We start from the raw sequence: 114381 nt of genomic DNA, 5'->3' as shown, positions 1-114381 counted from the left end.
ATTGACTTTACCGGGGCGGGTGTCCGCGTTGTATTGTTCGTTCAGGCCAAGAATGGGGTCGCGCGGCGCGAGTTCGACGGAATCGAAAAGGGTGCTCATGGGACTCTGCTGAGGGTGAGTGGACGCAGTCGGAAGTGCTGTGGATAATGGGGGGTTTACCCTGGGAACAGTCTAGCATGCCTAAGAGCGCAATAGACCCGAACGCGGCGGGTGCCGCAGCCGTTGGCGCGGTCACCGACGGGGCGACCGATGGGCCCTCTGGCGCTGCCGTGGCGGCTCCGGAGGCCGGCCCGGGGTATGTCGATTTCCCGGACAGCCCATTCCACCTGTATCAACCCTATCCGCCTGCCGGCGACCAGCCGGGCGCAATAGAGGGACTGATCCAGGGCGTGCAGGACGGCCTGATGTACCAGACCCTGCTGGGCGTGACCGGTTCGGGCAAGACCTACACCATGGCCAACGTCATCGCCCAGCTCGGGCGGCCGGCGCTGGTGCTGGCGCCCAACAAGACGCTGGCGGCGCAGCTGTACGCCGAAATGCGCGAGTTCTTTCCCAAGAACGCCGTGGAGTACTTCGTTTCGTACTACGACTACTACCAGCCCGAGGCCTACGTGCCGACGCGCGACCTGTTCATCGAGAAGGATTCGTCCATCAATGAACACATCGAGCAGATGCGGCTGTCGGCCACCAAGAGCCTGCTGGAACGGCGCGACACCATCATCGTGGGCACCGTGTCGTGCATCTACGGTATCGGCAACCCCGGCGACTACCACGCGATGGTGCTGATCCTGCGCGCCGGCGACCAGATTTCGCGGCGCGAGATCCTGGCGCGGCTGGTGGCCATGCAGTACACCCGCAACGACGCCGAGTTCACCCGCGGCGTGTTCCGGGTGCGCGGCGAAACCATCGACATCTTCCCCGCGGAAAGCGCCGAGCTGGCGCTGCGCCTGACGCTGTTCGACGACGAAATCGAAAGCCTCGAACTGTTCGATCCGCTGACCGGCCGTATTCGCCAGAAGCTGCCGCGCTTCACCGTCTACCCGGGTTCGCACTACGTGACGCCGCGCGACACCGTGCTGCGCGCCATCGAGACCATCAAGGAAGAGCTGCGCGAGCGCACCAAGCGCTTCGTCGATGACGGCCACCTGGTGGAAGCCCAGCGCCTGGAGCAGCGCACCCGCTTCGACCTGGAAATGCTGCAGGAACTGGGGTTCTGCAAGGGCATCGAGAACTACTCGCGCCATCTGTCGGGCGCCGCGCCCGGCGAGCCGCCGCCCACGCTGATCGACTACCTGCCCGCCGACGCGCTGATGTTCATCGACGAAAGCCACGTCACCATCGGCCAGCTCAGCGCCATGTACCGCGGCGACCGCTCGCGCAAGGAAACCCTGGTGCAGTATGGTTTCCGGCTGCCCTCGGCGCTGGACAACCGCCCGCTCAAGCTGGAGGAGTTCGAGGCCCGCATGCGCCAGTGCGTGTTCGTGTCGGCCACGCCGGCGGCCTACGAAAAAGAGCATGCCGACAACGTGGTCGAGCAGGTGGTGCGTCCCACCGGCCTGGTCGACCCGATCGTCGAGGTGTTGCCGGCCCGCACGCAGGTCGACGACCTGCTGGGCCAGATCAAGGCGCGCACCAGCCAGGGCGAGCGGGTGCTGGTCACCACGCTGACCAAGCGCATGGCCGAGGACCTGACCGACTTCCTGACCGAGCACGGCGTGCGGGTGCGCTACCTGCACTCGGACATCGATACGGTCGAGCGGGTGGAGATCATCCGCGACCTGCGCCTGGGCACGTTCGACGTGCTGGTGGGCATCAACCTGCTGCGTGAAGGCCTGGACATCCCGGAAGTGTCGCTGGTGGCCATCCTGGATGCCGACAAGGAAGGTTTCCTGCGTTCCGAGCGCAGCCTGATCCAGACCATTGGCCGGGCCGCCCGCAACCTGAATGGCCACGCCATCCTGTATGCCGACCGCATCACGGATTCGATGCAGCGGGCCATGGAAGAGACCAGCCGGCGCCGTGCCAAACAGTTGCAATTCAATGCCGACCACGGCATTACCGCGCGCGGCGTGCAGAAGGCGGTGCGCGAGCTGATCGACGGTATCGTGGCCCCGGTGCAGCACGATGCGCTGGAAGCCGCGGTGCCGGCCGAATTGCTGAAGGACGAAAAGGCGCTGGCGCGCGAAATCAAGCGGCTTGAAAAGCTGATGATGGACCATGCCCGCAACCTGGAATTCGAGCAGGCCGCGGCCGCTCGCGATGCCCTGACGGCCTTGAAGCAGCGGGTGCTGCTGGACGGCGCGGTATGAGGGTAAGCTGTATCTTTATGTGTCTTTTCGCTGACGGGTTGCTGAAATTGATGATGAGGCAAGTGTTGCAGAAGCGAGGCCCGGAATTTGCGTAACCGAAGCGGCTCGCGGCCCTGGGCTGAAGTTAAATATAGCGTTTAACTATTTGATTTATAGGGTAAATTTTCGAGGGTGCATCGCCGCGAAAGAGAGTCCCCGAGCGCAAAAAAAGCTTGCCTTATCTCGGGTTTTCCCGCACACTTACTCCCATGATGACCAAGGTACTTTTCGTTTGCATGGGCAATATCTGTCGCTCGCCGAGCGCAGAGGGCGTGTTTCGCCATTTGGTGAACGACGCGGGTTTGGGCGATGTGGTTCGCATCGACTCCGCGGGCACGCACGCGTTTCACATCGGCGAGGCGCCTGATGCCCGGGCGCAGGCCGCAGCGCGCAAGCGCGGCTACGAGATCACGCACTGTGAGGCCCGCCAGGTCACCGCGGAAGACTTCCGCGACTTCGACCTCATCCTCGCCATGGACTGGGACAATCTGTCCGCCATGCAGCAGCAGTGCCCCAAGGCCTATCAGCACAAGTTGATGCTGCTGATGCGCTTTGCCAACGAGTTCGAAGAAGCCACCGTGCCCGATCCCTACTATGGCGGCGCCGATGGTTTCGGCAAGGTGCTGGACTACCTCGAAGACGCCTGTCAGGGCGTGCTCGAACTGGTCCGCAAGCGCGCTACCCAATACCAGGCGGCCTGAGGTCTCCTGTGCGCCGGGGCGCCCTGTGGGGCTCCCGGTGAATTGGCAGTGAAAAGAACCGCGCGACAGCGCGGTTTTTTCTAGCCGGGAGCCATACCAAATTACTCGGGAATTTGCTATACTTGAGCCAATTACTCGGGTATTGACCGCCGGATTCGCCGGCGGCCATTGCCGAATCACAGGGAATTCACCATGCGGCTAACTACCAAAGGGCGTTTCGCCGTGACTGCCATGATCGATCTGGCTATGCGGCAGCATAGCGGCCCGGTCACTCTTGCGGCCATCAGCCAGCGTCAGAATATTTCGCTTTCCTACCTGGAACAGCTGTTCGGGAAACTGCGTCGCCACGAACTCGTGGACAGCGTGCGCGGCCCCGGCGGCGGTTACTCGCTCGCCCGCCTGGCGCGCAACGTGACCGTGGCCGACATCATCTTCGCCGTGGACGAACCGCTGGACGCCACCAGCTGTGGCGGCAAGCGAGACTGTACGAGCGGCAACGACGGCAAGCCTGGCAAGTGCATGACGCATGAGCTCTGGGCCACGCTGAATCGCAAGATGGTCGATTACCTGGATTCGGTGTCGCTGCAGGATCTGGTCGATCAGCAGCGTGTGCGCCAATTGCAGGAAGCCAACAATCAAGCGCAGGCCTGCGCGGTGCGCGTGAATCGGGTGGGAGGCGCCAATAACGCCGCCAACGCCCCGACCACCACCGTCGCGGCCAATGCCACCGTATAAGCAGTAGGAGTTGTAGAAATGACCACCCGCCCGATCTATCTGGACTACTCGGCCACGACCCCCGTCGACCCGCGCGTCGTCGAGAAAATGGTGCCCTGGCTGTACGAGAACTTTGGCAATCCCGCTTCCCGCAGCCACTCGTTTGGCTGGGAGTCCGAGGACGCCGTCGAGCGCGCCCGCGAGGAAGTCGCCAAGCTGGTGAACGCCGATCCGCGCGAGATCGTCTGGACCTCCGGCGCCACCGAATCCGACAACCTGGCGATCAAGGGCGCCGCCAACTTCTACGCCGAACGCGGCAAGCACATCATCACCGTCAAGACCGAGCACAAGGCCGTGCTCGACACCTGTCGTGAACTGGAGCGCCAGGGGTTCGAAGTGACCTACCTGGACGTCAAGGACAACGGCCTGATCGACCTGGACGTCTTCAAGGCGGCGCTGCGTCCCGACACCGTGCTGGTGTCCGTGATGATGGTGAACAACGAAATCGGCGTCATCCAGGACATCGAAACCCTGGGCGAGATCTGCCGCGAGAAGGGCATCATCTTTCACGTCGACGCCGCGCAGGCCACCGGCAAGGTCGAGATCGACCTGCAGAAGCTGAAGGTCGACCTGATGTCGTTCTCGGCGCACAAGACCTACGGCCCCAAGGGCATCGGCGCGCTGTATGTGCGCCGCAAGCCGCGCGTGCGCATCGAGGCGCAGATGCACGGCGGCGGCCACGAACGTGGTTTCCGTTCGGGCACGCTGGCCACGCACCAGATCGTCGGCATGGGCGAAGCCTTCCGCCTGGCCCGCGAGGAAATGGGCACCGAGAACGAGCGCATCCGCATGCTGCGTGATCGCCTCTGGGCCGGCCTGTCGCAGATCGAAGAGGTCTACCTCAACGGCGACATGGACCAGCGCGTGCCGCACAACCTGAACGTCAGCTTCAACTATGTCGAAGGCGAGTCCCTGATCATGGCGATCAAGGAACTGGCCGTGTCCAGCGGTTCGGCCTGCACCTCGGCCAGCCTGGAACCTTCCTACGTGCTGCGCGCCCTGGGCCGCAACGACGAGCTGGCGCACAGCTCGATCCGCTTCACGCTGGGCCGTTTCACCACCGAGCAGGAAGTGGACTACACCATCGAACTGCTCAAGAGCCGTGTCGGCAAGCTGCGCGATATGTCGCCGCTGTGGGAAATGGCCAAGGAAGGCATCGATCTGAATACCGTGCAATGGGCCGCGCACTGAGCGCCCGCGCCAAAGAATACGTGGAGAACTAACATGTCTTACAGCACCAAAGTCCTGGATCACTACGAAAACCCGCGCAACGTCGGTTCGTTCGACAAGTCGGACGACTCGGTGGGCACCGGCATGGTCGGCGCGCCGGCCTGTGGCGACGTCATGAAGCTGCAGATCAAGGTGAACGAAGCCGGCGTCATCGAAGACGCGCGCTTCAAGACCTACGGCTGTGGCTCGGCCATCGCCTCCAGCTCGCTCGTGACCGAGTGGGTCAAGGGCAAGACGCTGGACGAAGCGATGAACATCCGCAATACGCAGATCGCCGAAGAACTGGCCCTGCCGCCGGTGAAAGTGCACTGCTCGATCCTGGCCGAAGACGCGATCAAGGCCGCGGTGCAGAACTACAAGGAAAAGCATTCGGTTCCGGCCGAAGCTGTTGCGAGCTGAACATGTCCGTTACCCTGACCCAACAGGCCGCCACCCACATCGGCCGCTACTTGCAAAAGCGCGGCAAGGGGATCGGCTTGCGCCTCGGCGTTAGGACGACGGGTTGTTCCGGCATGGCCTACAAGCTGGAGTACGTGGACGACGCGGCGCCCGAGGACCAGGTGTTCGAGAGTTTCGGCGTGAAGGTGTTCGTCGATCCCAAGAGCCTGGCCTACCTGGACGGCACCGAGCTGGACTACGCCCGCGAAGGCCTGAACGAAGGTTTCAAGTTCCGCAACCCCAACGAGAAGGCGACCTGCGGCTGCGGCGAGTCGTTCACGGTGTAAGTCTTGGCTGGAGACGATCACTTCAGCCTGTTCGGCTTGCCGGCACGCTTCGACCTGGACGCCCAGGCGCTGGAATCGGCGTGGCGCACCGTCGCCGCGCAGGTGCATCCCGACCGCTTTGCCACCGCCAGCCCCGCGGAACGCCGCGTGGCCATGCAGTGGGCGGCCCGCGCCAACGAGGCCTACCGCCAGTTGCGCGATCCGCTGTTGCGGGCGCGCTACCTGTGCGAACAGGCCGGCGTGGATCTGCAGACCGAGAGCAATACGTCGATGGACACGGCTTTCCTGATGCAGCAGATGACCTGGCGCGAAATGATGGACGACGCGCGCAATGACGCCGGCGTGCTGGCCGAGCTGCGGACCGAGCTGGAGGATGCCCGGCAGCAGATGCGCGCCGCGCTGACGCGCCTGCTGGACGAACAGCGCGACTACGCCGCGGCGGGTCTCAAGGTGCGGGAATGGATGTTCGTGGAGAAGCTGGCGCAGGAGCTGGCCCAGGCCCATCCCGATTCCTAGTCCCCAGGATGGCCCGGCCGCGGGGCGCCCGGACTTCGCCGCCTACTGAGTAGAAAAAACAATCATGGCCTTATTGCAGATTTCCGAGCCCGGCGAATCGCCCGCGCCGCACCAGCGCAAGCTGGCGGTGGGGATCGACCTGGGCACCACCAATTCCCTGGTTGCCGCCGTGCGCAGCAGCGTCGCCGAGGTCCTGCCTGATGCGCAGGGCCACGTGCTGCTGCCGTCGGCGGTGCGCTATTTCCCCGGCGGCAAGGTCACCACGGGGCGCGAACCGCTGGCGCAGCAAGCCGAAGACCCGTTGAACACGGTGGTGTCGGTCAAGCGTTTCATGGGCCGTTCGCTGGAAGAGGCGCGCGCCACGCGCGCCCCTTACGAATTCGTGGATGCGCCCGGCATGGTGCGTATCCGCACCGCGCAGGGCGACCTGAGCCCGGTGGAAGTGTCGGCGCAGATCCTGGCGGTGCTGCGCCAGCGCGCCGAGGACGTGCTGGGCGACGACCTGGTGGGCGCCGTCATCACGGTGCCGGCGTATTTCGACGACGCCCAGCGCCAGGCGACCCGCGACGCGGCGCGCCTGGCCGGCCTGAACGTGCTGCGCCTGTTGAACGAGCCGACCGCCGCGGCGATCGCCTACGGCCTGGATAACGCCGCCGAAGGCGTGTATGCCGTCTATGACCTGGGCGGCGGCACGTTCGATATTTCCATCCTGCGATTGACGCAGGGCGTGTTCGAAGTGATCTCGACCGGTGGCGATACCGCGCTGGGCGGCGATGATTTCGATTCGCTCATCGTTGACCACGTGGTGGCGGCCGCGGGCGCCAAGGATCTGACGCACGCCGACCGGCGCGGCCTGCTGATGACGGCGCGCGCCGCGCGCGAGGCGCTGTCGGACGCGCAGGATGCCAATCTGAATCTGACGCTGGCCAACGGCCAGGTCATCGATCACACGCTGACCCGCGCGCAGTTCGAGGCGCTGGCGCAGCCGCTGGTGCAGCGCACGCTGGAGAGCGCGCGCCGGGCGCTGCGCGACGCCGCGCTGAAACCCGCCGACGTGCGCGGCGTGGTGATGGTGGGTGGCGCCACGCGCATGCCGGTGGTGCGCGCCGCGGTGGGCGAGATGTTCGGCACCGAGCCACTGACCGATCTGGACCCGGACCAGGTGGTGGCGCTGGGCGCCGCGCTGCAGGCCAATCTGCTGGCCGGCAACCGCGCGCCGGGCGAAGACTGGCTGCTGCTGGATGTGACGCCGCTGTCGCTCGGCCTGGAAACCATGGGTGGGCTGGTCGAGCGCGTGATTCCGCGCAACAGCACCATTCCGGTGGCGCGCGCGCAGGAATTCACCACCTTCAAGGATGGTCAGACGGCCATGAGCATCCACGTGCTGCAGGGCGAGCGCGACCTGGTGTCGGATTGCCGGTCGCTCGCGCGTTTCGAACTGCGCGGCATTCCGCCGATGGTGGCGGGCGCCGCGCGCATCCGCGTGACGTTCCAGGTGGATGCCGACGGGCTGTTGAGCGTGACCGCGCGCGAGCAGAGCACGGGCGTGGAAGCGGCGGTGTCGGTCAAGCCGTCGTACGGCCTGAGCGACGACGAAGTCGCGCGCATGCTGGCCGACAGCGTGGCGCAGGCCGACAACGACGCCCGCGCCCGCATGCTGCGCGAGCAGCAGGTGGAGGCGCGCCAACTGGTCGAGTCGGTGCAGGCCGCGCTGGCTGTCGACGGCGACCTGCTGAATGCCGAGGAACGCCAACGGGTCGATGAATGCCTGCAGGCGGCCAGCCGCGCCCAGGAGGCGCAGGACGTGGACGCGGTGAAGGCCGCGGTCGAGGCCTTGTCGGCGGCGACCGATGAATTCGCCGCGCGCCGCATGGACCGCAGCATCCGCGCCGCGCTGGCCGGCCGCAAACTTGACGAAATCGCCTGATAAGACGCTATGCCGAAACTGACCGTATTGCCTCATCCCGACTACTGCCCCGAGGGCGCCGTGATCGAGGACGCGCCCAAGGGCGTGTCGATCTGCCGCATCCTGCTGGACAACCACATCGACATCGAGCATGCCTGCGAACTGTCGTGCGCGTGTACGACCTGTCACGTGGTGGTCAAGCAGGGTTATGCGTCGCTGGAAGACGCGACCGATGACGAAGAGGATCTGCTGGACAAGGCCTGGGGCCTGACGCCGACCTCGCGCCTGTCTTGCCAGGCGCGGGTCGAGGATGCCGATCTGACGATCGAGATTCCCAAGTACACCATCAACCACGCGAAAGAGGGCCATTGATGAAGTGGACCGATACTTACCAGATCGCCGAGGCGCTGGCGGACGCCCATCCGGACGTCGACCCCAAGACGCTGCGCTTCACTCAGCTGCGCGAATGGGTGCTGGCCTTGCCCGGCTTCAGTGACGACCCGGAACGCAGCGGCGAAAAGATCCTGGAGGCCATCCAGATGGCCTGGATCGACGAGGCCGACTGAACCTTCTGCGAAACGCTCCTTCGGGAGCGTTTTTGCATTGGGGGCGCGGGCGCGGGGTATCATCAAGACTCTTTTCGTTGTCCTTGCCATCCGAGTCTACCGATGCCCGCTGCCCAATTGCGTTTTGGCCTGGCCGCCAACCGACTGCACCACGAAACGCCCGATGCCGCCTTGTTCACCTGGCTGCGGGCCTGCTCATCCACCATCCGCGAACTGGGCGTGCAGTTGCATACCGTGGGCCGCACCCACGACGCGATCGTGCGCGAGGGCATGCTGCAGGGCTATCCCGGCCTGATCCGCTATCCGTATGGCCGCGAGGGCGGGTTGATGAAGCTGGTGGCGCGCGTCACCGAAGGACGCGACGGGCAGGAGCCGTTCGACGGTGCGATCTACCTGATCGATCCGGTCGATCCGTCGTCGATCTTTCCCGAGGCGCTGGCGCTCAAGCGCCAGTGCATCACGCATGGCCGTCCGTTCATCTCGACGCTGGCGGGCGCCATCGAATGGATGGAGGTGGAGCGGGTGCACGCCGGGCTGGCGCCGGATGCGGCGGCATCGCGCCTGTTCAACTACGCTGGCCAGACGCTGGCGTTGATCGCGCACGATGCGCTCAAGGACGAGATGGTGGCGTTTGCGGCCGAACACTTCGACGTGCTGTCGCAGTTCGCGCGGCGCGTGGCCACCGGCACCACCGGCGGCCGCCTGAACGAACTGGCGTGGTCGCGCGGCTGGCCCAAGGACACGCCGTGGGTGCACCGCTACCTGAGCGGCCCGCTGGGCGGCGATGCGCAGATTGCGGAGCTGGTGCTGGAGCACCAGTGCCAGCGCGTCATCTTCTTCGAGGATCCGCATGTGGCGCGTCAGCATGAAGCGGATATCCAGCTGCTGGAGCGCGCCGTGCGGGTCGTGACGGAGTCCGCGACCTGCGCGACCTCGCCGTCGGTGGCGCGGCGCTGGGCCAAGGCGGTGGAACTGCGCGCCGGCCGAGGCTGAATCGGCGGGGAGCCGAGCGGGGCGGGGCAGGAGGGGGCAAGGGCTGAGCCGACGAGGGCCGCCGGGGCCTCGATGAGGGTTTTCTTTTTTTTGGGGCCGGGTGGCTTGTCGCGCGCAAGCCACGCCGGCCCTGTTGCAAACAGGGGAAGACTTTCCTTTTGTAGGGAAAAGGAACCATTTCAATAACGAGAAACATTAACATCTGGCTCTCGAAAGTCCATCAAGGGGAGCCACGTCGATGTTTGATCCTGTCATGTCCCGCCGCGCCAGCCTGGCGGCGGCGTTGAGCCTGCTGCCGGCCGCGCTGGTCGCGCAGTCGGCGCCCACCGAGCCGACGACCTTGCCGTCCGTCAGGGTGGAGGCCGGCGCGGAGGAGACGGCGACCGGCCCGGTGCTGGGCTATGCCGCCACCCGGTCGGCCACGGCCACCAAGACGGATACGCCGCTGAACGAAACGGCGCAATCGATCACCGTGGTGCCGCGCGACCAGATCGTGGACCAGGGCGCCACCAGCCTGCAGGAGGCACTGGGTTATGCGGCGGGCGTGCGGTCCGACGCCTACGGCCTGGATTCGCGCAGCGACAGCGTGCGCGTGCGCGGGACCGATGTGGACGTCTACCTGGACGGCATGCGCCAGGCGTTCGACTACTACACCAGCACGACCCGTCCCGATCCATACATGCTGGAGCGCATCGAGGTGCTGCGCGGGCCGGCGGCCATGACTTACGGCCAGGGCAGCACGGGCGGCCTCATCAACATGGTGAGCAAGCGTCCGTTGGCCGAGGCGCAGCGCGAAGTGGGCGTGCAGCTGGGCAACCACGGGCGCAAGCAGGCGCAGATGGACCTGACGGGGCCCATAACCGAAGATGGCCAGTGGCTGTACCGTCTGGTGGCGCTGCAGCGCGACGCCGATACCCAGGTGCACCATGTGCCGGACGACCGCACGTTGGTGGCGCCGTCGCTGACGTGGCGGCCGAGCGCGGCGACGACACTGACCTTGCAGGCGCTGTACCAGAAGGACAAGTCGGGCTCGACCGCGCAGTTCATGCCGTGGTCGGGGATGCGCACGCCCAATCCGAACGGCATGATTCCGACCTATCGCTTCATCGGCGAGCCGGATCACGATCGCTACGATTCCGAGCGCCGCAGCTTCGGCTGGTTGTTCGAGCACAAGTTCAACGACAAATGGGCGTTCAGCCAGGGCTTTCGCCACGCGAACAACAAGGTGACGTATTTCACGCACTATGCGGATTCGTTCAGCGTGCCGGGCGGCTGGGCCGCGGATCCGATCAACCAGCGCATCATCGGCCGCTACGCCGACGACACCATCACCAAGGTCCGCATGGATACGCTGGACCAGCACCTGACGGGCGAGGTCGGCACCGGCATCGTGACGCACAAGCTGCTGCTGGGCCTGGACTGGTCGCGCTATCGCCGCGACCGCGAGAGCGGCAGCGGCATGGACACGATCGATGCCTACTCGCCCGTATACGGCAATGGCTACATCCCCGAGCTGACCGGCGAGCCGCAGTTCAACCAGCGCCAGACCGGCATCTATCTGCAGGACCAGATGAAGATCGGTCAGCACTGGATCGTGACGGCGGGCCTGCGGCATGACCGCGCGCGCAGCCAGCTCGAGGGTGGCGAGGCGGACAAGGCTCAGGCCACCACCAAGCGCTTTGGCCTGATGTATGCCGCCAGCAATGGCTGGTCGCCCTACATCAGCTACAGCGAATCGTTCACGCCGGTGGCCAGCACCACGCGCAAGACGCCCGATGGCGCGGTGCCCGAGCTGTACAAGCCGCTGCGCGGCAAGCAGTGGGAAGCGGGCGTGAAATACCAGTCGCAGGATGGCAGCCACCTGGCCACGGCGTCGGTGTATGACCTGCGGGAGAAGAACCGCCTGGTGCCGGATCCGACGGCGGCGCTGAACAACGTGCAGACCGGCAAGACGCGCACCCGCGGCCTGGAGCTGGAATGGCGCGGCCAGGTGACGTCGTCGTTCGACGTGATCGCGCACTACAACTACATCGACCTGGATCCGCAGCTGGAAGGCATTCCGCGCCACCAGGCCGCGGCGTGGGGCCGGTACCGCTTCGCGCTCGACAACCTGGACGGACGCTTCACGGTGGGCGCGGGCACGCGCTGGATGTCGTCGTTCCGCGATGGCGATGGGCCCAAGCTGTCGCCGGTGTGGCTGGTCGACGCCATGATGGCGTATGAAACCAGCCACTGGCGCTATGCCTTGAACGTCAACAACCTGACGGACAAGACCTACCTGGCCACCTGCCTGTCGCGCGGCGATTGCTGGTACGGAGCGCGCCGCAGCGCGATTGCCAGCGTCACCTACAAGTTCTGACGCGGGCGCCGCGCTTTACCGGCCCTGGAAGCGCGGCGCGCGTTTTTCGCGGAAGGCGCGCACGCCTTCGGTGAAATCCTCGCGCCGCGCGGTTTCCAGGAAGCAGGCGGTTTCTTCGGCCAACTGCGTTTCCAGCGTGGCATGGGCGGCGTTGCGCAGCAGGCGCTTGGCGCCGGCGATACCGTGCGGCGCGTGGCTGGCCAGCTGTTGCGCGTAGGCCTGCGCTTGCGGCGCGAGCTGGCCGGCGTCGGCGATGCGGTTGACGAGTCCCCAGGCGTGCGCATCGGCGGCGCTGAAGGCGTCGGGGCGCAGCAGCAGGTCGAGCGCGCGGCGCGGGCCGAGCAGGCGGTTCAGGCCATGCGTCATGCCGGCATCGGGCGTGGCGCCGAGTTTCAGGTAGGCCGTCATGAAGCGCGTGTCGGCCTCGGCGATGGCGAGGTCGCAGGCCAGCGCCAGCGACAGGCCGGCGCCGGCCGCGACGCCGTGTATCTGCGCCAGCCACAGCTTGTCCATGCGCGCGACGTGCGCGACGAAATCGTTGAGCGGGGTGAACAGGGCGAGCAGTTTCGCGCGCACCGCGTTGACGTCGCCTTCGAACAGCGTGATGTCGCCGCCGGCGCAGAAGGCTTTGCCCGCCCCGCGCAGCAGCACGACGCGGATGTCGGCGCGCGTATCGAGCCATTGGGCGGCGCGTTGCAGGTCGAGCGCCATGGCGACGTCGATGGCGTTGAGCGTGGCGGGCTGGTTCAGCGTCAGCGTGGCGATGCCGTCGCCGGTTTCCAGCAGCAGGGTTGGAAAGACCGGAAGGGGTGGGTTCATGGCTTGTCTCCGTTATCGGGTAAATACCAACTTTCGATCCAAAAACCACGATGCTATGGTCGGAACCAAGCGCTTGCTCGGTTGCCGTCCGCCACACAAGCGTAACGCATAGAACGATTTTCCGGCGCTGTACAGCGTAGGTAAAGACAGGTTCGCCGCATCGCCTGCCTCGGGGCTCCGCTGATTCACCGCCAATAGAAAAACAGCTTCGCGACCAAGGCGAGGAGACAAAGGTGGATCAATCCGACAGCCCTCCCTTGCTGGAGGTGGATGGGGTCACGTTGGCGTTCGGCGGGGTCAAGGCGCTCACGGGCGTGGGCTTTCGTGTCGCGCCCGGATCCATCACCACGGTCATCGGCCCCAATGGCGCGGGCAAGACCTCGCTGTTCAACACCATCTCGGGTTTCTATCGGCCGGCGGCGGGCACCATCCGCTTCCTGGGCCGCGACATCACGCGCGTGGCGGCGCCCGAGCGCGCCCGCCTGGGGCTGGCGCGCAGCTTCCAGAACATCGCGCTGTTCCGCGGCATGACGGTGCTGGACAACATCAAGCTGGGGCGCCACGCCCACCTGCGCACCAATGTGCTCGATGCGCTGCTGTACCTGGGCCGGGCGCGGCGCGAAGAGATGGCGCTGCGCGCCGATATCGAAGAACGCATCATCGACTTCCTGGAGATCGACCACATCCGCCATGCGCCGGTGGCGGCGCTGTCGTACGGGCTGCGCAAGCGGGTGGAGCTGGCGCGGGCGCTGGCGATGCAGCCCAAGGTGCTGATGCTGGACGAGCCGGTGGCGGGCATGAACCGCGAGGAGACCGACGACATGGCGCGCTTCATCCTCGATGCGCGCGCCGAGTGGGGCGTGACGGTGCTGATGGTGGAGCACGACATGGGCATGGTGATGGACCTGTCGGACCATGTGGTGGTGCTGAACTTTGGCCAGGTGATCGCCGATGGCACGCCGGCGGCGGTGCAGGCCGATCCCGAGGTCATCAAGGCCTATCTGGGCGCGGGTGACGTCGGCGACCTGCGCCGGCGGCTGCGCGAGGCGGCCTGATGGACGGCCTGTTCTTCCTGGAGGTGACGCTGGCCGGGCTGGGCAGCGGCGGCCTGTACGCGCTGGCGGCGCTGGCGTTCGTGATCGTCTACAAGGCGACGCGCGTGGTGAACATCGCCATCGGCGAATTCCTGATGATGGGCGCCTACGTGTTCTATGCGTTTGCCGCCGGCATGGCCTGGCCGGTGTGGGCGGCGATCGCCGGGGCGGTGGCGTTGTCTGCCGTGCTGGGCGCGCTGGTGGAGCGGGTGACGATCCGGCCGATGCTGGGCGAGTCGCCGATCTCGGTGTTCATGATCACCGTGGGACTGGCGTCGATCCTGGTGGGCGTGGTGGAACTGATCTGGACCGCGGATCAGCGCCGCCTGCCGGAGTTCATGCCGCGCGCGCCGGTGATGGTGGGCGAGGCGTTTGTCGCGCCCAAGGTGTTCTATGGCTTCTGGGTGGCGCTGGCGCTGGTGTTGCTGGTGCTGGCGGTGTTCCGCTACTGGCGCGGCGGGGTGGCCCTGCGCGCCACCGCCTCGGACCAGGGAGCGGCCTACGCGATGGGCATCAACGTGCCGCGGGTGTTCTCGCTGTCGTGGGCGGCGGCGGGCGCGATCGCGGCGGTATCGGGGGTGATCGTGGGGGCGATCGGCGGCATCTCATCATCGATGGGCGTGTTCGGCCTGTCGGTGCTGGTGGTGGTGATCGTGGGCGGGCTGGACAGCGTGGCGGGGGCCCTGGTGGGAGGCATTTTCATCGGGCTGCTGGAGGCCTGGGCCGGCGCCTACCTGGGCGGCGAATACAAACTGCTGGCGACCTTCGTGGTGCTGGTGGCGGTGCTGATGATGCGGCCTTACGGGCTGTTCGGCACCCGCGAAATCGAGAGGCTGTAGCCATGCGCATCGCGACCGCGAAAGAGACCTACCGGGCCGACGAGGCGCTGTTCGACACCAGCACCCAGCGGCTGTGGCTGGCGTTGCTGGCGGCGTCGCTGGCGCTGTTCCCGTTCGTGGCCGACGCCTACTGGCTGTACCTGGCGTGCCTGGTGGCGATCAACGTGGCCAGCGCCACGGGGCTGAACATCCTGACGGGATACACCGGGCTGGTGAGCCTGGGGCAGGCGGCGTTCATGGGGCTGGGCGCCTATACGGTGGCGGTGATGGAACTGCGGCTGGGCACGCCGGTGCTGCTGAATCTGCTGGGGGCCGGCGTGGTGGCGATGCTGGGCGGGTTGCTGGTGGGCATCCCTTCACTGCGGGTCAAGGGGCTGTACCTGGCGATCTCGACCATCGCGGCGTCTTTCATCGCGCACTTCGTGTTCGCGAATTGGGCCTTCACGGGCGGCACGGGCGGGCTGCAGGTGCCGCCGGCGCGGCTGCTGGGGATCGATCTGGACACGTCGTTCAAGATCTATTGGCTGATCGTGCCGTTGACGGCGCTGATGGTGCTGGGCGCGGCCAACCTGTTCCGCACGCGCATCGGCCGCGCGTTCATCGCGATCCGCGACCGCGACATTTCCGCCGAGGTGCTGGGCATCCACCTGTTGCGCTACAAGCTGCTGTCGTTCGGGCTGTCGTCGTTCTACGCGGGCGTGGCGGGCGGGCTGTGGGCGTATTTCTTCCGCGTGGTCACGCCGGAGAGTTTCCCGCTGATCATGTCGATCTTCTTCCTGGCGGCCATCATCGTGGGCGGCATGGGGTCGATCCTGGGTTCCATCCTGGGCGCCGTGTTCATGACCATGGTGCCCGAACTGCTCAAGCTGGTGGTGGGCTGGCTGCCGGTGGGGGGCGATGCGCTGCGGTTGATATCGCCGGTGCGCACGATTGTGTTCGGCCTGCTGATCGTGGGCTTTCTGATCTTCGAGCCGCACGGGCTCGCGGAAATCTGGCGCCGCGCGCGCCGCTATTTTCACCTGTGGCCATTCCGCACCTAGACGGCGGCCATCCCAAGAGAACCAGGAGACGAAACCATGAAGCGCATCCGGATAGGCAGCGGTTTATCGAAGTTGCTGGCCCCCTTGGGCGTGGCATTGGCGCTGGCCGCGGCGCCGGCGGCCCAGGCCGAGGAGGACCTGGTGCTGGGCGGCTCGATCCCGCTGAGCGGGGTGTTCGCGTTCGCCGGGCAGGGCATCCATGCCGGCATCACCGACTACGTCAAGATCGTCAACGACCAGGGCGGCGTCAAGGGTCGCAAGCTGCGCTATGTGCCGGAGGACACCGCCTACAAGGTGGACGCGTCGGTGGCGGCCTTCAAGAAGATCACCAGCCAGAACAAGGTCAATTTCTACTATGGTGATTCGACCGGGTTTTCCAAGACCATCAATGCCGAGCTGAACCGATCGGGCAACATCCTGATGACGGGCGCGTCGTTCGCCACCGAGCTGAACGACCCGGCCAAGTATCCGGCGCAGTTCATGCTGGGGCCGGACTACACCGAGATGTTCGGCATTCTGTTGCGCTACATCGCCAAGGAAAAGCCGGGCGCCAAGGTGGCGTTCGTGTATTCGGATACCGAGTTCGGCCGCGACCCGATCGCCAGTTCGCGCGCGGTGGCGCAGAAGCTGGGGCTGACGGTGGCCACCGAGATCATGACGCCGCCGGGCAGCGTCGACGTGTCGACCGAGGTCATCAAGCTGCGCCGCGCCGATCCGGACTTCACCATTTTCCACGGCTACGTGCTGGCGCCGATTCCCGAGTTCGTCGGGCAGGGCAAGCGCATGGGCCTGAAGACGCGCTACATGGGCACGTTCTGGACCATGGACAACTCCACCGTGATGCAGATGGGCGAGGATGCCGAGGGCTTCATGGGCGTGATGCCGTACCGCTATTACTACGACGAGACGGCGGACGCGCCGATGCTCAAGAAGATCCGCGAGATGCGGCCGCAATACCAGAGCACCGGCTACATGCAGGGCTTCCTGGCGGCGATGCTGTTCACCGAGGTGGCCAAGCGCACGCTGGAGGGGGGCAAGGAGCTGACCAGCGCCAACATGAAGGCGGCGCTGGAGGGCATCAAGGACTTCGACACCGGCGGGCTGATCGGCGTGCCGATCACCATCAAGGGCAATTCGATTCCGGTGGGCCGCATCTATCGAGCCGATACCAAGCAGAAGCAGATGGTGCCGGCATCCGACTGGATCGTGCTGCAGTGAGGCGCCCGTGACTCCCGGACACGCTGCGTCGCCGCCGACGGTGCTGGACATCAACAACATCGAGGTGGTCTACAACAAGGCGGTGCAGGTGCTGCGCGGCCTGTCGCTGTCGGTGCCGGCCGGCGCCATCGTGGCCCTGCTGGGCAGCAACGGCGCCGGCAAGTCGACCACGCTGAAGGCGGTGTCGCGCCTGCTCGACCTGGAGGATGGCGAGCTGGCGCGCGGGCGCATCCTGTTCGACGGCGGCGACACCGCGGGGGCGCGGCCGCAGAACCTGGTGCGCGCCGGGCTGGCGCATGTGATGGAAGGACGGCGCGTGTTCGAGGATCTGTCGGTCGAGGAGAACCTGGTGGCCGCGACCTACGCGCTCAGCGGCAGGTCCGGCGCCAAGGCCGATTTCGACCTGGTGTACGGATATTTTCCGCGGCTGTACGAGCGTCGCCGCGGCCTGGCGGGCTATCTGTCGGGCGGCGAGCAGCAGATGCTGGCGATCGGGCGGGCGCTGATCGCGCAGCCCAAGCTGATGCTGCTGGACGAGCCGTCGCTGGGGCTGTCGCCGATGCTGGTGGAAACCATTTTTTCCATCATCGCGCGCATCAACCGCGAGCAGGGCGTGTCGATGCTGCTGGTCGAGCAGAACGCCTCGGTGGCGCTGGCGGTGGCGCATTATGGCTACATCATGGAGACCGGCAAGGTGGTGATCGACGGCACGGCCGAAAAGCTGGCGGCCGACCCCGATGTGCGCGAGTTCTACCTGGGCGTGGGCGGATCGGGCGAGGCGCGCGGCTTTCGCGACATCAAGCACTACAAGCGCCGCAAGCGCTGGCTGTCATGAATGGGCCGCTCGAATCCGCCCGCGCGCCTGAGGCCTGGCCGGCGCTGACGCTGCCGCAGATGCTGCGCGAACAGGCGCGCCGGCAGCCGGACGCCGTCGCGGTGCGGCAGAAGGATTTCGGCATCTGGCGGCCGGTGTCTTGGGCGGAGTACTGGCGCCGCGCCTGCCGTGTCGGGCTGGGCTTGCGGGCGGCCGGCCTGTCGCGCGGCGGGCGCGTGGCCATCGTTGCCGAGAACCGGCTGGAATGGCTGTTGACGCAGCTGGGCGCGGGCGCCGTCGGGGGCGTGGCGGTAGGGGTATACGCCACCAGCCCGGCCGAGGAAATGGGCTATGTGCTGGAGCATGCCGACGTCGAACTGGTGGTGTGCGAGGACCAGGAGCAGACCGACAAGGTGCTGCAGGTGGCGCACCGGCTGCCGCTGTTGCGGCGCATCGTGGTGATGGAGACCAAGGGGCTGCGTTCCTACGCGCCGGCCGAACGCGCCCGCATCATCGCCTTCGCCGAGCTGGAGGCTGATGGCCAGCGGCTGGAGGCGGAAGGGTTGCAGGCGTTGAATGAGTTGCTGGACACGCAGGGGCTGGATGACCTGGGCCTGATGATCTACACCTCGGGTTCGACCGGCAAGCCCAAGGGCGCGATGCTCAGTTACCGCAACATGCGCGGCGTGGCGCCCGGCATTGCCGAGCGGCTGGGCATGGGCGCGCGCAGCGTGCACCTGTCGTACCTGCCGCTGTGCCACGTGGCCGAGCAGATGCTGTCGACCTTCGTGCCGATCTACCTGGGCGCGCAGGTCAATTTCGGCGAGTCGATCCGCACGGTGCAGGAGGATTTGCGCGAAGTGGCGCCGACCGTGTTCCTGGGCGTGCCGCGCATCTGGGAAAAGCTGCACGCGTCCATCTCGATCAAGATGCAGGAAGCGGGGCGATTGCAGCAATGGCTGTACCGGCGCGCGTTGGCCGCGTGCGCGCCGTTCGCGCACAAGTCGGCGCGCCAGCGCGGCATGCGCGAGCGGATGACCTATGCGCTGTGGTACTGGCTGGTGTTGCGCGCCTTGCAGAATTTCATCGGCCTGCGGCGGGTACGGGTGGCGATGACCGGGGCGGCGCCGATCGCGCCCGAGGTGGTGCGCTACTTCCGCAATCTCGGCGTGCCGCTGGTGGAGGTATACGGCCTGACCGAGTCCACCGGGATGATCTTCGGCCAGCATCCGGACCGCGTGCAGGCGGGCACGGTGGGCGAGCCTATCCTGGGCGTGGATTGGCGCCTGGGCGAGCAGGGCGAATTGCAGGTGCGCGGCGAGATGGTGTTCGCCGGCTATTACAAGAACGAAGCCGCCACCGCGCAAACCGTGCGCGACGGCTGGCTGCATACCGGCGACGTGGCCGAGGTACGCCAGGGCCAGTTGCGCATCGTGGACCGCTTGAAGGACATCATGATCACCGCCGGCGGCAAGAACCTGACGCCGTCGGAGATCGAGAACGCGGTCAAGAGCAGCCCCTATGTGAAGGAATGCGTGATCGTGGCGGACGGCCGGCGCTATGTGGCGGCGCTGATCCAGCTGGAGTTCGAGACCGTGGGCAAGTGGGCCGAATCGCGCCGCATCGCCTTCACCCATTTCCGCTCGTTGGCCGAGTGCGCCGAGGTGCGCGAATTGGTGGCCGGCGAGGTGGCGCGCGCCAACGCGGGACTGGCGCCGGTGGCGCAGATCAAGCGTTTCCATCTGCTGACCAAAGAGCTGGACCATGACGATGGCGAGGTGACCGCGACCATGAAGGTGCGCCGCGCCAGCATTTACCGCAGCTACGCGGACGAGATAGAACGGCTCTACGCCGAGGAGGCGCCGGCATGAACGAAGCAGTGATCGTGGAGGCGGTGCGCACGCCGTTCGGGCGGCGCGGCGGCTGGTGGGCCGACAAGCGGCCCGATGACCTGCTGGCCGAGGTGATCCAGGGCCTGCTGGCGCGCGCCGGTCTGCCGGGCGGCCAGGTGGACGATGTGATCGCCGGTTGCGTCAGCCAGGCGGGTGAGCAGGGCGCCAACATCGGCCGGCTGTCGGCCCTGCTGGCCGGCCTGCCGGAGACGGTGCCGGGCGTGGCCCTGAACCGCATGTGCGGTTCGAGCCAGCAGGCGGTGCATGCGGCGGCCCAGGCCATTGCCGCCGGCGATATGCGCTACGTGGTCGCCGGCGGCGTCGAGAGCATGAGCCGCGTGCCGATGTTCCTGGACGTGACCTTGGGCCAGCGCGAGTTCCGCGGCTTCGAGTCGCTCAATCCCGGACTGTTGCAGCGCTATCCGCTGATCCACCAGATCGAGAGCGCCGAGCGCATCGCCGAGCAGTGGCAGCTGGGGCGGGCGGAACTGGATGCCTGGTCGATGCAGAGCCATGCGCGCGCCTGGGCTGCGGCCAGCGCCGGCCGCCACAGCGAATTGCTGCCGGGCCCGGCCGGGACGCCGGCACGCGACGAGGGCATCCGCGAGCATGCCGACCCCGCCAAGATGGCCGCGCTGGCGCCGGCCCTGCGCCCGCCGGGGCAGGGCAACGTGACGGCGGCGCAGTCGAGCCAGCTGGCCGATGGCGCGGCGGCGGTGTTGCTGGCCGACCGCCAGGCCGCGCTGGCGGATGGGCTGCGGCCGCAGGCGCGCTTTCGCGCGCGGGTGGCGATCGGCTCGGATCCGGTGTTGCAGCTGACCGGCGTGATCGCCGCCACCGAGCGCGCCCTGGAGCGGGCCGGCCTGCGCCTGCGGGACATCGACTGGATCGAGATCAACGAGGCCTTTGCCAGCGTGGTGCTGGCCTGGTTGAAGACGCTGGATGCGGATCCGGCCAAGGTCAACCCATGGGGCGGCGCCATTGCCCACGGCCACCCGCTGGGCGCCACGGGCGCGGCGCTGATGGCCAAGATGCTGGCGGGCCTGCGCGCCACCGGCGGCCAGTTCGGCCTGCAGGTCATGTGCATCGGGCACGGCATGGCGACGGCGGCCATCGTCGAACGGCTATGAACCGATCCGGCAAGGCCGCGGCGCAGGCGGCCCCGCAGGGCCACGAGGACGGCGCGGAATCGCTGCGCCGCGCCGAAGTGATCCTGACGGCGGCCCGGCTGTTCCGCAAGCACGGCTACGAACGCACCACCGTGCGTGAACTGGCGCGCGCCGTGGGCCTGCAATCGGGCAGCCTGTTCCATCATTTCCGCAGCAAGGAGGAAATCCTGGTGGCGGTGATGAACAACGGCATCCAGGAGGTGCTGGACGAAGGCCGCCAGGCGCTGGATCGTTACCGGACGCCGGCCGACCGGCTGGCGGCGCTGTTCCGCGTGCACATGTGGAGCATGCTGCATGGCGCTGGCGGCGATGCGATGAACGCGCTGGTCTACGAATGGCGCAGCCTGTCCGCGTCGAGCCAGGCCAGCGTCAAGGCGCTGAGCGACCGCTACGAGGCCATGTGGCAGGACGCGGTGGCGGCGGCGGTGGCCGCCGGCGTGCTGCGGGGCGACGCGCGCGTGATCAAGCGCTGCGTGCTGGGGGCGATGAACCTGACGGTGCAGTGGTACAAGCCGGAAGGCCGGTTGCGGCCGGCGGCGTTCATCGATGAGATGTTGCGGGCCAGCCTGCCGGCGCTGCCGGAGGGAGCGGGGCGCTGGCCGCTGCCGTAGGGCCGGGGTAGCTACGCCGCGCCCGGCCAGTAGTGGCTGTCCGGCAGCGCGCGGGCGCCGAAGATGGCCTGGCCGACGCGCACGACGGTGGCGCCTTCCTCGATGGCGATCTCGAAGTCGCCGGACATGCCCATCGACAGTTCATCCAGGCTGATGCCCGCCGGGGCATCCTGGCGCAGGCGGTCGCGCAGGCCGCGCAGCAGCACGAAGCACTGGCGCACCCGTTCGGCATCGCTGGAGAACAATGCCAGCGTCATGAAGCCGCGCACCCGCAATGAGGAAAACGCCGGCAGCGCCTGGATGAAGGCGGCGACATCGTCGGGCGCCAGGCCGTATTTGCTGGGCTCGCCGGAGGTGTTGACCTGCACGTAGACATCCAGCGCGCGGCCTTCGGCCTGCAGGCGGCGATCCAGCGCTTCGGCCAGGCGCAGGCTGTCCAGCGCCTGGAATTCGCTGGCGAACTGCGCCATCAGCTTGGCCTTGTTGGTCTGCAGGTGGCCGATCACCGACCAGCGCAGGTCGGGCAGGTCCGCAGTGTTCTGCCATTTGCGGTGGGCTTCCTGGATCTTGTTTTCGCCCAGCAGGCGGCAGCCCGCGGCATGGGCCAGCCGGGTGCGCGATTCGTCCATGGTCTTGCTGACCGGCAGCAGCCGCACGCCGGCCGGGTCGCGGCCGACGCGCCGGCAGGCGGCGTCCATGCGCGCATGGATGGCGGCGAGGTTGTGGCGGAAGTCCTCGACGCTCAGCGCCTGCGGATAGCGGCCGTGCTGGTCGTGGCGGGTCTGCGTGTCGGCGCCGCCAGGCGCGGACTGGGCGGGATCGGTCGGGAGCGTCATCATTTCACCATCTCCTTGCCGGTGGCTTGGGGGCGCGGCAGATCAGTGTAGCGGGGCGGGCGCAGGCGTCGCGGCAGGCGGCCATTGAGCGCGGCATGGGCGAGCAGGCCGATCACCAGGCCCCAGAAGGCGCCGCCGATGCCGCACAGCTTGATGTTGGCCGCGGCCGCCAGGAAGGTGATCAGCGAGGCCTCGCGTGTTTTTGGATCGGCCAGGGCGCTGGCCAGGCTGCCGCCGATGGTGCCCAGCAACGCCAGGCCCGCCAGGGTGGTGATGAAGGTGGCGGGCAGGGCCATGAACAGGGCGGCCAGCGTCACGCCGAACACGCCGACCAGGATGTAGAACAGGCCCGCGGCGATGCCGGCGATCCAGCGCTTGGAGGGGTCGTCATGGGCTTCGCGGCCGGTGCAGATGGCGGCAGTGATCGCGGCCACGTTGAAGGCATGCGAGCCGAACGGCGCCATCAGCAGCGAGCCCAGGCCGGTGAGGGTGACGATGGGGTTGGCGCTGGTCTTGAAGCCGTCGTTGCGCAACACCAGCATGCCCGGCATGTACTGCCCGGTCAGCGTGATCAGGAACAGCGGCAGCGCCACGCTCAGCAGGCCATTGAGCGAGAATGCGGGCGCGGTGAAGACCGGCGTGGCGAATTCCAGCCGCAGGCCCGACAGGTCGACCCGGTCCTGCAACAACAGCAGGGCCAGCCCCGACACCAGGATGCCGACCACGGCGTAGCGCGCGGTATAGCGCTTGAGGGCGACGTAAGCCAGGATCAGCCAGCCCGTCAGCAACGGGTCCAGCGACATGCCGCCAAAGGCGCCGATGCCGAACGGCAGCAGGATGCCGGCCAACAGGCCGGCGGCCACGCCCGGCGGGATCAGGCGGATGGCCTTGTCGAAGCAGCCGGACAGCCCGAGCGCGACGAACGCGGCGGCCGAGATCAGGTAGGCGCCGACGGCTTCGGCGTAGGGCGTGGTGGCGAGCGCCGTGACCAGGAAGGCCGCGGCGGGCGTGGACCACGCGGTGATGATGGGTTCGCGCGCGGCCCAGCTCAGCAGGATGCCGGTGACGCCGACGCCGATGGACACCGACCAGACCCAGGAGGCGGTCAGCGCTGGACTGAGGCCGGCGACCTTGGCGGCCTGGAACACCAGGATGAAGGTGCCGCCATAGTTGACGATGACCGAGATCAGGCCGGCGACGACGGGATGGAGGAGATCGCGCGCGAGCAGAGGGGAAGCGCTGGGGGAAGACATGGGCGAGACAGGTTGGAAGGGTTGAGGGGCAAGCCACTTTGTAACGCCGTATTGGACTGTCTGGACCGTACACTTTGACTGCTCTGGCCAGACCACTTTATTGCTCCCGGCGCGCTCGCCCGCGACTAGAATGGTCGGTCGTCATTGACGCTTTCATCGCCCTTGGGCAGACCGCATGAGCAAGACTTTCACGCTTGAGACACTGAAGATCCGCATGGGCGACGCGGACCTGGCGCCGCTCGACCTGCACCAGCGGATCCAGCGCGCGCTGCGCGCGCTGGTGCTGGACGGCGACCTGGACCCCGGCGTGAAGCTGCCCGCCACCCGCGCGCTGGCGCAGTCGCTCGGCGTGGCGCGCGACACGGTCGAAAACGCCTACGTGCAGTTGCAGCGCGATGGGTTCATCGCGCGGCGCAAGGGCTCGGGCAGCTATGTATCGGAAACCATCGGCACCGAACTGCGCGGTTCGGCGCGGCGTCGCGCGCTATCGCGGGAGCGCCGGCCGGCGTCGGCGCAATCGATCGCGCCGGCGGCCGGCCTGAGCCGGCGTGGCCGGGCGATCTTTGACAGCGGCGGCGTGGCCGACCAGCAATCGGTCCAGGCCTTCGCCACGGGGCTGCCCGAGACCCGCAGCTTTCCGCTCGCGGTCTGGGAGCGCTTGCAGCGGCAGGTACTGCGGGACCACCGCGGCCATGTGTTGCTGCATGGCGACCCGCAAGGCGCCGAGCCCCTGCGCCGCGCGATCGCCACCTACCTGAACCTGGAGCGCGGCGCCAAGGTGCGCGCCGAGCAGATCGTGGTGCTGAGCAGCACGCGCCAGGCCTTGTTCCTGTGCGCGCAGTTGCTGGTGGATGCCGGCAAGCCGATCCTGCTGGAGAATCCCGGCTATTTCGGCGCGCGCAAGGCCTTCGAGTTCGCCGAGGCCCGCGTGGTGCCGGTCGACGTCGATGCGCAGGGCATCCGCACCGACCTGCTGCGCGCCGACCGCAGCGGCGCCGCGTGCGTCTACGTGACGCCTTCGCACCAGTATCCGACCGGCGCCACGCTATCGCTGGAGCGCCGGCTCGAACTGACGCGCTGGGCGGCCGAGGGCGGCAGATGGATCATCGAGGACGACTACGACAGCGAATTCCACTACGACGGCCTGCCCACCGCCTGCGTGCAGGGGCTGGACAAGCACGGCCGCACGATCTACCTGGGCACGTTCAGCAAGACCCTGTACCCCGGCCTGCGGATGGGCTACATGGCCTTGCCGGAAGAACTGGTGTCGGCTTTCACCCGCGCGCGCAGCATTGTCGATGGCCATACGCCGCAGATCCTGCAGCTGACGCTGGCGCGCTTCATGGCCGACGGCCACTACAACGCCCACGTGCGCGCCATGCGCAAGCTGTATGCGGCGCGGCGCGAAGCCATGCTGGAAGCGGTCGACCGGCACCTGGCGGGCGTGGCGCGGGCGTTGCGGCCGGAGGGGGGATTGCAGGTGCCGTGCCTGCTGGAACCGGGCTGGTCCGAAGCGGACACGATCCGCCGGGCGGCGGCGGCCGGCCTGGCGCTGCCGGGACTGGGGCGCCTGTATGCCGGCACGCCCGCGTTGCAGGGTTGGCTGCTGGGTTATGCCTCGCTCAGCGCGCACGAGATCGATCTTGCCATGCGGCGCCTGGCGGCGGCCCTGGGCGGGAAGTAGGGGGCGGGGGGACGCGCCGGCGCCAGAGAGGCGCGGGACCCCGGGGGTCCGTCGGTGCTAGGCCTTGCGCTTGAGGAAGGCGCCGACGCCGCAGGCCACCGCGAGCGCCAGCAGGGCGCCGGCGATGGTCAGGAGGAAATCGGCTTCGCCATGATAGCCGCCGCCGGTCACGCCGCCGGCGACGCTGCCCATCCACAGGACCGCCGTGACCAGCGCGCCCGTGATCGACAGCGCGGTGGCCAGGCACAGGGCGATGAACAGCGGCGCTCGGCGCGTGGGCGCCGCGGCGCCGTGGTAGCCGCCGCGGGCGCGACGTGGTTGCATCACCATGTAGAACAGGGCGGCAACCACCGCCGCCAGCATCAGGATCTTGAGGATCACGATGCCGACCGCGTCTTAGTCTTCACGGCGCAGGTGCGGGAAGAGGATGACGTCGCGGATGCTGGGGCTGTCGGTCAGCAGCATCACCAGGCGGTCGATGCCGATGCCGCAGCCGCCCGTCGGGGGCATGCCGTATTCCAGCGCGCGGATGTAGTCGGCGTCGTAGTACATCGCTTCCTCGTCGCCGGCGTCCTTGGCCTCGACCTGCGAGCGGAAACGCTCGGCCTGGTCTTCGGGATCGTTCAGCTCGGAGAAGCCGTTGGCGATCTCGCGGCCCGTCATGAACAGCTCGAAGCGCTCGGTGATGCCCTCGCGGGTGTCGGAGGCGCGCGCCAGCGGCGACACTTCGACCGGGTAGTCGATGATGTAGGTGGGGTTCCACAGCTTGGCTTCGGCCGTTTCCTCGAACAGCGCCAGCTGCAGCGCGCCCAGGCCGGCGCGCGCCAGCACCGGGCCGTCGGCGTCGGCGCCCAGCTTCTTGAGCTCGGCGCGCACGAAGGCCGGGTCGTCCAGTTGCGCCTGGGTGTAGCCCGGGGCGTACTTGAGGATGGCTTCGCAGATGGTCAGGCGGTCGAACGGCTTGGACAGATCCAGCTCGCGTTCCTGGTAGGTCAGCACGGCGCTGCCGGTGGCCGAGATGGCGGCCTGGCGGATCAGTTCCTCGGTGAAGTCCATCAGCCAGCGGTAGTCCGCGAAGGCCGCGTAGAACTCCATCATCGTGAATTCCGGATTGTGGCGCGGGCTCACGCCTTCATTGCGGAAGTTGCGGTTGACCTCGAACACGCGTTCGAAGCCGCCGACGATGAGGCGCTTGAGATAGAGCTCGGGCGCGATGCGCAGGAACATTTCCATGTCCAGCGCGTTGTGGTGCGTGACGAAGGGCTTGGCCGCCGCGCCGCCCGGAATCGGGTGCAGCATGGGCGTTTCGACTTCGAGGAAGCCGGCGTTCAGCATGAACTGGCGGATGCTGCCCATGGCCTTGCTGCGCGCCTCGAAGGTGCGGCGCGTGGCGTCGGTCATGATGAGGTCGACGTAGCGCTGGCGGTAGCGCAATTCCTGGTCGGCCACGCCGTGGAACTTGTCCGGCAGCGGGCGCAGCGACTTGGACAGCAGGCGCGCCGTGGCGGCGTGCACCGACAGTTCGCCCTTGTTGGTCTTGAAGACCGACCCTTCGACCGCGATGATGTCGCCGATGTCCCATTGCTTGAACGCGGCGTAGCTGTCTTCGCCCAGCGTGCCGCGGTCCAGGTAGATCTGGATGCGGCCGGTGCTGTCCTGCAGCGTGGCGAAGCTGGCCTTGCCCATGACGCGCTTGAGCATCATGCGGCCGGCGACCTTGACGGTGACGGGCGCGGCGGCCAGGGCTTCCTGCGTCTGGTCGTCGTACTTGTCGTGCAGGGCCGCGGCGCGGGCGTCGGGGACGAAATCGTTGGGATACGCGACCCCGGTCTCGCGCAGTTTGGCCAGCTTGGCGCGCCGTTCGGCGATCAAGCGGTTTTCATCCTGGGCGGTTGCCGGAGCGGTCGTGTGGTCGGTCATGGTCGGGGGATCAGTCGTAATTGCGGATGTCGTCGATTTCGGTGGTGCCGAAGTCGTCGCGATCCAGGTAGGCGAGGATGCGGGAGGCCACGTTGGCGGGCGAGGACAGTTTGCCGCTGGCGTGGAAGTCCTGGAACTTGGCCAGCGCCGGGAAGCTCTTGGGGTCGCTGGAACGGATGGCGGCCTGCATGTCGGTGTCGACGATGCCGGGGGCCAGCGAGACGACGCGCGCGCCATTCTCGCCCTGTTCCTGCTTGACCACGCGCGAGTACATGTCGAGCGCGGCCTTGGTGGCGCAGTACACGCCCCAGCCTGCATTGGGGTTGCGGCCGGCGCCGGAGGAGATGTTGAGCACGCGTCGGTCGGCCTTGAGATCTTCGACCGCGGCCAGGAAGCGCGCGGTCAGCAGCATCACGGCCGTGACGTTCAGATTGAAGGCGGCGGCGATGGCCGGGCCGTCGATCAGCGCGTCGGTGCCGGACACGGGGTGTACGGTGCCGGCGTTGTTGATCAGCAGGTAACGACGGGCGTCGCGCGGCAGCGTGTCGCAGATGCGGCGCGCGGCCGCTTCGGCCGCGGCCAGGTCCGAGAGGTCCACGGACACCTGTTCAAGCTGCACGTCCTGCGAGCGGGCGTAGGCGGCCAGCTCGGGGTCTTCGCGGCGCGCCAGGGTGATCAGGCGGGTGCCCGGTTTGGCCAGGCCGCGCGCCATGGCGGCGCCGATGCCGCGCGAAGCGCCGGTGAGAATTGCGATGGTGTCGGACATGCGTGAACCCTCGGGGGACGGTGGACGGGAGTATCGCGGAACTTACACGCCTTGCTTGAGGCTGGCCTGGATGAAGGGATCCAGGTCGCCGTCCAGCACTTTCTGCGTGTTGGAGATTTCGACGTTGGTGCGCAGGTCCTTGATGCGGCTCTGGTCCAGCACGTACGAGCGGATCTGGTGGCCCCAGCCCACGTCGGTCTTGGAGTCTTCCAGTTTCTGCTGCTCGGCCATGCGGTTGCGCATTTCCAGTTCGTAGAGCTTGGACTTGAGCATCTGCATCGCTTCGGCGCGGTTGCGGTGCTGCGAGCGGTCGTTCTGGCACTGCACCACGATGCCGGTCGGGATGTGCGTCAGGCGCACGGCCGAGTCGGTCTTGTTGATGTGCTGGCCGCCCGCGCCCGAGGCGCGGTAGGTGTCCACGCGCAGGTCGGCCGGGTTCACTTCGACTTCGAAGGAATCGTCGACCTCGGGGTAGACGAAGACGCTGGCGAACGAGGTGTGGCGGCCGCCCGAGGAGTCGAACGGGCTCTTGCGCACCAGGCGGTGCACGCCGGTCTCGGTGCGCAGGTAGCCGAAGGCGTATTCGCCCTCGAGCTTGATGGTGGCGGACTTGATGCCGGCGACTTCGCCCTCGGATTCTTCCAGCACTTCGGCCTTGAAGCCCTTGCGCTCGGCGTACTTGAGGTACTGGCGCAGCAGCATCGAGGCCCAGTCCTGCGCTTCCGTGCCGCCCGCGCCGGCCTGGATGTCCAGGAAGCAGTTCAGGGGATCGGCCGGGTTGGAGAACATGCGGCGGAATTCGAGGCTTTCCAGCTTTTCCTGGAAGCCGTTGGCGTCCAGCTCGATGGATTCGAGGGTGGCGTCGTCGTTGTCGGCGGCGGCCAGCTCGAACAGCTCGTTGGAGTCGGCCAGGCCCGTGCCCAGGCCGGTGAGCGTTTCCACCACGTCTTCGAGGGCTTTCTTTTCACGGCCCAGGTCCTGGGCGTGCTTGGGGTCGTTCCAGACCGCCGGGTCTTCGAGCTCGGCGTTTACGACTTGCAGGCGTTCGGCTTTGGCATCGTAGTCAAAGATACCTCCGTAGAGCCTGTTCGCGCTCCGCGTAGTCGGCGAGGCGGGCTGCGAGCTGGTTCTGACGTTCGGCTTCCATGATGATTCCTGATGACTTTTGTGCGAAACCGGACATTTTACCGTGGTTGGGGCCACCCTGTGGGCCCGGCCGCGGAATGGAAGGGACGGATCGAAGCGAAAACACACTAGGGGTTTGCACGCACAGCGGCAAGTTGTTCAGTTTTTTGTCAACTACGGGGTTCTAGGCTTGACGCGCCGGCCCATGCGTCCCCTCGGGGGCGGCGGGACCGCGCAAGCCGCCGGCAGACAGAGCCGGCCTGTCCCGTTAGAGGAGGAGACATTGATGGAACACACTATGGCCCCCGGGGTCTCGCCGGCGATCCCGGCGGCTGAGGAGGACCGGATCTATCGCAAAGTGGGGTGGCGGCTGGTGCCGCTGTTGGTCGTCTGCTACGTCGTGGCCTACCTGGACCGCGTCAACGTGGGCTTCGCCAAGCTGCAGATGCTGCAGGAACTCCAGTTCAGCGAGACGGTGTACGGCTTGGGCGCGGGGATATTCTTCATCGGCTATTTCCTGTTCGAGATCCCCAGCAACATCATCCTGCACAAGGTCGGCGCGCGGGTCTGGATCGCGCGCATCATGATCACCTGGGGCATCATCTCGGCCTGCATGATGTTCGTGACCAGCGTGCACATGTTCTATTTCCTGCGCTTCCTGCTGGGCGCGGCCGAGGCCGGGTTCTTCCCGGGCATCATCCTTTACCTGACCTACTGGTATCCCGCCGCCCGGCGCGGACGCATCACCACCTTCTTCATGACCGCGGTGCCGATGTCCGGCCTGATCGGCGGCCCGATCTCCGGCTGGATCATGAATACCTTCCACGGCGACCACGGCCTGTCGGGCTGGCAATGGCTGTTCCTGCTCGAAGGCATCCCGTCGGTGATCATCGGCGTGCTGGTGCTGATGTACCTGGATGACCGCATCAACAAGGCCAAGTGGCTGACCGCGAGCGAGAAGGCGGTGCTGATCCGCAACATCGCGGCCGAGGAACAGCACAAGGAAGACCCGCCGATCCGCGCCGCGCTGGCGCATCCGCGCGTGTGGGCGATGGCGCTGATCTACTTCTCCTTCGTGATGGGACTGTACGGGGTGGGGTTCTGGATGCCGACGCTGATCAAAAGCACCGGCGTGCAAAGCCCGCTGGCGATCGGCCTGCTGACGGCGGTGCCCAACCTGTTCGCGGTGATCGGCATGATCCTGATCGCGCGCAACTCCGACCGCAACCGCGAGCGCCGCTGGCACGTGGCGATTCCCGCCTTGTGCGGCGCGCTGGGGCTGCTGTTCTCGGCGATCTGGAGCGGCAACACGGTGCTGGCCATCCTGGCGCTGACAGTGGCCAACATCGGCATCTGCACGGTGCTGCCGCTGTTCTGGAGCCTGCCGACCGCGCTGCTGGGCGGCACGGCGGCGGCTGCCGGGATCGCGCTGATCAACTCGGTGGGCAACCTGGCGGGCTTCGTCAGTCCCTACCTGGTGGGCTGGCTCAAGGACATGACCGGCACCACCAATACCGGCCTGTATATGCTGTCGGCGTGCCTGGTGATTGGCGCGCTGGTGGCGTTGGCGCAACCGGCCAGGCTGGTCAACAAGTAGCCGCGCGCGCCCGGGGCCGGCAAGCGACACGGGCGCATCCTCGCGGATGCGCCCGTTTTTATTCGGTATCGGCGAGAAGGCCTTTTGCCGCCGGGCCGCCCCAAGGCAAAAGCGCCCCCTCGGGGGGCAGCTAGCCCGCGCAGCGGGCGCGGCGTGGGGGCAACATCATGCGGCGTGTTCGATTACCAGCTGCACCGACACCATCCCGTTCCACACATTCTGCTCCAGCCGGTAGGCCGCCTGGATGCGTTCGGGCAGCGACTGGTCGTGGCCGAACCAGATGGCGTCGAAGCGCTGCTGGCCGCGTTCGAGCGACAGTTTCAGGTGCTTCTCGCCGACCAGGCGCTGGTTGCGCACCACGAATTCGTCCAGGAACAGCGGCGCGGCGAAACCCGCGCCCCACACCTGTTGCTGCAACAGGCCGGCAACCTCGGCATTGGCGTAGCCGGATTCCAGCGAGCCATCGGTCTCGATGACCGGCTCGAAGCTGTCGCGGCCGGTCAGTTCGCGCACCGCCGCGTCGAAGGCGGGGGCGAAGGCCGGGAAGTCGTTGCGGCCCAGCGTCAGGCCGGCCGCCATGGCGTGGCCGCCGAACTTGCGGATCAGATTGGGGTGGCGCTTGGACACCAGGTCGAGCACGTCGCGCAGGTGCACGTCGGGAATCGAGCGGCCCGAGCCGCGGATTTCGTCGTCGCCGGCCGGGGCGAAGGCCAGGGTGGGGCGCCAGAATTTCTCTTTCAGGCGCGAGGCCACCAGGCCCACCACGCCCTGGTGCCAGCCCGGGTCGAACACGCAGACCGTGGCGCCGGGCGCGGCATCGGGCGCTTCCATGGCGGCCAGCGCCTGTTCGCGCATCTCGGCCTCGATGCTGCGGCGCTCGCGGTTGATGTTGTCCAGTTCGCGCGCCATTTCCAGCGCCTGGGCCTCGTCGTCGGTGGTCAGGCAGGCGATGCCCAGGCTCATGTCGGCCAGCCGGCCGGCGGCGTTGATGCGCGGGCCCAGCGCGAAGCCCAGGTCGAAGCCGTTGGCGCTGCGCGGCTCGCGCCCGGCCACGGCGAACAGGGCGCGCAGCCCGGGTTGCAGGCGGCCGCTGCGCATGCGTTGCAGCCCCTGGGTCACCAGCAGGCGGTTGTTGGCGTCCAGCTTGACCACGTCGGCCACCGTGCCCAGCGCCACCAGGTCGGACAGCGCGTCCAGGCGCGGCCCGCCATCGGGGGCGTAGACGCCGCGGCGGCGCAGCTCGGCGCGCAGCGCCAGCATCATGTAGAAGATGACGCCGACGCCCGCCAGGTTCTTGGACGGGAAGCCGCAGCCCGGCTGGTTCGGATTGACGATGGCCAGGGCGTCCGGCAGCGTGTCGCCGGGCAGGTGGTGGTCGGTGATGACCACGCCGATGCCGGCGGCGTTGGCCGCGGCCACGCCGTCGACGCTGGCGATGCCGTTGTCCACGGTGATGATGATGTCGGGCTTGCCGGCGCGATGGCGGCAGGCCAGCTCGACCACGGCGGGCGACAGGCCGTAGCCGGTCTCGAAGCGGTTGGGCACCAGGAAGTCGACGTCGGCGCCCATGGCCGACAGGGCGCGCAGGCCGACGGCGCAGGCGGTGGCGCCGTCGCAGTCATAGTCGGCCACGATCAGCAGCTTCTTGCCGGCCTGGATGGCGTCGGCCAGCACGCCGGCGGCGTGGGTCGAATGGGTCAGGCCGGCCGGCGGCAGCAACGAGGGCCAGGCCAGCCTGGTCTGGTCGGGATGGACGACGCCGCGCGCGGCCCACAGGCGCGCCAGCAGGGGATGGATGCCCGAGGATTCCAGGACATGGCAGGCGGCGAGGTCGGCGCGGCGGACGGTTAAGCGGGGTGAGACCACCAGGCGCTCCAGTTTTTCTTGGGCGCGGGCAGCAAGCCGAGCAGGCCCCCGCGCGGTTTCAGGGTGAGGGTGGCGCTGCGATCGTCGCCCAGCAGCAGCAGTTCGGCGGGCGCGTCCGGCAGGCCCTTGGGACCGGCCAGCGCTTGCAGGCGCCGGTCGAGCGCGGCCAGGGCGTCGAGCCAGGCGGCCCAGTCGCCGGCGCGCTGCGCAGCGTCCAGCTCGGTCATGACCTGTTCCGGGCCGGCCGGGCGCATGGTCCAGGGCGTGCCGCCGCCATACAGCCAGAGGGCGTTGACCGGCGGCAGGCCGCGCGCGGCGCGGGCTTCGTTGGCCGGGTGCTCGTGCCACGACATCTGGATCTCATTGAGCAGACGGCGCCATGGCCGGGTTTCGGCATCCTGGCGCCACCAGTCGTTCAGGCGCTGGCCGGCCACCGCCAGGGGGCTGGCGGTGGCCGGCCGCAGGCCGTCCGGCAGGCGCAGGCGCCAGCGGGAGGCCGACAGCGCCTGGACCGCGAAGCCGGTGTCTTCGAACAGGGGGCGGGCGGTGTCCAGCAGCGCGGCGGTTTCGTCGTCGCGCAGTTCCATCAGGGCGGGATCGAGCAGGGTGGCCTGGTCGGTGCCCAGGGCCAGGTGGACCAGTTCGGCCAGCCAGACAGGGCCGTCCGCGGGCTGGCCGGCGGCCAGCAGCGGGCCCAGTCCGGCGCCCGGCAGCAGGCCGGCCTCGGGCGTGTAGCCCGCCCGGCGCAGTTGCCAGGCTTCGAACGCGGTGCAGCCCTGGGTACGGATATCGTGGGCCTGGACCCGGGCGCTGCCGGCCTGCAGCCAGCGGTGCAGGGTGGGCGCGCGCTGGGGCAGCAGTTTGGCCAGTTCCGCGGCGACGGGAAGGGCGGGCACGGCGCCCGGGATGACGATCAGCATGGGCAGGATTGTAGACGCAGGCCGGCATGGGAACTAAGCCCGGCTCCGACTGCCATAGCTTGTCACGGCTTGTCTTGCCTTCCCGCATTCCGGGGACGGTTTTACGGCCGGTTAATGCCATAATGCGCTCGTGCTGAAAATACCCTACGAACTCTGGATCGGCGCCCGCTATGCCGGGTTGGCCCGGATCCGCCAGCGACGCGGCCGCCGCGATCGCTTCATCTCTTTCATCGCGGCCAGTTCCATGGCCGGCATCGCGCTGGGCGTCGCCGCCCTGATCGTGGTGCTGTCGGTCATGAACGGCTTCCAGAAAGAGGTCCGTGACCGCATGCTGTCGGTGCTGCCGCACATCGAACTCTACATTCCCGGCGCCGCGCCCGAGCGCGTGCTGGAACAATGGCAGCAGTTCGCCGATGCCGCCAAACGCAATCCCGAGGTCAAGGCCGGCGCGCCGTTCGTGGCCGCGCAAGGCATGCTGGTGCGCGGCCAGGCGCTGCGCGGGGTGCAGGTGCGCGGCATCGACCCGGCCACCGAAGGCAACGTTTCCGACCTGCCGCGGCAGATGGTGGCAGGCAAGCTGGCCGACCTGAAACCGGGCGGCTTCGGCGTGGTGCTGGGCAACGAGCTGGCCGACGGCATGGGCGTGAAGGTGGGCGATACGCTGCTGATGCTGGCGCCGCAGGGCTCGATCAGCCCGGCGGGCTTCGCGCCGCGCATGCGCCAGTTCACCGTGGTGGGCGTGTTCTCTTCGGGCCACTACGAATACGATTCCTCGCTGGCCTTCGTCGACAACGAAGACGCCGCCAAGGTGTTCCGCGACAGCGGCACCTCCGGCGTGCGCCTGCGCATCGCCGACATGCAGAAGGCCCCCGAAGTCGCGGCCGAGCTGCGCAACGTGCTGCCGCCGTACGTCATGGCCAGCGACTGGTCGCGCAACAACCGCACCTGGTTCGCCGCCGTGCAGACCGAAAAGCGCATGATGTTCCTGATCCTGGCGCTGATCGTCGCGGTGGCCGCGTTCAACCTGCTGTCGTCGCTGGTGATGGCGGTCAAGGACAAGCAGTCGGACATCGCCATCCTGCGCACGTTGGGCGCCGGACCGGGCGAAGTGGCCCGCATCTTCCTGGTGCAGGGCGCGCTGATCGGTGTCATCGGCACGCTGCTGGGCGTTGCCGGCGGCATCCTCATCGCCTACAACGTCGACGTGATCGTGCCGTTCATCGAGCGCCTGCTGGGGGTGCACTTCCTGCCGCGTGAAATCTATTTCATCAGCGCCTTGCCGTCCGATCCGCAGGTGGGCGACATCGTGACCATCGGCGTGACCTCCCTGGTGCTGTCGCTGCTGGCGACCTTGTATCCCAGCTGGCGCGCCTCGCGCCTGCAACCCGCACAGGTGCTGCGCCATGATTGATTCCCTGTCCCCGGCACTGCAGGCCGACGATCTCGTCAAGATCTACGACGAGGGTCCGGCCCGCATCGAGGTGCTGAGCAACGTCAGCCTGAGCGTGGCGCGCGGCGAGATGGTCGCCATCGTCGGCGCGTCCGGCTCCGGCAAGAGCACCCTGCTGCACATCCTGGGCCTGCTGGACGTGCCCACCAGCGGCTCGGTCGCGGTCGATGGACAACTGGCCGTCGGCCTTTCCGAAGCGAAGAAGAGCCAGGTGCGCAACCGCAGCCTGGGCTTCGTCTACCAGTTCCACCATCTGCTGCCGGAATTCTCGGCGCTGGACAACGTGGCCATGCCGCTGATCGTGCGGCGCGAGAATCGCGACAAGGCCCGCGCGGCGGCGCGCGAGGTGCTGGGCCTGGTAGGCCTGGCGGCGCGCGAAGGCCACTTCCCCGGCCAGCTGTCGGGCGGCGAGCGCCAGCGCGTGGCGCTGGCGCGCGCGCTGGTGACGCGACCGGTCTGCGTGCTGGCCGATGAGCCCACCGGCAACCTCGACCGCCACACCGCCCACAACATGTTCGAGCTGCTGACCCGCGTCAACCGCGAGTCGGGCACGGCGTTTGCGATCGTCACCCACGATCCCGAGCTGGCGGCGCGCGCCGATCGCCAGCTGCTGATGGAAAACGGCCGGCTGGTCTCGGGCTGAGGCCTGCCCGCGGGCCGGGCGGCGCGATGATTGAGCAGGAAACCCGGGCAAGGAGGCCGCGCCCATGCTGATCGACACCCATTGCCACCTGGATGCCGCCGAGTTCGATGCCGACCGCCCCGAGGTGGCCGCGCACGCGCTCGACTCCGGCGTGCAGGCCATTGTCATTCCCGCCATCGAACGCGCCAATTTTGCCGTCGTGCGGGACCTTGCCGCGCAGGTCGCGGGCGGCGCCTATGCGCTGGGCATCCATCCCCTGTACGTGCAGCGCGCCGATGACGCCGACCTGGACGCCTTGCGCGAGGCCATCCGGCAAGCGCTGGGCGATCCGCGCTTCGTGGCCATCGGCGAGATCGGGCTGGATTTCTTCGTGCCTGAAATCGCTTCGGGCGAGCCGCGCGCGCGCCAGGAGCGTTTCTACGCCGCCCAGTTGGCCATGGCGGCGGAATTCAAGCTGCCGGTGCTGCTGCACGTGCGCAAGTCGCAGGACATCCTGCTCAAGTACCTGCGGCGCCACGACCGTATCGGCGGCATCGCGCACGCCTTCAACGGCAGCGCGCAGCAGGCCCAGGCCTTTGTCGAACAGGGCTTCGCGCTGGGGCTGGGCGGCGCCATGACCTACGAGCGGGCGCTGCAGATCCGCCGCCACGCCACCGACGTCGACCTGCGCCACCTGGTGCTGGAGACCGACGCGCCGGACATCCCGCCGGCCTGGCTGCACCCGCCGCGGCGGCGCAACCGGCCGGGCGAGCTGGCGCGCATTGCCCAGGTGCTGGCCGAACTACGCGGAATCACGCCGGCGCAGGTGGCGCAGGCGACCACGGCCAATGCCTTGCGGGTATTGCCGCGGCTGTCGGCAGCGATCCTGGCGGACGACTGAGACCAGGCGCCCGATGCCCGATGACGGCGCGGCGCCGCCATCGGGACACAGCTCAGGCCGCCACGCGCGGCAGTTCGATGCGCACGCTCAGGCCATGCGGCGCGACATTGCGCGCCGAGATCCGGCCCTTGTGCGCCGCGACGGCGGCGCGCGCAATGCTCAGGCCCAGGCCGGCGCCGCCGGCAGGCGCGCCGGCGGCCGGGGCGCCCTGGTAGAACGGTTCGAACAGATACGCCAGTTCCTTTTCCGGAACGCCGGGGCCGTTGTCCTCGATTTCCAGGCAGGCCTCGCCGGCGTCCACCAGCAGGCGCGCCTGGATCGCGCCGCCCGCCGGGGCGAAGCGCAGGGCGTTGCGCAGCACGTTTTCGATGGCGCTGGCCAGGCTGTCGCGGTCGGCCGCGATGCGCAGCGGCGCCGGGCGGTGCCAGGCGATGGCAATGCGGCGTTCGCCGGCCTCGAAGCGCGCGTCCTGCACCACCTCGTCGACCACCTCGGCCAGGTCCAAGGTCGCGGTAGGCTGGGGCAGGGCGCCCATGCGCGCCAGCCGCAAGGTGCTGCCCACCAGCGTATCCAGCCGTTCGCATTCCCGCTCGATGCGGTCCAGCTGCAGGTCCTGGCGTTCGTCCTTGCGGCGCGCCAGTTCGACGCCCAGGCGCATCCGCGCCAGCGGCGAGCGCAATTCATGGGCGATGTTGCGCAGCAGCTGCTCGCGCGTATCGACCAGCGCCTGCAGGCGGCCCGCCATGGCGTCGAAATCGCGCGCCAGCAGGCCCAGTTCGTCCTTGCGCAGCGGCAGCGCCGCCGGCGTGCGGGTATCGAGCCGGCCGGCGGCCAGCGAGCGGGCCGCGCCTCGCAGTTGCTCCAGCGGCGCGGCCACGTGGCGGGTCAGGGCCCAGCAGAAGGGCGCCGTGACCGCCAGCGCGAACAGCAGCAGCCCCAGCGTGACCGGCGTCAGGCCCAGCACCTCCCAGTGCGAGGAGTCGAACGGCAGGAACAGCATCAGCAGTTCGCTGTGATCCGGCAACACCAGCAACTGTGGATCCCACCACGATACGCGCAGCGCGTCCGGGTCGGCGGGCACGTCGATGGCGGCGATCAGGCCGTGATCGGGCGAGGCGCGGAAGGCGGCCAGCCAATCGTCCAGGCGGGTCGGCAGGCGCCGTTCGAGGATGTCGCGGTCCTGCGTGTCGACGATGTAGATCTTGAGCGCCGAATAGCGCGCGTCCATGGCTCCGACCCAGCGCCGCAGGCCCTCGGCGCCTTCGCGACGCGCGATCTGGGCGGCATCGCGCGTCAGGTTGCCGGGGTTCAGGCCGTCGAGCGAATCGACGCGGTACCAGGCGACCGCCGCGGTCAGCATCATGCCGCAGACCATGATGACGGCCATCGCGCCCCAGAAGGTCAGGAAGGCGCGCCAGAAGAGGGAGCGGACCGGCAGCCAGCGCATCAGGCCGCGCCGGCCAGCACGTAGCCCAGTCCGCGCAGGTTGCGGATGGCGGGGGCGTCGCCGGCCTGGTCCAGCTGCAGCTTCCTGCGCAGGCTGCTGATGTGGGTGTCGATGCTGCGGTCGTAGCGGTCGGCGGCGCGGCCCAGCGCATACAGGCTGATCTGCTCGCGCGGCACCACCTGGCCCGGGGTGCGCATCAGGACTTCGAGGATGCGTTGCTCGGCGCCGGTCAGCAGGACTTCCTGGGCGCCCAGGCGGGCGCGGCCGCTGGCGGCATCCAGCGACAGCGCGCCCACGCTCAGTTCGGGCGGGGCGGGTTCGGGTTTTTCCTCGAAGCGGCGCAGCACCGCGCCGATGCGGGCCTTGAGCTCACGCGGGCCGAAGGGCTTGGTCAGGTAGTCGTCGGCGCCCAGTTCGAGTCCCAGCACCCGATCGGTTTCGCCGCCGTGGGCGGTGAACATGATGACGGGACGGCGCGAATGACGGCGCAGATGGCGCAGCAGATCGAGGCCGTTGCCGTCGGGAAGCATCAGGTCGAGCAGCACCAGATCGAAGCATTCCTGCATTGCAAGCGGCAGACCTTGGGTGCTGTTGTGCGCCAGCGTCAGTTCGATGTGGGTGGGCTCTAGGTACTCGCGCAGCATCAATGCCAGGTCGACGTCGTCGTCGATCAACAGGATGCGGCGCGTTGCCATGGGGGTGGGTATGGACATGCGCTTGGGTTCTGTTGCCACGGCAGCATAGCGGGTCGCCGGCGGCCGAAGTGTCAAGAAGTGCGAAGAAAGTAAAAGTTGCGGAAAGCGTGTTGCAGCTCACGGATGGGCTCAATTCTAATATGAGAATAGTTTTCATTAAAAATTGAAGCGGAACGGGCTGCGCGTGGGGCGCGGCGCCGTCCGGGACGGGAGAGTCTGAAATCATGAGCAGCAACGATCTGGCCGCGCGCCGCGCATTCGGCCCGCGTACCCGCCTGGCTGTCGCCCTGTGCGCCACCGGCCTTGCCACCGGTCATCCGGCCTGGGCGCAATCGGCCGCGTCGGCCGACCCCAAGACGCTGGATACCGTGGTGGTCACGGCCAGCGGCTACGAGCAGCAGATCCAGGACGCGCCGGCCTCGATCAGCGTGATCACGCGCCAGGATCTGGAAAAGAAGTTCTACCGCGACGTCACCGACGCGCTGGTCGAAGTGCCGGGCGTGGTGGTCACGGGCGGCGGCGACCGCCAGGACATCAGCCTGCGCGGCATGGGCCCGAAGTACACGCTGATCCTGATCGACGGCAAGCGCCAGAATTCGCGCGAAACCCGCACCAACTCCGATTCCGGCGGCGTCGAAGGCGGCTGGACGCCGCCGATCTCGGCCATCGAGCGCATCGAGGTGGTGCGCGGGCCGATGTCGTCGCTGTATGGTTCCGACGCCATGGGCGGGGTGATCAACATCATCACCCGCAAGGTGCCCAACGAGTGGGGCGGTGAAATCCGCATGGACACCACCATCCAGGAAAGCAGCAAGTCCGGCGACATCTACCAGGGCAATTTCTACCTGGCGGGCCCGATCAAGAACGACCTGCTGGGCCTGCAGATCTACGGCCAGGCGACCCAGCGCGACGAAGACAGGATCATCGACGGCTACCGCAAGCGCAATGCCACCAACATCACGGCCAAGCTGGCGCTCACGCCCAACCGCGATCACGACATCGTGCTGGAAGCCACTTCCAGCCGCCAGAAGTACGAGAACACGCTGGGCAAGACCGTCGCGCCGCTGGCTCCCGGCGTGGCGTGCCCGCGCAACGGCTGCCCGGCCTCGTCGGAAACCGATTACCGCAGCAACAAATGGGCGTTGTCGCATACCGGCCGCTGGGGTTGGGCCGTGTCCGACAGCTACGTGCAGCAGGAAGAGTTCGACAACCGCTCGCGCCAGATGAAGATCAAGAACCTGGACCTGCAGACCAGCTGGACGCTGCCGCTCGGTTCGCACATGCTGACGCTGGGCGGCACCTACCTGACGCAGCGCCTGACCGATCAGACCGGCAACCAATTGGCCGGCGGCCCCAGCAAGGTGGAACGCTACCAGTGGGCGCTGTTCGCCGAGGACGAATGGCGCCTGGCCGAGAGCTTCGCGCTGACCGGCGGCCTGCGCATGGACCAGGACGAGAACTTCGGCAGCCATTTCAGCCCGCGCCTGTATGGCGTGTGGCATATGGCCGAACGCTGGACCCTGAAGGGCGGCGTGTCCACCGGGTTCCGCGCGCCCGACCTGCGCCAGACCGTGGCCGGCTGGGGCCAGGTCAGCCGCGGCGGCAACATGTACGGCAACCCCGACCTGACGCCCGAGAAGTCGGTGACCCAGGAACTCGGCCTGCTGTATGACGACGGCGAGGGCTTCAATGCCGGACTGACCCTGTTCAACAACAACTTCAAGGACAAGATCACCCGCGTCGCGTGCCCGCTGTCGCAGTGCACCGATGGCCCCAACCAGTTCGGCTCCAACCCCACCACCTACATGAACGTGGACAAGGCGGTGTCGCGCGGCGTCGAGGCCAACCTGAAGCTGCCGCTGGGCCGTGACTGGTCGCTGACCAGCAGCTACACCTTCACCAAGTCGGAACAGAAGTCCGGCCAGTACCAGGGCCAGCCGCTGAACCAGCTGCCCAAGCACCTGTTCACCACCACGGTCAACTGGCAGGCTTCCGACGCGCTCGAAGCGTGGGCGCGCCTGAATTACCGCGGCAAGGAAAGCCAGCCGATCACTGGCCCGTCCTCGACCTCGCTGGTGGCGCCGTCGTACACCTTCGTCGACCTGGGCGGCTCGTATGCCGTGAACAAGAAGGTGTCGGTCTACGCCGGCATCTACAACCTGTTCGACAAGCAGGTCGGCTACGACGACTACGGCTACGTCGAAGACGGCCGCCGCTACTGGCTGGGCGTGGGCGTGAAGTTCTGAACCCGCAGGCAACACCAGGGAACCGCCGCCGACAGGCGGCCTTCCCGCTACATGAAGAGGCAAGCATGACGATGAATCAAGCACAAGCAGGACGCGCCGGCCGCTGGCTGGCGCGCGCCACCGCGGCCCTGGCCCTGGGCGCGGCCAGCGCTTTGAGCGTGGCCCAGACCATGCCGGTCAAGCATGCGCGCGGCGAGACCGCCGTGCCGTCCAACCCGGCCAAGACCGTGGTGCTGGACCTGGCGGTGCTCGACACGCTGCATGCGCTGGGTGTCGACGTGACCGGCGTGCCCAGCGCCGCCAAGCTGCCGCCGCAGCTGGCGCAGTATGCCGACAAGCGCTACCTGAAGGTCGGCAGCATGTTCGAGCCCAACTACGAAGTGATCCACGCGGCTCAGCCGCAGGTCATCTTCGTGGCCGGGCGCTCGGCGCCCAAGTACGACGAGCTGGCCAAGCTGGCGCCCACGGTCGACCTGACGGTCAACGCCAAGGACCTGGTCGGCAGCGTCACGCGCAACACGGAAACGCTGGCCGCCATCTACGGCAAGCAGGCCGTGGCCAAGGAAAAGCTCGACGCCCTGCGCGCCTCGATCGCGGCGCTGCATGGCCAGGCGGCCAAGGCCGGCAACGCGCTGATCGTGCTGACCACCGGCGGCAAGATGAGCGCCTACGGCCCCGGCTCGCGTTTCGGCGTGATCCACGACGCCTTCGGCTTTGCACCGGCCGCCAAGGACCTGAACGTGTCGAACCACGGCCAGGCGATCTCGTTCGAGTTCATCGCCCAGACCGATCCCGACTGGCTGTTCGTGATCGATCGCGACGCCGCCATCGGCCGCGAAGGCACCTCGGCCCAGCGCATGCTGGACAACGACCTGATCCGTCCGACCAAGGCCTGGCAGCAGCAGCGCGTGGTCTACCTGAACGGCTACAACTGGTACCTGCTGGGCAGTGCCGGCCTGAGCGCCATGCAGCAGAACGTGGACGATATCGCCCGCGCGCTGTCTGCCGCCAAGCCCGCGGTCAAGTAAGCGCAAGGTGGGCATGACGGAGTCGAAGTGGCGGTTGTGAGGGCAGGCGGGGCGATAACCGGTTGGACCGGACTGGCGGCATTGCTGCTGTTGCTGCTGCTGTTGTGCGCGGCCAGCATCGGCCTGGGCGCGGGGTCGTTCTCGTTCGCCGCGCTGGCCGGCGGGCCTGACGCCGAACGCGCCTGGCGCCTGCTGCTGGTGAGCCGCGTGCCGCGCACGCTGGCGCTGCTGCTGGCCGGCATGGCGCTGGCGGTGGCGGGGCTGATCATGCAGATGCTGGTGCGCAACCGCTACGTCGAGCCGACCACGGCCGGCACCGTCGAATCGGCCACGCTCGGCATCCTGGTCGTGACCCTGCTGGCGCCGGACACGCCGGTGATCGGCAAGATGCTGACGGCCACCGTCTTCGCGCTGGCGGGCTCGCTGCTGTTCCTGGCGCTGTTGCGGCGCGTGCCGCTGCGCACGCCGTTCATCGTGCCGCTGATCGGCCTGATCCTGGGCGGCGTGATCCACGCCGTCACCACTTTCGTCGCCTACCGCTACGACCTGCTGCAGTCGCTGCACGCCTGGACCACCGGCGATTTTTCCGGGGTGCTGCGCGGCCGCTACGAACTGCTGTGGATCGGCTTCGGCCTGGCGGCCGCGGCCTACCTGGCGGCGGATCGCTACACCGTGGCGGGCATGGGGCGCGAGTTCGCCGCCAATCTCGGCCTGAACCATGCGCGCCTGACGCTGGTGGGCCTGCTCATCGTGTCGGCGATTTCCGCGGTGGTGGTGGTCACGGCCGGCGGCATTCCCTTTCTGGGGTTGATCGTGCCGAACGCCGTCAGCCTGGTGCTGGGCGACAACATGCGCCGCTCGATTCCCTGGGTGGCGATGCTGGGCGGCGTGTTCGTGCTGGCCTGCGACATCATCGGCCGGCTGGTGATCCATCCCTACGAGGTGCCGCTGGGCACGGTGGTGGGCGTGGTCGGCAGCATCCTGTTCCTGTGCCTGCTGCGTAGCCGGGGAGCGCGCCGTGGCTGAGTTCATCGCGCGCGCCGTGCCGCTGCGTTCGCCCCAGGCGTGGCGCCTGGCGCTGCTGGCCGTGGCCGCGCTGTCGTGCATCGTCGGCTTCATGGCGTTGGGCGCGAACGGCCAGTGGGCCTTCGTGCTGCCGTTTCGCGGCGCCAAGCTGGTGGCGATGCTGCTGGTGGCGTACGCGGTGGCGGTGTCGTCGGTGCTGTTCCAGACCGTCACGCACAACCGCATCCTGACGCCGGCCATCATGGGTTTTGACGCGCTTTACCTGCTGATCCAGTCGGTGGTGGTGTTCGGCTTCGGCCAGGCGGCGGGCGCGGTCAACCATCCGGTGGCGGCCTTCGTGCTGGAAGTGTGCGCGATGACGGCGTTCGCCTGCCTGCTGTTCCGCTGGCTGTTCACCGACGCCGTGCGCAGCCTGCATTTGATGATGCTGGTGGGCATCATCTTCGGGCTGCTGTTTCGCAGCCTGTCCAGCTTCGTGGTGCGACTGATCGATCCGAACGAATTCCTGGTGCTGCAGGATCGCCTGTTCGCCAACTTCAATTCGGTGCGCACCGAACTGCTGCCGATCGCGCTGGCGGCGGTGGCCGCCGCCACGCTGCTGGTGTGGCGCATGCGGCGCCGCTATGACGTACTGGCGCTGGGCCGCGAGATCGCGCTGAACCTGGGCGTGGACTACCGCCGCACCCTGCTGCTGACGCTGGCCGCCATCGCCGTGCTGGTGTCGGTGTCCACCGCGCTGGTGGGGCCGGTGACGTTCTTCGGCCTGCTGGTGAGCAACCTGGCCTACCAGGCGATGCGGTCGGATCGGCATCGCCACACCGTGCCCGCCGCGGTGCTGCTCAGCGTGATCTTCCTGGTCGGCGGGCAGACGCTGCTGGAGCGGATGCTGCAACTGAGCACCACGGTCAGCGTGGTCATCGAATTCGTGGGCGGAGTGATGTTCCTGGCCCTGATCTTGCGCAGGGGACGCCAATGATCGATATCCAACAAGTCAGCAAGCAGTACGGCGACAGCGTGGTCGTGGACCAGGTGTCGCTGGCCTTGCCGGCCGGCGGCGTGACCGCCATCATCGGCCCCAACGGCGCCGGCAAGTCGACGCTGCTGTCGATGATCAGCCGGCTGCTGCCGATGTCCGCCGGCCGCATTCAGGTGGACGGCCTGGACGTGACGCGCAGCGACAGCCGCGAATTGGCGCGGCGCCTGGCCATCCTGCGGCAGGACAACCACCTGCCGCTGCGCCTGACGGTGCGCGACCTGGTGGCGTTCGGCCGCTATCCGCATTCCGGCGGGCGGCTGACGCTGGACGACAAGGCGCATATCGACCGGGCCATTTCCTATCTGGACCTGGAACCGCTGGCCGGCCGCTACCTGGACGAGATGTCCGGCGGCCAGCGCCAGCGCGCGTTCGTGGCGATGGTGCTGTGCCAGGACACGCGCTACGTGCTGCTGGACGAGCCGCTCAACAGCCTGGACATGAAGCACGCCGTGGCCATGATGGGCACGCTGCGCCGCGCCGCCGACGAGCTGGGCAAGACGGTGGTGCTGGTGCTGCACGACATCAACTTCGCCTCCAGCTACGCGGACCGCATCGTGGCGATGAAGGCGGGCAGGGTGGCGCACTGCGGCACGCCCGCCGAATTGATCCGCCCCGAGGTGCTGGGCGCCTTGTATGAACTGCCGATAGACGTGCACGAGATCGACGGCAAGCGCATCTGCGTGTATTACCGCTGAAAACCGCCATGACGCGGGCGCGATTCACGCGCCCGCGTCGACTGCGATGCGTTGCCTTCAACGCGTCACTTTCACCGCGTCAACATCAACGCATGAGTCTCAACGCGTCAGGTCCACCGCGTAGCGCGACAGCTGCGTCGTCGCGTCCGGCGTCGGGTCGTACACCGACACGTTGGTGACGCCATGCGCCGTGGCCAGCGCCAGTGTGTTCGGCACCGACGCGAACACCACCGGGCCGGCCAATGCCGCCACGGGCTTGAAGCCCCAGCTGCGCGCCAGGCCGTAGGTGGCCAGGTCCAGGTTGGGGTGCTTCTTGATGTAGCTGATCAGCACGTCGCGGCTGGCGTCGGGCGCCTGCAGCACGATGTCGCCCTTGCCGCCGGCCAGTCCCGGGAAGTCGCCGCCGCCGCTGGCGCGGTAGTTGTTGGTGACCACCAGGAATTGCGCCGCCGGATCCAGCGGCGCGCCCTGGTAGGTCAGCGCGGTGATGCGCGAGCCCTTGGGTTGCGTCACGTCGATCTGGTAGCGCAGGGCGTTGCCCTCGGCGTAGAGCACGTCGAAGTTGAAGGTCGGAAAGCCGGTGTCGATCAGGTCCTGCGGCGCGACCTGGGCCGGATCGATGCGCTTGAACTGTTCCGCCGTCTTCTCCAGCCACTGGCGCACGATGTCGCCGCTGACCCGCACCACCTGCAGGGTGTTCGGATACAGGTACAGGTCGGCCGCGTTGTTGATGGCGATGTTGCCTTGCGGCACGAAGGTGAAGTCGCCCGGGCCGTTGCGTCCGCCCTTGAACGGCGCGGCCGCCGACAGGATCGGCAGGCCGGCGTAGGCGGGGCTGTTGCGGGCGATGTAGTCCTTCAGGTAGTCGATCTGCGCCATGTTGACGATCTGCAGCGCCGACACGTCGCCGGCCAGCGCGTAGTAGGTGGCCATGTCGAACTGGCTCTGGCCGATCGGCGTCTTGACATAGGTGATGGTGGCGCTGTGCTCGGCCTGCACCAGTTGCTGCGCGGCGCTGTCGGGCGCGACGTAGGTGGCGGGCGTGCCGCCGTTCTGCGCGGTCAGGCGGGTCGGGATGCGCTGCACCTGGGTGGCGTTCTTCTGTACCTTCCAGCCCTGGTCGTAGGCCAGCTTCAGCGTGATCTGGCCGAGGTTGTTGCCCCATTGGCCGGCCTGCACCGCGGGCACGCCGTTGATCAGGCCCTTTTCGAGGTCGATGCCCGGCTGGCCGGCGAATTGCGACTTGGGATTGGTGTCGGGAAACAGCAGGTGCTGGTGGCCGGTGATCAGGGCGTCGATGCCCGCCACCTGGCTCAGGTAGCCCGCGCCGTTTTCCATGGACGGACTGTAGGGCGTGACCAGGTCGATGCCGCCATGCGCCAGCGCCACGACCAGGTCGGCGCCCGCCGCCTTCATTTCGGGCACATAGCGCGCGGCGGTTTCCTTCCAGCCGGCGACGGTCACGTGGCCTTCCAGGTTGGCCTTGTCCCACTGCATGATGGGCGGCGGCGCGAAACCGATCACGCCCACCTTGAGGGCGACGTCGAGCGCCTTGCCATCCGGGCCGGTTGCCTTGAAGGTGCGCGTCAGCAGCGTCCACGGCTTGAAGATCGGTTGTTGCGTGGCGGCCGCCACCACGTTGGCCGACACGAACGGAAAGCCCGGCGCGGCGCAGTCCTTGGCGCCGGTCGGGTTGGTCTGCGCCGTGCCCTTGCCGATGCCCGGCAGGCCGAAGTCCACGTTGGTGACCTGCGACAGATAGGGCAGGCCATAGTTGAATTCGTGGTTGCCCAGGGTGGCCGCGTCATAGGCCAGCAGCTTCATCTGCTTGTAGATCGCCAGCATGTCCGAGCACTGCACCGGCGCCACCAGCGCCTGGTAGTCCGACAGGGCGGTGCCCTGGATGGTGTCGCCGTTGTCGAACAGCAAGGTATTGGCGTGCTGCTTGCGGGCGTTGCCGATCAGGGTGGCGGTGCGGTCGACGCCGTAGCTCTTGTCCTCGGCCAGCTTGTAATAGTCGTAACCCAGCACGTTGGCGTGCAGGTCCGTGGTGGCCAGGATGGCCAGGTCGAGCGTGGCGCCCCGGGGCACCGACGCTGGCGGCGCGTCGTCGTCATCGTCATCGCTGCCGCCACAGGCGGACAGGCTGGCCAGCAGCAGGGCGCTGGCCGACAGTGCAAAGATCTTTCGGAGGGGCTGCTTCACCGTCGTTCCTTTCGTGTCGGGGGAACGCAAAATTCTGGGGACGGGTTATGACCCGCTGGTGACATGCGGACCGCCGGCAACGCCGCGCACGCGTTGCATGGGCAAGCTTAAAAACATCTGAATTGGACGCGCGTCTCATTTATCGTCGTCTCAAGGCAACGGAACGATAAAAGCATTGCGACTGATTCTCGTTGTCAAGAGAATGGCGAATCCTTCCATTTCAAACGACTTCGATACTCGCTGGCCATGCACGTCCTTCGTCCCCTCTCCGCCGCCTTGCTCGTCCTGGGCCCGCTGGCCCCCCTGGCCGCCCAGGCCCAGGCGGCTGCGCCCACCGCCACCTTGCCCGCCGTCAGCGTCGTCGGCACCGATGACACCGCGCAAAGCTACAACCCGCCGGCGTCCACCAGCGCCACCAAGATCGACGCGCCGCTGCGCGACATTCCGCAGACGGTGAACGTGGTGCCGGCGCAGGTGCTGCGCGACCAGCACGCCATGTCGGTGCAGGACGCGCTCAAGAACGTGCCCGGGGTCAGCTTCTCGACCGGCGACGGCCAGCGCGACCAGGTCTCGATCCGCGGCTTCACCGCCATCGCCGACCAGTTCGTCGACGGCTTCCGCGACGACGCGCTGTACTTCCGCGACCTGTCCAACGTCGAGCGCATCGACGTCATCAAGGGCCCGGCGGCGGTGCTGTATGGCCGCGGTTCGTCCGGCGGCCTGATCAACCGCGTGACCAAGAAGCCGGGCGAAGACATTTCGCAGGTCGGCCTGAGCTACGGTTCGTGGAACGACCGCCGGCTCGACCTGGACCTGGACCGGGCCAACGAAAGCGGCAGCATGGCCTGGCGCCTGACCGGCGCGGTGGAGAAGGGCGACAGCTATCGCGACAAGCAATTCATCGACCGCAAGGCGGTCGCGCCGTCGGCCCAGTTCAAGCTGGGCGAGAACACTACCTTCCTGCTGCAGACCGAGTTCCTGGAAGACCGCCGCCTGACCGACTTCGGCATCCCGGCCTACCATGGCCGTCCGGTCGACGTGGACCCGTCGACCTACTACGGCGCCGAGAACGCGCGCGATACCGACTACACCCAGACCCGGGTGCAGTCCTATGCCGCCACGCTGACGCACCGCTTCAACGACAACTGGTCGCTGCGCAACGCCACGCGCTACTACCACTACACGCTCAACCGCAACAACACGCTGCCGGGTTCGGTCAACGAAGCCGCGCGGACCGTGTCGCTGACCCACGGCAACGTGCTGCGCGACGAGCACGGCTGGACCAACCAGACCGAACTGATGCAGCGCGCGCAGTGGGGCTCGGTGCGCCACGACATGCTGTACGGCATCGAGGTGGGCCAGCAGAACAAGGACCTGGTGAATTGGTCGGCCGCCAACGTCGCGGTGGTCGACCTGTTCGACCCGCGCCTGCCGACCTTGCAGCGCCAGGTGAGCGGCGCGCCGGGTTCCGACAGCCTGGGCCGCTTCAACACCCTGGGCCTGTACGTGCAGGACATGATGTCGCTGGGCGAGCACTGGAAGGTGCTGGCCGGCGTGCGCCACGACCGCTTCGAGCAGAAGACCGAGGACCGCCGCAGCGGCCGGGACCTGTCGCGAACCGACTCCAATTTCAGTCCGCGCCTGGGCCTGGTGTTCCAGCCGGATAGCGTGCAGTCGTACTACGTGTCGTGGAGCCGTTCCTACCAGCCCTCGGGCGAGACCTTCGCGCTGGCGGCCAACAACGTCGACCTGGCGCCGGAGAAGACCACCAACTACGAAGTCGGCGCCAAGTACGATTTCCTGGATGGCAAGCTCTCGACCACGGTGTCGGTGTTCCGCCTGGAGCGCACCGACATCAAGGTCACCAATCCGGTGACCAACACGCTGGTGCCGGTGGGCACGCAGCGCACCGACGGCGCCGAATGGACCCTGTCGGGCGACCTGTCCAACGGCTGGCGCGCGATGCTGGGCTATGCCTACCTGGATGCGCGCGTGACGCAGTCGGTGGCGCGCGACGCCGGCAAGGATGTGCAAGGCAAGCGCGCCACGCTGACGCCGCGCCATGCCGGCAACGTCTGGATCACCAAGGACCTGGGCGAGGGCTTCGGCGTCGGCGCCGGCTTGAACCTGGTGGGCGCGCGCTTCGCCAATCCGGGCAACACCGTCAAGTTGCCCGGCTACGTCACGGCGGATGCCGCCGCGTGGTGGCGCCAGGGGCCGTATTCGGTGCAGTTGAACGTCTACAACCTGTTCGACGCCGGCTACATCGTGTCGGCGCACGGCAGCAGCCCCAACCTGAACATGCCCGGCGCGCCGCGCAACGCCATGCTGAGCCTGCAGTACCGCATGTAGGGGCAAGCGTCCGCGCGCCGGTCCGGCGCGCGCAGGGCGGGATCAGCGCAGCGGCGATTCGGCCGTCAGACTGTCCGTTTCCAGCGCCGCCAGCGCGTCCAGGAAGCGCCACGCGAACGAACCCGGACCTTCGGCCAGCGCGCCGGCGCGGCGGCCGGCGATGCCGAAGCACGACAGCGCCGCCACCGCCGCCGTGTAGGCGTCATCGCGCGCCACCGCCGCGAAGGCGCCGACCACCGCCGTCAGTGCGCACCCCGTGGCGGTGACCCGCGGCATCAATGGCGAACCGCCGGTCACGCGCACCTCGCGCCGGCCGTCCGTGACGAAATCGACTTCGCCCGTCACCGCCACCACCGTGCCGCGCGCCTGCGCCAGTTCGCGCGCGGCCGCTTCGGCCAGTTGCACCGGATCGCGCGCGTCCACGCCCTTGCTGGCGCTCTGGCCGCCGGCCAGGGCGATGATCTCCGACGCGTTGCCACGGATCACCGTGGGCCGCAGGTCCAGCAGGCGCCGCACCGCGTCGCGCCGGAAGCCGGTGGCGTGATGCGCCACCGGATCCAGCACCCAGGGCGTGCCGGCCTTGGCCGCCGCGGCGGCCGTGAGCAGCATGCTGTCCAGCCAGGGGGATGAGAGCGTGCCGATGTTGATCACCACCGCGCCGCTGATGGCGGCAAATTCGGGCGCTTCCTCAGCCGCGTGCACCATGGCCGGCGACGCGCCGATCGCCAGCAGCGTATTGGCCGCGGTATTCATCGACACGAAGTTGGTCAGGCATTGCACCAGCGGCGCGTCACGGCGCACGGCCGCGTACAGGTCGCGCGAGGCGAGCGCCAGGTGGGACAGGGTGGGGGCGTTGGAGGCCATGCCGCAGGTCCTTGCAAGGGGACAACGGGCGGGGCGGGGCGTCATGGCGCGGCATTGCGGGCCGGCGGGTTGCGCACCTTCCCTACGCCAGCATTGTCTGGATCAGGTTCGACGGGTCTCTCGCGCCGCGCGCCGCGCGCGGGGCGCGGCCGCCATCGGAATCTCAGCTTCTTGCCGAAGCTCCCCGGGTGGATGGGGCTATGTTCGGAGGGGGGAGGGGGAATGTCAAGCGGGCAGTGCGCCTGTACCGGCCCAAGGGACGGGACCTTATGCTATTCCGATAGCGGCAGGAAGTCGTACCCGCGCAAGTGACGCACCCCCGTCAGGCGGCCGGCTCCTTCAACTGCCGCCAGACTTTCGCCAGGATGCCCTGCAAGGCCTTGCGGTCGTTCTCGTCCAGGCAATCCACCAGCGACGCGCACATGGTCCAGAACGCCGGCAGCGCCTGCGTGAGCAGTTCGCGTCCGGCGTCGGTCAGCGCCAGCGAGATGCTGCGCCGGTCTTCGTGGTTGAGCGCGCGCGTGAGCAGTTCGCGCTTTTCCAGCCAGTCCAGCAGGCCCGTGACCGTCGAGCGCGTGACGCCGAAATAGTCGGCGATGTACGACGGCGTCACCGCGCGGCTGTCGATCAGTCCGCGTTCGGCCAGGCCGAAGATCATCAACACGTCGAGCTTGCTTTCCGATATGCCGAACGGCGCCAGCGCGGCGTTGGCGCGCTGCTCGACGTCGTCGGCCAGCCATAGCAGCAGCAGTCCCAGTCCGGCCGCGCCCGCGTCGGTGCCGCGCGCGGCGGTTTGCGCCATCAGCGCCAGGTGCGGCCGGGCGGCGGCGGCCGCGCCGTCGCGCTCGGCGCGGGCCTGGCGGGTGGCGGGGATCCCGGGCAATTCCGGCGCGACACGGGCGTCTGCCGGAGCGGGGGATTTGGGGGCGGGGGCCTTGGCGGCGCGCCCGGCCTTGGCAGCCGGGGCGGCGGGAGCGGGGGACTTGCGGACGGGCATGGGGCAGGGGTTGTCGCGGGGAATGAGGGACGCCGGGGCGGCAAATTCGGATTATACGTCGATCAAATAATACGATTTGCATATAGTACGTTTAACGTACTATATTCGCCGCTGCGGCATTCATGCCGTGTCCGCAGCCCCGGCGTCGTCGCCCGGCACACTGCGCTGCCCCTAACGAGGAGACTCCCCATGCCCGTCAAAGTGCTTGAACTTCACCACGTCGGATTCGGTGTGAACCACGCCCAGGCCGACGCCATGCTCGATTTCTACCGCGATGTCCTGAACCTGCCGCAGGATCCCGCGCGCTGGAAGATTCCGGGCATCTATGGTTCGTGGATCAACCTGCCCAATGGCACCCAGCTGCACATCCTGGGCAGCGAGGGCCCGTCGCGCTACGCCAAGGGACCGGGCAAGGATCCGGTGTCCAACCACATCGCGCTGGCGGTCGAGGACGTGCTGGCCGCCGAGCAGGAACTGATCGCCCGCGGCATCGAGTACTTCACGCTCGACAACGTGGCCTCGCCCAGCCTCAAGCAGCTGTTCCTGCGCGACCCCGCCGGCAACCTGGTGGAAATGCACCAGTCCAGCGCCCGCCGGGCCGGCGTCGAAAAGCCGGAGCAGGATCCGGCGCGCGCGGGCAACGAATAATCGACCAGGATCTGCCAGCCTATGTACTTCGACATGCAAGCGCTCAGCGGTGAGCAGCGCAGCAAACTCATGCATTCCACCGTCCTGCCCCGGCCTATCGCCTGGGTCGGGTCGCGCGATGCGCGGGGCGCGTTGAACGTCGCGCCGTTTTCCTTTTTCAACGTGATGTCCGGCGATCCGCCGATCCTGTGTTTCTGTGTCGGTTCGCGCGATGGGCGGCTGAAGGACACCGCGCGCAACATCGCGGCGCGCGGCGAGTTCGTCGTCAACCTGGTGTCGGCGGCGCAGGCGCGCCGCATGAACGTGACCGCCATCGACTTCGATGCCAGTATCGACGAGTCGATGGAGGCGGGGCTGCTGCTGGCGCCGGGCCGCAATGTGGACGTGCCCCGGATCCAGGACAGTCCCGCGTCGATGGAGTGTCGCGTGCGCCAGCTGGTCGATATCGATGCGCGCCGCACGCTGGTCATCGGCGACATCGTGGGCATGCACCTGATCGACGCGGCCGTGGCCGATCCCGATCGCATGTTCATCGATCCCCTGCCGATGCAGTTGATCGGCCGGCTGCACAATCCGGGCTGGTATTGCGAAGTGACGCGCGCCTTCCAGATGGCGACGCCGTCGGTGGCGCAATGGCGCCAGATGCAGCGGGAAGGCGTGGCGCAGCAGTACCTGGAGGAATCGCCGGTTCCTGCGTAAACTGGCGCCATGCTACGCATCGACAATCTCACCAAACGCTACGGCGACCATCTCGTCTTCCAGGGGCTGACGCACGCCTTCGGGCCGGGCTGCGTGGCGCTGTGCGAAGAGGAAAGCACCGGCAAGTCCAGTCTGCTCGGCATCATCGCGGGCGTGATCGCGCCGGATGAGGGCGAGGTCTGGATAGATGGCCAGCCGCTGGCGCAAGCGCCGCGGCAGGCCAGGGCGCGCCTGGCCTACGTGCCCGACAACTGCCTGGCGCTGCCGCAGCAGACCGGGCGCGGGCTGCTCGAACAGGCGGCGGCGGAAAAGGGCGTGGCGGTGGACGACGCGGTGCTCGACCTGGCCGCCCGGCTGGGACTGGAGCCGCACCTGGACAAGCGCTTCGAGCAGATGTCCACGGGCACGCGCCGCAAGGTCTACCTGACCGCGGCCGCCCTGGGCGACCCGGCCGTCGTCATCGCGGACGGCCCCAGCAACGGGCTGGACACGCCGGCGCGGCGCGCCCTGGCCGAATTGTTCCAGACCTGGGGCAGGGACCGGCTGGTGCTGTTCGCCAGCCACGATCCCGAGCTGGTGCAGGCCTGCGGGGCAACCGTCGTGGACGTTGCCGCGCTGCGCTAGCGGGCGGTTCCGGGCTTACTTGCCGCCCGTGACGTCGACGAAGGTGCCGGTGACGTACGAGGCCTCGGCGCCGGCCAGCCACAGGATGGCCCGCGCCACCTCTTCGGGCTGGCCGCCACGGCCCATGGGCACGGTGTCCTTGATGCGGTCCACCCGTCCCGGCTCGCCGCCGCTGGCGTGCATTTCGGTGTAGATGTGGCCGGGGCGCACGCAATTCACGCGGATGCCCTCGCGCGCCACTTCCTTGGAAAAACCGATCGTGAAGCTCTCCAGCGCGCCTTTCGAGGCGGCGTAGTCCACGTATTCATTGGGGCTGCCCAGTCGCGCCGCGGCCGAGGAGATGTTGATGATGGCGCCGCCGCGGCCATTGTGGCGCTGCGACATGCGCCGGGCTGCCTGCTGCGCGCACAGCATCGGGCCGAGGGAATTGACCGCGAAGATCCGCTGCATGCGCTCGAAGGCCAGGTCCTCCAGGCGCGACTGGCGCGCGATGATCGCGGCATTGTTGACCAGCACGTCGAGACGGCCGAATTCGCGGTCGATCGCGTTGAACAGGCCGGCGATCTGGTCCGGGTCGGCGCTGTCGGCGCGCACGGCCAGGGCGCGGCGGCCCAGCGCCTGCACGTCCGCCACCACCGCCTGCGCGGCCGCCTCGTTGGCGACATAGCTGAGCGCCACGTCATAGCCCTGCGCCGCGGCCAGCCGCGCGGTCGCGGCCCCGACACCGCGACTGCCGCCGGTGATGAGGATAACGGGGGCTTGAGCGTCGTTCGTCATGGGAAATCTCCGTGTATGGGGCAAGGTCGGGGCGACCGGCGCGCGAGCGCCGCGTCGATGACTATACTTCCCCGGGAACCGCAGCATCCATTGCCGGCGTCCCCGCAATGGACGGGCGCCGGCCCTGTTTTCCGAGGAGTTTTTCCATGGCACGCATCTTCATCACCGGTTCGGTCGACGGCCTGGGCCTGGCGGCCGCGCGCGCACTGCAGGCGGACGGACACCAACTGGTCGTGCACGGCCGCAGCCGCGAGCGCCTGGAGGCCGCGCGCGACCTGCTGGCGCGCGGGGCGCGGGCGGTCGTGGGCGACCTGGCCGACCTGACGCAGACGCGGGAGCTGGCCGAACAGCTCAACGCCCTGGGCCAAATGGACGCGGTCATCCATAATGCCGGCGTGTTCACCGGCGCCGCCATCCTGCCGGTCAATGTGACGGCGCCCTATGCGCTGACCGCGCTCATCACGCGGCCGCGGCGCCTGATCTACCTGAGCAGCGAAATGCACTACGATGGGCGGCCCGAGCTGGGCGGTCTGGCCTGGGACGGGGCGCGCGAAACCGCTTCGTATTCCGACAGCAAACTGTTCGTGACGGCCCTGGCCGCCGCGGTGGCGCGGCGCTGGCCGGACGTGATCAGCCAGGCCGTCGATCCCGGTTGGGTGCCCACCAAGATGGGAGGCCCGGACGCGCCGGGAGACCTCCGGCTGGGCCACATGACGCAGGCGTGGCTGGCCACGACCGACGATGCCACGGCCCGCGCGAGCGGCGGCTATTGGCACCACCAGGAGCGGCGCGAGCCGCATCCGGCCGTGCATGACGAGGCCTTCCAGGCGCGTCTGCTCGACGCGCTTTCCGGAGCCACGGGGATCGACCTGGCGTGACCGCCTCAGTGGTTTTCCTTGGCATGATTGAGCGTGTATCTGGGAATATCGATGGTCAGGTCCTGCTCGCCGACGATGGCCTGGCAACTCAGGCGTGACTGCGCTTCCAGGCCCCATGCGCGGTCCAGCAGGTCTTCCTCGGTTTCGTCCATTTCGTTGAGCGCGTGAAAGCCTTTGCGGACGATGCAGTGGCAGGTCGTGCATGCCCGGCTTTGCTCGCATGCGTGTTCGATGTGGATGCCATGGTCGAGCAGGGCGTCGCAGATGGACGCGCCTTGCCTGGCGTCCACAACGGCGCCCTCGGGCGCGAGGTCGGGGTGGGGGAGAACCGTGATTTTCGGCATGTCGGGGTACCTTTGTTCGTCGGGACGGCAGTGAAACGCCCGCGTACGCTGAAAGGGGCGGCGTTTCACCATGCGACCAGCGTAAAGGTGGCCACCTTGGCAAGGTCAAGCGTGTCCCGGGGACCGATACCCTGGGCCGCGGCATTGCCGTGCCCCGGGGCTGCTCGGTGTATTGGCCGGAACGCCGTCGAGTTTCGTCTTGCCCAGCTTATCGAGCGCCGGCGGCGCTGGCGCGGAAGGCAAAAAAGCTGTCGCCGGGGATCAGCCGCGATACCTCCACGTTTGCATAACCGGCGTCGCGCAACTGCTGCCGCATTTCGTCGCTGTCGGGCAAGCGGCCGCCGTGCCGGTTCGACGCGCCCCATAGATTGAGGGCTTCCATGCCGGCGTTGCCGCCCTGGCAGCAGGTGGCCAGCAGGAGCTGCCCCGCAGGCTTGAGCAGTTGTCTTACCCGGGCCAGCAACGCGACCCGCTCGTGGACCGGGAAATAGTAGATATTGTTGTACAGCGTGACCAGGTCGTAGGCCGGACTCAGCTCCCCGTGTCGTATGTCGCCGGTTTCGATGGTGACGCGGTCCCGCAGCCCCCAGGCCTGGATGTTCTCTTGGGCGACGCGCGCGACCCGGGGTTGCAGTTCCAGCCCGGTCGCGGTCAGGTCGGGATTGTGCAGGGCGGCGTGGCGGATGTAGATCGCCGAGCCGCAGCCCACTTCAAGCAGCCGGCAGGGCCCGGTGCGCGGCACGAAACGCCGGATGGCCTCGACCAGGAAAGGCTCGAGCGCGCGCGATGAGCGCGCGGTCAGTTCGCCGTCCTGGTTTTCCAGGTCCCAGAGTTCCCCCTGGCGCAGCTTGGCCGGCGTCTGCAGGATCAGGCGGTGATGCATGCTGGCCGCTTCCTGGACCAGCGCCAGCGTGGCGTCGTTTTCGGGCCGCGCCAGTTTCCTGGCCAGGCCGCGCAATGCATATCCCTCGGGCCCCAGTTGCAGCAGGCCGAGCCGGCAGCCCATCTGTAGCCAGGCGCGCAGGGCTTCGCGCGCGCCGGCCGCGTCGCCCGCGGGGTTGCCGGCCGCCAGTTGCGCCAACGGGATCGGCCCGTCGGCCAGGCGCGCCATCAGTCCGGACGCGCTCAATGCCGCCAGGAAACTGAGCTGGTAGAACGGCCGGTACAGCACATTGGCGGCCAAAGCCGGCAAGAGCTGTTTGTTCCTCAGCATCTGCAACAGCGGTCTGAACATGATGATCGATCCAATTATTCAACGTCGTTAAATATTAGACGTCGTTCAATATTATGGTCAAGTTGCGGGAAGGCGAGTCCCTCGCGCTGGCATGGCGGCGCGCATGCCGGGCGGGCGAACGCGCCGGAACGGGGCGCGCTGCGGTACAGTGGGATTCCCATTCCACCTGCCCACCGCTGGAGCCTGAACCATGGAATTCGTGATTCCCAGTACCGCAAACCTGGCGCTGTTCGTCAGTGCCGCGCTGATCCTGTTGGCGATTCCCGGACCGGCCGTGCTCTATATCATTGCCCAGTCGGTCGAACAGGGCCGCAAGGCGGGGCTGGTGTCGGACCTGGGCATCCACGCGGCCACGCTGGTGCACGTGCTGGCGGCCGCGCTCGGATTGTCGGCCTTGTTGGCTTCCTCGGCGCTGGCTTTCAGCATCGTCAAGTATGCTGGCGCCGCCTACCTGATCTGGCTGGGCCTCAAGAAAATCTGTACGCGCCCGGCCGCCGCCTCCGTCGACGCGCCGTCCAAGACGCGTGGCTACGGCAGGATGTTCCGCGACGGCTTCATCGTCAATCTGCTCAATCCCAAGACGGCCCTGTTCTTCATGGCGTTCCTGCCGCAGTTCGTGGACGTCAGCCGCGGCCATGTGGCCGCGCAGGTGGTATTCCTGGGGCTGGTCTTCACCTTGCTGGGCCTGGCCAGCGACGCGTGCTACGCCTTTGCCGCGAGCGCCGCCGGCCAATGGCTGCGGCGCAGCCGCGGCTACCTGCACTTCGAGCGCTATGTGGGGGGCGCCATGTTGATCGGTCTGGGCATCACGGCCGCATTCGCCGGCAACAACAGGAAATGACCGGGCGGTAGCGATGGCCGGGGGCCGGCGTCAGTCCGCCGTCTCCGCGCCGCTCATGAACCATCGCAGGTAGGCGTTCTCGCGGCTGGCGCGGGCCAGCACGGGGGCGTCGCGCGACCAGCTTTCGCGGTCGCCGCGATACGCCGCCAGCGCGCTGCGATAGAACAGGTCCAGCACGGCGCGTTCGCCGTCGATGTCGGCGGCCCAATCGGCTGGCGGGCCTTGCAGGGGCGGCGCGCCGCGCAATGCCATCAGCGCAGGCAGCGTGCGGACGATCTCGCGCGGGCGGACCCAGGGGGCGTATTCGATCGAGGGCCTGTCGTCCGTCACCGGCGCGGCGTCCTCCGCAAAGCGCGCCAGTCCCTCGCGGTCGGTCACCCAGGTCGCCATCAACGCCGCCACCGAGGACACGCCGACTTGCGCCAGGGCGGCATGCAGGGCCGGCGCGGCAAAGCGCCGCGCCATGCGTTCGGGCACCAACGGCAGCGGATCCGGCGACCCGACCAGCAACATTTCATGTAGCTCGGTGGTCCACAGCGAGGCGTGCGGGAATACCGCGATGAAGCTGGCCACCAGGGCGCGGGTGTCGTCCAGGTTCTGCGTCGGCAGGGGCAGCCACTGGGCCACGATGCCTTGCGGATTGAGCCGGCGCGCCGCCAGCTCGTAGAAGTCGCGGGAATACAGGTTGACCACGCCCGCGGCCGACGGCGGCGGCGGCTCCAGCGTGATCAGGTCGTACGTGTCGGCGCTGGCCAGCAGCTCGCGCCGGCCGTCGCGCAGCCGCACTTGCAAGCCGCTGTCGCGATAGGCGTCGTAGGTGCCCTGGAAAAACGGCGCGGCCTGCAGCACGCCGGGCAGCAGTTCGGCCACCACCCGGCGTTTCAGGCCGGGATAGCGCGATAGCGCGCCCGCCGTGATGCCGGTGCCATAGCCGATGACGAGGGCGGATTCCGGTTCGCCGGCATGCACGATCAGCGGCAGCAGGGCTTGCAGCCGCATGTAGCGCAGCGATGGCATGGCATCGCCCGAGTTCGACACGCCCTGGATGTAGAGGCGGTTGAAGCGCTGCCCGCCGCGGCCGTTCTCGACCACGGCAACGGTGCCGCCATGGCTCTCGTGGTGGAATACCAGGGGCTTGCCGCGCGCGCCCGGCATGAGCCGCGCCAGATGATCCTGCGGCAGGGCCCAGCCGACGATGAGCGCGGCGACGCCGAGCGCGCCGGCCAGCGCCGGGGCCATGGGGGCGACCGCGCGGCCGCGCCAGGCGGCCGCCACGCCCACGGCGCACGCGGTCGCGGCAAGCAGCGTCAGGCTGCGGATCGTGCCCAGCCAGGGCAGCAGCACGAAGGCGACCAGCGCGGTGCCGGCGATGCCGCCCAGGGTGTTGGCCGCCAGGGCCAGGCCTGCGCCACGGCTGCGGCGCTCGCCCGGGGCGACGATCTGCAGCACCGCCGGAAAGGCCGCTCCCAGCAGCAGGGTGGGCAGCAGCACCACCGCGCTGGCGGCGACGGCGAAGCGCGCGCTCATTCCGGCCAGGCCATTGTCGAAAATCCTGCGCATGCCGGCTTCGGCCAGATCCTGGGCCGGCACCAGCCAGAGGCCCAGCAGCGCGGCCTCGGCCAGGGCAATCAGGCCCGCGCCCGCGATCAATGTCGCGAACACGCGCCACGGATCGCCGAACCGGTGGCCCCAGCGGGCATAGCATGCCGCGCCCAGCGCCAGCCCGGCCAGGTAGACCGCCAGCACCACCGAAAAGGCGAAGGCCCGCGTGCTCATGAAGGGGATGATCATCTGCGACCACAGCACCTCGTAACCCAGCGCCACGGCGCCAGCCACCGCATACAGCGCCGCGGCCAGCCGGGCCTGCGGCGACAGGCGCGACGCCTCGCGGGCGGCGGGGCTGTCGACCGCCGGGGCCGGCGGCCGGCCGCGCAGCGACCACGCGCCGCAGGCGGCCGCCAGGTTCAGCGCGGCGGCGGCCAGGGCACTGCCTTGCACGCCGAGGGCGGGAATCAGCAGGAAGGCCGGCAGCAACGCGCCGGCGATGGCGCCGGTGGTGTTGGCGGCGTACAAGGCGCCGCCATCATGGCCGCTGCGGCCGGCGCTGACCGCGCGCATCAGGATGGGCAAGGTGCCGCCCATGAAAAAAGGCGCCAGCGCGACCACCGCGAACAGGATGGCCCAGGCCAGCAGCGGCTGCTGCGGCTGCCAGCGGGCGAACAGGCCGGCGCCGTGCGCCAGCAGGAAGGTGACCGCCAGCGCGGCCAGGCCGATCGCCAGTTCGACGGCGGCATACATGCGCCAGGGGTTGGCGTGCCGTTCCGCCAGCCTGCCCAGCCACCAGCTGCCCGCCGCCAGCCCCAGGAAAAAGGCGCTGACGGCCGTGGCGATGGCGTGGACTTCGACCCCGACGATCAGGGAAAGCTGCTTGATCCACAGAATCTGGAATATCAATGAGGCCGCGCCCGACAGTCCCAGCAGCGCGCAGGCGGGCGCCAGGCTCGCGCCCGCGCCCGTCAAGGTTCCGGCTTCGTTCGGTGACGCGCTTGCCACGCCTGCTTGTGCCATACGGGACGCTCCATGGATTGAGGGACTGCCATCACGCGCAGGCGGCGCCCGCCGCGGCGGGCGCCGCCTGGCGCGCTACGAGCCGGACTTGCCTTGTTTCCTGGCCTGTTCCTCGAAGTGCTTCTCGATGGCCTTGTCCACTGCTTCCTGCACCTGGTCGACGCTGAAGCTCGCCGGCCGCTGGCTGGGCGGATACTCGACGAAGGTCTGCAGGAACTCCGACGCCTTGGCCGAGCCGATGAACGCCAGATAGGCGTTCTTGGACAGCCAGTCGTTGTACTGGTCGGAGACGATGTCGGCGCGTTCGTACGGGTCCATGCGCAGGTTGAACACCTTCGGCACGCGCAGGCACACGAACGGGTCGCTCCAGACCGCGAAGCCGCCCGGCGCGCGCTGTTCGCAGAACACGATCTTCCAGTTCTCGAACCGCATGGCCACCAGCAGGCCATCGTCGTTGAAGTAGTAGAAGTCGTCGCGCGCGCTCTTGTCCGACTTGCCGGTCAGGTAGTCGAGCTGGTTGTAGCCGTCCAGGTGGACCTTGTAGTTCTTCTGCCCGCCACCGGGCGTCCAGCCCTTGAGCAGGCGGTCCTTCACGTCGGTGTCGCCCACCGCCGCGAGCAGGGTCGGGAACCAGTCCAGGCCCGACACGATGCCGTTCTTGACCGTGCCCGGCTCGATCTTGCCGGGCCATCGCACCATGGCCGGCACGCGGAAGGCGCCTTCCCAGTTCGAGTCTTTCTCGTTGCGGAACGGCGTGGTGGCGGCATCGGGCCAGCTGAACTGGTTCGGCCCGTTGTCGGTGGTGTAGACCACGATGGTGTTGTCGGCGATGCCCAGGTCGTCGAGCTTCTTGAGCAGCTTGCCCACGTCCTGGTCATGCTCCCACATGCCATCGGCGTAGTCGTTGCCGGGCATGCCGCTCTTGCCCTTGTACTCGGGCCGGATGTGGGTGTAGATGTGCATGCGCGTGGTGTTCATCCACACGAAGAACGGCTTGTCGTCCTTGGCGTGCTTGTCGATGTAGTCCAGCGCCGCGCCCACGGTCTCGTCGTCGATCGTTTCCATGCGCTTGGTCGTGAGGGCGCCGGTGTCTTCGATCTTGCCGTCGGCCGAAGCCTTGATCACGCCGCGCGGCTTGTAGGCCGCGATGATGGGATCCTTGGGATTCTGCGGCCAGTAGGGGCGCTCCGGTTCCTCCTCGGCGTTGAGGTGGTAGAGGTTGCCGAAGAATTGGTCGAAGCCGTGCTTGGTCGGCAGGTACTCGTCGCGGTCGCCAAGGTGGTTCTTGCCGAATTGCGCGGTGTTGTAGCCATGCGACTTGAGCGCCTGGGCCATGGTGATGTCGCGATCCTGCAGGCCCACCGTGGCGCCCGGCACGCCGACCTTGGACAGGCCGGTGCGCCGTGGCGACTGACCCGTGATGAAGCTCGACCGTCCGGCCGTGCAGCTGTTCTCCGCGTAGTAGTCCGTGAAAATCGCGCCTTCCTTGGCGATGCGGTCGATGTTCGGCGTCGTGTAGCCGACCACGCCGCGCGTGTAGGCGCTGATGTTCGCCTGTCCGATGTCATCGCCGAAGATCACCAGGATGTTTGGTTTCTTCCCGGAGGTATCGCCCTGGGGCTTGGCCTGCCCCGTTGTCGCCTGCGCCTGCGCGCCGCCCATGGCCACCAGGCTGCTGGCGGCCAACAGCGCGGCGCCCCACCATCGTCTTGCCTTCATGACTGTTCTCCTTGCCCGCTCGGGGCGCGTTGATTCACCACAATCACTACTGGTCGAACGAATACACCTGCTTCCACTCCTGCTGCATGTCCACCACGGTCCACCCCTGGCGGCGAGCCTCGTCCAGCGCCTTGTCCAGGCGGCCGATCTTGGAATCCCGGTCGTAGGCCCATTCGCGCCGGGCATCCGTGTGATGCACCAGCGCCGCCAGCCGCGGTCCGGGTCCGGCGGCGGTCCACTGCAGCATCTGCAGGTCGCCGTCCGAATTGCCGAAAGCCAGGATCGGCCGCTTGCCGATCTGGCGCTGGATCGACACGGGCTTGCCCGGGCCGTCATCGTTGAATTCCAGCTTGGCCGTGCGCCACAGGGTGGGCTTGCCGTCACGCATGTCGAAGGTCGTCACGAAGGTCGTGCCGATGACCTGTTCGGGCGGAATGCCATAGGCCTGCTGCGCCCAGGCGCGCATGAATTCGACCTCGCCGCCCGACACGATGTAGGTCTTGAAGCCGTTCGCCCTCAGGTAATCGAGCAGTTCGCGCATCGGCTTGTAGGTCATGGCGGTGTAGGGCTGCTGGAAGCGCGGATGGCGCGCCGTGCCGACCCAATGCCTGACACTGTCGGTGAAGGCCTCGGTCGTCATGTCGGCATGGGTGACGCCGACAATCTTGATCAGGCCCTCCGTGCCGCTGGCCGCGAGCGCCGCATGGTCGCCCGCCAGCGCCGCCTGATAGGGTTGCTCGCGCCGCCACTGCGGGTGGCTGGGCGCCATTTCCTTGACCCGGTCGAGCGAGAACAGCAGTTCGAAATATGCCGGTTGCTCGCTCCACAGCGTGCCGTCATTGTCGAACACCGCGATGCGGTCCGCCTCGGCCACGTAGCCCGCGCCGCCCGGCGTGGTCACGGTCCGCACGAAGTCCACGATGGCGCGGCGCGACGGCCCGTCGTTCCATGAAGGCAAGGTGGCTGCCGGGTCGGCGCGGTGGCCCGCGCAAGCCGACAACAGCCCGATCGCCATCACGCCACACAGCAGGCGCCAGCGGCGCCACACCTGCATTCCCCAGTCGCTCATGGGTTGCTCCTTGCGGGCCCGCGGCCCGTTGCCGATGCGCCGTCCTGGCGCGGATTCATATGGCGCGGCAAGGCGTGCGGCGCCGGGTGCGCCGCCGCGGCGCGCCACGCCCGACGCCAGTCGCGCGACAGCGCCAGCCACTGCGCGCGCGGCGCCGCGCCCTGGCGCTGCGGGCCATAGGTGGCTTCGAGCAGCGCGTTGCCGGCGTCTCGCTGCGATGCCTGCGCGGCGCGCAGCGCGCCGCGCAGGTCCGGGCTGTGGGCGGCAAGGCCGAGCCAGCGGTAGAACGCGGTCAGGCCGGCGGCCGCGTCGCCGGGCGCGCGCCGCCACTGCCGCCAGGCATAGCGCTCGCCCGCGCGGTAGCGCGCCCGCGCCGCGCGCAACCGGGCGCGCGCCGCCGTCGCCAGCCGCCGCAGCGGATAGCGGGCCGACCAGGCAAGCAGCGCCAGTGCGATCACGGCGGCCGCGGCATGCAGCCAGGCGGCCGGAATCACCCAGCGCAGGCCCTGGCGCAGATGCGCCAGGTCATCGGCCAGCGAGAACGGCGGCGCGGCGGCGGGCGCGGCGCCGACCTGGAAGCTGCGTCCCGGCAGGCGGGCCTGCGCGCCGCCGGCGCCGCTCGCGTCCGGCGAGTTCCAGGACAGGGCGGGCAGGGCGGCTTCGCCGGCCGCCAGCGGCTCGTAGTCGCTGCGGTCGACGCGCTGCCCGCCCAGGAAGCCGCCGCGGCCGTCGGTCAGCGTCGTAACTTCCGGCTCATGCGGATAGCGCTTGAAGCCGGGCACGTCGCGCAGCGGGGCCGGGGGCAGCATCATCGGCTGCACCCCCATGGCGCGCTGCGTGACCGATCGCGTGATGCGCCCGCCCACGACGGCCGGATCGGGCGCCAGGCTGAATGCCTGGGATACCTCCGGCGTGGGCGCCGGTGCGGCTGCGGCGCCCGCCGTGGCGGGCGTGGCCGTCACCTCGAACGTGAGCGGCTGGCTGGCGCCCGCGGCGTCACGCTGGCCCGGACCGACCTTGGCGCTGACCCGCAACGGCGGCACCGTCACCGTGCCGGCCGCGGCGGGGCTGAGCAGGTAGGTGTAGCGCAAGCCGCTGTAGGCCACGCCGTCGATGGTTTCATGCAGGATCGCGCCTTCACCGGTGGCGGGCGTCACCATGACGCCCGGCAGGCTCAGCGCGGGCAGTTGCGGCGGCTGGGTGAACCAGGTCGATGTAAGCACGTCCAGTTGCAGCGGCACGGTGGCGCCCGGCGCGATCCGCGCCGCGTCCTGGATGGCGGCGCGCACGCGCAACGCCGGCGCGGCGTCCTGCGCCCGGGCGGGGACGCACGCCAGGGCCAGCGCCCACAGCAGGCCGGCGAGCATGGCGGTTTTCATGGCGTGGCCTCGCGCATGCTGTCTTCCACCGCGAACTTGCCGCGCAGGAACTGGGCCGGCGACAGCGTCAGGTTGCGCAGCCATACGTCTTCGGAGACGGCCTTGGGCGCCGCGGCCGTCTTCATCCTGGCGTCCTTGGCGGCGCGGTCCTGGCGGCTCTGGTCGGGCGGTTCGGCCTGGTCGCCCTGGTCTTCCTGCGTCATGGCGGCCAGCAGCCGGCGCAGGATGTCGCGATTGAAGACGGCGTCGGGCCACTCCGGGCGCAGGGCCAGCGCCTTGTCGTAGGCCGCCAGCGCGGCGTCGTATTGGCGCAGGCGGGTCTGGCAGTTGCCCACATAGAAGTGGGCCTGCGGTGTGTCCAAGGCGGAGAACGCCGTCAGTGCCGCGGCATAGTCGCCAGCCTCATAGGCGGCGCGGCCCTTCCAGTACGGATCGGCGAAATGGGCCGCGGCAGCCGCATAGTCGCCGTGGTCGAATGCCCACCGGCCTTGCTGGTCCGGCGTGAGGAAGGCGTCCGCCCAGGTTCCCGCCTGGGCCGGCTGCGGCGCGGTCCAGATGCCGGCCACCAGCAGGCAGGCCGACCACGACACGCGCCAGCCCCGCCGCAGCGCCATCAGCGCCAGCAAGGCCAGCGGCCAGCACAGCCAGTAGCCGGCGTCGCGCCAGTGCGGTTGCGCCGTGGCGGCGTCCTGGACCGCGCGGAAATGCTGTTGCGCATGCAGCCGGACCCAGTCCAGATCGTCGGCGCTGCGCGTCAGGCTGCCCAGGGGGGCGTGCGCGGCCTGCGCCAGGTCGCGCAGCGCGCCGGTGTCCAGGCCGTTGATACCCACGGCCATGACCAGTACCTGCAGGTCGGGCGCGGCGCGGGCGGCCTTGCCCACCGCGTCCAGGGTGGCGGGATCGGCGCCATCGGTCAGCAGCAATACCGAACCCCCGGCGCGCTCGGCGCGCAGCACCTGGTTGGACAAGGCGATGGCGCCTGCGACGTCGCGGCCGCGCGCCGGCAGCAGATCGGTGGCCAGCGCCTGCGCGAACAGGTCGAGCAGGGCGGCATCGTCGGTCGGCGGCAGCACCAGATGGCTGGTGCCGGCATACACCACCAGGCCGGTCTTGGCGCCCTTGCGCTGGGCGGCGATGTCGCGCACGCTGCGCTTGACGGCTTCGAGCCGGCTGGGCGGCACGTCCGCCGTGTCCATCGAGGCGGACAGGTCCACCGCCAGCACCAGCGGCGCCACATTGTCCAGATAGCCGGGCTCGTCGCGCTGCCAGGTGGGCCCGGCCGCGGCGACCGCGCCCAGGGCCAGCAGCGCCGCCAGCACGTCGATGGGGCGCGGCCCACGGCTGCCCGCCGATTGCAGCAGCAGATAGGGCAACAGCTGCGGCGCGATGCCGCTGTGCCGTGGCCGCGCGCGCAGGGCGCGCCACCCGGCCCACAGCAGCGCGGCGGGCACCAGGCCCAGCAGCCACAGGGGCCGCAGGAAGTGGAAGGCGCTCAGGTCGAGGTCCATGCGCCGTCCTCTTTTTCCCGCGCCACCGACTGCCCATCCCGCCGCCATGCCAGCAGCGCCGCGATCGCATGCCACAGCGCCAGCAGCAGCACCGCCAGGCCCACTGGCACCCAGAAGAAATCGCGCTTGGGCTGGTGGCTCAGCGTGTCGACCCGGCGCGGCGTGATCTGGTCCAGGGTCGCATACACCTGTTGCAGGCTCTCGCGGTCGTTGGCCTGGAAGAAGCGCCCGCCGGTGGACTGCGCAATGTGTTCGAGCAGGCCGAAATCGACCTTGTCGTCGCCGCGCGCTTGCGGGTCGCCCATGCCGATGGTGTGGATGCGGATGTGATGCTGCGCGGCCAGGGTGGCGGCGCGTTGCGGCGGCACCGCGCTGCCGGTGTCGTTGCCGTCGGTCAGCAGGATCAGCACCTTGTCGGGTTCGTCCACGGCATCCAGCATGCGGATGGCCAGGCCGATGGCGTCGCCGATGGCGGTATTGGGCCCGGCCATGCCAACCGCCGTGTGCCGCAGCAGCAGTTGCAGCGCCGCGTGGTCCAGCGTCAGCGGCGCCTGCGGATAGGCGGCCGTGCCGAATACGATCAGCCCCAGCCGGTCGTCGCCGCGCCGGGTGATGAAGTCCGCCACCACGGCCTGCACCGCGCTCCAGCGGCTGACCGGGCGCCCCTGCGCGTCGCGGAAATCCGTGCTGTCCATGGACTGCGAAATATCGAGCGCCAGCAGCACGTCGCGCACCGGCCGGCTGTGCGTGAGCGGCGGCTCCACCCATTGCGGCCGTGCCAGCGCCAGCACCAGCAGCAGCCAGACCGCCACCCCGAGCCACGCCTGGGCGCCGCCGCGCGACGCTTCGGGCCGGTGCGGCGAGCGGCCGGTGAGCGTGGCGATCTGCTCGAAGAACGGCATGCGCAGCGCCGAGCGGGCGGGTCGATAGGGCGGCAGCAGGCGCCAGGCGACCCAGGCCAGGGGCGCCAGCGCCAGCAGCCACGGATATTCAAGCCGCCACATGGTGCCGCTCCATCCAGACGCGCGTTTCGCGCAGCAACTGCCGCGTCTGCGCCGGCGCGAGGCCGCGCAGGCGATCGTCGGGCGCATAGGCGATGACCGCCAGCAGCCGCGCGCTGTCCGGCGCCAGCGCGACGCTGCCGGCCGCCAGCGCGCGCACCCAGGCGTCGCCGCTGAGCGCGCCGACGCCGCCGGTCTTCCCGCCTCCCCGTTGCGCCGCCAGGGCGGTGCGCTTGATCAGGCCGGGCAGGGCGCGCAGGGCGAGCGGATCGGCCTGCACGGCCCGATCGAGCCGGCCGAGTTCGGCCAGCGCCTCGCGCCGGTAGCGGTTGCGGCGGCGGTGGCGCAGCGCGGCAAACAAGCCGCCGCCCAGCAGCGCCAGCAGAATCACGCCCAATACCAGCCAGCCCCAGGTCTGCGGCCAGTAGGGCACTGCCGCCGGCAGCGGCAGCTCGCGCAGTTGATCGAGTCCGGGCGCCTCGGCGCTCATGCGCGGCCTCCCGGCGCCGGCATGCGCCCGAGTTCGCGGCGCAGTTGCATCAGCGCATCGTCGGCCGTGTCGATCGAGAGCAGCGGCACCTGGCTGCGGCGCAACAGGTCCGCCACCTCGCGCAGGCGGCCGCTGAAGAAGTCGGCCAGCGGTCGGCGCTCGCGCTCGCGGCCGATGGCCACTTCGATCTGCAATTCACCCTGCGAGACCACCAGCCGGCCGCGCCGCGGCAGGTCCTGCGCCATGGGGTCGTACACCAGCATCGCCAGCACGTCGTTGTGCGCGGCCAGCAGCCGCAGCAGGCGCAGCGTCTGCGCATCGGCGCCGACGAAGTCGCTGATGACGCAGACCAGCCCATCGTGCGGCATCAGGGCCTGGGCGGCCCGCAGCGCCTGGTTGAGCGCGCCGTCGGCGTCCCGCGCGGCGCTGTCGGCCGAGAGCGCGCCGTTGGCGCGCGCCACCGCAGCGAGCATCTCACGCACCCGGTCGCGGCTGCGCAGCGGAGCGATGGCGTGGCTGCCGTCATCGCCGAAGACAATGCCGCCGACGCGGTCGCCAGCGCGGTAGACGGTCCAGGCCGCCAGGGCGGCCAGCCGCGCGGCGACGGCGCACTTGAAGGCGCGCACGGAGCCGAAATACATGCTCATGCGCTGGTCCACCACGATCAGCGCGGGCCGGTCCCGTTCCTCGGTGTAGGTGCGCACGTAGGGCTTGCCGTAGCGTAGCGAGGCGCGCGCGTCCAGTTGCCGCAGGTCGTCGCCTGCGACATAGCGGCGCAGTTCGGAGAAATCCAGGCCGCGCCCGCGCAGGCGGGAGGCGTGCAGGCCGGCCAGCACACTGTGCGGTTTCTGGCGCGCGCCCAGCGAAAGCCCCTGGACGGCCGCCTCCAGCCCGACGAGTTCGGACAGGGGCGGATGCACGGGATGCGGGGGCGCGCTCATGGATCTAGGCCGGCACGGCGACGGTATCGAGCAGGCGACCGATCACGGCCTCGGGCGTCAGCCCATCCGCCACCGCGTCGTACGAAAGGTGCAGGCGGTGGCGCAGCACCGGCAAGGCCACGGCGCGCACATCGTCGGGCGTGCTGAAGGCGGCGCCGCTCAGCCAGGCATGCGCGCGCGCGGCGCGATCCAGGGCGATGGCGCCGCGCGGACTGGCGCCGATCTGGAGCCAGCGCCCCAGGTCCGCGTCGTAGTCGGCTGGCTGGCGGGTGGCATTGACGAGGTCCACGATGTACTCGTCGACCGCGGGCGCGACCTGCACCGCCGCCACCTCATCGCGACAGGAGAACAGGGCTTCCTGAGACAAGGGCGCCGCCGCGCGCGTGCCGCCGGCCGCGGCCGGATGGCGCAACAGCGCCAGCATGGCGGCCTCGTCGGCGGCGGCCGGGTAGTCCAGCCGGATCTTCATCAGGAAGCGGTCCATCTGCGCTTCCGGCAAGGGATAGGTGCCTTCCTGCTCGATCGGGTTCTGGGTGGCCACCACCATGAACAGCGCCGGCATCGGGCGCGTGGTGCCGCCCACCGTGACCTGCCTTTCCTCCATGGCCTCCAGCAGCGCCGACTGCACCTTGGCCGGGGCGCGGTTGATTTCGTCGGCCAGGATGATGTTGCCGAACAGCGGTCCCTGCTGGAACTGGATGCGATGGCCGCCCGCGCCATCGGCCTGCAGCACGTCGGCGCCGGTGATGTCCGAAGGCAGCAGGTCCGGCGTGAACTGGATGCGGCTCATGCGCGCGTCCAGGTTGGAGGCCAGTGCCCGCACCGTGCGGGTCTTGGCCAGGCCCGGCAGGCTTTCCAGCAGGATGTGGCCGTCGGCCAGCAGGCCGACCACGATCATCCGGACGACCGCGTCCTGGCCCAGCACCTGTTGGTTGATGGCGCTTTCGAGCGCGAGAATGGCATCGCGTTGACTCATGAAGACAAGCCCCTCCCCAAGTGGTGGCTTCATTCATGCGGGCGCACGCCGCGGACGGCGCGGCGGCGCGGCAGTTCGACTGCGTGTTATTTCAACGTTGCGCCAGGGCGTCCTGGCGGGCGCGCGCGACCTTCCATTGTTCCGGCGTCATCACCGTGCGAAAGCCCAGGTGCGACATGCCGTTCATGGGATCGTTGCCGCGCCTGGCGCTGGCGCGATAGCTGATGCAATAGGTGTCGCTGCACAGGAACGATCCGCCGCGCACCACCCGTTTGGGCGCATTGCGCGGCACGTTGCCGTCGTCCGGATCGAAGCTGTCTTTCGGCCCGGCAGGGTCCAGCGGCGGCCGGCGGTATTGCGATTGGGTCAGGAAGGCATCCGCGCGATACCAGTCCGCGGTCCACTGCCAGACGTTGCCCGCCATGTCGTAGAGGCCGTAGCCATTGGGCGGAAAGCTCGCCACCGGCGTGGTGCCGACCTGCACCTTTTCATCGGTCACCACCGGGAAGGGCTGGCGTTGCTGCGTATCCCAGATGTTTGCCATGGCCTGGCCGCGCGGGGCGAGTTCGTCGCCCCAGATATAGGTGGCCTGCTCCAGTCCGCCGCGCGCCGCGAATTCCCATTCGGCTTCGGTGGGGAGCCGTTTGCCCGCCCAGGCGGCGTAGGCCTGGGCGTCTTCGTAGGAGACCTGCACGACCGGATGGTCGTCCTTGCCTTCGATGCTGCTGGCGGGCCCCTGCGGGTGCCGCCAATTCGCGCCCGCCACGAAGCGCCACCAGCGGCTGTAGTCGCGCAGCGAGACTTCCTGTTCGGTGCCGGTGAAGACCATGGCGCCGGGCACCAGGGCGGCATCGATGGGGCGAGGCGTGCCGGGCGGCAATTGCACCGCCAGGTCTTCCCAGCGGGGTTTGCGTTCGGCGGTGGTGAGGTAGCCGGTGGCGTCGACGAAGCGGCGGAATTCGGCGTTGGTGACGTCGTGGGCGTCCATCCAGAAACCCGTCAGGCGCACCCGATGCGCGGGCCGCTCGTTCGGTTGCGACATGCGGTGGTCGTTGCCCATCAGGAATTCCCCGGCGGGAATCCAGGCCATGCCTTGCGGGCCGTTCTTGCCGTCGCCCATTCTGGCGACACCCTGCTGTGACGGGGCGGGGGTGGACGTGCTGGCGACGTAGCCGCCCAGCGCGGTGGCCGCGGCGATGATGGACGCGACCGTCAAACCGATCTTCAATTGCTGTTTCACGTGACCTCTCCGAATTGCTGCCAAGACGGACTGCCAAGCCCTTGCAGCCTGGCGGGACACCACAAACCTGCCTGATCGTACTGACTGAACCGATTATCGAATTAATGCGAATATTACATAAATGAGGATACAAAGCTAATACGACTGATCAGCGCCGGCATAGCGCATTATCGAAACAACATGTAATCAGGGCAGCTGTTGCGGCGCGGAATATCGCGAACATTAAAACGCGGCCGCCAGCAAGGCGAAATCCGGGCGCATGCCGCATGCGCGGGATATTCGCAAAAGTGTTGATATCGCCGTGCGGATCGGTTAATAACTGAAAACCCCGCCACGAGAAACCAGGGCGCGGCGCGGAAATAATGCGGATTATTCTCCGTGCGCGTTCGCCCTGGCCGCAGTTTGCAGGTTGTCATTGGCCGCTTTCCAGGGTGATCGATGAAACACGCTGCACCGCCTTCCCGAAGTCACGTGTCATTCATGGCGCGGCAAGGCGCGCGCATCGGCCCGCCGCCGCATCGACGAGCATTGCCGCCACGCTCCGCGACCGCGCCATCCGCCGGCCGCCCCAGGCACGAAACACATCCGGTTGGATTCAAGGCGCATGACTACGCACAGGTGACGGCATGGACTATTCCCTGATTCTGTTTTTCCTGGCGCTGGCGTTCTTCCTGCTGCTGTTGCTGGCCATGAACATCGGCAGGCGGCTCGGCCGGGGCGGCGACGAGAAGAGCCGCGCGGGATCGGCGGCCGTCGAGGCCTCGGTGTTCGCGCTGCTCGGGCTGTTGATCGCCTTCACCTTTTCCGGCGCGGCGCAGCGCATGGCGGAGCGCCGCAACCTCCTGGTGCTGGAGGTCAACGCCATCGGCACGGCCTGGCTGCGGATCGACCTGCTTGCCGCGCCCGCGCAACCCGCGCTGCGCGACGCGTTCCGCCGCTATGTCGACGAGCGCATCAACTACTACCGACATGTGGCCGACCTCGAGGCGCGCGAGGCGATCGCCGCCAAGGTAGCGGGCTTGCAGAAGCAGATCTGGCAGGGCTCGATCCAGGCCGCCAACGACAGCGTGCCGCCGTTTGCCGCGTCGTACATCAACGCGGTCAACGAGATGTTCGACGTCGCCACCACGCAATCGGTCGCGCAGAAGGTGCATCCGCCCATCATGGCCTACCTGTTCCTGGGGCTGTTGGCGCTGGTCAGCGCCGCACTCGTCGGCATGAACCTGGCCGTCGTCAACCGTTCGGGCTGGATGCACCAGGTGGTCTATGCGCTGGTCATGACCGCCGCCCTCTACATCATCATCGATTTCGAATTCCCGCGGATAGGCACCATCCGCATCGACCAGAGCGACGCGCTGCTGTTGTCGCAGCGGCAGGCCATGGTGGACCCATAGCGCGCGCCGACGCGCGCTGTCTCCCACGCATTTTCCTTCTCATGGCGAGGATCCGGATCATGGCGGCATCGAGGTTGCGGTGGTGGCGGTCGCAATGGTGGCTGGCGGGGCTGCTGGCCTGTGCCGCGCCGCCGTTGGCCGGCGCGCAGGGCCTGCGGCTGACGCACGATGATCTGCAAAAGCGCGCCAACGGCGTGCTGGCGCTGATGTCGTTTTCGATCGTGCCCGACATCACCACCAGTTCGCTGAAAATCGGCAGCGGCGGCGGTTCGACCGCGGGTTCCAACGACTTCTTCATGACCCAGCTGGGCGGGGGCGACACGATTTCCCAATCGGTGCCGATCTACCTGGAAGGCGTGCTGGCCGCGAGCCGCTACGATCCGACCTTCGTCGCCACGCAGGGCGCCGAAACCCGCCGGATCCCGACGCGCTGGAACAGCATTTCGGCAACCGGCGGGATCGGCTGGGATTTCAAGCTCGCCGACGAACTCAAGCTGCGCCCCATCTTCAACTTCGCGCTGGGCAATGTATCGAGCGACCTGCGCGCGGCCAGCTGGTACGTGGGCCGCCAGACCGGTCGCGATATCGATTTCCTGGACAAGGGATCGCTCAACGCCTATGGCCTGGGCGGGTCCCTGATGCTCGACTACGAGCACTATCGCCCGGGCTATGAAGTCGACGTGGAACTGCGCTATTCCGATATCCGCCTGCAAAGCTTCGACAGCTCGGCCGCCGTCAAGGGCCGCGCCACCGCGCAGTCGGCCAACCTGTGGGCCCGCTACCGCGCGCCGACCGGGCTCACGGCGCTGCAGCGGCCGGTGCGCTATGTGCTGGAACTGACTCATTCGGAATTCCTGGGCGACCAGCGCGGCATTCTGGGGTTCGACCGTCTGACTTCGCTGGGCGCCGGGCTGGAGTTGGACTCCAGCGCCTACGACGTCTTCATCACCCGCACCCGGTTGGTGGGCCGCTATGTGTTCGGCACCAATGTGCGCGGCTTTTCCGTGGGGCTGGCGGTCAGTTTTTGAAGTTGGCCGGGCGCGAGGGCCGCGACGTTATTCGTCGGCGGAACGTGCCGTACGCAAAACGCGCAGCGCGTCAGCCACCTCCTCCAGCACCGGCTGCCATGCATGCGGAGCCGGTTGGCGGAACAGGCGTATTGACGGATACCAGGGACTGTCGCGGCGCTCCCGCAGCCAGCGCCAGTCGGACGCGAAGGGCAATAGCGCCCAGGCCGGGCAGCCCAGCGCGCCAGCCAGGTGGAGCGGCGATGAGTCCACCGACACCAGCACATCCAGCTGGGTCAGGATGGCCGCGGTGTCGTCGAAGTCGCGGATATCCTGGCTCAACGGCACCATGCTCAGGCCCGGCGGGGGCGAGGCCGCCTGGGCCGACGCCTCGCCCAGTTGCAGGCCGACGAAGGTGACGCCGGCCTGCGCCAGCGGGGCCAGATCGGCCAGGGCCAGGGAACGCTGGGCGTCGCGCGGATGGGTCGGCCGGCCGGCCCAGACCAGGCCGACCAGGGGGCGCGGCAAGTCAGCCAGCCGCGCGCGCCAGAGAGCCACACAGGCCGGGTCGGCGCGCAGGTAGCCAGTGCGCACGGGCAGGTCGTCAAGCCGCAAGCCCAGCGCCAGCGGCAGGCTCATCAGTTCGCAGTGCGAATCGAACGGCGGCGGCGGCGAGCCAGTGACGATGACTTCATCAATCCCGTCGCCGCGCCGCGCCAATGCGTGGCACGGCTCCTTGACCTCCAGGACGATGCGGGCGCCGCTGCGCGCGCGGGCCAGCGCCACCAATTGCAGGAATTGGAAGGTATCGCCGTAGCCTTGCTCGTCATGCAGCAGCAGCGTCTGGCCGGCAATGGGGCGGCCGTCCCAGCGCGGCTTTTGCACGTGGCGGGCCAGCGCCGCCGTGTGCGCCAGGTGATAGCGGTAGCGGTATTCGCGCCAGCCGGCATCGAAATCTCCTTCCGTCAGCAGCACCTCCGCCAGCTCGAAACGCGACCCCGTGTCGCCCGGCTCCGCGCGCAGCACGCGCTCCAGGGCGTCGCGCGCTTCCCGCAGTTTTCCCTGCGGCCGCAGGGCCTGGACCAGCAGGCGCAGCAGCGCGACATGATGCCCCGCCTGCGTCAGCGCGTCGCGCAATAACGTTTCGGCCTGGGCGTGTTGGCCCTCGCGGAGCAACGCCTCGGCCTCGCGCAGCGTGTGTTCGTCGTGCGGTGGGGGCTGCTTCGAATGTGTGCCCGGCCCTCCCTGTAGCGGGGACTGCCGTGGCCGCGCGCGTTCCAGCGCGGCCAGATTCCGGTGGGCCTCTGGCATCAGCGGGTCGATCTCGATGGCGCGCCGGATGGCGACCAGGGCGGCGTCGTGCCGGCCGTCGTCGCCCAACGCCACCGCCATGTTGCTCAAGGCCTGCGCGTAGTCCGGGTCCAATTCCAGGGCGCGGCGGTAATGCGCCAGCGCCTGCGGGTTGTCGCCCAGGCGCTTGCAGGTGTTGCCCAGGTTGTTGTGGGCCTGCGGGCTGTCGGGCAGCAACGCGGCCACGCGCTGCAGGCAATCGAGGCTGGCGGCAAGCTGGCCTGCCTCTTGCAGGATGATGCCCAGGTTGTTCCAGCCCTCGGCCAGCCCCGGGTCGGCGGCCACCGCGCGGCGGGCGGCGGCCTCGGCTTCGTCGAGCCGTCCCTGCTGGCGGCACACTTCCGCCAGATTGCTGCAATAGGCGGCCGGCGCCGCGGGCGGCTGGCAGGCCGCGCGCAGGTGCGCCAGCGCCAGCGCTGGATGGCCGTACGCATGCGCGATCAGGCCGAGCAAATGCCGCGCGTCGGGCTGGTCCGGAACCGCGTCCAGCACGCGCTGGCAAAGGTCTTCGGCTTGCGCGGCCTGACCGGCGTTCCAGTGCGTGTGGGCCAGGGCGATGGCCTCGCGGACGGTCAACGGCGGGGTGGCGCGGTCGGCGGTCGGGCCCAAGAAGGTCGCTCCTTGTAAATCGGCATTGGCGGCAAAAGTGTGATTATCTTCGCGGTGGGCAGGAATTGACCAGTGATTGCGCCTTTTCTTTTCGCTTCAGCCGCCGTGGCGCCGGCTATATTGTGCGCAAATATTCCACCCGTTGGCCAAAAAGGCCGCTCGTCCCGTCGTGGATGCGCCGCGCTGTCGCATGCGTGCGCACCACGTTCACAGTGCACCGGGATGACGCCGGCCATCGCAAATACAAGGGTCCCCGCTTTGAACCACATCTACCGTCTGGTATGGAACCGCCGCCTGCGCGTCTGGCAAGCGGCGTCGGAACTGGCATCGCAAGCGCGCGCGGGCGGGATCTCGCGCGGCCCCGTCCTGCCTTTCCCGCCGCGCCGTCATGCGCTGGGCGCCGCGCTGGCGCTCGCACTGGCCGGGACCGGCGGGGCGGCCCAGGCGGACTGTATCCGCGTCGGCCTTCTCGTCCAATGCGCCTCGCCAGCCAATCCTGTCACGCCGTCCTACGCGGATGCGTCCAATAACCTGGAGGTCACCGTGACTGGCACGGGGTCGTTGGGCGTCATACCGCCCGGCGGCGGCACCGCGCTCAGCCTGACCGGCAGCAACGTGACCGTGTCGAACCATGGCAAGATCGACCCTAACCCGCTTGGCGTGAATTCGGCCGGGTCGACCGGCATGTTCGTCGGCAACAGTTCGGCCGGCGAAACACGGGTGACCAATGGGACGACGGGGACGATTGTCGGCGTCACCCCTGGCGTCGGCGGCGGCTCCAGCCTGCCGTCACTTTTGGGCATGGCCCTGGCCGTGCAGAACGGCAGCGGCGGGACGAGCTATCTCACCAACGCTGGCATGATAAGCAGCAGAGATGTGGACGGCACCGTCACCGCGGCGGCGGACAAGGCCGTCATTGCCGCTTACGGCGGCGCCAAGGTGGAATTCCTCAACGACCGTACCGGCACCATCGTCGGCCGCGTCGCGTTCGAAGCCGCCGGCATTCCCGGCGAGGGACACAGTTTCACCAATGCCGGGACCATCGTCGGCGGTGTGTCGCTGGGCCAGGGCGGCAACAACACGTTCACCGCCGTCTCCGGTTCCATCGTGTTTCGCGGCGGGGGATCGTCGTCAGCTGATCTGCCGGTGACCGGCCATGACGGCCTCGCGTTCGCGCCTGCCGGCACGGTCGATGGCGGCGTGGGCGGGGGCAACACGCTGGTGCTGCAGAACGCGCTGCCGTCCGCGGGCACGGGCACCGGGACGGGAGGGGCGGTCACCGCCATCTCGGGGCTGACCTACATCAACTTCCAGCACCTGCGTATCAACAGCGGTTCCTGGATATTGCAGGACTCGCCCCTGGTCTCCGGCGGCAGCGTGACACTCAACGGCGGCCTGGCGACGCTGCAGCACGGCGCCATGCTAGGACTCGGCCCGATCAACGCGAATGGGGGCGCGATTGCCGCTGGCGGCACGTCGGGGACGTTGAGAATGGCCAACGACTTCCTGCTGGGTCCTGGCGGACTCACGGTAACAGGCGCCAATGGCATGACGCTGTCCGGCACGCTGTCCGGCGCGGGGGCGCTGAGCCTGACTGGCACCGGCACCGTCATCCTCACCGGCGCCGGCAACCATGCCGGCGGTACTTTCGTGCAAGCCGGCACCCTGCAGATAGGCAACGGCGCCAACTCGGGCAGCCTGGCCGGCGACGCGGACATCGCGGCGGGCGCGGCGCTGGTATTCAATCGCAGCGATACGATCCGCTTCGACGGGATACTGCGCGGCGCCGGACAGGTGCGCCAGGCCGGCGCCGGCACCCTGGTGCTGGCTGGCGAGAACGCCTTCGCGGGCACCACGGTGGTCGACGCGGGCACGCTGCAAGTGGGCGATGGCGGCAATCGCGGCTCGTTGAGCGGCAATATCGTCAACAACGCCAACCTGCGGTTCGATCGCGCGGACGACTCCGCCTACGGTGGCGCGATTTCCGGCGCGGGCGCAACGACGAAGCTGGGAGCCGGGACGCTCGCGCTCACCGGCGACAGCAGCGCCTACACGGGCGCCACGCAGGTGGCGGCCGGCACGTTGCAGGTGGACGGCAAGCTTGGCGGCCAGGTGCTTGCCGCGAGCGGGTCGACGCTGTCCGGCTCCGGAACGCTGGGCGCGGTGACCATCGCATCCGGCGCCACCCTGGCCCCGGGCAGCGCCAACCTTCCCACGGGCCGCATGAACGTGCAGGGGGACCTGGCCTTCCAACCGGGCTCCGTCTTTCGCGTCGCCACCACCCCCGATGGCATGGCCAGCAGTGTGCGGGTGGCCGGCAGCGCCAGCCTGGCCGGCTCGGTCGTGCACATCGGCCCGAACGGCAACTATGCGCCTTCCACCACCTATACCATCCTGACCGCGGACAATGGCGTGCTGGGACGCTTCGACAGTGTCTCGAGCAACCTGGCGTTCCTGACGCCTTCACTGGCCTACGACAGCCAGCGCGTCGATCTGGTGGTGAGCCTCAAGCAGGTTCCGTCCGATGACGGCGGCTCGCGCCCGATCCAGTTTGTCGACGCGGCGGCCAGCGGTAACCAGCGCGCGGTGGCGCGGGCCCTGCAGAGCCTGGCGCCGGAGAGCACGTTGTACCGGCACGTGTTGAACCTGCCGGACGGCATGCCCGCCCAGGCCTTCAATGCGCTCTCGGGCGAGGCCCATGCCAGCGCGATGTCGATCCTGCAGGGCGCCACCAGCGCAATGACGCAGATGCCGCTGTCGCGGCTGCGCGCCAATCTGGGCGCGGGCTGGGCCCCTGGCGCGCCGACGGCGCAGCTGGGCAGGAGCGATGCCGCGTCGCTGCCGCAATCGAATGCGCAACCGCTCTGGACCCAGGTGTTCGGCAATTGGACCACCCTGGGCGGCGACGGCAACGCCGCCCGTACCACGCAGACTGACTCGGGCATGATCCTCGGCGGCGACGTGGCGGTCGGCGCGCAATGGCGCCTGGGCGGCGCGCTGGGCTACACCAACAGCCGCAGCCGCACCAGCGACCGGGCCTCCAGCGCCGACGTCGACAGCTACAGCGTCACGCTGTATGGCGGCCGGGCGTTCGAGGCCGGCGCGGGCCGCATCAACCTCAGCCTGGGCGCCGCCTATACCTGGCACGACGTTGACACCCGCCGCAGCACCGCCGCCGCCGGCCTGGACCAGACGCTCAAGGCCGGCTATGGCGCCAGCACGGGACAAGTATTCGGTGAACTCGGTTATGCCGTGCCGTTGAATGACCGGGTCACGCTCGAGCCATTCGTCGGCGCCAACTTCAGCGACCTGCGTACCCGCGGCTTTTCCGAAGCCGGCGGCGACGCGGCGCTGCGCGGCGAGAGCGGCCGCAGTCGCATCACGACCACCACACTGGGCCTGCACGCGCGCAGCGATTTCGAAAGCGCCGGCGCGCGCGGCGCGGTGCAGGGCACGCTGGGATGGCGGCATGCTTTCGGTGATCGCAACCCGCTCAGCACGATGTCCTTCGTCCAGGGCGGGGACGCGTTTTCGGTAACGGGGGCGCCGGTGGCGCAAGACGCCGTCGTGGTCGAACTCGGCGTGGGCATCGACGTCAGCAAGCGCACCACGGTAAGCGCACTGTATGGCGGGCAGTTCGGCGATGGCAACCGGCAGAACAGCGGCACGCTGGAAGTGAAATACCGCTACTGACTCCGGCAGCGTCCCGCGCGGCGCGAGCCCGGATTGTGAAAACGCCGCGCCACGGCAGTGCCGCGGCGCGGCGCATCGTTTACGCCACCGTCACCGGAATCTGGCGCGGTTGCGCTTCGCGCACACGCGGCACGCGCAGCGTCAGGACCCCTTGCTTGAGGTTGGCGCTGATCGCGTCCTTGTCGAATTCCGGTCCCAGCCGGAACGAGCGGCGAAACAGCGGCTCGCGCAGCTCGCTGTGGATCAGGCGCAGTTCCTGCGGCACCGGCACGGCAGCTTCGCCTTCGATGACGAGCACGTCGGATTCGACCTTGATGTTCAGGCGTTCCTTGGTGACGCCGGGCAGGTCGGCCAGCACCGTGACACCGGCGGTGTCCTCGAAAATGTCCACGGCGGGCAGGGTGGCGGGGCGCCGCTGCGCGGCGCGGCTTTCTTGTTCGACAACGAGTTCGTTACGCGTATTCATGATGCTATCTCCTGAATAGTGCGATGGGCGGGCGTTACTGCACCGGGATGAGACGCGGCTTGGACGACTCCTTCTTCTTGATGGAGACCAACAGGCAGCCGTCGACATAGCGCGCCTGCACGTTGTCCGCGTCGACGTCGGCCGGCAGTTCGATGGCGCGGGTGAATGAACCGTCGGCGCGTTCACGCGCGTAGTAGCGCGCGTTCTCCGGCAGCGCCTGCGCTTCGCGCGTGCCGCTGATCGTCAGCAGGCCTTTCTCGATGGACACTTTCAGGGTGTCCGGATCGATGCCGGGGATGAATGCCACCACGACCGCGGCCTCATCCGACACGCCGATATTGACCGGCGGAAAATGCCCGCGCGGCAGGGCGCGCAGGGTCGCGGGCAGGCCCGCGCCGCGCAGGATGCGGTCCATCTGTTCCTGGACCGCGTCGAAGAAGGACTCGACACCGGTGTCGGTGAATGGGTAGTTCGCCATGATTACCTCCCAAGATGGTTTGGACAGGATCGGGGCCGCTTCATGCGTCGCAATCGCCAGCCGCTCGACCGCTTCAACAGAGATATGAGTGCGACCGGCGCGGATTCAAGACCCGCCATTTTTGATTCGTGAAATCGTGTGGCGCAAGCGCATAGACAGCATCGAACGGCGGCTCGCGAGGACGCGGGGACGACGGATTTTTCGGGCCGCACACGCAAAAAAAAGGCACCGCGCCAGTGGCGCGATGCCTTCACGCTGCTCCGGTCCGAGAGGGGTCAGAAGTCCATGGCTTCGGCCGGCGCCGCCTGCGGCTTGGTCTCTTCGGCGGCCTGCGCGACGGTCGCGTCGGTCGTCAGGATCAGGCCGGCGATCGACGCGGCGTTCTGCAGCGCGGTGCGCGTGACCTTGGTCGGGTCGACCACGCCGATTTCCACCAGATCGCCGTACTCGCCGGTGGCCGCGTTGTAGCCATGATTGCCCTTGGCGTCCGCCACCTTGGCCACCACCACCGACGGCTCCTCGCCGGCGTTGGCCACGATCGCGCGCAGCGGCGCCTCCAGGGCGCGGCGCACGATGCGGATGCCGGCGTCCTGGTCGGCATTGGCGCCCTTGAGGTCCTGGATGGCCGCGCGCGCGCGCAGCAATGCCACGCCGCCGCCGGGCACGATCCCTTCCTCGACGGCCGCGCGGGTCGCATGCAGGGCATCGTCGACGCGGTCCTTCTTCTCCTTCATCTCGACTTCCGTGGCGGCGCCGACCTTGATGACGGCCACGCCGCCAGCCAGCTTGGCCACGCGTTCCTGCAGCTTCTCGCGGTCGTAGTCGCTGGTGGCGTCCTCGATCTGCTTGCGCAGCGTCTTGACGCGGGCGTCGATGGCTTCCTGCTTGCCGGCGCCGTCGATGATGATGGTGTCTTCCTTGCGCACCTCGATGCGCTTGGCGCTGCCCAGGTCCTGCAGCGTGGCCTTCTCGAGCTGCTTGCCGGTCTCTTCCGAAATGACCGTGGCGCCCGTGAGGATGGCGATGTCCTCCAGCATGGCCTTGCGGCGGTCGCCAAAGCCCGGCGCCTTGACCGCGGTGACCTTGAGCACGCCGCGCATGGCGTTGACCACCAGCGTGGCGAGCGCTTCGCCTTCGACATCCTCGGCCACGATCAGCAGCGGCTTGCCGGCCTTGGCGGCGCCTTCCAGCACCGGCAGCAGTTCGCGCACATTGGAGATCTTCTTGTCGTACAGCAGCACCAGCGGGTCGTCGAGCTGGGCCACCTGCTTCTCGGGATCGGTGATGAAGTAGGGGCTCAGGTAGCCGCGATCGAACTGCATGCCCTCGACGATATCGAGTTCGTTGTCCAGCGACTTGCCGTCCTCGACGGTGATCACGCCTTCGCGCCCGACCTTGTCCATCGCGTCGGCGATGATCTTGCCGATGGCTTCATCCGCGTTGGCCGACAGCGCCGCCACCTGCGCCGTTTCCTTGCTGGTGGAGATCGGCTTGGAAAGCTTGCGCAGCGCCTCGACCACGCCCGACACGGCCTGGTCGATGCCGCGCTTCAGGTCCATCGGATTCATGCCGGAGGCCACGTACTTCATGCCTTCCTGCACGATGGCCTGCGCCAGCACGGTGGCGGTGGTGGTGCCGTCGCCGGCCACATCGGCGGTCTTGGAGGCGACCTGCTTGACGATCTGCGCGCCCATGTTCTCGAACTTGTCCTTCAGTTCGATCTCCTTGGCGACCGAGACCCCGTCCTTGGTGATGGTGGGCGCGCCGAAGCTGCGTTCCAGCAGCACGTTGCGGCCCTTGGGGCCGAGCGTCACCTTGACGGCATCGGCCAGGATGTTGACGCCCTTGACCACGCGGGCGCGGGCGTTATCGTGGAATTTGACGTCTTTGGCACTCATTTCTTGCTCCTCGATTCGCGATGGCCGGGCCTCAGGCGGCCTTCTTCAATTGCTTGTCCTGCGGCGTGAGCACGGCGAAGATGTCGTCTTCGCGCATGACCAGCAGCTCCTCGCCGTCGACCTTCACGGTCTGGCCGGCATACTTGCCGAAAAGGACGTGGTCGCCCACCTTGAGTTCCGGCTCGCGCAGCGAGCCATCGGCGTTGCGCTTGCCCTGGCCGACGGCGAGTACTTCGCCTTGCTCGGGCTTTTCGGCGGCGGAGTCCGGGATGACGATGCCGGATGCGGTCTTGCGCTGTTGTTCGATTCGCTTGACGATAATCCGGTCATAGAGGGGACGGATCTTCATGACTCTATCTCCTGAAGTCTTGATCATCAAAAAGTGAATACCGGCGCGTTGCGCGCCGCACGGCAGCGCCACGCATCGGGCATCCACGAACGGGATGCGCAAAAAATCTATGGGCGGGCCAAAGACGCTTCAAGGGTCAAAAATGCATCAAAATGAAACTTAAAGAATCAGAAAATCCTTGCCTCGTCCCAGCCGGTAAAGCACCTTGCGGCGCAGTTCGCGGCCGTCCGGTTGCAGCGGCACCGGGCAGGGTAGGGAGCGTCCGCCGTCGGCGTCCAACGTATCGTCGTCGCCGTCCAGTTGGCGCCACAGGCCGCCCTTGCGTGGCCTGAACAGCCAGCGCACGTAGCCCTTGCGCGCCGCCAGTTCAAGCAGGTCTTGCTGATCCGGCGCTTCCACCACGACGGTGTCGTCCGATGGCGGCAGGTCGGAATAATCGGCGAAGGCGCGGTGGCCGGCCACGGCTTCCGAGGCTGGCGCGTTCAGGCGCCACCAGGGCGGGCGCGCCAAGCGCTCGACATCCCAGGCGCCAAGCGCCCATCCGGCGTCGATGATCGCGCGGTCCAGCACGGCAAAATCGCGCCAGCGCAGATTGAGTTGGACCGCCGACCCGGCGACGGAGCGCAGTCCGCCGTCCGCCGTGCCATCACGGTGAAAGCCATGCCAGTGCAGCGTGAGAATGAGCGGCGTGTCGGCCTTGCGGATGGCGCTGGCCGTCACGGCATACAGCGGCATGCGCAGGGCCGCGGTGTGTGAAGCGATCGTCTCGATGATATCCATGCGTGCGACTCCAACGACGGGCCTGCGTGGCAGGCCACGGCAACGATTTCGCTGGAGCAAATTTATCGCTTCGGGCGGGGATGCTCAAGATCGCGGCGGACACCGTCGGACGAACATGCCGGAAGCGCGCGGGTGATTGATCTTTCAATACCTACTAAAAGTAGGCTACTATTCGTATATAGAAACTCTGTACGGAAGATCCGCATGCACGCGCTTATCGTTGTCGCACATCCCGACGCCGCATCCCTGACCCACGCCATCGCCGCCCGGCTCGCGCAGGGCGTTGTCGCCCGCGGCCCGGAACATTCCTTCGAGATCGCGGATCTGGCCGCGGAAGGGTTCGATCCGAGGTTCACCCAGGCCGATGCGGCCCTGCATCTGAAGCAGGCCGCGTCGTCGCCGGACGTCGTCGCCGAGCAGGCGCGGATCGACCGCGCGGATGCATTGGTGTTGGTCTATCCGGTTTACTGGTGGTCGTTCCCCGGCCTGTTGAAAGGCTGGATCGACCGCGTGTTCACCAACGGCTGGGCCTATGACGCCGGCGCGGACGGCAAGCTGGTCAAGAAACTGCAGCGCCTGCCCGTGCATCTGGTTGCCAGTGGCGGCGCCGATATGCGAACCTACGGCAGGCATGGCTACTTCGGCGCCATGAAAACGCAGATCGACCACGGCATCTTCGGCTACTGCGGCGCGCGCGTCGCGACATCGGAATTGCTGCTTCCTTCGGATGCCGGCTTTCCGGCTTCCCATCTCGACGCGGCGCACGCCATCGGTCAGCGGATTTTTGCCGTGCAATCCTGATCGATACCCGAGAATACAGATGTCCGCCGTTCCCGTTCCCGTTCCCGCTCCCGCTTCCCCGCCACGCCGCCGCCTGTCGAAAGACGAGCGCTCGCGCCAGCTGATGGAGGTTTCCTGGAAACTGGTCAGCGAGGAAGGCACCGACGCCTTGACCCTGGGACGCCTGGCCGAAGCGGCCGGCGTCTCCAAGCCGGTGGTCTATGACCACTTCGGCACACGCAATGGCCTGCTGGCCGCCTTGTACCAGGACTTCGACGCGCGCCAGACGGCGATCATCGATGACGCCATTGCGGCCAGCAAGCCGAGCCTGAAGGACAAGGCCGGCGTCATCGCCGAGCGGTACGTCGCATGCGTGTCGACGCAGGGGCGCGAGATTCCCGGAGTGCTGGCGGCGCTGGACGGCTCGCCGGAACTGGCGGCCGTGAAACGGCAGTACCAGTATGCCTTCATCGAAAAATGCCGGCGGCTGTTTGCGCCCTTCGCCGGGCCGCAAGGCATTGCCACGGCCAGCCTGTGGGCCATGCTGGGCGCGGCCGACGCGCTGTCGACCGCGGCCGTCGCCGGTGAAATTTCCGAGGCGCAGGCGTGCGACGAACTCCGCAAGACCATCCTGGATATGGTCAAGCGAAACAAGTGACGCGCGGCGCGGCCAGCGCCGCGCCAATGAGGCCCGTCAGTACAATACCGGCCTGCCCGAAAAAGGAGTTTTCATGGACGTCGCACTCGGCGCAAGAATGGGAGGGCCGGAGGCCGGCTCGCGGTTCCTGCCCGCCGTCGTCGCGTACCGGCCCAGGTTGAAAGCCGCGTTGGCGCCGGTCGTGGTGCCTGGCGCCGCCACGCTGGATATCGAGCTATTCGTGGGCGGCAGCATCAGCGATTACGCCGAGTCGGGGTTCAGCGCCGTGGCGAAGTACTCGGGCAAGAAGGCGGCCCTTACGGTTGCCATCCAGGTCCCGCGCCACGACGCGATGGCAGTGGCCGACGCGGACGCGAATGCGGCGGTGGCCAGTTGGGTGGTTCGCGGGCTCGAATCCATGAAACGCTCCGCCAGCGCCGGCGCGCTGCATCTGACCGGGGTGCTGGCGGCGCTCAAGCGCGCGTAAGCGCCGGCCGGCCGCCTCGGTCCGATTGCTGGCGCGGCGGCGCGCGGTCGCGTGTTGTCCGTCGGACACAGCGGGAAGGCACAGAGATGGCTCGGGTATAGTGGGCCCACCTCAATTTCCGGCCGTGTCCGCCCCATGCCATCGTCCCTCTTCCGTCCTCGTCTCCCTTCCCTTGGCGCCCTGGCGCTGGCCCTCCTGGCGCTGCCGGGGGCGCAGGCCGACGCTGCCCAGCGCACCGTCTACAAGGGCACGCTGCAAGGGGCCGGCGAGGTGGTGCTGGAACTGGATGACGCGGCCGGCGCCAACGGGGTCGTGAGCGGGCGCTATTTCTATCCGAAGAGCGGCGTCGACATTCCCCTGCGCGGCGCGGGCGACGTCCTGTACGAGCCCAAGCCGCACCCGGCGCGGCCTCCGGCTTCGGACACGGCCGCGATCGACGCGCCCGACCGCGCCGCCAGCTGGCAAGGCACGCGCGATGAGAAGGGCTATCGCGGGCAGTGGACCGACACCCGCACCGGCAAGCAACGCCGCTTCGACCTGCAGCGCGTGGCCGGCTACGACACGGCGCAACTCGAACGCGACCGCGCCAAGGCGCGCGCCACGCAGGCCGACGTGGGCGACATCGACCTCAAGGCGGGCATCGACGCTGCCCGCGCGCCCTATGAAACACTGAAGCTGGCCGGCCACGCCAAGCCGGTGGGCAAGGACGTCGGCACGGGCGCGGTGGCCTACCGCATGTGGCAAGATCCGCGCACCGGGTTTGCCTATCCACGGCTCAGCCGTCATCCCGATCCGCAGGTCATGCGGCGCGTCAATGACCTGCTGGAACAACGCCACTGGCGCAAGAGCCTGGGCGCGCTGGAATGCATGGCCTCTGCCTACACCAGCACGAATCCCGGCGCGGGCACGCTGGGCGGGTTCGACGAAGAAAACATCAACGTCACCTGGCTGTCGCGCGCGCTGCTGACCGTGACCGAAGCGGGCAGCCTGGATTGCGGCGGGGCGCATCCCGCCAACCATTTCGAGCCATACACCTTCGACTTGCTGCGCGGCGAATACCTCGATTGGAACCGCGTCTTCGACGCCTACGCGCCGGGCAAGCGCAGCTTCGGCCGCGAGCCCAGCGCGGCGCTGCTGGGGCTGGTGGAACAGGTGGTCAAGGCCGGCCCGCCCGAAGACCGCGCCGAGCAGCATCCCAACCTGGAAGATTGCGCCGACCTCTGGCCGCAATACCTGGCCCTGGGCGCCACTTCGCCGGGGGCATTGAGCCTGTCGGTGTCCGGCGTGGGACACGCCTCGGGCGCCTGCCTGGGTACCCACGGCAGCGTGCCGTTCAAGGCACTGCAACCCTACCTGAAGCCGGGCGGACAGGCGTATCTGGTGACTGACTTGGACTCAAACTGATAAACGACGTGTCATTGTTGACGGTCCAGTGTTCGGCGCGGATGCGCATTAGGCCCGCTTGCGTCACCGGCGTGTGATTGTCCCGAATGAAAAGCACCCCGAAGGTGGAATTGACATCCGACCGCAGGGGCGGATTTTCAGTTCATGGCTTCATTGCCGATGACGTTTGCCAATGACGCGTCAATCTTCCTTCAACAACGCCAACACGTTCTGCGCCAGCTGGTTGGCCTGGGTCAACGCCACCTTGCTGGCCTGCTGCAGGATCTGCTGTCGCGTCAGGTTGGAGGTCTCCACCGCGTAGTCCGCGTCCTCGATGCGGCTGCGGGCCTGGCTGAGGATGCCGGCGGTGTGGTTGAGGTTGGTGATGACCGAACCCAGGCGGTTCTGCATCGCGCCCAGTTCGCCACGCAGGCTGTCCACCTGGCCCAGCGCGTTGCTCACCCGCTTCATGGGCGCGACCTTCAGGTTGACGGTGGGCGGCGCATCCTTCGGCTTGAATTCCACGACGCCGGTGGACGAGATGCTGATGTCGTAGAAATTGCCGTCGCTGCCGCTGATGACGTAGTCGCCGTTGGCGTTGCCGCTGGCGTCGGTCAGGTAATGCACCTTGCTGTCCTGGTCGAACAGGGGATGGCCGTCCGCCGCGGCGGGTACGGGCGCGAGGCTTTGGAGAAAATCGAATAGTTTGATGGGTGTGCCCTTCTTGACCACATCAGCCGCGATCGTGACGGATGGAGCGGGCGGAGCAGGGGGAGCCACGGGAGGAGGCGTTACCGGCACAGGCACTTTCTGGCCGACGAGATAGGCGGTACCGGCCCTTATCTGGGCGGCTTCTGCCGCGCTGACTTTTGTGAGATCGAAGGCCGTCAGTCCGGCGATGTCGATATCCAGGGTGCTGCCAACCGTGGCGGGCGAGGCGACCCTATAGGAGTTTCCCGTTAGGTGCGCCACGGTACCCATCATTCGAACCAAGTAGTTGGTGGTTCCATTGAAGTCATATTGGACGAGGAATGCCTCGAACATGGTGAAGGTTCTGCTTCCATTCCTGATGGCCAGGGTTGCCGAGGTGACGGTCGGCGGGGGGGGCGCCGGACTGGGAGCGATAGGGGCGGCTGGCCCGGGTGATGCAGCAGTGTCCAGCATGGTTTTGTCCGTTGCGCCACCCAGCCGCGGATCATGCACCACGTCGATCCGGTCCAGGTTCAGGGTCCTGGTATTGACGAGCCGGGTGTTGATGTCGAGGGTGTCGCCATCATGCGCGCCGATCTGCAAGGGAATGCTGGCGTCCTCGGCCAGCACGTTGAGGTTGTTGAACCGCGTCTGGTGGGAAATGCGTTCGATCTCGCCCAACTGCTGGTCGATCTCGGCCTGGATGGCGCGCAGGTCTTCGAGCGAGTTGCTGCCGTTCTGCGATTGCACCGCCAGTTCGCGGATGCGTTGCAGGCTCTGGTCCATCTGGCCGAGCGCGCCTTCGATGGTCTGCGTGAGCGAGATGCCGTCGCTGGCGTTGCGCGCAGCCTGGTGCTGGCCGCGGATCTGGGCGGTGAAGTGGTGGGCGATGGCTTCGCCGGCGGCGTCGTCCGCCGCGTGATTGATGCGCAGCCCGGACGACAGGCGTTCCGTGGCCACCGCCTGCGCGGATTCCGATTTGCCCAGGTTGGTACGCGCCCGTAGCGACGGGGCCTGGTTTCGGATCGAGGGCATGAGGTTCTCCAATGCAAGGTTGCGACAGGGCCATGCCGCGGTAGCAGCGGGCACGGCGCGCATGTTGTTGCGAACGGGATGGCGTGGGTCGATTCGCGCCGTCGTCGTGTCGCCCGTGGACGGCGCCACGCGCGACGGATCGACGCGATGACCGGGATGGGGTTGATGATGGCATGCGGCCAGCTTGCGGTGACCCGCCACGGGCCGCCGGGACGCGGGTTGGCTTATCCAATCTGGGATAGATCATTTTAAAAATGCTAAGCCGATCATCCGCCGGACGTCTCGCGGCGAAGACAAATCCCGGATCGATCCGACGCGGCGCCCGCGCCGGCGGTCAGGACGCGTCGGACTGCGCTTCCGTCGTCAGCCAACGCTTGAGCGCGTCCACGATCTGTCCGGCATCGGTGCGGGCATACAGGCTGAACCGACCACCGGTTTCGTGGAACCCGAGGGGCGCGGCCAGCCGGCCCGCGCGGATGTCGGCCTGCGCCAGTTCCCTGGGCGCCATGCCGATGCCCAGGCCGGCCGCCGCGGCTTCGAGCATGTGGCCGAGCTGGTCGAACTGGCGCCTGGGTTGGCGCGTGTCGAGCGTCAGGCCGCGGGCCTGCGCCCAGTGTTCCCAGATGGCGGGGCGCGAGGCGGTGTGCAGCAGGGGCGCGCCCGCCACGTCGGCGGGCTGGCGGATGCGGCGGGCAAGATCGGGGGGGCAGACCGGGCCGATGGCCTCCCGGAACAAGGGCAGCGCCTGGATGGCCGGCGACTGGTGCGCGTCGGCCACGATCAGCACGTCGACCACGCGCCGCTCCAGCAGGCCAATGTCCGTGGCGGTTTGCAGCCGGACCTGGACGTCGGGATGGTCGCGCTCGAAATGCTCCAGCCTGGGGATGATCCAGTTCGACAACAGGCTCGCCGGCGCGCCGATCACCACCTCTGGCGACGCCGATCGGCCTAGCAGTTCGGCCAGGCGTTGTTCCAGCATGTCGAAGGCCGGCAGGCTGGCGCGGTGCAGGTCCTGGCCCGCCGCGGTAAGCCGCACGCCTTCCGAGTGGCGGTCGAACAGCTTGCGGCCCAGCCAGGTTTCGAGCTGCCGGATCTGCTGGCTGACCGCGCTGTGCGACACGCCCAATTCCTGCGCCGCCAGCGACAGGTTCAGGTGCCGGGCGGCGCTGTCGAAAAAGCGCAGCGAGTTCATCGAGGGCAGGTTACGCATGCCGTCGATATTAGAAAATCTGATAGCCGCGCGCAAGAAATCTATGATTTATTCCGCGAATTTCCCTGGATACCATGGTGCCCATGTTCCCGAAGGGCTGAAACCATGTCTTTTACCTTACATCCAGAATTTCCCGACGCGTCGGGGCAGTTCGGCGGCTACGGCGGCCGCTACATGCCCGAGACGCTGGCGCCGGCGCTGGACGCGCTTGAACGCACCTATCGCGCCGTCCGGGCGGAACCCGGTTTCTGGGCCGAGTACCGCGCCATGCTGGCGGACTACGTGGGCCGCCCGAGCCCGCTGCTGTATGCCGCGGCGATCAGCGACGAGCTGGGCGGCGCCCGCCTGTTCCTCAAACGCGAAGACCTGAACCACACGGGCGCCCACAAGATCAACAATTGCCTGGGTCAGGCGCTGCTGGCGCGGCGCATGGGCAAGCGCCGCATCATCGCCGAGACCGGCGCGGGGCAGCACGGGGTCGCCACGGCCACGGTGTGCGCGTTGTACGGCCTGGAATGCGTGGTCTACATGGGCGCCGTCGACGTGGCGCGCCAATCCTCCAACGTGGCGCGCATGAAGATGCTGGGCGCCCAGGTGCGTCCGGTGCGGGACGGCAGCGCCACCTTGAAGGACGCGATGAATGCCGCCATCCGCGACTGGATCGCCCATCCGGACGACACCTACTACCTGCTGGGGACCGGCGCTGGCCCCCATCCCTATCCCTGGCTTGTGCGCGAATTGCAGAAGGTGATCGGCGAGGAAACGCGGGCGCAGATCATCGAGAAGACGGGGCGGCTGCCGGACGCGATGGTGGCCTGCGTCGGCGGGGGCTCCAACGCCATCGGCTTTTTCCATCCGTTCCTGAACGATGCCGGCGTGCGGCTGTTCGGGGTCGAGGCGGGCGGACGCGGCACCGAGACCGCCGAGCACGCGGCCAGCATCGGCGAGGGGGCGCCCGGCGTCCTGCATGGCTGCCGCAGCTATTTCCTGCAGGATGCGGATGGCCAGATCCGGAATGCCCACTCGATTTCGGCGGGCCTGGATTATCCGGGCGTTGGCCCCGAACACGCGTTGCTGCACGACACAGGGCGCGTCATCTACGAGTCGATCACCGATGCCGAGGCGGTCGACGCATTCGTCTGGCTGACGCGGCGGCAGGGCATCATCCCCGCGCTGGAAAGCGCGCACGCCCTGGCCTACGCCCGCAAGCTCGCGCCGCGCATGGCGCGCGACCAGACGCTGGTGGTGTGCCTGAGCGGGCGCGGCGACAAGGATATGGATTCGGTGCTGCAATTCACGGGGGAAGCGCGATGAACCGGCTTGAACGAACCTTGGCGGACCTGCGCGGCTCCGGCCGGCCGGGCCTGGCGGCCTACTTCACGGCCGGCGATCCCTGCTACGACGACTGCCTGGCCTTGCTGCGAGCGCTGCCCGCGGCGGGCGCGGACGTGATCGAGCTGGGCATGCCGTTCAGCGATCCGATCGCCGACGGCCCGGTGCTGCAACGGGCCAACGCGCGCGCGCTGAAGGCGGGGCAGACGCTGCGGCGCACCCTCGACCTGGTTGCCGCCTTCCGCGAGGAAGACGCCCACACGCCGGTCGTGCTGATGGGTTACCTGAACCCATTGATGCGCTATGAAGCGGCCAGCTTCATGGCCGACGCGGCCTGGGCCGGCGTCGATGGCCTGATCGTGGTGGATTTGTCGCCCGAGCATGCCGCCGGCATCGAACGGCTGGCGCGGCGGCACGGCATCGCCATCATCAGGATGACCGCGCCGACCACGCCGGACGAACGCCTGGAGCAGGTGCTGGCCGGCGCCAGCGGCTTCGTGTACCACGTCATGCTGGCGGGAACCACGGGAGCCACGCTGCCCGCCGACGAAGTCATCGCCGCTTCCCTGGCGCGGCTCCGGGCGCGAACGCGGCTGCCCATCGCCGCCGGCTTCGGCGTGCGGACGGCCGACCAGGTGCGGGCGGTGGGGCGCCATGCCGATCTCGTCGCCGTCGGCACGCGGCTGGTCGAAGTGCTGGCATCATCCGGCGTGCCCGCGGCGCTGGCCGAGATCCGGTCGCTGGCCGCCGCCGCCAGGGCGGGGCGCTAAGCCGCGGCGATCCGCGCCTGGCTTGCGCGCGGCGTCCAGACGTTCCTCAATGCGAGCGCCGCGCCCCGCGGTCCGCCGAGGTGGGCAAATCCGTTCACTGGCCCATCCCCGGCGGGGCGGCGCGTCCTACGCTGATCCGTTTCTTGGGAGACGGATATCAAAGGGCGCATATTCTGCCTGGCCATGGTGGCGGGCGCCGGAGCGGTGCAAAGCCTGGCGGTGTTGCCGGGCGCGGCGTTGCGCCTGGTTGCGGGCGCGGCCTGCCTGCTGTTGGCGTGGGCGGCCCGCCATTGGCGCACGGGCGCCGCGGGCGTGCTGGCGGTTTTGGCGGCGGGGCTGCTGGCCGGGGCGCTCAATGCCACGGTGCGGGCGCAATGGCGCCTGGATGACGCGCTTGCCGACGAACACCAGGACGCGGTGGCGCGACTGGTGCTGCGCGTGGCCGAGCTGCCCGACGCCGACGCGCGCGGGGTGCGCTTCACGGCCGAGCAGGCGGGGCCGGGCCTGCCCGGCGTTCCCCGGCGCATCCTGGTCTCGTGGCTGGCGCCGCAGGCGGGCCGGCAGGAAGGGGCGCGGACCGCGCCGCCGGCGCTGCCGCAGGTGGTGCCGGGACAGGTGTGGCGCATGGCGCTGGTGCTGCGCCGGCCGCATGCGCCGCTCAATCCCGAGGCGGCCGATGGCGAGGCGCGGCTCTTCGCGCGCGGCTTGCGGGCCACCGGCACGGTGCGCGGCCAGCCGCGCCTGCTCGATGACCAGCCCTGGGCCTCGGCCGGCGTCGCCATCGAACGGGCCCGTCATCAGGTTCGCGAAGGCATGCGGCGCGCGTTGGGAGGGCACCGCTACGCGCCGGTGCTGATCGCGCTGGCAATCGGCGACCAGGCGGGGGTGTCGCGCGAGGACTGGCGCATTTTCAATCGCAGCGGCATCACTCACCTGGTGTCGATCAGCGGCATGCATGTGACATCGATCGCCGGGCTGGCGGCGTGGCTGGTGGCGGCGGCCTGGCGGCGCGCGCGGTGGCGCGGGTGCGGCCTGGCCGAACGCGTTCCGGCGCGCATCGCCGGCGGCGTCGCGGCGGCGGTGGTGGGCCTGCTGTATTGCCTGTTGGCGGGGTGGGGCGTGCCGTCGCGCCGCACCTTCTTCATGCTGTCGGTGGTACTGGCGGCCGCGTGGTCGCGCTTGCGGGTATCGGCGGGGCGGGTGCTGGCGTTCGCCGCCGCGGCGGTGACGCTGCTGGATCCCTGGGCGCCGATGGCGGCGGGATTCTGGCTGTCGTTCGGCGCGGTGGCGATTCTGTTGCGCGTTGCGCAGGCGCCGCGCGATGCCGACGCCGGCTGGCGGCAACGCTGCGGCGCGGCCCTGGCGCAGGCCACGCGGCTGCAACTGACCGTGACGCTGGGATTGACGCCGCTGCTCGCCTTCCTGGTACACCAGGTATCGCTGGGATCGCCGCTCGCCAATGCGGTGGCGATTCCGGCGGTGACTTTCCTGGTGACGCCATTGGCCCTGTTGTGCGCGCTGCTGTCGGTGACCCCGGCGATGGCGGGGGCCGCCGCCGTCGCCGGGCAGGCGGGGGCGCGGGTATTCGAGCTGGCAATGACGGTGGTGGCGTGGGTGGGCAACGCCGAGTGGGCCAGCTTCACGGTGGCGGCGGCGCCCTGGCCATGGCTGGCGTGGGCGCTGGCGGGCATGGCGTGGGCGTTGCAGGCGCCGGGCTGGCCCGCCCGGCGCCTGGGATGGCTGTGCATGCTGCCGCTGTTGTGCTGGCGGCCGGAGCGGCCCGCGCCAGGCGAGTGGCGCATGAGCGCATTGGACGTCGGGCAGGGCAGCGCGATCCTGGTCGAGACCGCGACGCAGGCCCTGCTGTTCGATGCCGGCCCGCGCCATTTCGGCGGAGGCGACGCCGGCGAGCTGGTGATCGCGCCGCAATTGCAGGCGCGCGGCATCGGCCGGCTGGACGTGCTGGTGCTGTCGCACGCCGACCTGGACCACGTGGGCGGGACGCGTTCGGTGCTGGCGGCGGTGCCGGTGGCGCGTAGCTATGCGTCGTTCGATGTGGCGGCATGGCTGCGGCGCGACGCGCGCCTGTGGCCCGGGCAGGACGGCGCCGGGGCGGACGGCAGGACGCCGGCGCGGATGTTGCGTTGCGAGCGCGGCGACAGTTGGCAGGCCGATGGCGTGACCTTCACGTTTCTGCATCCCGCGGCGGGCGCGCCGGCCGCCGGTGGCGACCGCAACGCCAACAGCTGCGTGCTGCGAGTCGGGGGCGCCCATCATTCCCTGCTGTTGACGGGCGATATCGGCGTCGCCCAGGAGCGCGAGCTGGCCGCCCTTGGGCTGCCGCCCACCGATATCGTGCTGGCGCCGCACCATGGCTCGGCGTGGTCATCCGGGCGCGAGCTGGTGGCGGCGGCGCGGGCCGGCCATGCGATCGCGCAGAGCGGCTACCTGAATCGCTTCGGGCATCCGGCGCCGGCGGTGGAGCGGCGCTGGCTCCGCGCCGGCGCGGCGTTCTGGCGCAGCGATCGCGACGGCGCGGTGATGGCCGAATCGCGCGCCGGCGGCCTCGATGTATGGGCCCAGCGGGCGCGCCACCGGCGCTATTGGCACGGGCGCTGAGGCGGCGCCGCCCGCCTCGGGCGCTCAGGCGCCCGTCTCGCTGACGCCGCACCACTGCGCGATGAACAGCGCGATGGTCTTGGTGATCAGCCGCAGCGACTCCAGGTGCACGCGTTCGTCGAAGCCATGGATGTCGAGCGATTTCGGGCCGTAGACCAGCGTGGGCATGTCGCCATAGATCACGAACACCCGGGCGTCGAGATAGCCGGGCGTGGTGAAGCTCTGCAGCTCGCTGTTGAAGGCCTGCTGGTGGCACGCGCGCAGGGTGTTCTCGGCGGCGCTGCCTTCCTCCAGCACATAGCCTTCGGCGTAGAAGCCGGTGTAGGTGACCTGAGGCGGCGTGCCGCCCAGGCGCGGGTCGGCGACGGCATCGCGCAGGCAGGCGTCGATCTGGGCGCGCCCCTCGTCGGCGGTGGTGCCGGGATAGATCGCGGCGCGCACGTCGAATTCACACCAGGGCGGCACGGTCGACGGCCAGTCGCCGCCTTCGATCTTGCCGATGTTGAAATTGATCGGATGATCCAGGTGCTCGAAATGGCGGTGGCAGTGATGTTCGGCGTTCCACTTGGCCTCGATGCCACGCAGGGCTTCGATGGCGGCGTAGGCGGCATCGATGGCGTTGAAGCCGTTGGCCATTTCGCGGGTGTGGGTGGGATGGCCCTGCACGCGGACCTTGAACCACAGCACGCCCACGTTGGCGCGCACCAGCATGTTCTCCTCGGGTTCCGGGATGATCACGGCATCGGCGCGGTAGCCGCGCAGCAGCGCCGCCAGGGCGCCGTTGCCGGTGCATTCCTCTTCGACCACCGACTGGAAATAGATGGGGGCGCCGGGCGCGTAGCCGGCCGCGCGCACCGCGTCGTAGGCGTACAGGTTGGCAACCAGCCCGGCCTTCATGTCGGCCGCGCCGCGACCGTACATCCAGCCGTCGATGATGGCCGGGTCCCAGGGCGAGCGGCTCCACATGTCGACCGGTCCGGTCGGCACCACGTCGATGTGTCCGTTCAGGATGAGGGAGCGGCCGGTCTGCTGTTCGGGACGATAGGTGCCCACCACGTTGAAAGCGTTTTCGTACGACACGGTCACCGGGCCGAAGCCGGGATGCGACTCGATGTCGCGCACGTCGATCTTCCAGCGGTCCATGGCGAAGCCGCGCGCGCGCATCGCTTCGAACAGGAAGTCCTGCGCCGTGTGTTCCTGTTCGCGCAGCGATGGAAAGCGTACCAGTTCCTGGGTGAAGGCGAGCTGGGCGTCGAACCGGGCATCGACGGCCTGCAGGATGCGGCGGGTCTGTTCTTCGGAAAGCGCCGGCGGGGTGGAGGTTTGTTGCGTCATCGTGTTTCCTTGGGGAGGCGGATTCAGGTTCAGGCGGCCGGCGCGTGCGCGGCGCGGGGCGTGTCCAGCGCCAGCCGGCGCTTGTGGCCGGCCAGGGCCCAGATCGACACCAGCGTGATCGCCGACAGGGTCGAGTAGAAGATCGCCAGCGGCAGCCATTGGCCGGGATAGTGGTAGGTCAGCCAGGTGCCGATCAGCGGCGTCATGCCGCCGGCGACCGCGCCGCAGAGCTGGTACGAAAGAGAGATGCCGGAATAGCGCACGTGCGCCGGAAACGCCGCGCTGATGTAGCCGGCCATCGCCGAGTAGATCGCGGCCATGAAGACCAGCACGATGGCGATGCCGCCGACGATGCTGTAGGACGTGCCCTGCGTGACGAGCATGAACATCGGGTAGGGCGCCAGCACCGAACAGACCGCGGCCGTGATGAGCACGCGGGTCGGACCGAGGATGTCGGCCAGCCACGCCGCCAGTGGCTGCACGAAGAACTGGATGATGGCGACCGCGAACAGGCAGTCCAGGATCAGCTTGCGGTCCAGGCCCATCGTCTGCGTGGTGTAGGACAGCATGAAGGTGTTGGTGAAATAGATGCCGCCGATGGCCACGGTGCACACGCCCATGCACAACAGCACGGTGCGCCAGGCGGTGCGCAGCACTTCCTTGGCCGGGACCTCGGCGCGTTCCTGGCGTTCGAGCACCTGGGCGAAGTCGGGCGATTCATTGACGCCGACGCGGATGAAGTAGCCAACCAGCAGCAATACCGCGCTGATCAGGAACGGCACGCGCCAGCCCCAGCTGACGAAATCGGCTTCGTCCAGCGCGGTCAGCAGGCGGAACGCGAGCAGCGACAGGATCAGGCCGGCCGGGCTGCCCAGCTGCGCGAACGAGGCGGCGAAGGTGCGGCGCCGCTGCGAGGCGTGTTCGCCCGCCATCAGCACCGCGCCGCCCCATTCGCCGCCGACCGCCAGGCCTTGCGCCAGGCGCAGCAGCAGCAACAGGGCGGGGGCCCACAAGCCGGCGCTGGCGTAGCTGGGCAGCAGGCCGATGCCGACCGTGGCCAGGCCCATGATGACCAGGGTGGCCATCAGCGCCTTCTTGCGGCCGACGCGGTCGCCCAGGTGGCCGAAGATGACGCCGCCCAGCGGGCGCGCCAGGAAGCCGGCCGCAAAGGTGCCGAACGAGGCCATGGTGCTGATGAACGGGTCGGCCGTGGGGAAGAAGACCTTGCCGAACACCAGGGCGGCGGCGGTGGCGTAGATGTAGAAGTCATACCACTCGATGGTGGTGCCGACGAAGGCGGCGGTCGCGGCGCGCACGGGCTGGCGCGCCGCCGGAGCATGGGCGGGAGCGGTCATGGGTTTCCTCTTGGGGTGTTGTCGTTGTTCGAAGGCGTGTTTATCGCTCCCGCCTCGATATAACGTCAATTTATGATTTTTAATTTTTCACTTAAGTAAAATTGATGTTTTGATTCCGCGCCCGCCGTCCATGAAGCAGACCCACCCCGATCCCCGCAGCGGCGACCGCCTGGACTGGAACCTGCTGCGCACCTTCCTGGTCATCGTGCAGGAGCGCAGCATCAGCGGCGCGGCCGCCAAGCTGCACCTGACGCAATCGGCCGTCAGCCAGGCGCTCAAGCGGCTCGAGGAGCAGCTGGACCGGCGCCTGGTCGAGCGGCACAACCAGGCGTTCACGGTCACCAACGCTGGCGAGGAGGTGTGCCGCGCGGCCGAGGCCATCTACGGCAACGTGGCGCAGTTGCTGACCGACGTATCGCAGACCGAGGTGGAGGCGAGCGGCCGCATCCACCTGCTGGTGGCCAGCCGCATCCATTCCCAGGTCTATGACAATTTCTGGGCCGCGTTCCACGCCGCCTATCCGCGCATCGAGGTGCAGTTGGACGTGCTGCCCAGCAGCGAGATCGTCACGCTGATGCAGCAGCGCGTGGGCACGGCGGGCATCGCGCTGTGCCGGCAGATGCCCAAGCGCCTGGAGAACAAGGTGTTCCTGCACCAGCGCTATGCCTTGTTCTGCGGCCGCAATCACGCGCTGTTCGGCCGGCAGGACCTGCGCATCGAGGACCTGATGGGCGAGAACTTCGTGTCTTTCGCCAGCGATGCGCTGGGCGACAGCCTGTCGCCGCTGACGATCTTTCGCGACCAGCGCGGTTTTTCAGGGCGGGTGGTGGCGACGTCGACGCAGCATGACGAGGTCAAGCGCCTGCTCATCGCGGGTTTCGGCATCGGTTGCCTGCCCGAGCACAGCGTGCGGCGCGACCTGGCCGAGGGCCGGCTGTGGCGCCTGCCGCCCGGCGAAGGGGTGTGTTCGGTCGACCTGCACCTGCTGTGGCATCGCGATGCGCCGCGCAGCCCCGCCGAAAAAGCCTTCCTGACGCACTTTCGCGACTATATCGATGGGTTCACCATGGCCGAGCGGCTGGCGTCCGACAACCTGCCGCCGCTTTGACGCGCGCGGCCGGCTGGGGGTATCAGCGCGGCGCGATCCGGATGCCGTCGCGCACCTGCCTGAACATCGTCATGGCGGCCGGCATCGCGTCGCGCTGGGTGGCGCAGGCCATGCGGACGCGGCCCTGCGGCAGCGGCAGCTCGGCGTAGTACTCCAGCGTGTCGGCGTGGCCGGGACCGGCGCCGGGCGCCGCCACGTAGTCGATGCCGGCGCTGCCGGCCAGCGTGTAGTGGTCGTACAGCTCGATGCTCGCGCGTCGCTGGCGCTGGCGGCGTTCGGCGGCCTTGAGCTGCGCCTGCCAGGTCGGCGCGGCGGGCGCCTTGGCGCCCCGGGCCAAGGGCGGGGCGGCCACGAAGCCGACGCGGCACAGGTATTTGGCGTCCTGCGCCCGGGGCGGGAAGCCGTCGGGGCTGGATATCTCGATCAGGGCGTCGAAGCGGCCGCGCGCCGGCGCGGGGCCGACCCGCAAGGGCGACGGCACGGTGACGGTCAGTCCGCTGGCGGCGTCGGCGTAGCGGAGCGGCGCAATGTCGGCGGGCGGCCCGCGGTCGTCCGCGCGATCGCCCGCCGGCTCGTCTTCCTCTTGCTGGAAGCGCAGCGGCAGGCTCAGCGCGGTCTTTTCGCCGGTCATGTCGGCGGAAAAGGCGGGCAGCGGCCCGGCGCGCTGCACCATCCGGGTGGCGGCGCGGTCGACCGCCGCGTCGCCGGAGGAGCGATCGACGCTGACATCGGCGATGCTGCCGTCGCGCCGCACGATGATCTTCAGCGACAGGCTGATCGGGCCGCTCAGGCGCTGCGCTTCCGGCGGAAACTTGAAGCTGCTGATCATGCGCCGGTGCACGGCCTGAGTCCACTCGGCCTGATTGGCGGGGGCGGCCGCGAACACCGGCGGCGCGGCGCAGGCTAGGGTGAGAGCCAGGCTACAGGCAAGCACGCGCCAACGCATACGCAGGTCTCCGGTCAAGGGGGGGGCGGCGCCGGCGTGGCCGGCAAGAAGGTGAAAGCGAGCATACCCGAGTGGCGCGCGTGGCGTGGGCCGGGCTGGCGCGCATCCGCCTGGCCTACGCAAACGCGGCCCGCACCGCATCGAACGCGGCCATCACCAGCGGCTCCTCGCGCCGCGCCGCGAGCGTGATGAAGGCCAGTTCGGCCTGGATCGACAGATCCGGCGCCAGCGCCAGGCCGTGGGCCTGCGATTCGCGCAGCGCGATCGAGTCGCGCGCCAGGGTCAGCCCGACGCCGGAACGCACCAGGTCCAGCATCGAGGCCTCCTGGTCGACCTCGGCAACGGTGTTGGGCGTGACGCCCAGTTCGGCGAATTTCGCGGCGAGCAGGCGATGGTGGACCGAGTCGGGCGGCGTCCATATCCAGGGCAGCGCGGCGATGTCGCGCCAGTCGCGCCCGGCCAGTTGCGGCCCCCAGCCCTTGGGCGCCACCACGTAGTAGGAAAAGCCCGCCAGCGGCAGGGCGTGCAGCGCCGGCTGGCCACGGGCCGCGTCGCGCGGGCCGAGGAAGAAGCCGACGTCCAGTTCGCCCGCGCGCACCTGGCGGCCGACCGAGCCGGACATGCCGTGGCGCAGAGTGGGGCGGATCTTGGGATAGTGCTGTACCAGGTATTGCAGCGTGGCGCCCAGCCGCAGGAATTCCGGATCCAGGATGGTGCCCAGGCGCAGCTCGCCCTGCACCGTGGTGCGCAGCGCGCCGATGGCGCGCTCGAAGTCCTCGAGCGCGTCCAGCACGCGCTGGGCCGAGGGCAGCAGGGCGCGGCCGTCGGCGTTGGGCGCCAGGCCCTGGGCGGTGCGGGTGAACAGCGGCAGGTCCAGGGCTTCCTGGAAGCTCTTGAGCTGCAAGCTGAGCGCCGGCTGCGTCAGGTGCAGGTGTTCGGCCGCGCGCGTCAGGTTGCCGACGCGCGCCACGGCGGCGAAGGTGCGGATGTGCTTGAGGTCCATGGCTCCGGTCCCGGCAGGGCGATACCCATTATTAAAGAGCCTTATAAAGCGCTTTTCAACAATTCATTGGACAGGGGCGGCCGGCTGCGCGACAGTGGCACAGCCCCTTGAGACTCAAAAGAAGAAGCGCAATGGAGACATACGACTACATCATCGTGGGCGCGGGGTCGGCCGGCTGCGTGCTGGCCAACCGCCTGAGCCGCGACCCGACGGTGCGCGTGCTGCTGCTGGAGGCGGGCGGACGCGACAACTACCACTGGATCCACATTCCGGTCGGCTACCTGTATTGCATCGGCAATCCCCGCACCGACTGGATGTACCGCACCGGCGCCGAGCCGGGGCTGGGCGGGCGGTCGCTGATCTATCCGCGCGGGCGGGTGCTGGGCGGCTGCTCGTCGATCAACGGCATGATCTACATGCGTGGGCAGCGCCAGGACTACGACCAATGGGCCGAGATCGCCGGCGATCCGTCCTGGCGCTGGGACCAGGTGCTGCCGGTGTTCAAGCGCAGCGAAGACCACCATCGCGGGGCCGATGAATTCCACGGCGCCGGCGGCGAATGGCGGGTCGAGGCGCAGCGGCTGCGCTGGGACATCCTTGATGCCTTCGCCAGCGCGGCGGAACAGGAAGGCATTCCGCGCGTGGCGGACTTCAATCGGGGCGACAACTTCGGCGTCGGCTATTTCGACGTGAACCAGCGCCGCGGCTGGCGCTGGAACACCGCCAAGGCGTTCCTGCGGCCGGTGCGCGAACGGGCCAATCTGCAGGTGATGACGGGTGCGCATGCCGAGCGCCTGCTGTTCGAGGGCACGCGCTGCGTCGGCGTGCAGGTGCGCCGCGACGGCCAGTCCGCCAGCGTCCGCGCGGCGCGCGAGGTGGTGCTGGCGGCGGGCGCCGTCAATACGCCGCAACTGCTGGAACTGTCGGGAATCGGCGAGCCGGCGCGCCTGCGCGAAAGCGGCATTGCGCTGCATCACGCCTTGCCCGGCGTGGGCGAGAACCTGCAGGACCACCTGCAACTGCGCGTCATCCTGAAAGTGCGCGGCGTCAAGACGCTGAACCGCATCGCCTCGACCTGGTGGGGCAAGGCCGGCATCGGGCTGGAATACCTGCTGAACCGCAGCGGGCCGATGAGCATGGCGCCGTCGCAACTGGGGGCGTTCGCCAAGTCCGATCCGGGCCAGGCGCGCGCCAACCTGGAATTCCATGTGCAGCCCCTGTCGTTGGGCGCGTTCGGCGAACCGCTGCATGGTTTCGATGCGTTCACGGCCAGCGTCTGCAACCTGCGGCCGGTGTCGCGCGGCAGCGTGCACGCGCAGGGCGCGGACGGTTCGCTGCCGCCGGTGATCACGCCGAACTACCTTAAGGAAGAACAGGACCTGAAGGTGGCGGCCGACGCCATCCGCCTGGTGCGGCGCATCAGCGCGGCGCCGGCCTTGCAGCGTTACCAGCCCGAGGAATGGCTGCCGGGCCCGGCCTACCAGAGCGAGGCCGAGCTGCGCGAGGCGGCGGGCAAGATCGGCACCACCATCTTCCATCCGGTCGGCACCTGCGCCATGGGCCGCCGCGCCGACGACGGCGCGGTGGTGGATGCGCGCCTGCGCGTGCATGGTCTGCAAGGCCTGCGCGTGGCGGATGCGTCGATCATGCCGACGATCACCTCGGGCAACACCAATTCGCCCACCATCATGATCGCGGAGCGGGCGGCGCAGATGATCCTGGAGGATGCGGTGCGCGTCGGCGCCGAGGCGCGGGCGGCCGAGCTGGTCGAGTGACGCGGAGCGGGACGCGTCCGTGGCGATCCGGGCGGCGCCTTCCAGAGGGGCAGCCCCCCGGGAAGGCGCTCTCCGAGTCCGCTTCAGCGCAGAGAACGGTACATTTCCTGGCGCTGCGGATGCGTCAGGATCACCTGCCACAGCTGCCCTTCGCGCGAGCGGAAGAAGCCCGCGCAACACATCAGGTAGTACTGCCACATGCGGTAGAAACGCGTGCCGTAGCGTTCCTGCAATTGCGGCCAGGCGCGCTGGAAGTTGTCCCACCAGGCCATCAGCGTGCGGTCGTAGTCGGCGCCGAAGTTATGCCAGTCCTCGATGATGAAGCGGCCTTCGACCGCGGTGCTGATCTCGCGCGCCGACGGCAGCTTGCCGTTGGGGAAGACGTAGCGGTCGATCCAGGGATCGGTGCTCTGGCTTGTCGAGGCGATGCCGATGGTGTGCAGCAGGAAGATGCCGTTTGGCGCCATCAGTCGTTGCACATTGGTGAAGTAGGTGTCGTAGTTCTTGGGGCCGACGTGCTCGAACATGCCGACCGACACCACCTTGTCGAAGCTGCCCCGCAGGTCGCGGTAGTCCTGCAGCAGCAGTTCCACCGGCAGGCCGCGCACGCGCTCCTGCGCCAGCGCCAGCTGTTCCTTGGACACGGTGACGCCGGTGACCTTGACGCCATAGCGCTCGGCCGCGAATTTGGCCAGCCCGCCCCAGCCGCAGCCGATGTCCAGCAGCGTCTCGCCGGGCTTGAGCTGCAGCTTGCGGCAGATCATGTCGAGCTTGGCTTCCTGCGCGGCTTCCAGCGTGTCGGCCTGTTCCCAGAAGGCGCAGGAATAGATCATGCGGCTGTCGAGCATGGCTTCGAACACGTCGTTGCCGGCGTCGTAGTGCTGTTCGCCGACCTCGAAGGCGCGGCTCTTGGATTGCAGGTTGAACAGCTTGTGGCGCAGGTGTTCGGCGATCAGCTTGACGCGCGCCAGGCCCAGCGCGGCCGAGCCCATGTCGGCGCGCAGCAGGCGGGTGAACAGTTCGTCGAGCTGCTCGCAGTCCCATTCGCCGTCCATGTAGGATTCGCCCAGCCCCAGCGACCAGCTGGCGAAGACGCGCTCGTACATGTGTTTGTCATGAACCTGGATGTCCCAGGGGCGCGAACCGTTGATCTGCACGTCGGCCCGGCCCAGCAGGTCCCGCAGGACCTTGGGCGGTTCGGGCGGCGGCGCGGCCTCGGGGCGGGAGGGACTCAGCTGAGTAGTCGGACTGCTTTGGTGCATAGTGGCTCCATATCAATTCTGGACTGACTGATCTGGCAATGCTCGAAGCGCATAACTCTCGCCCGGACCGGCGGATGGAATCCAATTTAATGATTGAATCGGCTCGATAGGCAATCGTAATTTCAGCGGGATGTCAGCGCCGTGACACCGCGGTCGCCGAACCGGGACCCGCCAATCTTAACCAACGTATGCTGCTGCGCAAGGCCCAGGCGCATCCTGCCACCAACAGGGGCGGCCCAATGACAAGACCATGGAGGCAATGGTGTCGTTGGCCCGCGCCATGCAATGCAGGCGTGGCGCCGGGCGATCGCCGCTACACTGGTCGCCTGCACCGGTGTTCGCCACGGTGGCGTTGCCCGCCTGCGTGGCGGCGGCATCCGCAATGGCTGCATTCGTGCTTGTCGTCGGCGGATCGTGATCCGCCGTGTCGCGTCCGTTTCAAGGAGAGTCCCATGGCTGCGCGCATACATCTGTTCGGCGCCTCCGGCTGTGGCGCCACCACGCTGGGCGCCGCGCTCGGCCAGCGCCTGGGCGTGCCCCATCTCGAAGCCGATGACTATTATTGGCTGCCGACCGATCCGCCCTTCACGGACAAGTGTCCCAAGGAGGAACGTTGGCGCCGCATCCGCGAACGGCTGCAAGGGCACGACGATTGGGTGCTCAGCGGCGGTTCGGTCTACAACTGGGGCGAGGGCCTGATTCCCGAGTTCACGTTGGCGGTGTTCCTGCGCCTGCCGGCGGCCGAGCGCATGGCGCGGCTGCAACGGCGCGAGGCCGAGCGCTACGGCGCGGCGCTGGCAACCGACCCCGCGATCGGCGACAAGAGCCGGCGTTTCCTGGAATGGGCGGCCGGCTACGACACCGGCGCCGAGGGCACCCGCACCCCCGAGCGGCACCGCGAATGGATCCGCCAGCTGCACTGTCCGGTATTGACGCTGGACACGCGCGCCAGCGTCGACGACCTGGCCGACCAGGTGCTGGCCGCGCTGCGCTTCCGATAAGATACCGGCCATGCGCGGCGCCGCCGTCGCGGCGCGCGTTGGTCTTTTGGAGCACAACGATGCTGGATGCGAGCCTGGAACCCCGATTGGAATTCGTCACCTGCGCCAGCCCGGCGGGCCTGCACCGCATGGCGTACTGGGAATGGGGCGATCCGGCCAACGACCAGGTGCTGGTCTGCGTCCACGGCCTGACGCGCAGCGGCCGCGACTTCGACACGCTGGCGCGGCGCCTGGCCGGCCAGTACCGCGTGGTGTGCCCGGACGTGGTCGGCCGCGGCCGATCCGACTGGCTGGCCAATCCGGCTTTCTACACCGTGCCGCAATACGTGTCCGACATGGTGACGCTGGTGGCGCGGCTGCGGCCGGCCACGCTGGCCTGGGTCGGCACCTCGATGGGCGGGCTGATCGGCCTGGGGCTGGCCGGCGCCGCCGCTTTTGCGCGGGCGATGCTGCCGCTGCGCCCGCACGCAGGCATGTTGCCGCCGCAGGACGGCATCCGCCTGTCGCGGCTGGTGCTCAACGATGTCGGCCCGCGGCTGGAAACCAGCGCCCTGGCGCGTATCGGACAGTACGTGGGCGAACCCGGCGCGTTCGCATCGTTCCCCGAGGCGGTGGCGGCCATGCGCGCCAATTCCGAGACCTTCGGCCCGCACACGGATGCGCAGTGGGATCACCTGGCGCGTTTCGTCTACCCCGAGCAGGGCGGACAATGGGTCAAGCACTACGACCTGGCGCTGGCGCAGCCGATGGCGCTGCAGACCGGCGACGAGCTGGCCGCCGGCGAGCAGATTCTGTGGCGCTCTTACGATGCGGTCGACTGCCCGATCCTGATCGTGCGCGGCGAGCATTCCGACCTGCTGACCCGCGCCACCGTCGACGAAATGCGCCAGCGCAATCCGCGCGCGCGGGTCTACGAGGTGCGCGGCGTCGGCCACGCGCCGACGCTGATGGCCGACGACCAGGTGACGGCGGTGGCGGACTTCCTGCTCACCTGACCACCGCAAGCGGCGCCTGCGCGCCGCGGGCCGAGCGCAACGCGGGCCGCCCCGGGATGGTCCGCCAGCCGCCTTGTGGTCGGCATCCGTTGATCCATCCGTTCATATTGGGGACGCCGCTGCCCGCGCCGCTACCCAGGGGGGCGGGGCTTCTCTACAATAGGTTCCATGAATACGCCCGTGCTCAACATCGATCTGCATTGCCATTCCACCGTGTCCGATGGCGCCCTGGCGCCGCGCGACGTGGCGCAGCGCGCGCACGCCAACGGCGTCGATGTCTGGGCCCTGACCGACCACGACGAGGTCGGCGGCCTGGCCGAGGCCGCGGCCATGGCCGGCGAGCTGGGCATGCGCTTTGCCACCGGCGTCGAGATTTCGGTGACCTGGGCCGGCCTGACCGTGCACATCGTCGGCCTGCGTTTCGATCCCTCCAATGCCGCGCTGATCGAAGGCCTGCGCAAGACGCGCTCGGGCCGCGCCGAGCGCGCCCGCCGCATCGGCGAGCGCCTGGCCGAAATGGGCATGCCCGGCGCCTACGAAGGCGCGCTGCCGTTCGCCGGCAATCCCGAACTGATCAGCCGCACGCACTTCGCGCGCTACCTGGTCGAAGCCGGCTACTGTCCCGACGTGCAGACCGTCTTCACCAAGCACCTGGGCGATGACCGCCCGGGCCACGTGCCCATGCAATGGGCCACCTTGGCCGAGGCGGTCGGCTGGATCCGCGGCGCCGGCGGCATCGCCGTCATCGCGCATCCGGGGCGCTACAAGTACACGCCGCTGCAGTTCGCCGCGCTGTTCGACGAATTCCTGCAGTTGGGCGGCGTGGGCATCGAAGTGACGACCGGTAGCCACACCGTTGAAGAGGCGCGCCAGTATGCCGAGGTGGCGCGCCGCTATGGTTTCCTGGCCTCGCGCGGCTCCGACTTCCACAGTGCCAAGGAAAGCCGCATGGACCTGGGCCGGCTGCCTCCGCTGCCGCCGGACCTGAAACCGGTCTGGCACGACTGGTTTTAGCGCGGGCGGCGCGCCGCTGCCCGGCTCCTGGCATGGCGCGTCCATGCCGTCTTTGAACTGATTTGATCGCGCGCCGAGCGCGCTGCCCGCCATGAACAAAGCATTTGTCAAAGAATCCGACAACGAGGACGACGATGACCTGCCGCAGGCCCAGGCCTTGCCGGCCGGCACCAAGAACTACATGACGCCGGAAGGCTACGAGCGCCTGCGCGGCGAGCTGACGCATCTGATGAACGTGGAGCGGCCGGCGGTGGTGCAGGTGGTGTCGTGGGCCGCGTCCAACGGCGACCGTTCCGAGAACGGCGACTATCTCTACGGCAAGAAGCGCCTGCGCGAGATCGACCGCCGCATGCGTTTCCTGACCAAGCGGCTGGACATCGCCGAGGTGGTCGACCCGGCCGCCCAGCCGAACCGCGACCAGGTCTTCTTCGGCGCCACGGTGCTGTATTCCGACAAGGCGGGCGAGGACCACACCGTCACCATCGTCGGCGTGGATGAGGCCGAGCCGCTGGCCGGCAAGATCAGCTGGATCTCGCCGGTGGCGCGGGCGCTGATCAAGGCGCGGGAGGGCGACACGGTGGTGCTGCGCACGCCGGGCGGGATCGAGGAGCTGGACATTCTGGAAGTGCGCTACCCGGAGTAGGACGGCGCCACGGGGCGTTGCGGCGCCGCCGCCGAAACGGACCCTCCAAAAGGCGACGGGCGCCGGCTTGTGGCCGGCGCCCGTCTTTTGGTGGGCGGGATCTGACGTCCCTGCCTCGGTTGGCGGCTCGCGCCGCCGTTCCCCTGGGGCTTGCTGCTTGTTCGGTGTCGTGTCCTGGCCGGATTATTTCTTGCGCGCCGCGATGGACTTCTCGGCCAGGTTGACCAGGTCTTCGCCGATCTGCTTCTTCCACTTGTCGTAGACGGGCTGGGTGACCTTGGCGAAGGCGTCATGCTCGGCCTGGTTCAATGAAGTCACGGTGACGCCGTGGCCCTCGATCTCCTTGAGCAAGGACGGATCTTCCGGCGTGACGCCCTTGCGCGCGATCACGATCTGCTGCTTGCCGGCGTCCAGCGCGGCCTGGCGCACGATGTCGCGGTCCTTTTCCGACCACGAATTCCACACTTCGCGGTTGACCACGAAGATCAGCGGATCGGCCACGTAGTTCCACAGCGTCAGGTATTTCTGGCCGACGGTGTAGAGCTTGGAGCCGGTGTAGATCGACAGCGGGTTCTCCTGGCCGTCGACCGCGCCGCTGGCCAGCGCCGGCTGGGCGTCGGCCCAGCTCATCTGGGTCGGGTTGGCGCCCAGCGCGGTGAACGTGTCGATGTAGAGCGGCGAGCCGACCACGCGCAGCTTCATGCCCTTCATGTCCTCGGGCCGCTTGATCTCGCGCTTGGAGTTGCTGAGCTGGCGGTAGCCGTTCTCGCCCCAGGCCAGCGGCACCACGCCGGCCTTCTCGATCAGCTTGAACATTTCCTTGCCCACGTCGCCCTGCACCAGCGCGTCGATGGCGGCGTAGTCGGGCATCAGGAAGGGCAGCGAGAACAGGTTGAGCTGCTTGACCTGCGGCGACCAGTTGATGGTCGAGCCGACGGCCATGTCGATCACGCCCTGGCGGATGGCGGTGAATTCGCGGGTCTGGTCGCCCTGCACCAGCGATGTGCCGGGGTAGACCTTGATGTTGATGCGGCCCTGGGTGCGCTCGCGCACCAGGTTCGACCAGATCTCGGCGCCCTGGCCCCACGGGAAGGTGGTGCCGACGACGATGGAGAGTTTGTATTCGGGCTTGTAGTTCTGCGCCTGCGCGGCGGCGGGCAGGCCAACCACGGCGGCGGCGCACAGGGTGGCGCCGATCAGCTTGCGGAAATTCATGTTGCGTCTCCTCTCTTTGCGGGTCTGTCTGTTGTTGTCATGAATGCATGCCGGGCGGCGGCGTCCAGATCCCCCGTCCGGTTCCCTCAATAGCCCAGCTTGTGCGGCAGCCACAGCGCCAGCTGCGGGAACACCAGCACCGCCACCAGCACCAGGAACATCGCGCCGAGCAGCCACACCACCCAGCGCACCGTCGATTCCATCGGCACGCGCGCGATGCGGCACGACACCATCAGGTTGACCGCCAGCGGCGGGGTGAACTGGCCCAGCGCCACCTTCAGCGTCAGGATCACGCCGAACCACACCGGGTCCCAGTTGTAGGCCTTGGCGATCGGCATCAGCAGCGGCACGAAGATCAGGAAGATGGAGATGCCGTCCAGGAACATGCCGACGGTCATCAGCAGCAGGATCAGCAGCGCCAGCACGCCCCATTCGCCCAGCCCGGAATTGACGATGGCGTGGGTGATCGGGTCGATCACGCTGAGCGTGGACAGGGCCCAGGCGAAGATGCCGGCCAGCGTCACCACCAGCATGATCACGGCCGACAGCTCGGCCGCCTCGCGCAGGATCACGTACAGGTCGCGCAGCTTGATGGTGCGGTGGATGCACATGCCCACGAACAGGCCGTAGAACACCGCCACCACGGCCGCCTCGGTGGGCGTGAACCAGCCCATGCGCATGCCGCCCAGGATCAGCACCGGCGCGGCCAGGCCCCACGAGGCCTCGCGCAGGCTGCGCCAGAACGGCGGGCGCGGCAGGTGCGCTTCCAGCATGCCCATCTTGTGCTTGCGCGACAGCCACACGGCCGGCACGATCAGCGCCAGGCCGGCCAGGATGCCGGGCACCATGCCGGCGGCGAACAGCGCCGGCACCGAGGCCTCGGGCACCAGCACCGAATAGATGATGAAGGCCACCGAGGGCGGGATGAGGATGTCGGTGGCCGCGCCCGCCGCCACCACCGAGGCCGAAAACGCGCCCGGATAGCCGGCGCGCGACATGGCCGCGATCATCACCGCGCCCACCGCGGCGGCGCAGGCCGGGCCGGAGCCCGAGATGCCGCCCAGGAACATGGCCACGGCGATCGACACCAGCGGCAGCATGCCGGGGCCGCGGCCGACGATGGCGATGGCGAAATCCACCAGCCGCTTGGCCACGCCGGAGCGGTCGAAGATGGAGCCGACCAGCACGAACATGGGAATCGCCAGCAGCGGGTACTTGGCCAGCCCGGCGTAGAAATTCTGCGGCACGGTCAGCAGGCCATACCAGGGCGTGTCCAGGTTGGACAGCACGATGGCCACGGTGCCGCCGATGCCCAGCGCCACGCCGACCGGCACGCCGATCAGCATCAGCGCGATGAAGACGGCGAACAGGATGCCGGCGATCATGCTTGGCCCCCGTCGGCCTTGGGCAGCGGCGCCCGCCACAGCCGCCGCAGCGTGCCCAGCGTGCGCAGCGAGATGGCGGCGGACATCACCGGCAGCCAGATCGAATACCACCAGGTCGGCACGCCGATGGCGGGCGAGGTTTCCTCATAGACGAATTCGTCGGACACCAGCTTGATCGACAGCACCGTCAGCAGCACGAAGAACGCCAGCACGCAGAAGTTGGCGATCAGCGCCATGATGCGCTGGCGCCGCGGCGAGCCGTTGTCGGCCAGGATCTCGATGCGGATGTGGTGGTTGCGCACGAAGGCCACGCTGCCGCCGGCCATGGTCAGCACGATCAGCAGGAACACCGAGATTTCCTCGGTCCAGGCGAACGACTGGTCGGTGAAGTAGCGCACCAGCACGTTCAGGAAGGTGATGATGGCCAGCGCCGCCAGCAGGATCACGGCCAGCCAGTCCTCGATGGCCAGCGGCACTTTCACGGCGGGGTCTGCTTCGGCGGGGATGATCGGTTCGACAGGCTCGGCGGGGGCTTCGGGGCGTGACATGTGAGGCAACGGCCAGCGCGGCGGGCGCTTTCTTGGTATGGGGTCGCTGCATCCTACCGTCGGGGCAAGGGCAGGGGTGTTCGTGTTTTCCCGCGCTGCGGTATGGCCGCAACATGGTGCGTCGCAATACCGCGGCCGCCGGCGCGGGGCGGGCACACGCCATAACCCGCGATGCGGACAGGGATTTGGTGGGGATATTGCTGTGCAGCAGGCCGGCCGTTGCGTCGCGGAATTCTTTTGTAACAATGGCCAAAGCCGGACGAATTCGGGCCGGATCGGGACATGGCTGTCCTTCCGTCCGGGAAAACCCGCCAAGCGGGGTAAAATCCTTGTTTTGCTCCCTTCCTTATACGGCGCCCGCATCGTGTCCCTTGTTCAGCATCTGCCTGGTTCCTCCGTCCTGTCCTCCTTTCGTCGTGACCGCCTGCTGGCGCAATTGAAGGAAGCCGGCCTGCCCGTGGCCGACATTTCCGCCCGCTACGAGCACTTCGTCAGCACCGACGCCGCCCTGACGGCCGAACAGCAGCAGCAACTGACCCAACTGCTGGATTACGGCACGCCCGCCACCGGCGAGGCGCCGGCCAAGAGCCTGGCGCTGCTGGTGATCCCGCGCCTGGGCACGATCTCGCCGTGGGCCAGCAAGGCCACCGACATCGCCCACAACTGTGGCCTGTCGGCCGTGCACCGCATCGAGCGCGGCGTGCGCTACGTCATCACGCCCGAACGCGGCCTGCTGGGCAGCAAGTCGTTCGACGCCGACATGCTGGCGCGCGCGGCCGACTGCCTGCACGACCGCATGACCGAAACCGTGGTCGACGCCAGCTTCGACGGCCAGGCGCTGTTCCAGCCGCTGGCCGGCAAGCCGATGCGCACGGTCGACGTGCAGGCACGCGGCGCCGCCGCCCTGGTCGAGGCCAACAGCACCCTGGGCCTGGCCCTGTCCGACGACGAGATCGAATACTTGGCCCAGTCGTTCAGCGACCTGGGCCGCGATCCCACCGACGTCGAACTGATGATGTTCGCGCAGGCCAACAGCGAACACTGCCGCCACAAGATCTTCAACGCCCAGTGGGTGATCGACGGCCAGGAGCAGCCCAACACGCTGTTCGGCATGATCCGCGCCACCCACAAGGCGCAGCCGGAAGGCACCGTGGTCGCCTACTCGGACAACGCCGCCATCATGGCCGGCGGCCCGGCGCAGCGCTTCCAGGCCGGCGTGCCCGGGGTGACGGGCGAGGGCGTGGATGGCGCCAAGTACATCCGCCGCGACACCACCGTGCACACCCTGATGAAGGTCGAGACGCACAACCACCCGACCGCGATCGCGCCGTTCCCCGGCGCCTCCACCGGCGCGGGCGGCGAAATCCGCGACGAAGGCGCCACCGGCCGCGGCTCCAAGCCGAAGGCCGGCCTGACCGGTTTCACCGTCTCGCACCTGCGCTTCGACGACGCCACGCAGCCCTGGGAAGCCGACCACCACGGCCTGCCGGACCGCATCGCCTCGCCGCTGTCCATCATGATCGACGGCCCCATCGGCGGCGCCGCCTTCAACAACGAATTCGGCCGTCCCAACCTGCTGGGCTATTTCCGTTCGTTCGAGCAGACCGCCGGCGGCACGCGCTGGGGCTACCACAAGCCCATCATGATCGCGGGCGGCCTGGGCAGCATCGACGCCGGCCTGACCCACAAGAACGAGATCCCTCCCGGCGCGCTGCTGATCCAGCTGGGCGGCCCGGGTTTCCGCATCGGCATGGGCGGCGGCGCCGCCTCCAGCATCAGCATGGGCAGCAACTCGGCCGAACTGGATTTCGATTCGGTCCAGCGCGGCAACCCCGAACTGGAACGCCGCGCCCAGGAGGTCATCGACCGCTGCTGGCAGCAGGCCGAGAACAACCCCATCATCGCCATCCATGACGTCGGCGCGGGCGGCCTGTCCAACGCCTTCCCGGAACTGGTCAACGACGCCGGCCGCGGCGCCATCTTCGATCTGAAGCGCGTGCCGCTGGAAGAATCCGGCCTGTCGCCCGCCGAGATCTGGAGCAATGAATCGCAGGAACGCTACGTCCTGTCGATCCTGCCGCAGGACCTGGAGCGTTTCGACGCCATCGCCCGCCGCGAACGCTGCCCCTACGCGGTGGTGGGCGTGGCCACCGAGGAGCGCCAGCTGCGCGTGGTGGACGGCGAAGGCCTGCCGGGCCTGGACACGATCCGCGCGCAGGGCGAGGCCGAGGTGCGTCCGGTCGACGTGCCGATCGACGTCATCCTGGGCAAGCCGCCGCGCATGACGCGCGACGTGCGCCGCCTGCCGGGCGTGTCCGAGCCGCTCGACCTGGCCGGCATCGACCTGACCGAAGCCGCCTACCGCGTGCTGCGCCACCCCACGGTGGCCAACAAGTCGTTCCTCATCACCATCGGCGACCGCACCGTCGGCGGCCTCTCCAGCCGCGACCAGATGGTCGGCCCGTGGCAGGTGCCGGTGGCCGACTGCGCCGTCACCCTGGCTGACTACCAGGGTTTCCGCGGCGAAGCCATGGCCATGGGCGAACGCACGCCCATCGCCATGCTGAACGCGCCGGCCTCCGGCCGCATGGCCGTGGCCGAGGCCCTGACCAACCTGGCCGCCGCCGACGTGGCGCGCCTGGAAGACATCAAGCTGTCCGCCAACTGGATGGCCGCCTGCGGCGTCGACGGCCAGGACGCCGCGCTGTACGACACCGTGTCGGCCGTCAGCGAGCTGTGCCAGGCCGCCGGCCTGTCGATCCCGGTGGGCAAGGACTCGCTGTCCATGAAGACCTCCTGGGAACAGGACGGCGAGCAGCGCCAGGTGGTGGCGCCGGTGTCGCTGATCGTCACGGCCTTCGCGCCGGTCGGCGACGTGCGCGCCAGCCTCACGCCGCAACTGCGCACCGACGCCGGCGACAGCGTGCTGATCCTGATCGACCTGGGCCGCGGCCTGCACCGCATGGGCGGCTCGATCCTGGCGCAGACCTACAACCAGGTCGGCGAGACCGTGCCGGACATCGATTCGCCGGAAGCGCTGCGCGCCTTCTTCGTCACCATCCGCACCCTGGCCGAGGCCGGCACCATCCTGGCCTACCACGACCGTTCGGACGGCGGCCTGTTCGCCACGCTGGTGGAAATGGCCTTCGCCGGCCGCACCGGCATCTCGGTCAACCTCGACATGCTGACCTTCGACCCGCAATCGGCCGATTGGGGCGACTACAAGATCCGTCCGGAACAGGTGGCGGTGCAGCGCGACGAACTGACGCTCAAGGCGCTGTTCGCGGAAGAAGCCGGCGCCGTCATCCAGGTGCCGGCCGCCCAGCGCGACGCCGTCATGCAGGTGCTGCGCGGCGCCGGCCTGTCGGCCCACTCGCACGTCATCGGCGGCCTGAACGGCGGCGACGAGGTCGAGTTCTACCGCGACGGCAAGAAGGTCTGGGGCCAGCCGCGCGCCGACCTCGGCCGCGCCTGGAGCGAAGTCTCCTACCGCATCATGGCGCGCCGCGACAACCCCGCGTGCGCCCAGGCCGAGCTGGACGTCTGGAACGACACGCAGGACCCGGGCATGAGCCCCAACGTGGCCTTCGACCCGCAGGAAGACGTGGCCGCGCCGTTCATCAACAGCGGCAAGCGCCCGCGCGTGGCGATCCTGCGCGAGCAGGGCTGCAACAGCCAGGTGGAAATGGGCTGGGCCTTCGACACCGCGGGCTTTGACGCGGTCGACGTGCACATGACCGACCTGCTGTCGGGCCGCGTTGACCTGGCGCAGGTGCAGGGCCTGGTGGCCGTGGGCGGCTTCAGCTACGGCGACGTGCTGGGCGCCGGCGAGGGCTGGGCCCGCACCATCCGCTTCAACGGCAAGCTGTCGGATCAGTTCGCGGCGTACTTCGCTCGCCCCGACACCTTCGCGCTGGGCGTGTGCAACGGCTGCCAGATGATGGCCGCGCTGGCCCCGATGATCCCGGGCGCCGAGCACTGGCCGCGCTTCACCCGCAACCTGTCCGAGAAATACGAGGCGCGCCTGTCGATGGTCGAGCTGGCCAAGTCGCCGTCGATCTTCTTTGCCGGCATGGAAGGCGCGCGCATCCCGGTCGCGGTGGCGCACGGCGAAGGCTACGCCGACTTCTCCCAGCAGGGCGACGCCGGCCGCGTGCTGGCGGCGGCGCGCTACATCGATAACCGCGGCAACGCCACCGAGGCCTATCCGTTCAACCCGAACGGCAGCCCGGGCGGCCTGACGTCCGTCACCACCGCCGACGGCCGCTTTACCGTGATGATGCCGCACCCGGAACGCGTGACCCGCAACGTCATGATGTCGTGGGCGCCCGAGAAGTGGGGCAACGCCGACAGCGGCGGCCAGTTCAGCCCGTGGATGCGCATCTTCCGCAATGCGCGCGCCTGGCTGAAATAAGTCAGACCGCCCTGCGAAGCGCGAGCTTTCGCATGACGCAACAGCCCCGCCGGACACCGGCGGGGTTTTTTTTGGGGATTTACGGATTTTCCAGGCAGGCGCAATCCGGTTGGCGGGGAGGGGCATTCAGGAAAGGCCATGTAACCCAATGAGATATTTAACTTTTCATTGCAATAAGCCGTAAACACTTCGACAGCCGCCCAAGGCTGCCCTCCGCAACCCCCGAGTGGCCCTCCCCATGTTCAAGAATCTGAGTATCCGCGCCGTCCTGACGACCGCGCTCTGTGTTTTTTTCGCCCTTTTCCTGGTCACCGGCATCGCCGTCTACCAGCAACTGACCTCCAACCGCACCTCGATCGAGGTGATGCTGGATACCAACCTAGTGCGCGCCAACGCCGTGGACGACGCCGGTTCCGAGCTGCTGCGCGCCCGCCTGGTGCTGCTGGCTGCCCAGACCACCTTGCTGGAAGGCAAGAGCATCGACAACCTGGCCAGCATGCAGCGCCTGGACGGCTACACCAAGAAGGCCGCCGACCTGATCCAGAGCGCGCGCCAGAATCCCGAGACCTCGCCCGTGGGCAAACCCCTGTTCGATGATGCGCTGGCCGCCTATGACGTCTACCAGCGCGACGCCATCGTGCCGATGATCGCCGCCATCCGCGCCGGCAAGGCCCAGGATGCCAGCCGCCTGAACCTGGAGAAGGTGACGCCGCTGGGCATCACCTTCACCCAGGCGATCCAGAAGTACGTGGACTACGCCGACGAAGTCGGCCAACGCGTGGCGCGCGAGGCCAACACCCGCATCAATGGCGCCATCGCCTTCCTGATCGGCCTGCTGGTGGTGGTGGCCGTGCTGGTGGTGGGGCTGTACGCGGTCTTTGCCCGCTCGGTGTTCCGCCCGTTGCATGACGCCGGCCGCCTGTTCGACCGCATCGCCGGCGGCGACCTGACCAACCGCATCGAGCAGCGCGGCAACAATGAAATCGGCGTGCTCTACGCCGCCGTCAAGCGCATGCAGGACAGCCTGGCGCGCACCGTGGCCGCCGTGCGCCAGGGCGTGGAAGAGATCCACACCGGCTCGCGCGAGATCGCGGCCGGCAACATCGACCTGTCCTCGCGCACCGAACAGCAGGCCGCCTCGCTGGAGGAAACCGCCGCCAGCATGGATGAACTGTCATCCACCGTGAAGAACAACGCCGACAGCTCGCGCAGCGCCTCGCAACTGGCCAGCGCGGCTTCCGACGTGGCCACCCGCGGCGGCCAGGCGGTGGGTGACGTGGTGGACACCATGCGCGCCATCGCCGACAGCTCCAACCGCATCGCCGACATCGTCG

Annotated in this window: 98 protein-coding genes and 1 riboswitch (2 of these 99 only partly in view); of the genes, 54 read left to right on the top strand and 44 right to left on the bottom strand. The window is 68.4% G+C overall.

Features of this window, described 5'->3' with window-relative positions; all coding sequences use genetic code 11:
- Positions 1-99 carry the 5' end (the start) of an amino acid aminotransferase gene (locus AC6CR5_RS09185; RefSeq protein ID WP_026384515.1) on the bottom strand. The gene continues 1101 nt to the left of window position 1, outside the view, so 99 of the gene's 1200 nt are visible here — the first part of the coding sequence; its start codon is at positions 97-99; the stop codon falls past the left edge of the window.
- Between the two features lie 170 nt (positions 100-269).
- Between AC6CR5_RS09185 and uvrB the strand changes: the two genes are divergently transcribed.
- From uvrB to AC6CR5_RS09125, 12 genes are all read left to right on the top strand, one after another.
- Positions 270-2309 carry an excinuclease ABC subunit UvrB gene (gene uvrB / locus AC6CR5_RS09180; RefSeq protein ID WP_006386177.1) on the top strand — a complete coding sequence of 680 codons (2040 nt, stop codon included), beginning with the start codon at positions 270-272 and terminating at the stop codon, positions 2307-2309.
- Positions 2310-2557: 248 nt separating this feature from the next.
- The gene (locus AC6CR5_RS09175; RefSeq protein WP_006386176.1) at positions 2558-3049 is read left to right on the top strand and encodes a low molecular weight protein-tyrosine-phosphatase; all 492 of its coding nucleotides are present in this window, start codon (positions 2558-2560) and stop codon (positions 3047-3049) included.
- A gap of 192 nt (positions 3050-3241) precedes the next feature.
- On the top strand, positions 3242-3784 hold the full coding sequence (iscR, locus tag AC6CR5_RS09170; RefSeq protein WP_026384517.1) for a Fe-S cluster assembly transcriptional regulator IscR: 543 nt from the start codon (positions 3242-3244) through the stop codon (positions 3782-3784).
- 18 nt (positions 3785-3802) lie between these two features.
- Positions 3803-5014 carry an IscS subfamily cysteine desulfurase gene (locus AC6CR5_RS09165; protein ID WP_006386174.1) on the top strand — a complete coding sequence of 404 codons (1212 nt, stop codon included), beginning with the start codon at positions 3803-3805 and terminating at the stop codon, positions 5012-5014.
- Between the two features lie 33 nt (positions 5015-5047).
- The gene (gene iscU / locus AC6CR5_RS09160) at positions 5048-5452 is read left to right on the top strand and encodes a Fe-S cluster assembly scaffold IscU (RefSeq protein ID WP_006386173.1); all 405 of its coding nucleotides are present in this window, start codon (positions 5048-5050) and stop codon (positions 5450-5452) included.
- A 2-nt stretch (positions 5453-5454) separates the two neighbouring features.
- The gene (iscA, locus tag AC6CR5_RS09155) at positions 5455-5778 is read left to right on the top strand and encodes an iron-sulfur cluster assembly protein IscA (protein WP_006386172.1); all 324 of its coding nucleotides are present in this window, start codon (positions 5455-5457) and stop codon (positions 5776-5778) included.
- A gap of 3 nt (positions 5779-5781) precedes the next feature.
- The gene (gene hscB / locus AC6CR5_RS09150; protein WP_049073189.1) at positions 5782-6294 is read left to right on the top strand and encodes a Fe-S protein assembly co-chaperone HscB; all 513 of its coding nucleotides are present in this window, start codon (positions 5782-5784) and stop codon (positions 6292-6294) included.
- 64 nt (positions 6295-6358) lie between these two features.
- Positions 6359-8221 carry a Fe-S protein assembly chaperone HscA gene (gene hscA, locus AC6CR5_RS09145; RefSeq protein WP_498085554.1) on the top strand — a complete coding sequence of 621 codons (1863 nt, stop codon included), beginning with the start codon at positions 6359-6361 and terminating at the stop codon, positions 8219-8221.
- 9 nt (positions 8222-8230) lie between these two features.
- Complete coding sequence (fdx, locus tag AC6CR5_RS09140) at positions 8231-8572, top strand: ISC system 2Fe-2S type ferredoxin (protein WP_049073191.1); 342 nt, start codon at positions 8231-8233, stop codon at positions 8570-8572.
- Positions 8572-8766, top strand: a complete 195-nt coding sequence (gene iscX / locus AC6CR5_RS09135; RefSeq protein WP_006386165.1) for a Fe-S cluster assembly protein IscX — start codon at positions 8572-8574, stop codon at positions 8764-8766. The genes fdx (AC6CR5_RS09140) and iscX overlap by 1 nt, the downstream gene beginning before the upstream one ends.
- 102 nt (positions 8767-8868) lie before the next feature.
- Positions 8869-9759 carry a methylglyoxal synthase gene (locus tag AC6CR5_RS09130; protein ID WP_020928321.1) on the top strand — a complete coding sequence of 297 codons (891 nt, stop codon included), beginning with the start codon at positions 8869-8871 and terminating at the stop codon, positions 9757-9759.
- A 253-nt stretch (positions 9760-10012) separates the two neighbouring features.
- The gene (locus tag AC6CR5_RS09125) at positions 10013-12118 is read left to right on the top strand and encodes a TonB-dependent siderophore receptor (RefSeq protein ID WP_498085553.1); all 2106 of its coding nucleotides are present in this window, start codon (positions 10013-10015) and stop codon (positions 12116-12118) included.
- A 15-nt stretch (positions 12119-12133) separates the two neighbouring features.
- Here AC6CR5_RS09125 and AC6CR5_RS09120 read toward each other — a convergent pair whose 3' ends face one another.
- Positions 12134-12937 (bottom strand): enoyl-CoA hydratase/isomerase family protein, encoded by an 804-nt coding sequence (locus AC6CR5_RS09120; protein ID WP_024069435.1) that lies wholly within the window; start codon positions 12935-12937, stop codon positions 12134-12136.
- A gap of 257 nt (positions 12938-13194) precedes the next feature.
- Between AC6CR5_RS09120 and AC6CR5_RS09115 the strand changes: the two genes are divergently transcribed.
- Genes AC6CR5_RS09115 through AC6CR5_RS09080 form a run of 8 tightly spaced genes read left to right on the top strand, consistent with a single transcriptional unit; the run spans position 13195 to position 21614 of the window.
- On the top strand, positions 13195-13992 hold the full coding sequence (locus AC6CR5_RS09115) for an ABC transporter ATP-binding protein (RefSeq protein ID WP_169538040.1): 798 nt from the start codon (positions 13195-13197) through the stop codon (positions 13990-13992).
- Positions 13992-14870: a branched-chain amino acid ABC transporter permease gene (locus AC6CR5_RS09110; protein ID WP_006386157.1), complete on the top strand. Its 879-nt coding sequence runs from the start codon at positions 13992-13994 to the stop codon at positions 14868-14870. Before AC6CR5_RS09115 ends, AC6CR5_RS09110 begins: the two co-directional genes overlap by 1 nt.
- A gap of 2 nt (positions 14871-14872) precedes the next feature.
- Positions 14873-15910, top strand: coding sequence for a branched-chain amino acid ABC transporter permease (locus AC6CR5_RS09105; protein ID WP_175203887.1), 1038 nt, complete (start codon positions 14873-14875; stop codon positions 15908-15910).
- Positions 15911-15946: 36 nt separating this feature from the next.
- Complete coding sequence (locus AC6CR5_RS09100) at positions 15947-17128, top strand: ABC transporter substrate-binding protein (RefSeq protein ID WP_202729828.1); 1182 nt, start codon at positions 15947-15949, stop codon at positions 17126-17128.
- A 40-nt stretch (positions 17129-17168) separates the two neighbouring features.
- A complete protein-coding gene (locus tag AC6CR5_RS09095; RefSeq protein WP_026384304.1) occupies positions 17169-17963 on the top strand; it encodes an ABC transporter ATP-binding protein in 795 nt (264 codons plus the stop codon).
- The gene (locus AC6CR5_RS09090; protein WP_498085552.1) at positions 17960-19813 is read left to right on the top strand and encodes an AMP-dependent synthetase/ligase; all 1854 of its coding nucleotides are present in this window, start codon (positions 17960-17962) and stop codon (positions 19811-19813) included. The genes AC6CR5_RS09095 and AC6CR5_RS09090 overlap by 4 nt, the downstream gene beginning before the upstream one ends.
- Positions 19810-20964, top strand: a complete 1155-nt coding sequence (locus tag AC6CR5_RS09085; RefSeq protein ID WP_498085551.1) for a thiolase family protein — start codon at positions 19810-19812, stop codon at positions 20962-20964. Before AC6CR5_RS09090 ends, AC6CR5_RS09085 begins: the two co-directional genes overlap by 4 nt.
- A complete protein-coding gene (locus tag AC6CR5_RS09080) occupies positions 20961-21614 on the top strand; it encodes a TetR/AcrR family transcriptional regulator (RefSeq protein WP_026384301.1) in 654 nt (217 codons plus the stop codon). The genes AC6CR5_RS09085 and AC6CR5_RS09080 overlap by 4 nt, the downstream gene beginning before the upstream one ends.
- A gap of 11 nt (positions 21615-21625) precedes the next feature.
- Here AC6CR5_RS09080 and AC6CR5_RS09075 read toward each other — a convergent pair whose 3' ends face one another.
- Positions 21626-22453 (bottom strand): YggS family pyridoxal phosphate-dependent enzyme, encoded by an 828-nt coding sequence (locus tag AC6CR5_RS09075; RefSeq protein WP_498085550.1) that lies wholly within the window; start codon positions 22451-22453, stop codon positions 21626-21628.
- Positions 22450-23703, bottom strand: coding sequence for a benzoate/H(+) symporter BenE family transporter (locus AC6CR5_RS09070; RefSeq protein ID WP_053500026.1), 1254 nt, complete (start codon positions 23701-23703; stop codon positions 22450-22452). Before AC6CR5_RS09070 ends, AC6CR5_RS09075 begins: the two co-directional genes overlap by 4 nt.
- Before the next feature lie 175 nt (positions 23704-23878).
- Between AC6CR5_RS09070 and pdxR the strand changes: the two genes are divergently transcribed.
- Positions 23879-25387, top strand: a complete 1509-nt coding sequence (gene pdxR / locus AC6CR5_RS09065; protein WP_498085549.1) for a MocR-like pyridoxine biosynthesis transcription factor PdxR — start codon at positions 23879-23881, stop codon at positions 25385-25387.
- 57 nt (positions 25388-25444) lie between these two features.
- On the opposite strand, the gene AC6CR5_RS09060 is transcribed toward pdxR, so the two are convergent.
- From AC6CR5_RS09060 to prfB, 4 genes are all read right to left on the bottom strand, one after another.
- A complete protein-coding gene (locus tag AC6CR5_RS09060; protein WP_498085548.1) occupies positions 25445-25768 on the bottom strand; it encodes a preprotein translocase subunit TatB in 324 nt (107 codons plus the stop codon).
- 15 nt (positions 25769-25783) lie between these two features.
- Entirely contained in the window at positions 25784-27307 is a 1524-nt protein-coding gene (gene lysS, locus AC6CR5_RS09055) for a lysine--tRNA ligase (RefSeq protein WP_150100675.1), read from the bottom strand.
- A gap of 10 nt (positions 27308-27317) precedes the next feature.
- Positions 27318-28073, bottom strand: a complete 756-nt coding sequence (locus AC6CR5_RS09050) for an SDR family oxidoreductase (protein WP_498085547.1) — start codon at positions 28071-28073, stop codon at positions 27318-27320.
- 42 nt (positions 28074-28115) lie between these two features.
- A protein-coding gene (gene prfB, locus AC6CR5_RS09045; protein ID WP_102949866.1) for a peptide chain release factor 2 occupies positions 28116-29220 on the bottom strand; the annotation gives its coding sequence in 2 pieces (ribosomal slippage) (positions 28116-29138 and positions 29140-29220; 1104 coding nt in all).
- 264 nt (positions 29221-29484) lie between these two features.
- Here prfB and AC6CR5_RS09040 point away from each other — a divergent pair.
- Positions 29485-30795 carry an MFS transporter gene (locus tag AC6CR5_RS09040; RefSeq protein ID WP_049058060.1) on the top strand — a complete coding sequence of 437 codons (1311 nt, stop codon included), beginning with the start codon at positions 29485-29487 and terminating at the stop codon, positions 30793-30795.
- A 165-nt stretch (positions 30796-30960) separates the two neighbouring features.
- Here the strand turns inward: AC6CR5_RS09040 and recJ are convergent, their stop codons facing one another.
- Both recJ and AC6CR5_RS09030 read right to left on the bottom strand, forming a co-directional pair.
- The gene (recJ, locus tag AC6CR5_RS09035) at positions 30961-32661 is read right to left on the bottom strand and encodes a single-stranded-DNA-specific exonuclease RecJ (RefSeq protein ID WP_024069421.1); all 1701 of its coding nucleotides are present in this window, start codon (positions 32659-32661) and stop codon (positions 30961-30963) included.
- Positions 32643-33581, bottom strand: a complete 939-nt coding sequence (locus AC6CR5_RS09030) for a hypothetical protein (protein ID WP_498085546.1) — start codon at positions 33579-33581, stop codon at positions 32643-32645. Before AC6CR5_RS09030 ends, recJ begins: the two co-directional genes overlap by 19 nt.
- Positions 33582-33759: 178 nt before the next feature.
- On the opposite strand from AC6CR5_RS09030, the gene AC6CR5_RS09025 reads away from it, so the two are divergent.
- The 3 genes from AC6CR5_RS09025 to AC6CR5_RS09015 all read left to right on the top strand — a co-directional run bounded on the left by AC6CR5_RS09025 (position 33760) and on the right by AC6CR5_RS09015 (position 36554).
- Complete coding sequence (locus AC6CR5_RS09025) at positions 33760-34992, top strand: lipoprotein-releasing ABC transporter permease subunit (RefSeq protein ID WP_498085738.1); 1233 nt, start codon at positions 33760-33762, stop codon at positions 34990-34992.
- Positions 34985-35674 carry an ABC transporter ATP-binding protein gene (locus AC6CR5_RS09020; protein ID WP_006384955.1) on the top strand — a complete coding sequence of 230 codons (690 nt, stop codon included), beginning with the start codon at positions 34985-34987 and terminating at the stop codon, positions 35672-35674. The genes AC6CR5_RS09025 and AC6CR5_RS09020 overlap by 8 nt, the downstream gene beginning before the upstream one ends.
- A 64-nt stretch (positions 35675-35738) precedes the next feature.
- Positions 35739-36554: a TatD family hydrolase gene (locus AC6CR5_RS09015; protein WP_020928303.1), complete on the top strand. Its 816-nt coding sequence runs from the start codon at positions 35739-35741 to the stop codon at positions 36552-36554.
- A 52-nt stretch (positions 36555-36606) separates the two neighbouring features.
- Here the strand turns inward: AC6CR5_RS09015 and AC6CR5_RS09010 are convergent, their stop codons facing one another.
- On the bottom strand, positions 36607-38001 hold the full coding sequence (locus AC6CR5_RS09010; protein WP_024069419.1) for a sensor histidine kinase: 1395 nt from the start codon (positions 37999-38001) through the stop codon (positions 36607-36609).
- A complete protein-coding gene (locus AC6CR5_RS09005; RefSeq protein WP_026384291.1) occupies positions 38001-38714 on the bottom strand; it encodes a response regulator transcription factor in 714 nt (237 codons plus the stop codon). Before AC6CR5_RS09005 ends, AC6CR5_RS09010 begins: the two co-directional genes overlap by 1 nt.
- A 206-nt stretch (positions 38715-38920) precedes the next feature.
- Here AC6CR5_RS09005 and AC6CR5_RS09000 point away from each other — a divergent pair, with 206 nt between their 5' ends.
- From AC6CR5_RS09000 to AC6CR5_RS08980, 5 genes are all read left to right on the top strand, one after another.
- Positions 38921-40942, top strand: coding sequence for a ligand-gated channel protein (locus tag AC6CR5_RS09000; protein WP_054445145.1), 2022 nt, complete (start codon positions 38921-38923; stop codon positions 40940-40942).
- Between the two features lie 65 nt (positions 40943-41007).
- Positions 41008-41970: a siderophore ABC transporter substrate-binding protein gene (locus tag AC6CR5_RS08995; protein WP_054514916.1), complete on the top strand. Its 963-nt coding sequence runs from the start codon at positions 41008-41010 to the stop codon at positions 41968-41970.
- 36 nt (positions 41971-42006) lie between these two features.
- On the top strand, positions 42007-42996 hold the full coding sequence (locus tag AC6CR5_RS08990) for an ABC transporter permease (protein ID WP_150101051.1): 990 nt from the start codon (positions 42007-42009) through the stop codon (positions 42994-42996).
- Positions 42989-43972, top strand: a complete 984-nt coding sequence (locus AC6CR5_RS08985) for an iron chelate uptake ABC transporter family permease subunit (RefSeq protein ID WP_173361482.1) — start codon at positions 42989-42991, stop codon at positions 43970-43972. The genes AC6CR5_RS08990 and AC6CR5_RS08985 overlap by 8 nt, the downstream gene beginning before the upstream one ends.
- The gene (locus AC6CR5_RS08980; protein WP_155866187.1) at positions 43969-44727 is read left to right on the top strand and encodes an iron ABC transporter ATP-binding protein; all 759 of its coding nucleotides are present in this window, start codon (positions 43969-43971) and stop codon (positions 44725-44727) included. The genes AC6CR5_RS08985 and AC6CR5_RS08980 overlap by 4 nt, the downstream gene beginning before the upstream one ends.
- A 99-nt stretch (positions 44728-44826) precedes the next feature.
- Here AC6CR5_RS08980 and AC6CR5_RS08975 read toward each other — a convergent pair whose 3' ends face one another.
- Positions 44827-46932: a 5'-nucleotidase C-terminal domain-containing protein gene (locus tag AC6CR5_RS08975; protein WP_498085545.1), complete on the bottom strand. Its 2106-nt coding sequence runs from the start codon at positions 46930-46932 to the stop codon at positions 44827-44829.
- Positions 46933-47178: 246 nt separating this feature from the next.
- Between AC6CR5_RS08975 and AC6CR5_RS08970 the strand changes: the two genes are divergently transcribed.
- The gene (locus tag AC6CR5_RS08970) at positions 47179-49284 is read left to right on the top strand and encodes a TonB-dependent receptor (protein WP_498085544.1); all 2106 of its coding nucleotides are present in this window, start codon (positions 47179-47181) and stop codon (positions 49282-49284) included.
- Positions 49285-49326: 42 nt separating this feature from the next.
- Here AC6CR5_RS08970 and thiM read toward each other — a convergent pair whose 3' ends face one another.
- Together thiM and AC6CR5_RS08960 are read right to left on the bottom strand one after the other, a co-directional pair.
- A complete protein-coding gene (thiM, locus tag AC6CR5_RS08965) occupies positions 49327-50148 on the bottom strand; it encodes a hydroxyethylthiazole kinase (protein WP_269876791.1) in 822 nt (273 codons plus the stop codon).
- A 61-nt stretch (positions 50149-50209) separates the two neighbouring features.
- A riboswitch (TPP riboswitch) is annotated at positions 50210-50345 on the bottom strand.
- A gap of 125 nt (positions 50346-50470) precedes the next feature.
- A complete protein-coding gene (locus tag AC6CR5_RS08960; RefSeq protein WP_498085543.1) occupies positions 50471-51145 on the bottom strand; it encodes a MarR family winged helix-turn-helix transcriptional regulator in 675 nt (224 codons plus the stop codon).
- 189 nt (positions 51146-51334) lie between these two features.
- Between AC6CR5_RS08960 and AC6CR5_RS08955 the strand changes: the two genes are divergently transcribed.
- The 3 genes from AC6CR5_RS08955 to AC6CR5_RS08945 are packed head-to-tail and all read left to right on the top strand — an operon-like array spanning position 51335 to position 53116.
- Positions 51335-51793, top strand: a complete 459-nt coding sequence (locus AC6CR5_RS08955) for a VOC family protein (RefSeq protein WP_200221511.1) — start codon at positions 51335-51337, stop codon at positions 51791-51793.
- 21 nt (positions 51794-51814) lie between these two features.
- Positions 51815-52492 carry a flavin reductase family protein gene (locus AC6CR5_RS08950; protein ID WP_200221510.1) on the top strand — a complete coding sequence of 226 codons (678 nt, stop codon included), beginning with the start codon at positions 51815-51817 and terminating at the stop codon, positions 52490-52492.
- A gap of 9 nt (positions 52493-52501) precedes the next feature.
- Positions 52502-53116 carry an ABC transporter ATP-binding protein gene (locus tag AC6CR5_RS08945; protein WP_200221509.1) on the top strand — a complete coding sequence of 205 codons (615 nt, stop codon included), beginning with the start codon at positions 52502-52504 and terminating at the stop codon, positions 53114-53116.
- 15 nt (positions 53117-53131) lie between these two features.
- Here AC6CR5_RS08945 and AC6CR5_RS08940 read toward each other — a convergent pair whose 3' ends face one another.
- Positions 53132-53893: an SDR family oxidoreductase gene (locus AC6CR5_RS08940; protein ID WP_498085542.1), complete on the bottom strand. Its 762-nt coding sequence runs from the start codon at positions 53891-53893 to the stop codon at positions 53132-53134.
- Positions 53894-54039: 146 nt separating this feature from the next.
- On the opposite strand from AC6CR5_RS08940, the gene AC6CR5_RS08935 reads away from it, so the two are divergent.
- Positions 54040-54771: an SDR family NAD(P)-dependent oxidoreductase gene (locus AC6CR5_RS08935; RefSeq protein WP_498085541.1), complete on the top strand. Its 732-nt coding sequence runs from the start codon at positions 54040-54042 to the stop codon at positions 54769-54771.
- 5 nt (positions 54772-54776) lie between these two features.
- On the opposite strand, the gene fdx (AC6CR5_RS08930) is transcribed toward AC6CR5_RS08935, so the two are convergent.
- Together fdx (AC6CR5_RS08930) and AC6CR5_RS08925 are read right to left on the bottom strand one after the other, a co-directional pair.
- Positions 54777-55115 (bottom strand): ISC system 2Fe-2S type ferredoxin, encoded by a 339-nt coding sequence (gene fdx / locus AC6CR5_RS08930; RefSeq protein WP_006384976.1) that lies wholly within the window; start codon positions 55113-55115, stop codon positions 54777-54779.
- Between the two features lie 208 nt (positions 55116-55323).
- Positions 55324-56349 (bottom strand): SAM-dependent methyltransferase, encoded by a 1026-nt coding sequence (locus AC6CR5_RS08925; protein ID WP_498085540.1) that lies wholly within the window; start codon positions 56347-56349, stop codon positions 55324-55326.
- Between the two features lie 190 nt (positions 56350-56539).
- On the opposite strand from AC6CR5_RS08925, the gene AC6CR5_RS08920 reads away from it, so the two are divergent.
- The gene (locus AC6CR5_RS08920) at positions 56540-57190 is read left to right on the top strand and encodes a LysE family translocator (RefSeq protein ID WP_026384282.1); all 651 of its coding nucleotides are present in this window, start codon (positions 56540-56542) and stop codon (positions 57188-57190) included.
- 30 nt (positions 57191-57220) lie between these two features.
- On the opposite strand, the gene AC6CR5_RS08915 is transcribed toward AC6CR5_RS08920, so the two are convergent.
- The 10 genes from AC6CR5_RS08915 to AC6CR5_RS08870 all read right to left on the bottom strand — a co-directional run bounded on the left by AC6CR5_RS08915 (position 57221) and on the right by AC6CR5_RS08870 (position 70081).
- A complete protein-coding gene (locus AC6CR5_RS08915; protein ID WP_498085539.1) occupies positions 57221-59758 on the bottom strand; it encodes a spermidine synthase in 2538 nt (845 codons plus the stop codon).
- A gap of 75 nt (positions 59759-59833) precedes the next feature.
- Complete coding sequence (locus AC6CR5_RS08910; RefSeq protein ID WP_049054710.1) at positions 59834-61477, bottom strand: arylsulfatase; 1644 nt, start codon at positions 61475-61477, stop codon at positions 59834-59836.
- Between the two features lie 46 nt (positions 61478-61523).
- A complete protein-coding gene (locus tag AC6CR5_RS08905) occupies positions 61524-62546 on the bottom strand; it encodes an HAD family hydrolase (RefSeq protein ID WP_026381990.1) in 1023 nt (340 codons plus the stop codon).
- Complete coding sequence (locus AC6CR5_RS08900; RefSeq protein WP_498085538.1) at positions 62543-63925, bottom strand: BatD family protein; 1383 nt, start codon at positions 63923-63925, stop codon at positions 62543-62545. The genes AC6CR5_RS08905 and AC6CR5_RS08900 overlap by 4 nt, the downstream gene beginning before the upstream one ends.
- A complete protein-coding gene (locus AC6CR5_RS08895; protein ID WP_498085537.1) occupies positions 63922-65433 on the bottom strand; it encodes a vWA domain-containing protein in 1512 nt (503 codons plus the stop codon). The genes AC6CR5_RS08900 and AC6CR5_RS08895 overlap by 4 nt, the downstream gene beginning before the upstream one ends.
- A complete protein-coding gene (locus AC6CR5_RS08890) occupies positions 65418-66437 on the bottom strand; it encodes a vWA domain-containing protein (RefSeq protein ID WP_054443657.1) in 1020 nt (339 codons plus the stop codon). Before AC6CR5_RS08890 ends, AC6CR5_RS08895 begins: the two co-directional genes overlap by 16 nt.
- Complete coding sequence (locus AC6CR5_RS08885) at positions 66424-66924, bottom strand: DUF4381 domain-containing protein (RefSeq protein ID WP_498085536.1); 501 nt, start codon at positions 66922-66924, stop codon at positions 66424-66426. The genes AC6CR5_RS08890 and AC6CR5_RS08885 overlap by 14 nt, the downstream gene beginning before the upstream one ends.
- The gene (locus AC6CR5_RS08880) at positions 66921-67865 is read right to left on the bottom strand and encodes a DUF58 domain-containing protein (RefSeq protein ID WP_054443656.1); all 945 of its coding nucleotides are present in this window, start codon (positions 67863-67865) and stop codon (positions 66921-66923) included. The genes AC6CR5_RS08885 and AC6CR5_RS08880 overlap by 4 nt, the downstream gene beginning before the upstream one ends.
- A gap of 4 nt (positions 67866-67869) precedes the next feature.
- Positions 67870-68841: an AAA family ATPase gene (locus AC6CR5_RS08875; protein WP_498085535.1), complete on the bottom strand. Its 972-nt coding sequence runs from the start codon at positions 68839-68841 to the stop codon at positions 67870-67872.
- A gap of 91 nt (positions 68842-68932) precedes the next feature.
- Positions 68933-70081 (bottom strand): formylglycine-generating enzyme family protein, encoded by a 1149-nt coding sequence (locus tag AC6CR5_RS08870; RefSeq protein ID WP_006386594.1) that lies wholly within the window; start codon positions 70079-70081, stop codon positions 68933-68935.
- A 626-nt stretch (positions 70082-70707) separates the two neighbouring features.
- Here AC6CR5_RS08870 and AC6CR5_RS08865 point away from each other — a divergent pair.
- Both AC6CR5_RS08865 and AC6CR5_RS08860 read left to right on the top strand, forming a co-directional pair.
- Positions 70708-71475, top strand: a complete 768-nt coding sequence (locus tag AC6CR5_RS08865) for a bestrophin-like domain (protein WP_498085534.1) — start codon at positions 70708-70710, stop codon at positions 71473-71475.
- Between the two features lie 59 nt (positions 71476-71534).
- Positions 71535-72503, top strand: coding sequence for a hypothetical protein (locus AC6CR5_RS08860; protein WP_006386592.1), 969 nt, complete (start codon positions 71535-71537; stop codon positions 72501-72503).
- Positions 72504-72530: 27 nt separating this feature from the next.
- Here the strand turns inward: AC6CR5_RS08860 and AC6CR5_RS08855 are convergent, their stop codons facing one another.
- Positions 72531-74441 carry a tetratricopeptide repeat protein gene (locus tag AC6CR5_RS08855; protein WP_498085533.1) on the bottom strand — a complete coding sequence of 637 codons (1911 nt, stop codon included), beginning with the start codon at positions 74439-74441 and terminating at the stop codon, positions 72531-72533.
- Positions 74442-74699: 258 nt separating this feature from the next.
- Here AC6CR5_RS08855 and AC6CR5_RS08850 point away from each other — a divergent pair, with 258 nt between their 5' ends.
- A complete protein-coding gene (locus AC6CR5_RS08850; RefSeq protein ID WP_498085532.1) occupies positions 74700-78134 on the top strand; it encodes an autotransporter domain-containing protein in 3435 nt (1144 codons plus the stop codon).
- Between the two features lie 79 nt (positions 78135-78213).
- Here the strand turns inward: AC6CR5_RS08850 and AC6CR5_RS08845 are convergent, their stop codons facing one another.
- The 5 genes from AC6CR5_RS08845 to AC6CR5_RS08825 all read right to left on the bottom strand — a co-directional run bounded on the left by AC6CR5_RS08845 (position 78214) and on the right by AC6CR5_RS08825 (position 82105).
- Positions 78214-78600, bottom strand: a complete 387-nt coding sequence (locus AC6CR5_RS08845) for an Hsp20/alpha crystallin family protein (RefSeq protein WP_020928275.1) — start codon at positions 78598-78600, stop codon at positions 78214-78216.
- A 34-nt stretch (positions 78601-78634) separates the two neighbouring features.
- Complete coding sequence (locus AC6CR5_RS08840) at positions 78635-79078, bottom strand: Hsp20/alpha crystallin family protein (RefSeq protein WP_020928274.1); 444 nt, start codon at positions 79076-79078, stop codon at positions 78635-78637.
- Positions 79079-79353: 275 nt separating this feature from the next.
- On the bottom strand, positions 79354-80976 hold the full coding sequence (gene groL, locus AC6CR5_RS08835) for a chaperonin GroEL (protein WP_006386587.1): 1623 nt from the start codon (positions 80974-80976) through the stop codon (positions 79354-79356).
- Between the two features lie 31 nt (positions 80977-81007).
- Positions 81008-81325: a co-chaperone GroES gene (locus tag AC6CR5_RS08830; RefSeq protein ID WP_006386586.1), complete on the bottom strand. Its 318-nt coding sequence runs from the start codon at positions 81323-81325 to the stop codon at positions 81008-81010.
- Positions 81326-81484: 159 nt separating this feature from the next.
- Positions 81485-82105: a hypothetical protein gene (locus AC6CR5_RS08825; RefSeq protein ID WP_026384380.1), complete on the bottom strand. Its 621-nt coding sequence runs from the start codon at positions 82103-82105 to the stop codon at positions 81485-81487.
- A 204-nt stretch (positions 82106-82309) separates the two neighbouring features.
- On the opposite strand from AC6CR5_RS08825, the gene AC6CR5_RS08820 reads away from it, so the two are divergent.
- The 4 genes from AC6CR5_RS08820 to AC6CR5_RS08805 all read left to right on the top strand — a co-directional run bounded on the left by AC6CR5_RS08820 (position 82310) and on the right by AC6CR5_RS08805 (position 85413).
- Positions 82310-82906: an NAD(P)H-dependent oxidoreductase gene (locus AC6CR5_RS08820; RefSeq protein ID WP_498085531.1), complete on the top strand. Its 597-nt coding sequence runs from the start codon at positions 82310-82312 to the stop codon at positions 82904-82906.
- 19 nt (positions 82907-82925) lie between these two features.
- Positions 82926-83543, top strand: a complete 618-nt coding sequence (locus AC6CR5_RS08815; protein ID WP_498085530.1) for a TetR/AcrR family transcriptional regulator — start codon at positions 82926-82928, stop codon at positions 83541-83543.
- Between the two features lie 73 nt (positions 83544-83616).
- Positions 83617-84009, top strand: a complete 393-nt coding sequence (locus AC6CR5_RS08810) for a hypothetical protein (protein ID WP_498085529.1) — start codon at positions 83617-83619, stop codon at positions 84007-84009.
- 135 nt (positions 84010-84144) lie between these two features.
- A complete protein-coding gene (locus tag AC6CR5_RS08805; RefSeq protein WP_498085528.1) occupies positions 84145-85413 on the top strand; it encodes a hypothetical protein in 1269 nt (422 codons plus the stop codon).
- Between the two features lie 180 nt (positions 85414-85593).
- On the opposite strand, the gene AC6CR5_RS08800 is transcribed toward AC6CR5_RS08805, so the two are convergent.
- Together AC6CR5_RS08800 and AC6CR5_RS08795 are read right to left on the bottom strand one after the other, a co-directional pair.
- Entirely contained in the window at positions 85594-87117 is a 1524-nt protein-coding gene (locus AC6CR5_RS08800; RefSeq protein ID WP_498085527.1) for a flagellin N-terminal helical domain-containing protein, read from the bottom strand.
- A gap of 334 nt (positions 87118-87451) precedes the next feature.
- Positions 87452-88327: a LysR substrate-binding domain-containing protein gene (locus AC6CR5_RS08795; RefSeq protein WP_498085526.1), complete on the bottom strand. Its 876-nt coding sequence runs from the start codon at positions 88325-88327 to the stop codon at positions 87452-87454.
- A gap of 105 nt (positions 88328-88432) precedes the next feature.
- Here AC6CR5_RS08795 and trpB point away from each other — a divergent pair, with 105 nt between their 5' ends.
- From trpB to AC6CR5_RS08780, 3 genes are all read left to right on the top strand, one after another.
- Positions 88433-89641 carry a tryptophan synthase subunit beta gene (trpB, locus tag AC6CR5_RS08790; RefSeq protein ID WP_024069377.1) on the top strand — a complete coding sequence of 403 codons (1209 nt, stop codon included), beginning with the start codon at positions 88433-88435 and terminating at the stop codon, positions 89639-89641.
- Complete coding sequence (gene trpA / locus AC6CR5_RS08785) at positions 89638-90429, top strand: tryptophan synthase subunit alpha (protein ID WP_155873401.1); 792 nt, start codon at positions 89638-89640, stop codon at positions 90427-90429. Before trpB ends, trpA begins: the two co-directional genes overlap by 4 nt.
- Positions 90430-90612: 183 nt before the next feature.
- Positions 90613-93048, top strand: a complete 2436-nt coding sequence (locus tag AC6CR5_RS08780) for a DNA internalization-related competence protein ComEC/Rec2 (protein ID WP_498085525.1) — start codon at positions 90613-90615, stop codon at positions 93046-93048.
- Between the two features lie 24 nt (positions 93049-93072).
- Here AC6CR5_RS08780 and AC6CR5_RS08775 read toward each other — a convergent pair whose 3' ends face one another.
- Together AC6CR5_RS08775 and AC6CR5_RS08770 are read right to left on the bottom strand one after the other, a co-directional pair.
- A complete protein-coding gene (locus tag AC6CR5_RS08775; RefSeq protein WP_498085524.1) occupies positions 93073-94383 on the bottom strand; it encodes an ArgE/DapE family deacylase in 1311 nt (436 codons plus the stop codon).
- A gap of 29 nt (positions 94384-94412) precedes the next feature.
- Positions 94413-95738 (bottom strand): MFS transporter, encoded by a 1326-nt coding sequence (locus AC6CR5_RS08770; RefSeq protein ID WP_024069373.1) that lies wholly within the window; start codon positions 95736-95738, stop codon positions 94413-94415.
- 130 nt (positions 95739-95868) lie between these two features.
- On the opposite strand from AC6CR5_RS08770, the gene AC6CR5_RS08765 reads away from it, so the two are divergent.
- Positions 95869-96846, top strand: a complete 978-nt coding sequence (locus tag AC6CR5_RS08765; RefSeq protein WP_006385103.1) for a LysR family transcriptional regulator — start codon at positions 95869-95871, stop codon at positions 96844-96846.
- A 22-nt stretch (positions 96847-96868) separates the two neighbouring features.
- On the opposite strand, the gene AC6CR5_RS08760 is transcribed toward AC6CR5_RS08765, so the two are convergent.
- Both AC6CR5_RS08760 and AC6CR5_RS08755 read right to left on the bottom strand, forming a co-directional pair.
- The gene (locus AC6CR5_RS08760; RefSeq protein ID WP_498085523.1) at positions 96869-97792 is read right to left on the bottom strand and encodes a TonB family protein; all 924 of its coding nucleotides are present in this window, start codon (positions 97790-97792) and stop codon (positions 96869-96871) included.
- Positions 97793-97907: 115 nt separating this feature from the next.
- The gene (locus tag AC6CR5_RS08755) at positions 97908-98795 is read right to left on the bottom strand and encodes a LysR family transcriptional regulator (RefSeq protein WP_020928260.1); all 888 of its coding nucleotides are present in this window, start codon (positions 98793-98795) and stop codon (positions 97908-97910) included.
- A gap of 131 nt (positions 98796-98926) precedes the next feature.
- On the opposite strand from AC6CR5_RS08755, the gene AC6CR5_RS08750 reads away from it, so the two are divergent.
- A complete protein-coding gene (locus AC6CR5_RS08750; protein WP_006385107.1) occupies positions 98927-100570 on the top strand; it encodes a GMC family oxidoreductase in 1644 nt (547 codons plus the stop codon).
- A gap of 83 nt (positions 100571-100653) precedes the next feature.
- Here AC6CR5_RS08750 and cfa read toward each other — a convergent pair whose 3' ends face one another.
- Positions 100654-101832 (bottom strand): cyclopropane fatty acyl phospholipid synthase, encoded by a 1179-nt coding sequence (gene cfa, locus AC6CR5_RS08745; protein ID WP_498085522.1) that lies wholly within the window; start codon positions 101830-101832, stop codon positions 100654-100656.
- A gap of 452 nt (positions 101833-102284) precedes the next feature.
- Between cfa and AC6CR5_RS08740 the strand changes: the two genes are divergently transcribed.
- The 4 genes from AC6CR5_RS08740 to greB all read left to right on the top strand — a co-directional run bounded on the left by AC6CR5_RS08740 (position 102285) and on the right by greB (position 105485).
- Complete coding sequence (locus tag AC6CR5_RS08740; protein ID WP_498085521.1) at positions 102285-102833, top strand: P-loop NTPase family protein; 549 nt, start codon at positions 102285-102287, stop codon at positions 102831-102833.
- 59 nt (positions 102834-102892) lie between these two features.
- Positions 102893-103828, top strand: coding sequence for an alpha/beta fold hydrolase (locus tag AC6CR5_RS08735; RefSeq protein WP_020928257.1), 936 nt, complete (start codon positions 102893-102895; stop codon positions 103826-103828).
- 168 nt (positions 103829-103996) lie between these two features.
- Positions 103997-104842: a 3',5'-nucleoside bisphosphate phosphatase gene (locus AC6CR5_RS08730; RefSeq protein WP_026384392.1), complete on the top strand. Its 846-nt coding sequence runs from the start codon at positions 103997-103999 to the stop codon at positions 104840-104842.
- 91 nt (positions 104843-104933) lie between these two features.
- A complete protein-coding gene (gene greB / locus AC6CR5_RS08725) occupies positions 104934-105485 on the top strand; it encodes a transcription elongation factor GreB (RefSeq protein ID WP_006385113.1) in 552 nt (183 codons plus the stop codon).
- A 183-nt stretch (positions 105486-105668) separates the two neighbouring features.
- Here greB and AC6CR5_RS08720 read toward each other — a convergent pair whose 3' ends face one another.
- From AC6CR5_RS08720 to AC6CR5_RS08710, 3 genes are all read right to left on the bottom strand, one after another.
- Positions 105669-106700, bottom strand: a complete 1032-nt coding sequence (locus AC6CR5_RS08720; RefSeq protein WP_006385114.1) for a DctP family TRAP transporter solute-binding subunit — start codon at positions 106698-106700, stop codon at positions 105669-105671.
- A gap of 86 nt (positions 106701-106786) precedes the next feature.
- On the bottom strand, positions 106787-108085 hold the full coding sequence (locus AC6CR5_RS08715) for a TRAP transporter large permease (RefSeq protein ID WP_006385115.1): 1299 nt from the start codon (positions 108083-108085) through the stop codon (positions 106787-106789).
- Positions 108082-108633 carry a TRAP transporter small permease gene (locus AC6CR5_RS08710; protein WP_190277685.1) on the bottom strand — a complete coding sequence of 184 codons (552 nt, stop codon included), beginning with the start codon at positions 108631-108633 and terminating at the stop codon, positions 108082-108084. The genes AC6CR5_RS08715 and AC6CR5_RS08710 overlap by 4 nt, the downstream gene beginning before the upstream one ends.
- 364 nt (positions 108634-108997) lie before the next feature.
- Between AC6CR5_RS08710 and purL the strand changes: the two genes are divergently transcribed.
- Together purL and AC6CR5_RS08700 are read left to right on the top strand one after the other, a co-directional pair.
- Positions 108998-113047: a phosphoribosylformylglycinamidine synthase gene (purL, locus tag AC6CR5_RS08705; protein ID WP_498085520.1), complete on the top strand. Its 4050-nt coding sequence runs from the start codon at positions 108998-109000 to the stop codon at positions 113045-113047.
- Between the two features lie 238 nt (positions 113048-113285).
- Positions 113286-114381 carry the 5' portion of a methyl-accepting chemotaxis protein gene (locus tag AC6CR5_RS08700; RefSeq protein ID WP_498085519.1) on the top strand. It continues 530 nt past the right edge of the window, so 1096 of the gene's 1626 nt are visible here — the first part of the coding sequence; it begins with the start codon at positions 113286-113288; the stop codon falls past the right edge of the window.

The sequence above is a fragment of the Achromobacter sp. EG18 genome, assembly GCF_059759395.1.
Note: the sequence above shows the minus strand (reverse complement) of the source record. Positions and strands in the feature narration are given on the sequence as shown.

Coding starts and splice junctions, on each gene's coding strand:
- AC6CR5_RS08945 (WP_200221509.1), top strand. CDS start 52,502: ATGCTACGCATCGACAATCTCACCAAACGCTACGGCGACCATCTCGTC.
- AC6CR5_RS09005 (WP_026384291.1), bottom strand. CDS start 38,714: ATGTCCATACCCACCCCCATGGCAACGCGCCGCATCCTGTTGATCGAC.
- AC6CR5_RS08770 (WP_024069373.1), bottom strand. CDS start 95,738: ATGACCGCTCCCGCCCATGCTCCGGCGGCGCGCCAGCCCGTGCGCGCC.
- AC6CR5_RS08825 (WP_026384380.1), bottom strand. CDS start 82,105: ATGGATATCATCGAGACGATCGCTTCACACACCGCGGCCCTGCGCATG.
- AC6CR5_RS08760 (WP_498085523.1), bottom strand. CDS start 97,792: ATGCGTTGGCGCGTGCTTGCCTGTAGCCTGGCTCTCACCCTAGCCTGC.
- AC6CR5_RS08820 (WP_498085531.1), top strand. CDS start 82,310: ATGCACGCGCTTATCGTTGTCGCACATCCCGACGCCGCATCCCTGACC.
- AC6CR5_RS08755 (WP_020928260.1), bottom strand. CDS start 98,795: ATGGACCTCAAGCACATCCGCACCTTCGCCGCCGTGGCGCGCGTCGGC.
- groL (WP_006386587.1), bottom strand. CDS start 80,976: ATGAGTGCCAAAGACGTCAAATTCCACGATAACGCCCGCGCCCGCGTG.
- AC6CR5_RS09085 (WP_498085551.1), top strand. CDS start 19,810: ATGAACGAAGCAGTGATCGTGGAGGCGGTGCGCACGCCGTTCGGGCGG.
- fdx (WP_049073191.1), top strand. CDS start 8,231: ATGCCGAAACTGACCGTATTGCCTCATCCCGACTACTGCCCCGAGGGC.
- AC6CR5_RS08925 (WP_498085540.1), bottom strand. CDS start 56,349: ATGTTCAGACCGCTGTTGCAGATGCTGAGGAACAAACAGCTCTTGCCG.
- AC6CR5_RS08810 (WP_498085529.1), top strand. CDS start 83,617: ATGGACGTCGCACTCGGCGCAAGAATGGGAGGGCCGGAGGCCGGCTCG.
- AC6CR5_RS08935 (WP_498085541.1), top strand. CDS start 54,040: ATGGCACGCATCTTCATCACCGGTTCGGTCGACGGCCTGGGCCTGGCG.
- AC6CR5_RS08950 (WP_200221510.1), top strand. CDS start 51,815: ATGTACTTCGACATGCAAGCGCTCAGCGGTGAGCAGCGCAGCAAACTC.
- cfa (WP_498085522.1), bottom strand. CDS start 101,832: ATGCACCAAAGCAGTCCGACTACTCAGCTGAGTCCCTCCCGCCCCGAG.
- AC6CR5_RS08880 (WP_054443656.1), bottom strand. CDS start 67,865: ATGAGCGCGCCCCCGCATCCCGTGCATCCGCCCCTGTCCGAACTCGTC.
- iscX (WP_006386165.1), top strand. CDS start 8,572: ATGAAGTGGACCGATACTTACCAGATCGCCGAGGCGCTGGCGGACGCC.
- AC6CR5_RS08910 (WP_049054710.1), bottom strand. CDS start 61,477: ATGAAGGCAAGACGATGGTGGGGCGCCGCGCTGTTGGCCGCCAGCAGC.
- AC6CR5_RS08915 (WP_498085539.1), bottom strand. CDS start 59,758: ATGGCACAAGCAGGCGTGGCAAGCGCGTCACCGAACGAAGCCGGAACC.
- AC6CR5_RS08995 (WP_054514916.1), top strand. CDS start 41,008: ATGACGATGAATCAAGCACAAGCAGGACGCGCCGGCCGCTGGCTGGCG.
- AC6CR5_RS09030 (WP_498085546.1), bottom strand. CDS start 33,581: ATGCTGATCGTCATCCCGGGCGCCGTGCCCGCCCTTCCCGTCGCCGCG.
- AC6CR5_RS08890 (WP_054443657.1), bottom strand. CDS start 66,437: ATGTGGCGGCTTGAATATCCGTGGCTGCTGGCGCTGGCGCCCCTGGCC.
- AC6CR5_RS09075 (WP_498085550.1), bottom strand. CDS start 22,453: ATGATGACGCTCCCGACCGATCCCGCCCAGTCCGCGCCTGGCGGCGCC.
- AC6CR5_RS08885 (WP_498085536.1), bottom strand. CDS start 66,924: ATGAGCGCCGAGGCGCCCGGACTCGATCAACTGCGCGAGCTGCCGCTG.
- hscA (WP_498085554.1), top strand. CDS start 6,359: ATGGCCTTATTGCAGATTTCCGAGCCCGGCGAATCGCCCGCGCCGCAC.
- AC6CR5_RS08840 (WP_020928274.1), bottom strand. CDS start 79,078: ATGGCGAACTACCCATTCACCGACACCGGTGTCGAGTCCTTCTTCGAC.
- AC6CR5_RS08860 (WP_006386592.1), top strand. CDS start 71,535: ATGGCGGCATCGAGGTTGCGGTGGTGGCGGTCGCAATGGTGGCTGGCG.
- AC6CR5_RS08815 (WP_498085530.1), top strand. CDS start 82,926: ATGTCCGCCGTTCCCGTTCCCGTTCCCGCTCCCGCTTCCCCGCCACGC.
- lysS (WP_150100675.1), bottom strand. CDS start 27,307: ATGACCGACCACACGACCGCTCCGGCAACCGCCCAGGATGAAAACCGC.
- AC6CR5_RS08970 (WP_498085544.1), top strand. CDS start 47,179: ATGCACGTCCTTCGTCCCCTCTCCGCCGCCTTGCTCGTCCTGGGCCCG.
- AC6CR5_RS09050 (WP_498085547.1), bottom strand. CDS start 28,073: ATGTCCGACACCATCGCAATTCTCACCGGCGCTTCGCGCGGCATCGGC.
- AC6CR5_RS08905 (WP_026381990.1), bottom strand. CDS start 62,546: ATGAGCGACTGGGGAATGCAGGTGTGGCGCCGCTGGCGCCTGCTGTGT.
- AC6CR5_RS09175 (WP_006386176.1), top strand. CDS start 2,558: ATGATGACCAAGGTACTTTTCGTTTGCATGGGCAATATCTGTCGCTCG.
- AC6CR5_RS08750 (WP_006385107.1), top strand. CDS start 98,927: ATGGAGACATACGACTACATCATCGTGGGCGCGGGGTCGGCCGGCTGC.
- AC6CR5_RS08775 (WP_498085524.1), bottom strand. CDS start 94,383: ATGACGCAACAAACCTCCACCCCGCCGGCGCTTTCCGAAGAACAGACC.
- AC6CR5_RS09120 (WP_024069435.1), bottom strand. CDS start 12,937: ATGAACCCACCCCTTCCGGTCTTTCCAACCCTGCTGCTGGAAACCGGC.
- AC6CR5_RS08740 (WP_498085521.1), top strand. CDS start 102,285: ATGGCTGCGCGCATACATCTGTTCGGCGCCTCCGGCTGTGGCGCCACC.
- AC6CR5_RS09110 (WP_006386157.1), top strand. CDS start 13,992: ATGGACGGCCTGTTCTTCCTGGAGGTGACGCTGGCCGGGCTGGGCAGC.
- AC6CR5_RS08800 (WP_498085527.1), bottom strand. CDS start 87,117: ATGCCCTCGATCCGAAACCAGGCCCCGTCGCTACGGGCGCGTACCAAC.
- AC6CR5_RS09125 (WP_498085553.1), top strand. CDS start 10,013: ATGTCCCGCCGCGCCAGCCTGGCGGCGGCGTTGAGCCTGCTGCCGGCC.
- AC6CR5_RS08955 (WP_200221511.1), top strand. CDS start 51,335: ATGCCCGTCAAAGTGCTTGAACTTCACCACGTCGGATTCGGTGTGAAC.
- AC6CR5_RS08765 (WP_006385103.1), top strand. CDS start 95,869: ATGAAGCAGACCCACCCCGATCCCCGCAGCGGCGACCGCCTGGACTGG.
- AC6CR5_RS09040 (WP_049058060.1), top strand. CDS start 29,485: ATGGAACACACTATGGCCCCCGGGGTCTCGCCGGCGATCCCGGCGGCT.
- AC6CR5_RS08895 (WP_498085537.1), bottom strand. CDS start 65,433: ATGGACCTCGACCTGAGCGCCTTCCACTTCCTGCGGCCCCTGTGGCTG.
- iscR (WP_026384517.1), top strand. CDS start 3,242: ATGCGGCTAACTACCAAAGGGCGTTTCGCCGTGACTGCCATGATCGAT.
- iscU (WP_006386173.1), top strand. CDS start 5,048: ATGTCTTACAGCACCAAAGTCCTGGATCACTACGAAAACCCGCGCAAC.
- AC6CR5_RS09165 (WP_006386174.1), top strand. CDS start 3,803: ATGACCACCCGCCCGATCTATCTGGACTACTCGGCCACGACCCCCGTC.
- AC6CR5_RS08875 (WP_498085535.1), bottom strand. CDS start 68,841: ATGAGTCAACGCGATGCCATTCTCGCGCTCGAAAGCGCCATCAACCAA.
- fdx (WP_006384976.1), bottom strand. CDS start 55,115: ATGCCGAAAATCACGGTTCTCCCCCACCCCGACCTCGCGCCCGAGGGC.
- AC6CR5_RS08795 (WP_498085526.1), bottom strand. CDS start 88,327: ATGCGTAACCTGCCCTCGATGAACTCGCTGCGCTTTTTCGACAGCGCC.
- AC6CR5_RS08940 (WP_498085542.1), bottom strand. CDS start 53,893: ATGACGAACGACGCTCAAGCCCCCGTTATCCTCATCACCGGCGGCAGT.
- AC6CR5_RS09020 (WP_006384955.1), top strand. CDS start 34,985: ATGATTGATTCCCTGTCCCCGGCACTGCAGGCCGACGATCTCGTCAAG.
- thiM (WP_269876791.1), bottom strand. CDS start 50,148: ATGGCCTCCAACGCCCCCACCCTGTCCCACCTGGCGCTCGCCTCGCGC.
- AC6CR5_RS08920 (WP_026384282.1), top strand. CDS start 56,540: ATGGAATTCGTGATTCCCAGTACCGCAAACCTGGCGCTGTTCGTCAGT.
- AC6CR5_RS08900 (WP_498085538.1), bottom strand. CDS start 63,925: ATGAAAACCGCCATGCTCGCCGGCCTGCTGTGGGCGCTGGCCCTGGCG.
- AC6CR5_RS08830 (WP_006386586.1), bottom strand. CDS start 81,325: ATGAAGATCCGTCCCCTCTATGACCGGATTATCGTCAAGCGAATCGAA.
- trpA (WP_155873401.1), top strand. CDS start 89,638: ATGAACCGGCTTGAACGAACCTTGGCGGACCTGCGCGGCTCCGGCCGG.
- AC6CR5_RS09130 (WP_020928321.1), top strand. CDS start 8,869: ATGCCCGCTGCCCAATTGCGTTTTGGCCTGGCCGCCAACCGACTGCAC.
- pdxR (WP_498085549.1), top strand. CDS start 23,879: ATGAGCAAGACTTTCACGCTTGAGACACTGAAGATCCGCATGGGCGAC.
- AC6CR5_RS08710 (WP_190277685.1), bottom strand. CDS start 108,633: ATGTCACGCCCCGAAGCCCCCGCCGAGCCTGTCGAACCGATCATCCCC.
- AC6CR5_RS08730 (WP_026384392.1), top strand. CDS start 103,997: ATGAATACGCCCGTGCTCAACATCGATCTGCATTGCCATTCCACCGTG.
- AC6CR5_RS08805 (WP_498085528.1), top strand. CDS start 84,145: ATGCCATCGTCCCTCTTCCGTCCTCGTCTCCCTTCCCTTGGCGCCCTG.
- iscA (WP_006386172.1), top strand. CDS start 5,455: ATGTCCGTTACCCTGACCCAACAGGCCGCCACCCACATCGGCCGCTAC.
- AC6CR5_RS08960 (WP_498085543.1), bottom strand. CDS start 51,145: ATGCCCGTCCGCAAGTCCCCCGCTCCCGCCGCCCCGGCTGCCAAGGCC.
- AC6CR5_RS09100 (WP_202729828.1), top strand. CDS start 15,947: ATGAAGCGCATCCGGATAGGCAGCGGTTTATCGAAGTTGCTGGCCCCC.
- AC6CR5_RS08865 (WP_498085534.1), top strand. CDS start 70,708: ATGGACTATTCCCTGATTCTGTTTTTCCTGGCGCTGGCGTTCTTCCTG.
- AC6CR5_RS09080 (WP_026384301.1), top strand. CDS start 20,961: ATGAACCGATCCGGCAAGGCCGCGGCGCAGGCGGCCCCGCAGGGCCAC.
- greB (WP_006385113.1), top strand. CDS start 104,934: ATGAACAAAGCATTTGTCAAAGAATCCGACAACGAGGACGACGATGAC.
- trpB (WP_024069377.1), top strand. CDS start 88,433: ATGTCTTTTACCTTACATCCAGAATTTCCCGACGCGTCGGGGCAGTTC.
- AC6CR5_RS09090 (WP_498085552.1), top strand. CDS start 17,960: ATGAATGGGCCGCTCGAATCCGCCCGCGCGCCTGAGGCCTGGCCGGCG.
- AC6CR5_RS08980 (WP_155866187.1), top strand. CDS start 43,969: ATGATCGATATCCAACAAGTCAGCAAGCAGTACGGCGACAGCGTGGTC.
- AC6CR5_RS09015 (WP_020928303.1), top strand. CDS start 35,739: ATGCTGATCGACACCCATTGCCACCTGGATGCCGCCGAGTTCGATGCC.
- AC6CR5_RS09105 (WP_175203887.1), top strand. CDS start 14,873: ATGCGCATCGCGACCGCGAAAGAGACCTACCGGGCCGACGAGGCGCTG.
- AC6CR5_RS09000 (WP_054445145.1), top strand. CDS start 38,921: ATGAGCAGCAACGATCTGGCCGCGCGCCGCGCATTCGGCCCGCGTACC.
- AC6CR5_RS09010 (WP_024069419.1), bottom strand. CDS start 38,001: ATGCGCTGGCTGCCGGTCCGCTCCCTCTTCTGGCGCGCCTTCCTGACC.
- AC6CR5_RS08720 (WP_006385114.1), bottom strand. CDS start 106,700: ATGAATTTCCGCAAGCTGATCGGCGCCACCCTGTGCGCCGCCGCCGTG.
- AC6CR5_RS08715 (WP_006385115.1), bottom strand. CDS start 108,085: ATGATCGCCGGCATCCTGTTCGCCGTCTTCATCGCGCTGATGCTGATC.
- AC6CR5_RS08845 (WP_020928275.1), bottom strand. CDS start 78,600: ATGAATACGCGTAACGAACTCGTTGTCGAACAAGAAAGCCGCGCCGCG.
- AC6CR5_RS08780 (WP_498085525.1), top strand. CDS start 90,613: ATGGTGGCGGGCGCCGGAGCGGTGCAAAGCCTGGCGGTGTTGCCGGGC.
- AC6CR5_RS09070 (WP_053500026.1), bottom strand. CDS start 23,703: ATGTCTTCCCCCAGCGCTTCCCCTCTGCTCGCGCGCGATCTCCTCCAT.
- AC6CR5_RS08735 (WP_020928257.1), top strand. CDS start 102,893: ATGCTGGATGCGAGCCTGGAACCCCGATTGGAATTCGTCACCTGCGCC.